The following is a 110,000-nucleotide window of genomic DNA, read 5'->3' on the forward strand; positions in this document are numbered from 1 at the left end:
ACCCAGGAGGGCGTGCGCGGGCCGACCCGCCAGGAGGCCAGGTGGCCAGGTCTGACGACGGTCATGAGTCCCTCATCACGCACACGTGCCTCCAGGTGACCATTCTGGAACAGACAGTCACTGATCGTAGCCGTACTGGAGCCCGGGAACGGGTGAACGGACCTATGCGGCGATCAGCGTGGAGGGCCCGAAATGTGGAGATCAGCCCGGTGGAAGTCGTTCTGGGTGACCTCCAGGCCGCGGGCCATCAGCGATTCCACGACGTCGGCCGCCCGGTCCACGAGGAAGGGCAGATCCTTGCGCTCCATGGTGGCGAAGTCCCTGAGCACGAAGGAGGCGGGGTCCATGCGCCCGGGGGGCCGCCCGATGCCGAAGCGGACGCGCAGGTAGTCGCGGGTGCCGAGGACCTTGGTGATCGACTTGAGGCCGTTGTGGCCGTTGTCGCCGCCGCCGAGCTTGGCCCGGAGGGCGCCGTACGGGACGTCGAGCTCGTCGTGGACGACGATCAGCCGGTCAGGGCCGATCTTGTAGAAGTCGGAGAGCGCCTTGACGGGCCCGCCGGAGAGGTTCATGTAGGTGAGGGGCTTGGCCAGGATGGCGGTGCTGGTCTCGCAGACCTCGGCCCTGCTCTTGTGCGCCTTGAACCGCCCACCGGCCCTGGCCGCGAGCTCGTCGAGCACCATGAAGCCCGCGTTGTGCCTGTTGCCCGCGTATTCGGGCCCGGGATTGCCCAGTCCGGCGATCAGCCAGCGATCCATTTGCACCCCTCACAGCGGAACGGGGCGGCTCGAGTCCGGCCACCCCGTTCACGAATCGGACCCGTTACTCGGCGGCGGGGGCCTCGGCGCTCTCGCCCTCGGCGGCGGCCTCGGCGGCCTCGCCCTCGGCAGCCTCCTCGCCCTCCTCCGGAGCCTCGACCGGCTTGGCGATGACCTGGAGGATGACGGTCTCGGGCTCGGCGGCCAGCGTGGCGCCCTGCGGGAGCTTGAGCTCGCCGGCGGTGATGGCGGTGCCGACCTCCAGGCCCTCGACGTCGACCTCGACGCCGGTCGGGATGTGGGTGGCCTCGGCCTCGACGGCCACGGCGACGAGCTGCTGGTCGAGCAGGCCGTCGGTGTGGACGTCGCCGACCGTGGTGACCGGGATCTCGACGGTGACCTTCTCGCCGCGCTTGACCAGGAGCAGGTCGACGTGCTCGACGAAGCCCTTGATCGGGTCGCGCTGCACGCCCTTGGGCAGGGCCAGCTCGTCGACGCCCTCACCCTTGAGGTGGATCAGCACGTTGGGCGTGCGGAGCGCGAGCAGCACCTCGTGGCCGGGCAGGGTCAGGTGCTTGGGGTCGATGCCGTGCCCGTAGAGAACGGCGGGCACCTTGTCGGCGCGGCGGATCTTGCGAGCGGCGCCCTTGCCGAACGTGGTGCGCGGCTCGGCGGCGATACGTACTTCAGACACGACATCTCCTAGGGATGCATGGGGATCGGTATGTGTCGGCGCTCTCCCTCACCCGCCCTAGCGGAAGGCGTTACGAGCGCAACCGTGCCAGTCTACTTGTTTACGTGTCCCCTTCGAACAGGCTCGTGACCGAGCCGTCCTGGAAGATCTCCGTGATCGCGCGGGCGATGAGGGGCGCGATCGACAGGACGGTCAGCTTGTCGAACCTGCTCGCCTCCGGCAGCGGCAGCGTGTTGGTGACGATGACCTCGGAGATCCGGGAGTTCTTCAGCCGGTCCACGGCGGGGTCGGAGAAGACCGCGTGGGTGGCGGCGGTGATCACGTTGGTGGCGCCCTGCTCGTAGAGGGCGTCGGCGGCCTTGCAGATGGTGCCCGCGGTGTCGATCATGTCGTCGATCAGCACGCAGGTGCGGCCGCGTACCTTTCCGACGACCTCGCTGACCTTCACCTGGTTGGCCACGTCGAGGTCGCGGCGCTTATGGATGAACGCCAGCGGCGTGCCGAGCGTGTCGGCCCAGCGCTCCGACAGGCGCACGCGCCCGGTGTCGGGCGAGACGACCGTGGTGTTCTCCAGGTCGAGCTTGTTCTTGAGGTAGCTCTCCAGCACCGGCATGGCGAACAGGTGGTCGACCGGACCGTCGAAGAAGCCCTGGATCTGCGAGGTGTGCAGGTCGATCGACATCAGCCGGTCGGCGCCCGCGGTCTTGAACAGGTCGGCCATCAGCCTGGCCGTGATCGGCTCGCGGCCGCGGCCCTTCTTGTCCTGACGGGCGTAGCCGAAGAACGGCATCACCACGGTGATGCGCTTGGCGGAGGCCCGCTTCAGCGCGTCGACCATGATGAGCTGTTCCATGATCCACTGGTTGATGGGGGCGGTGTGGCTCTGGATGACGAAGGCGTCGCAGCCTCGTACGGACTCCAGATAACGGGCGTAGATCTCGCCGTTGGCGAAGTCGATCAGCTTGGTGGGGGTCAGGGAGACGCCGACGTGCTGGGCGACCTCGTCGGCCAACTCAGGGTAGGCCCGGCCGGAGAAGAGCATGAGGTTCTTCTCTCCGGGTTGTTTGATGCTGCTCACGTCCCACTCTCCTGCTCTTGCTCGGCCAGCGCCCGCTCGGCGGCCGCGGCCGACTTCGTGCCCGCGCGCCTGCGCAAGACCCACTTCTCGATGTTGCGCTGCCTCGCTCGGGCGACGCCGATGGCGCCAGGGGGCACGTCGCTGTCGATGACGGAGCCGGCGGCCGTGTAGGCGCCGTCTCCGACGGTCACGGGAGCGACGAGCATCGAGTCGCACCCCACGAACGCGCCGTCGCGCACGGTGGAGCGATGCTTGTTGACCCCGTCGTAGTTGACGAACACCACGGCGGCGCCGATGTTGACGTCGTCACCGATCGTGGCGTCTCCCGCGTAGGACAGGTGCGGCACTTTGGAGCGCTCGCCGACCTTGGTGTTCTTCATCTCGACGAACGTGCCGGCCTTGGACTTTCGGCCGAGCACCGTGCCGGGGCGCAGGTACGCGTAGGGGCCGACGTTGGCCTCCGGGCCGATCTCGGCGCTGTCGCAGACGGCGTTGCGGACCGTCGCCCCCTCGCCGACGCGGGTGTCGGTCAGCGTGGTGGCGGGGCCGACCTCGGCACCGGTCTCGATGACGGTGTCGCCGTGGAGCTGGGTGCCAGGGTGGATGACCGTGTCCGGCGCGATCCGCACGCCGACGTCGATCCAGGTGCTGCCGGGGTCGATGATCGTCACCCCGGCGCGCATGTGCCCTTCGAGCAGGCGCTCGTTGAGCACCCTGCGGGCGGCGGCGAGCTGCACGCGGTCGTTGACGCCCTCGACCTCGACGCGGTCGCCCGCCACGCAGGCGCCGACCCGGTGGCCGTCGCCGCGCAGGATGGCCAGGACGTCGGTGAGGTACTCCTCGCCCTGGGCGTTGTCGGTGGACACGCGCTTGACGGCGTCGGCGAGGAGGGTGCCGTCGAAGGCGTAGATGCCGGAGTTCATCTCCTTGATGGCGCGCTGCTCCGGGGTGGCGTCCTTCTCCTCGACGATCTCCAGCACGGCGCCGCTCTCGTCGCGGATGATCCGCCCGTAGCCGGTCGGATCGGGCACGTGGGCGGTCAGCACGGTGACCGCGTTGCCCTCGGTCTCGTGCCGTTCGAGCAGCTCGGCGAGGGTCTGGGTGCGCAGGAGCGGCACGTCCCCGTACGTGACCAGCACCGTGCCGGAGATCTCGCCGACCTCCTCGATCACGGTGCGGACCGCGTGGCCGGTGCCGCGCTGCTCACGCTGGACGACGGCGCGCGCGTCGGGGCTGGTGGCGGCCAGGTGACCGCCGACCCGCTCCAAGGCGTGGCCGATGACGACGATCAGCTGCTCGGGACCGAGGTCGCGGGCGGCTGCGAGCATGTGGTCCACCAACGCGCGGCCACATAGCTCGTGCAGGACCTTCGGGGTCTGGCTCTTCATCCGGGTGCCCTCGCCGGCGGCGAGGACGATGACGGCTGCCGGGCGCGGCACACTCACGGACTGAGGCTCCCTGTGACTGGACGGATCAGGGCATTCGGTACGTCTACCGCACCGCTACCCTCCCGACACCGTGAGGATACCTGGCCGCGCCCCGAACATTCGCGGCGGGGAGCAGGTCACAGCTCCCGGAAGAGGACTCGAACCCCTACAAAGTGGACCAAAACCACTTGTCCTGCCGATTAGACGATCCGGGATAGATCGGACGCCTGGCGTCCGACACTCCCCTACGATACCGAGCCCGCGCCCCGGCGCGCGCCCGTAATCAGCTCCCGTACCGGAGCGAGGCGGAACTCTCCTGGTAGTAACGGCGCTCGGCGCGTCATCTGCATAACAGACCGCCCTAAAGGGCACAAGACACGAACCCCACCCACCTTGCCGCGCACAGAGTCAGCTTCCCCACATTCACGGCTTAGGACTTCCTTACTTACGCTGGCGTAGGTTACGGTGGCGTAGCCAGGACATTCATCCTCATACATGCCGATGGAGGTCGTCCATGACCGTTCTCGCCGAGCGCCCAGCGCCAGCCCCGAAGCCCGAATTCGAGCCCGAGCCGAAATCCAAGGCAGAACTGTTCATCTTCGGACTGGTCGTCGGACTGCCGCTGATCGCGGTCGCGGGCGCGGTGCCGTTCGCGTGGGGATGGGGACTCGGCTGGACGGACATCGCCATCTCCTTCGTCTTCTACGTGATCTCCGGGCTCGGCGTGACCGTCGGGCTGCACCGCTACTTCACCCACGGCTCGTTCAAGGCCAAGCGCCCGCTGAAGATCGCGTTGGGCATCGCCGGCAGCCTGTCGCTGGAGATGTCCGTGCTCGACTGGGTGGCCACGCACCGCAAGCACCACAAGTTCTCCGACAAGGAGGGCGACCCGCACTCGCCGTGGCGCTTCGGGCCCGGCTTCAAGTCCATGGCCAAGGGCCTGCTCTACGCCCACATGGGCTGGCTGTTCGAGAGCGAGCGCACCAACAGGGAGAAGTACGCTCCGGACCTGTGCAAGGACCAGGACGTGCTCAAGCTGCACAAGTGGTTCGGCGCGCTGGCCGTCTCCTCGATCGTGCTCCCCGGCGTGATCGGCGGGCTCGTCACCTGGTCCTGGCAGGGCGCGGTGACCGCGCTGTTCTGGGGCTCCATCGTCCGCATCGGGCTGCTGCACCACGTGACCTGGTCGATCAACTCGATCTGCCATGTCTTCGGCGAGGAGGACTTCCAGGTCCGCGACAAGTCGCGCAACGTCTGGTGGCTGGCCATCCCGTCCTTCGGCGAGTCGTGGCACAACCTGCACCACTCCGACCCGACCTGCGCCCGGCACGGCGTGCTCAAGGGGCAGATCGACCTCAGCGCCGGCCTCATCCGGATCTTCGAGCGGCTCGGCTGGGTGTACGACGTCCGCTGGCCGACGCCTGAGCGTCTGGCGGCGAAGCGCATTGCCTGACGCCGATCAGCCGACGAACGGCCACGTATCGGTGGCCGTCATTATGGAGACCGTGACCGAACCCCGATCTCGCAGGCGTATGTCCGGTAGCGAGCGCAGAGAGCAACTGATCCAGATCAGCCGCACTCTCTTCGCGGAGAAGGGGTTCGACGGGACCTCTATCGAGGAAATCGCAGCTACCGCACAGGTGTCGAAACCCGTGGTATACGAGCATTTCGGCGGCAAGGAAGGCGTCTACGCGGTCGTGGTGGACCGCGAGATGCAGAAGTTGCTCGGCATGATCACCGAGGGTCTGGCCGCGGCCCATTCACTGGTCAAGCTGGAGCGGGCCGCACTGGCGCTGCTCCAGTACATCGAGGAGAGCAGCGAGGGCTTCCGCATCCTCGTACGCGACTCCCACGCCGCCTCCGGCACAGGCACGTTCGCGAGCCTGATCAACGAGATCGCCAGCCAGGTCGAGGACGTCCTGGCCGACGAGTTCGCGGCGCGCGGCTACGACCCCAAGCTCGCGCCGATGTACGCCCAGATGCTGGTCGGCATGGTGGCGCTGACCGGGCAGTGGTGGCTCGACGTACGCAAGCCGGGACGCGAGGAGGTCGCCGCCCACCTGGTCAACCTGGCATGGAACGGCCTGACCGGGCTCAACCCCAGCCCGTCGATCACCGCCATGACCCGCGCGCAGTCCGCCGCCCCCGTCAGGCCGCGCACCACCAGCGAGAAGGAGCTGCGCGAGCTGGAGAAGGCTCGCGAGAAGGAGCTCAAGGAGGCCGAGAAGGCACGGCAGAAGGAGCTCAAGGAGGCGGAGAAGGCACGGGTGCGCGAGCTCAAGGAGCGGGAGCGGCTGCTGAAGGAGGCGGAGAAGGCGCGCGAGCGCGAGGAGAAGATCCGCCAGCGCGAGGCCCGCCTGGCCGAACGCGCCGCCCGCCTCGGACAGGCCGACCACCCCGAGTGACGGCCCAGAATGAGCCGTTGCGGTTGCGTTAACGTTCTGTTCAATCAAACGGGGCAATATAGGCCATATGTCCGCGGAACCGTTCCACGCCCCCAACGACCTGCCCCTGCCTCAGGAGCGGTTTCTCAATCGCGAGGAGAGCTGGCTCCAGTTCAATGAGCGCGTCCTCGAGCTCGCCGAGGATCCGTCGGTCCCGCTTCTGGAGCGGGTGCGCTTTCTGGCGATCTTCGCGAGCAATCTCGACGAGTTCTTCCGTGTACGGGTCGCGGGCCTGAAACGGCGCATGGCCACCGGCCTGCTGCTGCGCACCAAGAGCGGGTTGAAGCCGCGCGAGGAGCTGGCCAGGATCGGCACGATCGCCGACGAGCTGGCCAGACGGCACGCGGCCGTCTTCCACCAGCAGATCTGCCCGCAACTGGCGACCGAGGGCATCGAGATCGTCAGGTGGGAGAACCTGGGCCGCGAGGAGCGTACGGAGCTGCGCAAGCTGTTCAGGGAGCGGATCAGGCCGGTGCTGACGCCGCTGGCCGTGGACCCCGCGCACCCTTTTCCCTATATTTCGGGGCTAAGCCTTAATCTCGCGGTTCTGGTGCGTAATCCGGCGACCGATCATACGGTTTTCGCGCGGGTCAAGGTTCCGTCGCAGCTGCCCCGGTTCGTACCTGCCTCAAAAGACAGGTTCGTCCCGCTCGAAGACGTCATCGCGGCGCATCTGGGACAGCTCTTCAAGGGCATGGAGATCCTCCAGCACCACGTTTTCCGCGTCACCAGGAACGAGGATCTCGACGTGGACGAGGACGTCACCGAGAACCTCATGCAGGCCCTGGAGAAGGAGCTGCTCAAGCGGCGTTTCGGCCCGCCCGTGCGGCTGGAGGTCGAGGACACGATCACCCCGGAGGTGCTGGCGCCCCTGGTGGAGGAGCTGGAGCTGGCGCCGCACGAGATCTACCGCCTGCAGGGCCCGCTCGACCTGTCCGGCCTGCACGCGATCGCCGATCTCGAGCGGGGCGAGCTGAGCTACCGGCCGTTCGTGCCCGCCGAGGTGATCACCGCCGAGGACGACATCTTCTCGATCCTGCGCGAGCGCGACGTGCTGCTGCACCACCCGTACGACTCGTTCGCCACCAGCGTGCAGCGCTTCATCGAGGTGGCCGCGGCCGACCCCAGGGTGCTGGCGATCAAGCAGACCCTCTACCGCACCAGCGGCGAGTCCCCCATCGTGGACGCGCTGATCGACGCGGCCGAGGCGGGCAAGCAGGTCGTGGTCGTCGTGGAGATCAAGGCCCGCTTCGACGAGCACGCGAACATCTCCTGGGCCCGCAAGCTGGAGCGGGCCGGCTGCCACGTCGTCTACGGCGTGGTCGGGCTGAAGACCCACTGCAAGCTCGCGCTCGTGGTCCGCCAGGAGCCGTCGGGCGAACTGCGCCGCTACTGCCACATCGGCACCGGCAACTACAACCCCAAGACCGCCAGGCAGTACGAGGACTTCGGCCTGCTCACGGCGGACCCGCTGGTCGGGGAGGATGTGACGGACCTGTTCATCCACCTGACCGGCTACTCCCACCACTCCGCCTACCGCCGGCTGCTGGTCGCGCCCCACTCCATGCGCACCGGGCTGCTGGCCAGGATCGACCGGGAGATCGCCCACGCGCAGGCGGGGCGGCCCGCGAGGATCAGGATCAAGACGAACTCCCTGGTGGACGAGCCGATCATCGACGCGCTCTACCGGGCGTCCAGGGCCGGCGTGCCGGTGGACGTGTGGGTGCGGGGCATCTGCAGCCTCCGCCCAGGGATCCCCGATCTGTCCGAGAACATCCGCGTGAGGTCGGTCCTGGGGCGCTTCCTTGAGCACTCCCGGGTGTACGAGTTCGGCCTGGGCCGCCGGCCCGAGGTGTGGATCGGCAGCGCCGACCTCATGCGCAGGAACCTCGATCGCCGTGTCGAAGCACTGGTCAAGGTGACGTCGCCGCAGCACAAGGCCTACCTCATCGAGCTGATGGACCTGGCCATGGCCGACACCACGAACGCCTGGTGGCTGAACTCCGATGGCACGTGGGCCCGCCATCCGGGCGAGGACCCCCAGAGCCATCTCATCGGTACGCGCCGCTGGAGGACCGTTGATGACTGACCTGCTCCGCGCCGCCGGAGCCGTGGTCTGGAGGGGCGAGGAGAGCCGCCCCGAGGTCGCCGTCATCCACCGCCCGAACTACCACGACTGGACCTTCCCCAAGGGCAAGCTGAAGTCCGGTGAGCACGAGATCGCCGCCGCCCTGCGCGAGGTGCGCGAGGAGACCGGCCTGACCGTGCTGCTCGGCCGCGCGCTGCCGCCCGTCCACTACCTCAGCACCGGCCGGCTCAAGCGGGTGGACTACTGGGTGGCGCGGGTGGCCGGCGACGACGGGTTCTCCCCCGGCGACGAGGTGGACGAGCTGCGCTGGCTGCCGGTGGAGGAGGCCAGGCGGCTGCTCACGTACGAATGGGACGTGGGGCTGCTGCGCGCGCTGCGGGCCGCACCGCTCGAGACGGTGCCCCTCGTGCTCGTACGGCACGGCTCGGCCGGCTCCAGGAACGAGTGGCAGGACGACGACGCGCTGCGGCCGCTCGACGCCGACGGCCGGTCCCAGGCGGCGAAGCTGGTCACCGCGCTGCCCGCCTACCGGCCCGAGCTGCTGATCAGCTCCCCCACCGCCCGGTGCGTCCAGACCCTGGAGCCGTACGCGGCCGGGATCGAGGCGGAGATCAAAGCCGAGCCGCTGCTCGGCGAGGAGTGCTACGACCCGGACAAGACGACCGACCTGGTCGGCCGGATCTCGGTGCCCGCGGCCGTGTGCAGCCACCGCAAGGTGCTGCCCGAGCTGGTCAAGACGCTGAGCGGCCAGGGGGTGCATCTGCGCAAGGGCGCGTTCGCCGTGCTGCACAGGACGGGCGGGCGCGTCGTCAGCGTCGAGCGCTACACGACCTGATCGTTCACCAGGTCACCGGAAACTTGGCGAAGCCGTCCGCGATCCTCCCCTCGTTGCGGGGCAGCTCCTCCATGGGGACGGCCAGCCGCAGGCCGGGCAGGCGCTGGAACAGCCTGGCGAACACGACCTCCAGCTCGACCCTGGCCAGGCTCGCGCCGATGCAGAAGCGCGGCCCGTACCCGAAACTCAGATGCGGGTACGTCTGCGGACGGCGGATGTCGAACACATCCGGATCCGGATAGATCCGCTCGTCCCGGTTGGCCACCCCCGGAAGGATCACGACGGCCTCGCCCTTGCGGATCGTACGGCCGCCGATCTCGATGTCCTCGCGGGCGTACCTGGGCAGGCCGTGCAGGCTCGTCACCACCATGCGCAAGATCTCCTCGACCGCGCCGGGGGCCAGGCTCGGGTCGGCCATGAGCAGGTCGCGCTGGTCGGGGTGGGCCAGCAGGAGCAGCACGCCGTGGTCGATGCGGTTGACCGTGGTCTCGTGCCCGGCGAACAGCAGCCCGCCGGCCAGCTCGGCGATCGACCCGTCGTCGTCCAGCTCCTTCGCCAGATCCGACAGCACGTCCTCGGCCGGCTCGCGCCGCTTGCGCTCGATCAGCCCGGCCATGTACGCGCCCAGTTCGGCGCGAGCCACCGCGCTCCGCTCCATGTCCAGCATGTCCCCCATGCGGGACGACACTTCGCCGAAGTACTCCCTGTCCTCGTAGGGCACGCCGAGCAGCTGACAGATGACCAGCACGGGCAGCGGGAAGGAGAACTCGGCGTGCAGGTCCACGGCCGGCGTCAGCTTGGCCAGGTGGTCGAGCCGCTCATCGACGAGTGAGCCGACGTGCTCGCTGAGCGCCTTCATCCTGCGGGCCGAGAAGGACGGCATGAAGAGCCTGCGCATGCGGTCGTGGTCGGCCTTCTCCGTGGCCGCCTCGCCCTGCGGACCGCCGAGCAGGGCCGAGCCCGACAGCCGCGCGGCCTTGTCCGGCTCCGGATGCGAGCGGCCGACCCTGGGGTCGTTGAACAGGCTGCGAGCGTCCTCGTAGCCGGTGACCAGCCAGGCCTCGTCGCCCATCCGGGTGCGTACCCTCGCGATGCCCTCTTCGGCGCGCAGCTCCCGATACTCCTCGGGAACGTCGAGCAGGCTGCGGCGCTCGAAGGGGATGGTGGGAAGGTTCCTCATAGAACCTTCTTAACCGCCTTGAGGGTCTCTGCCCAGACTCTGGGGAACTCGGCGTGGGCCTGATCGGCGGTGTTCCGTTCGATCCCGATGAGCAGTCCGTACGTGAACGTGTCCTCGCCTGCCTTGCGGGCGATCTCGGCCTCCTTGGCCAGGGTCTCCTGGGCGACGACGCCGTCCTGGTGCGCACCCAGGATCTCCTGGACGTCCTCGGCCAGCTTGGCCAGTTTGGCCATGCTCTTGCCAAGCGTGGGTTGGAGCGCTTCGGCGGTGTAACGGGCGCGTTTGGCGGCCTTCCGCACGTCGTGCATGGCTGTTTCACGACGTTCCGGGTCGTCGATGGCCTGAGCGGTGTCGTACGCCTTCGTCACCCTGGCCCAGTTCGCCGCGGCGATGGCGGAGAGCTTGTCCTGGGCCGGTCTGGCCGCCGCCTTGCCCAGGTTCGGGGCGGACACGAGCTGGTCGAGCGCGTCGAGCAGGGCGTAGTAGCGGTCGCTGTTGAGCGTGTCGTCGATGCGGGCGTACGCCTCGTGCTCGCGTTCGCGCAGGTCGTCGCCGAGCCGGGTCTGGATGGGGCCGGTGACCAGCTCCGGCCGGAGGCCGGCCAGTTCCCTGGCGAACCTGGCCCTGATCACCTCGAGGTCCCGGGCCTCCCCGAGCACCGCGCCGAGCCGGCGCAGCTCGTCCTGGACCTGGCCGGTGTCGGTCACGATGCTCTTGAACGCCTTGAGCGCGCTGCGCAGCCTGCGGGCGGCCACGCGCATCTGGTGGACGGCGTCCTCCTCGGCCCTGCGCACCCGCGGATCCTGCGCGAGCAGGGCGGCCACCTGGCCGGCCAGGTAGGCGACGACGGTCTCGCCCGCCGTGCCCGGCTCGGTGGGGGCCTTGGGGAGCGGGGCGGGTTCGAGCAGTTTGGCGAGCTTGCTGCCGGCCGCCGACGGCGTCGCGCCCGCCTTCCTGAGGCGCTTGCCGACCTTGGCGAGGAACGCCCGGCGGTCCTCGGCGAGCAGCTCCGCCTCGACCTCGCGCCACCGTACGATCCTGGGCTCGTCCTGGAACACCGTGCCCTTGACGCGGTCGTCGGCGATCTCGACCAGCTCGGTGTCGCCGTCGACCAGGACGGTGACGCTCCTGCGGGTGTCCAGCTCGGCGACCGGCTGGAGCTCTGCGCCGCGGGTGTAGGCGCGGACGAGCTCGGCCAGCTCAGGCGGGACGATCTTCGTGCTGCGGGTGAGCGGGTGCGTGATCTCCTGGCGGGCCCCCTTCGCCTTGGGCAGCTTCAGGTGCCAGCCGGGATCGGAGCCGCCTCGTCGCCTCCTGAGCGTGATGCCCCGGGTGGCCAGCCGAAGGTCGGGGGTGTCGTAGTAGAGGGCCACCAGCTGGTAGCTCTTCGGGCCCACGACGTCGGCCAGACCGCTCAGGTCCGGGATCGCGTAGTCGGGAGTAACGTCGAACTTGTCCTCGATCTCGATGCCCATTACACCTCACAAGGGTCCGATTTCGGGACATCATGCCACTCCAAGGTGAACATCACACGGCTTGCAGCAGCTCGATCCTGTTGCCCACGGGGTCTGCGAGATAGATCCGCCGATAGCCGGGGAACAGCTCGTCGATCTCCGCGCCAGTGGCATACGCGTCGAGGTCGTCCACCAGGAACGCCGGATGGGCCTTGCGCGCGGGCCTGAAGTCGTCCTCGATGCCGAGGTGGACCTCTACCCCCTCGCCCCTGAACCACACGCCCCCGCGCTTGGCCAGCTCCGGCGGCTTGGGCACCTCTCTCAAGCCCAGCACGCCCTCGTAGAAGCGCCTCAGCTCGGGCTCGCTGCCCCTGGGCGCGGCGAGCTGCACATGATGAATCTGCTTGATCACTTCTGCACCACCACGAAGATCCGCCGGAACGGGAAGGGCGTGCCGTAACTCCTGGCCGGATAGACCTCGGCGAGCACCTTGGCCAGGTCGTTCTTGAACCGGAGCTGCTCGTCCGGGTCGAGCCGGTCGAGCATGGGGCGCAGGGCGGTGCCGGAGACCCAGTCGAGCACCGGGTTCTCACCCTGCAGGACGTGCAGGTAGGTCGTCTCCCACGCGTCCACCTGGGTGCCGCCGTGGTTGAGCAGGTCCAGGTAGTCGAGGGGGTCGTCGACCGGCTGCGCCCTGACGACGTCGCTGAGCCTGTCGGACCAGGTGCGCGAGGCGCAGAGCTCGCGGATGGCGACGTGGCTCGGCGCGTCGAAGTTGCCGGGCACCTGGAACGCCAGCCACCCGCCCGAGGCCAGCGCCTCGATCCAGTGCTCCAGCACGTCACGGTGCTCCGGCACCCACTGCAGGACGGCGTTCGACACGATCACGTCCACCGGACGGTCGGGGCGCCACGTGGCCACGTCCGCCACCGCGAACCTGACGTCCGACTGCAACTGGCGGGCCTTGGTGATCATCGCGGGCGAGGAGTCGAAGCCTTCGACAGTCGCGCGGGGCCAGCGTCGGGCCAGCTCAACGGTGAGTTCGCCGCTGCCGCAGCCGGCGTCCACGACATAATCGGGATCGACCGCACCGACCCTGGAGACCAGTTCGACGAACGGCCGCGACCGCTCGTCCGCGTAGACGGAGTAGGTTACCGGGTCCCAAATATCTCTCGACATGAAGATAATTGATATCGAGAGAGATATCTCGATGTCAAGACAGTACACTCTTGTGTCATGACGGAGGATGCTAGGGACGAGGTGGACCGGCTCGTCGCGGCTTGGCGCGCGGAGCGTCCCGACCTCGACGTCGAGCCGCTCCAGGTGCTCTCCAGGGTGTCACGACTGGCCAAGCATCTCGACCGGGCCAGGCGGGCGGCGTTCGCCGAGCACGATCTGGAGCCGTGGGAGTTCGACGTGCTGACGGCCCTGCGGCGGGCCGGCAAGCCGTACGAGCTCAGCCCCGGCGCACTGCTGCGGGCCACGCTCGTCACGTCCGGGACCATGACCAACCGCATCGACCGGCTCGCGCAGGCGGGCCTGGTGCGCCGCCGCCCGGACCCGGAGGACCGGCGCGGCGTGCTGGTGTCCCTCACGGACACCGGCCTGGCACGGGTCGACGCCGCCTTCGCGGACCTGCTGCGGCGCGAGCACGACCTGCTGTCCGGCCTGGGGGCCGACGATCAGCGCCTCCTCGCCTCTCTCCTCCGCACGCTCCTCGCCCCCTTCGACGCCTCCTGACGCCGCGACCCGGGCGGTACGGGTATCAAGGCCCGCCCGGTCCGCCTCGTGCGTGACAGGGTCGCGGATGAGGCGGTCAGTCGCCCAGGCGGTCGGCGAGCTCAAGCCACTCGGCCTCGATCGTCTCCTTCTGCGCGGTGATCTCGCGCAGCTGGGCGTCGAGGGAGCCGAGCCGGGCGTAGTCGCTGGCCGCGTCCGCCATGGCCGCGTGGAGGCGGGACTCCTGGTCGCTCAGCTTGTCGAGCTGGCGTTCCAGGCGGTTGAGCTCCTTGCGCAGCTCGCGTTCCTCCTTGGCCGACAGCCCGGCACCCGACTGGCCCGGCGCGGACGTGGCCCCGGAGTGGTCCGCACCACCGGAGGGCGCGCCGGCGGGATCCGGTGCGGTGGCCGCCCCGGCGGGGGTGCCCAGGCGGGCGGTCACGGCGGTGCCGGCGGCGCGGCGTTCGAGGTATTCGTCCACCCCGCCCGGCAGCAGCGAGAGCTTGCCGTCACCCAGCAGCGCCACGCACCGGTCGGTCACCCGCTCCAGGAAGTAGCGGTCGTGGCTCACCAGGACGAGCGTGCCGGGCCAGCCGTCCAGCAGGTCCTCGAGCTCGTTGAGCGTCTCGATGTCGAGGTCGTTGGTGGGCTCGTCGAGCAGCAGGACGTTGGGGTCGTCCATGAGCAGCCTGAGCAGCTGCAGCCGCCGCCTCTCGCCACCCGACAGGTCGCCGACGACCTTCCACTGCGCCTCGCCCTTGAACCCGAGGCGTTCGAGCAGCTGGGAGGCCGTCCACTCCCTCTTGCCGAGCTGGAGGTACTTGCGTACTTCCTCGACCGACTCCAGCACCCGCCGCGTCGGGTCGAGCTCGGTGAGCTCCTGGGACAGGTGCGCCAGGCGTACCGTCTTGCCCCTGATCACGCGCCCGGAGTCGGGTGACACCGTGCCGGCGAGCAGGCGCAGCACGGACGACTTGCCGGAGCCGTTCACCCCGATCAGCCCGACCCGCTCTCCCGGGCCGAACTGCCACGTGAGGTCCCCGAGCACCAGCGGCCCGTTGCCCGGCCCGCCCGCGTGCAGGGTGACGTCCTCGAGGTCGTAAACGGTCTTGCCGAGGCGTGCCGCGGCGAACCGCATCAGCTCGACGGTCTCACGCGGCGGGGGCTCGTTAGCGATCAGGGCCTGGGCAGCCTCGATGCGGAACTTCGGCTTGGACGTACGGGCGGGCGGGCCGCGCCGCAGCCAGGCGATCTCCTTGCGCATGAGGTTCTGGCGGCGCTCTTCGGCGGCCTGCGCGATCCGCGCCCGCTCGGCCTTGGCGAGCACGTAAGCGGCATATCCGCCTTCGTACCGCTCGACCCGCCCGTCCACGACCTCCCACGTACGGGTGGACACGGCGTCGAGGAACCACCGGTCGTGCGTCACGACCACCAGCGCGCTCTTCGCGCCCGCCAGATGGCCGGCGAGCCAGGCGATGGCCTCGATGTCGAGGTGGTTCGTGGGCTCGTCCAGCATGATCAGGTCGTGGTCGTCGATGAGCAGCTGCGCCAGCGCCGTACGCCTGCGCTCCCCACCGGACAGGTCGCCGGCCTTGGCGTCGAGGTCGAGGTCGCCGACGAGGTTGGCGAGGATCTCGCGTACCCGCTGGTCCCCCGCCCACTCGTGCTCGGCCAGCGAGCCGAGGACGATCTCGCGCACGGTGGCGCTCGGGTCGAGCGCGTCGTGCTGCGACAGGAAGCCGACCCGCAGACCCCGGTTGTGCGTGACCCGTCCCTTGTCCGGGCGCACCGCTCCCGCGATCACGGACAGCAGGGTGGTCTTCCCGCCTCCGTTACGCCCGACGACGCCGATGCGCTCGCCCGCTTCGACGCCGAGGGACACGTCGTTGAGGAGTGGCTTGGGCCCATAGGCATGGGAGACCGACTCAAGATTGACCAGATTCATGGCCTACCCAGGGTATCGGCTCTCCGTCCGTCCGCCGCCCGCCCAGCTCGCCTCACTGCCCGGGACCCGGGCGGCGCTCGAACGCGGCGATCGGAGTGCTGCCCCGACGTCAGGCCAGGGTGGCGCCCTGGACCGGGCCGTGCGCGGCGACGGCGGTGTGGGCGGCTCCCGTGCTGGTCAGGCTGAGGGCCAGGTCGCGAGCGTGGAGCGCGTCGATGGCCAGGAAGGCGCACGTCGGGCCCGACCCGGAGACGATCGCGCCCAGGGCCCCGTGCTGGCGGCCGGCCTCCAGGGTGGGGCCGAGCTCCGGTCGGAGGCTGAGGGCGGCGGGCTGGAGGTCGTTGCTCAGGTGGGCGCCGAGAGAGTACGCGTCACCCGTGCCCAGCGCCTCCATCAGGGAGTCGTCCAGCTGCGGCCAGGCGACTTCGGCGCCCGAGGCCGCTCTGAGGCGGTCGCACTCGGCGTACACGCTGGCCGTGGAGAGGCCGCCGTCCGCCAGCGCGAACACCCAGTGGAAGGTGCCCCCGGTGGGCAGCTCGCTCAGCCGCTCGCCCCGGCCGGTGCCGACCGCCGTGCCGCCGAGCAGCGAGAACGGCACGTCGCTGCCGAGATCGCCCGCGATCTCCATGAGGTCCTCGAACGGCAGCCCCAGCCCCCACAGCTCGTTGCAGGCCACCAGCGCCCCGGCCGCGTCCGCACTGCCGCCCGCCATGCCGCCCGCCACGGGAATGTCCTTCTGGATGATCAGATCGGCCCCGTAGGTGCGGCCCGCGTGCTTGGCGAGCGCCCGGGCGGCCCGGATCGCCAGGTTGCCGTCGTCGGTCGGGACCTGGTCGGACCACTTCCCCTTCACCACCACGGTGATCGACTCGGACTCCTTGGCCACCACTTCGTCGAAGATCGACACCGCGTGGAAGACGTTCACCAGGTCGTGGTAGCCGTCATCCCTGAGCGGGCCGACAGAGAGCTGTACGTTGACCTTCGCAGGCACGCGTACGGTCACCGAGCTCATCGGGCCCTCTCCGTCGGTGCTCCGGCGTCCAGTCTGGAGAGGCAACGGACTCCTGCGTGGCGGGGCGGGGAAAGACGGTTCGCCGCCAGGCGAACCGTCGTCGGGATGCGCACCGGTGTTCTTCCTTCTTGGTGGTATAGGCGTGGCCGACTGCTCGTCGGAGCAGGCGGAGATGCTTGTGCGGGGTCTTGATGGGGCCGCTGGCGGTCTGCAGGCGCGGACTCCAGGGTCCGCCGCTGAGGAGGCAGAGCGGAGTGGCTCTGCTGACGCGTGTCCAACGTAGCCACCAAGGTCACCTCCTTGTGCGCGGTGGCTGGGTCTGGTCACTCGGGCCCACCCCGGTCCAGTGGGACAGGCCCCCGGCCTGCAGTCCGGGGAGCGAGTGACTCGATGTTACCGGGGCAGGCGGCTCCGGCCCGATGTTATCGGCGCACGCGGCTCTGACATGCTGTTCTCAACAGATGACGCCGGAAACGATCAATTCCTCAACACGAAGCGTTAAGTAGGTGGCCATTTGTCCGAGGTGACGGTTGTGGAGGTCCCGCAGTGGCGAGGGTCGGGGGCGCGTACGGCGGAGCGGTTGCGCGAAGGGGCGCGGTTGCTGGCCGACATGGTGCACGCCGACCATCGCGTGCGGGTGGAGGTCGATGACGATCTGGTCCTCACCGCCTCCAGGGTGCGTGCGGCCGTCGCGCAGGCCGCCGACGGGCTCATGGTGACCGCCGGCGGGGATTGCGGGGTCGAGCTGGAGCCGGTGGCGGCGGCCAGGAAGAGGCACGGGGATCGGCTGGTCGTCGTGTGGTTCGATGCGCATGGGGACTTGAACACGCCGGACTCCTCGCCTTCCGGGGCCTTTCACGGGATGGTGCTGCGGGCGCTCACCGGAGAGGGGCCCGCGGGGCTGGTGCCGGGGGAACGGTTGGATCCGGGACGGATCGTGCTGGTGGGGGTGCGCGATCTTGATCCTGCCGAGCTGGCGTTCGTCGAGGACCGTGGGATCCGCCGGCTGACCGCGGCGGATTCCGGTGCGGCTCTTGCCGAGGCGATCGCGGAGATCCATGACGAGGCCGCCGTCTACGTGCACATCGACTTCGACGTGCTCGATCCGGAGATCTTCGCGAGTGTGGGGAGCCCCGCCCCCGGCGGGCTGCGTCCCGATGGGCTGCTCTCCCTGGTCTCCGCCGTGGCTGAGCGGTTCGAGGTCGCGGGGCTCGGGCTCATGGAGTACGAGCCCTCCAGGGAGCAGGACCAGGTGACGCTTTCCGGGCTGGTCAAGGGGCTGGTGGAGGTCTGCGCCCCGCGGTGAGCGGCTCAGCCGGGGCGTGTCGCGCCGCGGAAGACGGCACGGTAGTAGGGGGAGCCGAGGAAGTCCGTCGTCTTCACCACGTCACCTGTCTTGGGGGCGTGGATCATCAGCCCGCCCCCTAGATACAGGGCCACGTGGGTCGGGTCGCCTGTGCCGCCGCCGAAGAAGAGCAGGTCGCCCGTGCGACGCGCGCTGAGCGGGACGCGGCGGCCCTGGCGGAACTGCGTGCCCGTGTAGTGGCCGAGGGCCACGCCCGCCCGGGCCCAGGCGTAGAGGGTCAGGCCGCTGCAGTCGAAGCCTCGCGTTCCGGCTCCCCTGCCTATGCCGATGGTGGGGCCGCTCGCCGAGCCTCCGCCCCAGGAGAAGGGCACGCCCCGCTGAGCCAGAGCCGCGGCGGCGGCGATCTCGCCGCGGGTGCGGCTGCCTGCGGGGCTCGGGTGGGGGCGCCGATCGCAGCAGCGCCCCACCTGCTCCGGAGGCACCGGAGGCGCCGGCGGCCTCCAGGGTTGTCGGGTGCAGAGATCCACTCGTGAGCATGGAAGCGAGGGGAGGGAGGCTGCTCGAGCAGGGTCCGTGGAGAGCGAGGCTGCTCGAGCCGAGGCCGTGGAGGGGGAGCCTGCTCCAGCCGTGTCCGCGGAGAGGGAGCCTGCTCGTGCCGGGTCGGCGGAGAGGGCGAGGGCTGCGAAGAGCGCGCCGGCGATGGCCAGCCGTAGCCTGATCATGTTGGCCTCCTGTTGGGGACGGGAGGCCAGGATCACGCGGCAAGGTGGGGCGGTTTGAGGCCGAACGCGGTTCTGTGGAGGAGGCTGGGTTTTCCACAATCAGCGGGTTGACCTCGTGGGTTCTCTCCCCGCTCCTCTCGTCCGCTCGGTAGCCGCCATCATTTCCGCGTAGCGATGATCAAGTGCTGCGCTCCCTGATGCAGCAGGTCGGATGCGACGCGAGAGCCTAGAGTCGCTGGGTCGGACGCGTCGCCCCACAGCTGCGAGCGGACGAACTTGGAGCCGTCCCCGTTGAACACCATCCCGTGCAGCGACATCTGCCCGTCCGCCGTCGTGCACGCGTATCCGGCGATCGGACTGTTGCAGTGCCCGCCCAGCATGTTCAGCATCGTCCGCTCCGCCAAGATGTGGCCGGCCGTCGCCAAGTCGGTCAACTCATCCAGCAGCCGCGTGATCAGGCTGTCGGCGATGCGCGCTTGGATGCCGATCACACCTGCGCCCACAGCCGGCACCATGCTCACGACCCCGCTGTCTGCCGGATGGAACTCCACCGACAAGACCTCGTAAGGGCGATCCAGAGCATCGATGCGGCCGAGGCCGGCCCGCGCGACGATCAGGGCCGCGTATGTGGCATCTTGGTCCAGCTTGGCCAGGCGGCTGTTGACGTTGCCTCGGATGCGTTCGGTGCGCAGGTCGGGCCGGTACATGTGCAGCAGGGCCTGCCGCCGCACGCTACTCGTGCCGATCACTGACCCGGGAGCGATGTCCGCCAGGGGTGTGCCGTCCCGCGTGACCACGACATCATGCACGTCATCGCGTTCCAGGTAGGCGCCGAACGCGGTCCCTTCCGGCAGTGGCACGTCGCCGGGTACGTCCTTCATGCAGTGCACCGCGATGTCCACCTGCCCCGACATCAGGGCGCGGTCGATCTCCTTGGTGAAGAGCCCCTTGCCGCCCAGTTCGGCCAGCTCGCCGGGCCATAGATCCGCCTTCGTCGTCATCGGCACCAACTCGACGTCCAGATCCGGCACGCGCTTGCGGATCCGGTCACGTACGTCGTTGGCCTGATACAGGGCCATCGGCGAACTCCGCGTGCCGATCCGCAAGGGGCGGTCGGCGAAGGCTTCGTTCAGCAGATCTGGCAAGGCATCGCTCATGCTGCTCTCCCGGTATCGGTTGCCGGCGAGCATACGGTCATGTCGCGCCGGGCTCCCGACCGGACTGTGCCGGCCGGGGTGAGCGCCAGGCCGACGCCCCCAGCCTCGGTGGTTACGGCCTGGACTCGGCGATGCGGGCGAAGGCGTGGACGTCCAGTTGCTCGCCCCGGGCGGACGGGTCCACCCCGGCCGCGCGGAGCGCCTCCTCCGCCTGGGCCGCGCTGCCCGCCCACGAGGAAAGGGCCGCGCGCAGGGTCTTCCTTCGCTGTGCGAAGGCGGCGTCCACCACCGCGAACACCTCCTCGCGCGACGCCTTCGTGGCCGGCGGTTCCCGCCGTACCAATGAGACGAGGCCGGAATCGACGTTGGGGACGGGCCAGAAGACGGTACGGCCAACCGGACCCGCGCGGCGGACGTCCGCATACCAGGCGGCCTTGACCGACGGCACCCCGTACACCTTGGAACCGGGGCCGGCGGCGAGGCGGTCGGCCACCTCCGACTGGACCATGACCAGGCCCTTGCGCAGGGACGGCAGGGTCTGCAGGAGGTGGAGCACCACCGGGACGGCCACGTTGTAGGGGAGGTTGGCGACCAGGGCCGTGGGGGTGAGGCCGGACAGGTCGTCGGGGGTGATCCTCATGGCGTCCGCGTTCACGACCGTGAGCTTTTCGGACCCCCCGCGCTCGGCGACGGTGATGGGGAGCTGGCGGGCGAGCACCGGGTCGATCTCGACGGCCACCACGTGCGCGGCCGACGGCAGGAGCGCGAGCGTGAGCGAGCCGAGACCCGGCCCGACCTCGATGACCACGTCGTTCTCCGACAGATCGGCGACGCGGACGATGCGCCGGACGGTCCCTGCGTCGATCACGAAGTTCTGGCCTAGCTTCTTTGTCGGACGAAGATCTAGCTTGTCCGCCAAAATACGTATTTCCGCTGGGCCCAACAGCCTCATCATCCAATCAGTCTCTCGCATCGAAGAACCAGCAATGGCGCTTGGGGAGACCAAAGGAGAGGATGGCGTGGAACAGGAAGGGACGTCCCTCATGGAGCCAACGGGCGCCGCGCCGCTCCGCCCGACGGACTTGCGGGAAATCGGGCCGTACCGACTGCTGGGCCGGCTCGGCGAGGGCGGCATGGGGACCGTGTTCCTCGCACGGGCGCCGACGGGGCGATTTGTCGCACTGAAGGTGGTCAAGGCGGAGTTCGCCAACCAGGAGGGGTTCGCGGCCAGGTTCCACGCCGAGGTCGAGAACGCTCGCCGGGTGGCGTCGTTCTGCACGGCTCAGGTGCTGGACAACGGCAACACCGGGGACGGCCGTCCGTACATGGTGACCGAGTACATCGCGGGCACCCCGCTCTCCGATCAGATCGCGACATACGGGTCCCTGGAGCCGGGGCCGCTGCACGGCGTCGCACTGGGGGTGGCGGCGGCGCTGGCGGCGATCCACGTGGCGGGGCTGGTGCACAGGGACCTGAAACCGGCGAACGTGATTCTCTCGCTGTCGGGCCCTAGGGTGATCGACTTCGGCATCGCGAGGGCGCTCGACCGGGAGACCGGATTCACGCTCTCTGGTGAATTGTTAGGCAGCCCTGGATGGTGGGCCCCCGAGCAGGTGCGCGGCGAGGTGGTCACCCCGGCGGCCGACATCTTCGCCTGGGGCTGCCTGATCGCGTACGCGGGCAACGGGCGGCATCCCTTCGGCCGCGGCGACGCCATCACGCTGGCCACGCGCGTCCTGAACAACCCGCCCGAGCTGGGCGCGCTGCCCGCGCCACTCAACGAGCTGGTACGGCGGGCCACCTCGATGGACCCCACCCTGCGGCCGACGGCGCAGGATCTGCTGATCGCCCTGGTGGGAGGGAGCACGCCGGCGCGGGCCGCCGATCCGCCCACCCTGGTCGCGACCGAGATGCTCAGCGTGTGGCAGCCGCCGCAGAACGTCGTGGACGAGCCGGACATCACGGCCACGTTCACGACGCCCCCGCCGAGCGACGCCACCGGCCGCCGGGCTCCCGCCGTCCCGGGCCCTCCCAGCGCTGCGGGAAGTGCGGGCACTCCGGGCAGCACGGGCGCTGCAGGCGCTGCAGGCGGCGTCGGCGCTCCGGGCGCTGCGGGTGGTGCGGGGAGTCCGGGCAGAGCGGGCGCTCCGGGCGCTGCGGGTGCCGCAGGCGTGCCGGGAGCTTCAGGGGTTCCAGGTCCCGTTCCGGGTGTCCCCGGCGTGTCCGGTCCGCCGGGGGCGTTCGGCGGCCAGGCCGGTACGGCCGGCGCGCCGCCCCCTCAGCAGAGTCAGGCCTCGATCGAGGAGCTGGCCCGGAGGGAGGAGGAGGCGGCCAAGGAGGAGTTCGCGCGCTGGGAGGCCCAGGCCCGGCAGAAGGAGCAGGCCCAGGCCGAGGCGCTGGCGAGGAAGAAGAAGGAGGCCCAGTCGCACGGACAGGAGGCGCCGCTGCTGCAGGGAAAGCTCCCCCGCACCGACACCCCGCCCGGCGAGCGCCGTACGGAGGCCTTACCGGGCCAGGGCCGTACGGCAGCCCTGCCAGGCCAGGGCCGTACGGCAGCCCTGCCAGGCCAGGGCCGTACGGCAGCCCTGCCAGGCCACGGCGATACAGCGGTTGGGCCGGGCGAGAGCCCCACGGCCGCGCTGCCGGGACAGGGCAGTAACGCAGAGGGGCACACGGTGGCGCCGCTGGGGGACGAGCCTGACACCCTTGGCGGTTCGAGGACGAAGGGCGCACGGTGGCTCATCGCCGCGGCGGCGGCCGTGCTGGCCATCGTCGTGACGGTGGCCGTCCTGATCCTCACCTCCGGCCGCAACACCGCCGTCAACACGGCCGCCGGACCCCCCTCCTCCCAGGCGGCCGCCTCCGCCCGACCCAACGACGTGGGCCGCCGGTTCGCGCTGGGCGCCAACTTCGATGACCCCATAGCGATCGTCGCCTCGGCGCCGGAGTGCGGGCTGAAGGAGTACGAGGGCAGGACCGCGACCCAGGGGCAGCTCTGCGTGATCCGCTGGACGATGATCAACCCGGGCGGTGAGCGCAGGCAGCTGATCCAGCCCGTCGTCACCATGATCGACGACCGGGGCGGCGAGCACGACCCGGCCGCTGTCACGCTGCCCCCGGCCATCCTGCCGGGCGGTCGCGTGGACAGCGCGTTCGTGTTCGATCTGGCCATGTACCGCACACCCGTGAAGATGACGGCGACCATGCTCGAGAACGGCAAGCAGATCGAGGTCGCACTGTGATGATGATCCGATCTGCGTTGATCGCGCTCATGCTGACCGCCGGAGCGCCCCTGGTGTCCACGACGACGGCGGCGGCCTGCGCGGGAGCGGCCGACTTCGACGGTGACGGCGTGGACGACGTGGTCGTGGGCGACCCGTTCGCCGACGACCAGAAGGGCACGGTGAACGTGCTCTCCGGTGACAAGGTCGTTCCCGTCGCTGTCCCCGGCCTGGCCAGAGGTGACGCCTTCGGCTGGTCCGTACGGCTGGCCAAGGTCAACGCCGACGCCTGCGCCGACCTGGTGATCGGCGCGCCGTACGCGGACGTGGACGGCGCCGAGGACGCCGGGGCCGCGTATGTCGTCTACGGCGGCGGCGCCGCGTCGCCCCAGCGCCTGACCGCGCCCCAACCGCAGCGGTTCGCGCACTTCGGCTGGTCACTGGCCGCGCACGGCGACCTGGTGGCGATCAGCGCGCCGTACGAGGACGAGAACCAGCTGCCGGACACAGGCGCCGTCTACGCACGCAAGGGCGCGGGCCGGCTGATCAGGATCAGCCAGGAGTCCGACGACGTGCGGGGCAACAGCGAGGTCGGCGACCAGTTCGGCTGGTCCATGGCGTTCGGGCCGGGGAACGAGCTGGTCGTCGGGGTCCCGTACGAGAACGACGACGGCGCGGGCCGCCAGGTGGAGACCGGAAAGATCGACTCCGGCTCGGTCATCTTCATCGAGGACGTGCTGGCGCCCAAGCTCTCGACGTTGAAGCTGGACTCGCCGACCGACGTCTCCGGTGACCGGTACGGCTACGCGGTGGCGTACGGCGAGGGCTCCGGGTACGCGGTGAGCTCGCCGGGGGCCGGATACGTGCAACTGCTCGACCCCGGCAGGAACCCCACGAGGAGGGTGACGCAGGAGGGCAAGCAGGCCTTCGGCTTCTCGATGGCCGCCTCGGCGGACGGCAGGCTGGCCATCGGGGCGCCCTACGGGGGCGGCGTCCGGGTCGTCTCCTGGAAGAACGCCGCCGAGGACAGGCGGTTGCCCGGCGGTGACGGGCTGTTCGGCTGGTCGGTGGCCTTCAGCGGCAACAAGCTCTTCGTGGGGCAGCCGGATGCGCGGCCGTACGGGAAGGTGTCGGTGGCCGGGCGCAACGCCGACGCCCTCCAGCCGGTCCAGCCCGCCAAGGGCGCGGACTTCGGGGCGTCGCTGTCCGGCTAGACGGGCCCCTCACCTGGTGAGGGCGTCCCCCGCCGTAAGCGTCCTACGCCGCCGACGTGCGCCGGGGTCCTTGGGGAGGCAAGGAGGAGCTGGGCGGCCCAGGAGCGGGCCGCTGAAAGGGCGGACGGCCCAGGAGCGGGCCGCGTGAAAGTCCCAGGAGCGGGTCGCACGAAAGGGCAGGCCCCTGGCGCACAGTTCCGGTCTCCGCCCGTCAGGTGGTCAGGCGGTCGCCGCAGGTCGGCCACTGGGTCTGCCATCGGTCGCCCATCTGCTGGTAGAGCACCTGCGCCCGGTACGTCTGCTCCTCCACCGGCCAACTGCTCGGCAGCCCCATCCCGCCCACGGCCTCCCACACCGGCAGGCTGAACTGGTACATCCCGTAATAGGGCCCGTCCGGGTTGTACGCCTGGGGGTCCCCGTTGGCCAGGCAGGCGGCCAGCGCCTGCCAGTCGAGCGCCATGACGTCCGGCCGGATCGGGATGGTGTGCGGCGGCGCGACCGTGATGACCGTTCCGTCCTTGGGGAAGCTGTCGAGCGGCGGCGTCACCACGTAGCCGCGGCGCAGCGGGACACGGTTCTGCCTGAGCACCTCGCGTACCGTCCTGGCGGTGGTGCGCGAGGTGATCCGGGCGGTGCCCGCGACCACGTACACCTTGCGCCTGGTGTAGAAGGTGAGCCGCATCCCCGAGAGCGGCACCGCGTCGTTCGGCGGCGCGGAGGCCCGGCCGGCCGCCGGGGTGAGGTCGAGCTCGGCCAGGGCGTCGCCGACGTTCGTGGCGGTGACCAGGTGCCTGCTGGTGTGGCCGTCCAGGGTCAGGGTGATCGGGCGCGCGTGGCGTACCTCGATGGTGGCTCCGTCGGCGACGTCCTCCTGCGCGGCCGGGCGTACGGAGTCGCCGTACCCCACCGAGACGCCGGCCTCGGCGAGCACGTCGCGCACGGTCCCCGCGAACGCGCGGACCTCCGTGCGCTGTCCGTCGACGATCACGACGACCTGTTTGACCAGGGACGACACCGCCATGAGCGCCCCGAGTGCCGCGGCGCCCGCCAGGCACACGACCGGCGTCCACGGTGAACGCCAGGGGATCGGCGGACGCGGCGCACGCCTCTTTCCTCGCACGAACCACCTCCGGAACGGTCAGGACCGCCCGAACGTTAGCGAGGCGCCACCCGGCGCTCCGGCGAGTTCACCGAAAGATGGTCACCACTCGCCGAAGACTGTGACTCCGTTGGCGCTGATCGCCTCACACAGCCGATCCGGATGGACCCCTTTGACCTCCGCCAGGCAGCGCATGGTGAGAGGGATGAGGTAGGGCGCGTTCGGCTTGCCCCGGTGCGGGACCGGCGGCAGGTAGGGGGCGTCGGTCTCGACCAGCATGAGCTCCGGCGGCGCGACGTGGGCGGCCTCTCGGAGGTAGCCGGCGTTCTTGTACGTGACCGGCCCGGAGAAAGACATGAAATATCCAGCTTCGACACACTTTTTCGCCATTTCGGCGTCGCCCGAGAAGCTGTGAAAGACGACCTTGTCCGGCGCCCCCTCGTCACCCAGCACCTTCAACACGTCGTCATGCGCGTCGCGGTCATGGATGACCAGGGCCTTCCCGGTGCGCTTGGCGATCTCGATGTGCGCGCGGAAGCTCGCGTGCTGGTCCTCCTTGCTCGCCCAGTCGCGGTAGTAGTCGAGCCCGGTCTCCCCCACCGCGCGCACCTCGGGCTGCCGCGCCAGCCTCTCGATCTCGGCCAGCACCTCCGGGGTGGCCTCGTGGGCCTCGTTGGGGTGGATGGCCACCCCGGCGTACACGCCCTCCTGGCCGGCCGCGACCTCGGCGTTCCACCTGGACGACGTCAGGTCGTAGCCGATCGTGACCAGCCGCGTCACGCCGACCGCCCTGGCCTCCTCGAGGATGCCGCGCACGCTGGCCTGCGCCGCCTGCGCGGCCTGCGCCACCGGGTCGCCGGACGACGCCTGCCTGTTGCCGACCATGATGTCGAGGTGGCAGTGGCTGTCGAACACGGGGGCGGAGAGCGGCTCCGGCGGAGCGGGAAGCTTGGTCACGGAGTCCAAGGTAGCCGCCCCGCCCGGGTCACTCGCCCAGCCGGGCCAGCTCCTCGTCCACGACCTTGGGGTCGAGCTTCTTGAACAGCGGCACGGGCGGCGCGAGCGGCGTGCCCGGCTTGATCGGCCGGTGCTCCCAGCGGGCCGCCCCGTCGTAGTCGCCGGTGATGACCGGGTAGGAGGTGCCGCCGTCCTCGTCGACCTCGCGCATCTCCGGCATGCCGGACCACACGCCCTCGCCGCCGAGCATGGCGAAGACCTTGTTGGACGAGCCCGGCAGGAACGGCGTGAGCATCGTCTTGGCGTCGTCGACGACCTGGAGCGCGACGTGCAGGATCGACTTCTGCCGCTCCGGGTCCTCCTTGAGCTTCCACGGCTCCTGCTCGGCCAGGTATTTGTTGGCCTCGCGGACCACGTCGAACGCCTCGGTGATCGCGTTCTTGAAGCGCGACCGGTTGAGCTCCGCGCCCACCGGCGCGAACGCGTTGCGCGAGCGCTCCAGCAGCGCCCGGTCGGCGTCGGTCAGGTCGCCCGCCTCGGGCACGACCCCGAAGTTTTTCGCCGCCATGGAGATCGACCGATTGACCAGATTGCCCCAGGCTGCCACCAACTCGCCGTTGTTGCGGTTGACGAACTCCTGCCAGGTGAAGTCGGTGTCCTGATTTTCCGGGCCTGCCACCGCGATGTAGTAGCGCAGCGCGTCGGCGTCGTAACGCGCCAGGAAATCTCGCACGTAAATTACTACTTGCCGGGACGAGGAGAACTTCTTGCCCTCCATGGTCAGGAACTCGCTCGAGACCACCTCGGAGGGCACGTTGAGCGCGCCGAGCGAGCCCGCCGAGCCGTCGCGCGCGCCCTGCCCGCTGTAGCCGAAGAGCATCGCCGGCCAGATCTCGGCGTGGAAGACGATGTTGTCCTTGCCCATGAAGTAGTAGCCGCGGGCGTCGGGATTCTGCCACCACTGGCGCCACGCGTCGGGGTCGCCCGAGCGCCTGGCCCACTCGATGGAGGCCGACAGGTAGCCGATGACGGCGTCGAACCAGACGTACAGCCGCTTGTTGGGCTGGTCGCGCCAGCCGTCGAGCGGGATCGGCACGCCCCAGTCGAGGTCGCGGCTGATCGCGCGCGGCTGCAGGTCGCCGAGCAGGTTGAGCGCGAACTTCAGCACGTTGGGCCGCCACTCGCCCTGCTTGGACTGCAGGTAGGTGCCGAGCACGTCGGCGAAGGCGGGCAGGTCGAGCATGAAGTGCTCGGTCTCGACGAACACGGGGGTCTCGCCGTTGATGCGGCTCTTGGGATTGATCAGCTGGATCGGGTCGAGCTGGTTGCCGCAGTTGTCGCACTGGTCGCCACGCGCGCCGTCGTAGCCGCAGATCGGGCAGGTGCCCTCGATGTAGCGGTCGGGCAGCGTGCGGCCGGTCGAGGGCGAGATCGCCCCCATCGTGGTCCTGGGGAAGATATAGCCGTTGTCGTAGAGGCCCTTGAAGATCTCTTGGGTGACGGCGTAGTGGTTTTTCGTCGTCGTCCTGGTGAACAGGTCGTAGGAGAGCCCCAGCCCGGTGAGGTCCTCGGCGATGACGCGGTTGTAGCGGTCGGCCAGCTCCCTGGCGCTCACGCCCTCCTTGTCGGCCTGCACCTGGATGGGCGTGCCGTGCTCGTCGGTGCCTGACACCATCAGCACCTTGTTGCCCGCCATCCGCTGGTAGCGGCTGAAGACGTCGGATGGCACGCCGAACCCGGAGACGTGCCCGATGTGGCGGGGGCCGTTAGCGTACGGCCACGCGACGGCGGTCAAGATGTGCTGGGACATAGTCCTAAGCCTACGGGTCTCCCATCCCGCCTCGGACCCACTTCCCCCACACGGCACGTCGCTCTCCGGCGCCCCTGGGGCGCAATGGGAACGGCGCCCACACAGTGGGCGCCGCGAGGTCGGTAAGGGGGCAGGGGATCAGTGCTTGGACTCCTCCAGGGAGACCGCTTCCGCGGCCTCCTCGGCGGCCTTGGCGGCGATGTCGATCGAGCTCTCCCGGGTGCGCCGGATGCCCAGGATGCTGACGAAGAGCGAGGCGAAGATCGTCTGGAAGCTCATGATCAGCGCCGTGGCCGAGGGCACCACGATACGGAGCGACTCGCGCGGGTCCAGCTCACCGAAGCTGCGCACCTGCCAGTGGAACAGCGACATCACCAGGCCGACCAGACCGGCGAGCGCCAGCAGGCCGCCGACCACGAGCCCCTTCTCCAGGCTCACCACGTCGATCAGCTTGCGGATGCGCGGCGACTCCGGCAGGAAGCCCTCCTCGGCCGCGTACACCTTGGTGAACACCGCGAAGAGGGCCGCCTGGAAGCCGATCACCACCAGAGCGGATGACCCGACCAGGGTGTCGACGTCGAAGGCCAGCTCGCCGATCTCCACCGGCCCGAACGTCAGCGCCGTCCCGGCGGCGAGGCCGAGGAGCATCATGAGGACGCCGGGGTAGAAGAAGAGCCACTTGGGGCTGTAGAGGAGCAGGAAGCGCAGGTGGCGCCAGCCGTCGCGCCAGGAGCGCAGGTGCGGCGGGCGGGAGCGCCCGTCGGGCGAGAGCGTCGTGGGGACCTCGCGCACGTCCAGCCCGGAGAGCGTCGAGCGCACCACCATCTCGGAGGCGAACTCCATGCCGCCCGTCTGCAGCTGCAGCCGCAGGATCGAGTCGCGCCGGAAGCCGCGCAGCCCGCAGTGGAAGTCGCCGATCGCCGACGGGAAGAACAGCCGGCCGATGAACGACAGCACCGGGTTGCCGAGGTAGCGGTGGAGCGGCGGCATGGCGCCGGGTGCGATGCCGCCCTTGAAGCGGTTTCCCATCACCAGGTCGGCGCCGTCGCGCAGTTGCTCGACGAACGGCAGCAGCGAGGTGAAGTCATAGGAGTCGTCGGCGTCGCCCATGATGACGTACTTGCCGCGCGCCGCCCTGATCCCGCCCATGAGGGCGTTGCCGTAGCCCTTCTCGTCGACGTGGACCACGCGGGCGCCGGCGTCGCGGGCGAGCTGTTGCGAGCCGTCCGTGCTGCCGTTGTCGGCGATCAGCACTTCGCCCTCGATGCCGTGCTCCGCCATGCACGCCAGTGCCTTGCGCACACAGACTTCCACGGTCTCCGCCTCATTGAGGCAGGGCATGACCACCGTCAGTTCCACGTGTCTACCCTTCAGTTAAGGCTGTTCCAGTGAACCATCATGCCCTCTGCCCCATGGTGTTCGGGTCAAGACCCAAAAACGACTGGCATTCTTTACACCATGGTGAGCGTCGCGGAGATTACCCCTGTGGACCACTCCGCCCCTGGCCGGGCAGCTCGCGCACTCTCCATGGTGCGCCGGCATCGGGTGTTCGCCGCGGCTTTCGGCGTCGGCGCCGTGCTGCGGCTCATCACCATGCTCGGATACGGCCCGGCCATGTGGTTCAACGACTCGTACGAGTACGTCTCGGTGGCGCTGCACCCGAGACCGCACTCGATCAGGCCCGTCGGCTACAGCTTCTGGCTGCTGCTGCTCAAGCCGTTCCACAGCTTCACGCTGGCGATCTTCACCCAGCACCTGATGGGCCTGGCCACGGCCTGCCTGATCTACGCGCTGCTGCGGATCAAGTTCAGGCTGCCGAAGTGGGGCGCCACGCTGGCGGCGGCGCCGATGCTGTTCGACGCGTACCAGATCCAGCTCGAGCAGATGGTGATGTCCGACACCATGTTCACGCTGCTCGTGGTGGGCGTGGTCACGCTGGTGCTGTGGAAGCGGCGGCTGTCGTGGCAGGCGGGCGCGGTGGTCGGCCTGCTGCTGGCGCTCACGTGGCTGACGCGCTCGATCGGCCTGCCGGTCCTGGCGCTGGTGGTGCTCTACCTGCTGGTCAAGCGGACCGGCTGGCGCCCGATCACCGCCGTCGTCACGGCCTCCATGATCCCGGTGCTGGCCTACATGGGCTGGTTCGCCTCCGCGTACGGGAAGTTCGCGATGACCAACAGCGACGGCCTCATCCTCTACATGCGCACGGCCATCTTCGCCGACTGCAACAAGATGCACATCGACAAGTACAAGGAGGTCCAGCTCCTGCTGCTGTGCATCAACGACCCGATCAGCGAGCGCAAGGAGTACGCGCAGTGGTACCTGTGGGGTCAGGGCAACGGCGACGGCACGGGCACGGGCGAGGTGCTGCACCGGTGGGGCGCCAACAAGAAGTTCACCGAGATCACCAACGACGCCGCCAGCGCGTTCGCCACCCGGGCGATCCTGTCGCAGCCGGGCGACTACCTGAGGGTGGTCACCCGTGACTTCTTCCGCTCGTTCAACTGGTCGCGGCCGCGCTTCCCGGACGAGTCGACGTACAGCATGTACGAGTTCAAGACGTGGTACGAGCCCGACGAGAGCGGCCAGCCCAAGCGGCTGCCGAAGTGGCCGTCGTACCAGGGCGGCAGGACCGACACCGACGCGTTCAGCTACGAGCAGGGCCCGCCGGAGACGCGGATCGTGTCGCCGTGGGCCGAGATCATGAGCGGTTACCAGAAGGTGTTCTTCCTGCGCGGCATCATGCTCGGCGGGATCCTGCTGATCGGCCTGTACGGCGTCGTGGTCAGGTGGCGGAAGTTCGGCGGCCCGGTGGTGCTGCCGTGGCTGGGCTCGGTCGGGCTGCTGCTCGCGCCGGCGGCGACGGCGGAGTTCGACTACCGGTACGTGCTTCCGGCCGTCCCCCTGGCGTGCATCGCGGCGGCGATCACGCTGCGCAAGGGCGTCACTTGGGCGCGCTGGTCACCCAGGAGGACATCAGCATCCGAGACCACCACTCTGCGTGTGTGAGCGTCTCGGCGGTCAGCACCGGATAGAGCCACCAGAAGTTGACCAGCACGATGAGCGCGAACGCCCCGACCGTCGCGGCCCCGACCGCCCGCCGGGGAGCGGGGGCGTCCTGCCTGCCCAGCGCCAGCCCCGCCACCAGCACGAGCGCCAGCACCATGAACGGCACGACGGGGATCATGTAGAACAGGTACATCGTCCGGTTGTCGGCGATGGCGTAGTAGAACCAGGGCAGCCAGCCGGCCGCGTAGCCCAGCAGCGTCGCCCCGGCCCGCCAGTCGCGCGTGGCCACGTACCAGGCGACGAGGCCGACGAGCGCCAGCAGGGCGGCGTACCACAGGGCCGGGGTGCCGACGCCGTCCACGGCCTGTGAGCACGCGTCGGCCCCGCACGCCGACGGCGGCACGTCCGGCGGGTAGTAGAAGGAGACCGGCCGGATCAGCAGCGGCCACGTCCAGGGCTCCGACATGTACGGGTGGTATTCGTGCAGGTTGCTGTGGTAGCCGAGCACGTCGAGGTGGTACTGCGCCCATGACCGCAGCGAGTCGGCGACGAAGAACACCGGTCCGGACGAGGTGGCCTGGCCCCAGTTGCGTCCCCAGCCGCCCGCACTGACGAACCAGCCGGTCCACGACACGAGATACGTCAGCGCCGGCACGACCGCCATGGCTACGGCCGCGCCCGGCAGGTCGTACGAGAGCGCCCCCCGGTACGGCCCGCGCAGTCCCAGCGCCCGTCTGGCTCCCGCGTCCCACATCAGGCTCATGATCGCGAAAGCGATGAGGAAGAAGATCCCCGACCACTTCACCGCGCACGCGGCCCCCAGGCAGAACCCGGCGGCCAGCCGCCACGGCCTGAGCCCGAGACGCGGCCCCAGCTCGGTGACCGCCCCGCTCTCGTGCAGGTCGGCCAGCCGTTTCCGCGCCCAGTCGCGGTCGGCCACGAGGCAGGCGAACCCGGCCAGCACCCAGAACATCAGGAAGATGTCCAGCAGCGCCGTACGCGACAGCACCAGGTGGAGCCCGTCGAGCGAGAGCAGCAGCCCGCCCAGGCACCCCAGCAGCGTCGAGCGCGTCATCCTGCGCGCCACCCTGGCGATGATCAGGATGGAGAGCGTGCCGGCCAGGGCGGCGGCGAAGCGCCAGCCGAACGGGTTCATCCCGAACAGCCACTCCCCCACGGCGATCATCCACTTGCCCAGCGGCGGATGCGCCACGAACGAGGCGCAGTCGTCCGGCTGCGGGCAGTGCTTGAAGATGTCGAGGTTGCCCGCCATGAGGCGCCGGTCGGCGACCGGGTCCTTGGCGTCGCCGAGCATGGTCCGCTCGACGCCGTACCTGAGCAGCGAGTACGCGTCCTTGGCGTAGAACGTCTCGTCGAAGACGACCGCGTTGGGCTCGCCGAGCCTGATGAAGCGCAGGAGGCCGCCGAAGAGCGCGACCAGGAGCGGCCCGGCCCAGCCCACCAGAGTGCTCCCCTGCATCGGCGGGACGAGGCGCTGCGCGGAAACCCCCCAGTTCCTCACCATGCGCAGCCTATGGCGTAAAAGATCTCCTGTGAACCAGGTCGTACAGCTCGCGTTTGGGGATCCCCGCCTGCTTGGCCACCTCGGCGACGGCGACCTTGCGCTGCGTGCCCTCGGCGACCCTGCGGTCCACCTCGGCGACCAGCTCGTCGAGGTCCGGCTCACCCTCGTCCGCCACGTGCCCGGCGACCACGACGGTGATCTCGCCCTTGACGCCCCCGGCGGCCCACTCGGCCAGCTCGCCGAGCCCGCCCCGGCGCACCTCCTCGTACGTCTTGGTCAGCTCGCGGCACACGGCGGCCTGCCGGTCGGGGCCGAATGCCTCCGCCATGGCCGCCAGTGAGCTCGCCAGCCGGTGCGGCGCCTCGAAGAAGACCATCGTGCGCTCCTCGCCCGCCAGGGCGGACAGGCGGCGGGCGCGGTCGCCCGGCTTGCGCGGCGGGAAGCCCTCGAAGCAGAACCGGTCGCTGGCGAGCCCTGAGACGGCCAGCGCGGTGGTGACCGCGCTCGGCCCTGGCAGCGCGGTGACCGTGATGCCCTCGTCGACCGCGAGGCGCGTCAGCCGGTAGCCGGGGTCGGAGACGCCCGGCATGCCGGCGTCGGTGATGACCACGACCGTGCGGCCCTCCTTGAGGCTCTCGAGGAGCTCGCGGGCCCGGCCCGCCTCGTTCTGGTCGTAGTAGGACACCACCCGGCCGGCGATCTCCACGCCCAGGTCGGCCGCGAGCCTGCGCAGGCGCCTGGTGTCCTCGGCGGCCACCACGTCGGCGCTCTGGAGCGCCTCCCGCAGCCGGGGCGAGACGTCGCCCGCCTGGCCGATCGGGGCCCCAGCCAGCACCAACTTGCCGTCTACAGTCACCTGACCATTGTGACAGGGCATCCGAATTCAGCGTGTTTCTGCAATTGCTATCGCGTTGGGGCCCGTACGATGTCCGAATGGCGGTGACCGATTCCCCGTACCAGGCCTACGAGAGCTCGGAGGTCGGCGAAAGCCTTCCCCAGACGCGGTCCGTACGCGATCGGCTCGTGCCCCCCATGCGCGGCAGCGTCCTGTGGGGCTGGGTGGGCCCGCTGCTGGTCACCCTCTTCGGCGCCGCCCTGCGCTTCATGAACCTGAGTCATCCCGGGTCCGTGGTCTTCGACGAGACCTACTACATGAAAGACGCGTTCTCGCTGATCACCTGGGGTGTCGAGCGGACCACGATCAAGGACGCCGACAAGGCGATCATCGCCGGCAACACCGACATCTGGCAGTCGTGCACCCCCGAGACCCTCGACAAGTGCGCCTCCTACGTCGTGCACCCGCCGCTGGGCAAGTGGATGATCGGCCTGGGCGAGTGGCTGTTCGGGCTCACACCGTTCGGCTGGCGCTTCATGGCGGCGCTGATCGGGTCGCTGTCGATCCTCGTCCTGGCCCGGGTGGCCCGCAGGATGACGCGTTCGACGCTGCTCGGCTGCTTCGCCGGCCTGCTGCTGGCCCTCGACGGCCTGCACTACGTGCTGTCGCGCACGGCACTGCTGGACATCTTCCTGATGTTCTGGGTGCTGGCCGCGTTCGCCTGCCTGGTGGTCGATCGCGACCAGGCCAGGGAGCGGCTCGTGACCTGGTACGAGAGCTCGCCGATCTCGCAGCAGGGGCCGTCGCTGGGCATCCGGTGGTGGCGCATCGCGGCCGGGGTCTGCCTGGCCTTCTCGATGTCGGTCAAGTGGTCGGGGCTGGCGTTCGCGGTGGCGTTCGCGATCATGTCGCTGCTGTGGGACTTCGGCGCGCGCCGGGCCGTGGGGCTGCGGCACCCCTACGTGGGCGCGTTCAACAAGGACCTGCCGCAGGGTGTCCTGGCGTTCGCGGTGGTGCCGTTCGTCACGTACATGGCGACCTGGACGGGCTGGTTCGTCAACGCGACCGGCTACGGGCGCAACTGGGCCCAGGCGACCTCGTCGGGGCCGGGGTTCTTCATCTTCGACTCGATGCGGTCGTGGATCAAGTACCAGTGGCAGGTCTACACGTTCCACAGCGGGCTGGAGTCCTCCCACCCGTACATGTCCGAGCCCTGGCAGTGGCCGCTGCTGCTGCGTCCCGTGGCCTTCTTCTACGAGAGCAAGCAGAACACCTGCGGCGTCAAGGACTGCTCCGAGGCGGTGCTGGGCGTGGGCACGCCGGTGATCTGGTTCGGGGCGGTGGCCGCGCTGGTGACCCTGATCGGCTGGTACGTCTCCTCGCGCGACTGGCGGGCGGGGGCCGTGCTGCTGGCGTACGCGATGGGCCTGGTGCCGTGGATCTACTTCGCGATCGCCGACAACCGCACGATGTTCCTGTTCTACGCCATCCCGATGGTGCCGTTCATGGTGCTGGCCATCACGTTGTGCGCCGGGCTGCTGATCGGGACGTCGACGCCGACGGCCACGGGTGCGATGCCGATGCGGCGTACCATCGGAGCCGCCGCCGTCGGAGCCTTCGCGCTGCTCGCGCTGATCAACTTCTGGTGGCTGCACCCGATCCTGTCCGCCGAGATCATCCCGTACACCGAATGGAAGGCACGCATGTTGTTTGAAAAACGGTGGATATGACCGAGTTACCGTCCGTACATTAGTGGGTTCATAGGGTAGTAGCAGTGCAAGACCCAATACGCACCGGATTCGGTCATCGTCAGGCCAGGGGTCGATACGGCAAACTTCGGGGCATGAGTGCACCGGATGTCACCGCCCTGCTCGCCGAGTTGGAGCGCTCGCAGCCGGAGCTGGCCGAGGAGGCCAGGACCGCCGTCGAATGGCTTACGGGCGGGGAGCCGCTGGAAGCGGTGACCCAGCTCGATGTCTGCGAGTTCCTCTGGTACACGTTGCCGCTCAAGGTGGGCGGCGACCACGAGCGCCTGGCACGTTCGCTCGGGCGGCTGCTCCAGCTCGGTGGTTTGGAGCGTTACGCCGCTTTGTGCGTGTCACCTACGACCGTTCACATTCTGCGCACGTACGCCCGCGAGGGCGAGGACGCGGGCACCAGCGCCTACCAGCAGGCGCTCGACGCCACGGGCGTGCTCCCGCCCGACGTCCCCGAACTGCAGTGGAGCATGATCATGGGGCCCGAGGAGCTGGGCGCGCACATCGCCTGCTCCGCCGCCCTCGAGCTGGCGATCCTGGCCGGCGAGAGCGTCGACCGCACCGCGCTGACCCGGCGCTGGCTCACCGAGCCCCGCGCCGAGCTGGGCGGCGACAGCTGGCTCAACCGGGTGCACGGCGAGCGGCTCAACCGCTGGGTGCTGGGGCGGGGCCCGGCCAGGCGGGAGCTGGCCCAGCCGTTCGAGGTGCGCCTGCACGCGCCCGTGACCCCGCAACCCCTCCCGGCCCTGCACCGGCTGCTCTCGCTGGCCGCCTCGGAAGGGAGCCTGCCGCTGCGGCTCGCGCCCTCGCCCGAGGCGCTCAGGCTGCGCGATCTGGCCGAGCGCGAGCTGGGCGCGATCAGCCGCGACGGCGCGCGGCTGGCCATCACCGACTACGGCAGGCGGCTGCTCAAGTCCCGCTCGGCGATGTGGTCGGCGGTGACCAGGCTGCTGCTGGCGCGCGGCGAGCACGAGTTCGAGGTGTCGGCGCGCGAGGCCGCGCTGATGCTGCTCGCCGACGGCACGCTGATGTCACCCACCCAGCTCCGCGAGCGGGTGGCGGAGGTGATCGGCGGCGAGGGCTGGCATCCCACCACGAGTGTGGAGGACGTGGCCGCGCCGGTGGCCGACCTCATCTCGCAGCTCACCGCCCTGGGGCTGGCGTTCAGCGACGATCTGGCGGTACGGATGGACCGCCCCGGCCAGCTGGCGGCCCTGGCGGCTCTCCGCGCCCATGCCCTGAGACCGAGGAAGTACGTCAGCTCAGCCTGACACCCGGCGCACCGCCTGCTTGAACTCGGGACACTCGATGAGCGGGTCGTGGTCGCAGCTCACCGCGTGGCGCAGGCTGTCACGCAGCCGGGTGAGCTGCGCCACCCGCTCGGAGACCTCGCGCTCCTTGGCGGCCATGCGCTCGCGCAGCCTCGCGTCGGACGGCCTGGCCCGCAGGAACTCGGCGATCTCCGACAGCGTGAACCCGGCGTCACGGGCGCACGTGATCAGCGCCAGGCGCTCCAGCGCCTCCGGGCGGTAGGCGCGGCGCAGGCCGTTGCGCCCCTCCGCCTGGATGAGCCCTTTGCGCTCGTAGAAGCGCAGCGCCGACGGGGCCAGCCCGCTCTGCCTGGCCACCTCACCTATGTCGATCAACGTGTCGTCCACGACCTGGCTCCTTGACTTGAACCGCGCTTCAAGTAGCAGCCTAGCCGCATGCGAATTCACCACCTGAACCTCGGGTCCATGCGCGAGATCGACTCCCTCGACGGCCGGCCGGCGGCGCGCGCGGTCTGCCACGCGCTGCTGATCGAGACGCCCGCCTCCGGGCTCGTCCTGGTTGAGGCCGGGCTGGGCCTCGACGACGTGGCCGAGCCCGGCGAGATGCTGGAGCGCGAGTGGACGGAGCTCGTCCAGCCGCTGCTCTCCCCCGCCGAGACGGCCGTACGGCAGGTCGCCGCGCTCGGGCACGACCCGCGCGACGTGCGGCACATCGTGCTGACCCACCTGGACGTGGACCACAGCGGCGGCCTGCCCGACTTCCCGGATGCCCAGGTGCATGCCATGGAGGCCGAACTGGAGGACGCCATCGCCCAGGCCCCGAACCGCCGCTACCGTCCGGGCCACTGGGCGCACTCGCCGAAATGGGTGACCTATCCGGGCACGGGCACGCGGTGGCTGGGCGTGGACGGCGTGCGGCCCCTGGAGGGGCTGCCCGAGGACATCCTGCTCGTGCCGCTGGCGGGGCACACGCGCGGGCACGCGGGCGTGGCGGTCGACGACGGCGGCCGCTGGCTGCTGCACGCCGGGGACGCCTACTTCTACCACGGCGAGCTGGACCGGCAGCCCCAGCCGCACCCGTTGATGGACGTCGTGCAGGTCAGCGCCCAGGTCGATCCGGAGCGCCGGGTGTCGAGCCAGGAACGCCTGCGCTCGCTCGCGCACGACCACGGGGTCGCGGTCTTCTCCGCCCATGACCCCTGGGAACTGTCCGATTACAGCCGGTAGTTACCATTGGCGGCATGGAGCTTTTTCCGGCCATGCCGCTGGCCGAATGGGCCGAGACCAAGGAGACCTTCCACAGGTTCGCGCAGATCGTGGGGAAGGTCCGGCTGGTGTCGAGCAACCGGCGCAACCACTGGTGGCACGTGCCCTTCCACCCGACCGGGCGCGGGCTCACCACGCGGCCGATGGGCGGGCTGGGCGAGCAGCCGCTGTTCAGCATCGACTTCGACCTCGTCCGCCATCGGCTGGTGGTGGACGTGCTCGACGGGCGCAGCGCCGAGTTCAGCCTGATCGGGCGGTCGGTGGCGGCGTTCTACGAGCGGCTCTTCGAGACGCTCGCGGGGCTGGGGATCCGGCCGGACATCTGGGCGGTGCCGTACGACCTCGACGACGACACGCCGTTCGACCAGGACACCCGGCACGCCCACTACGACCCGGTGCTGATCAACCGCTACTGGCGGATCCTGTCGCAGGTGGTGCAGCTCCTCGACCGGTTCGCCGCGGGCTTCGCCGGGAAGATCTCGCCGGTGAACCACTACTGGCACACGTTCGACGTCGCGGTCACGCGGTTCACCGGGCGGGTGGGGCGGGTCTCGCCGGACACCGACCCCGTGACCCGGGAGGCGTACAGCCGGGAGGTCATCAGTTCGGGCTTCTGGTTCGGCGACAAGGAGCGGCCGTGGCCCGCGTTCTACTCCTACACCGCGCCGGAGCCCGCGGGCCTGGAGCGCGAGCCGCTGCGGCCCGGCGAGGCCGAGTGGCTGTCGGCACACGGCGGCCACCTGGCGATCCTGCGGTACGACGACGTCCGCGCGATGGGCAATCCGGTCGCGGGCGTGCTGGAGTTCCTGGAGAGCGCCTACCAGGCGGGCGCCAGGCTGACCGGGCTGGACATGGAGGCGGTGGCCGCTCCTGGAGGCGTCACGGACCCTTACTACGCGAAACACTGAGCGCCCGCCCTCCGAGGAGGACGGGCGCTCAACGCGTGAGCAACCGGTGTGCAGGTCGCCTCTCGGCGAAAGGCACAACGCGGCTCCAGCCGAACGGTAGTCCGCGAAGGCAATAGGTGAGGCCCGGGGACACTGGACACACCGGCCACGATCTATGTAACCACACCTGCCCTCGGAACATTCCCCGACGCGACGCGAATTCATCCGGATCGTGTGGGGACCCTGGCCGAGCCTGGGACGTCGACGTCCCGGGCGAGGAAGACGGCGGCGAACGCCAGCAACCCCGCGACACCGCCGATCCAGCCGACGATGGAGCCCACCCCTGCGGCGGTGATCCTGGGACCGGCCAGCAGGGACTGCACGCAGGCCAGGCTGACCAGGCTCCCGAGCTGCTTGGTGAGCGCCGATCCGGCGGTGGCGGTGCCCATGTCGGCGCGGGGGACGCTGTTCTGGGTGGCGATCGAGAGGCCGCCCATGGCGGGGCCGGTGCCGAGGCCGGCGAGCAGCAGCCAGGCGCCGGTCAGCACAGGGGAGGTCTCGGGCCCGAGGGCGAAGAACGCGGCCGTGCCGGCGGTGAGCAGCCCGGCCCCGGCCAGCAGCGCCGGTCGGGTGTGTCCGGAACGCAGGACGAGCACGGCCGTCATCCGGTTGCCCACGGTCATCCCGATCAGGAGCGGGAGCAGGAGGAGCCCTGACACGGTGGCCGAGTGGCCGCGTACGTGCTGGAGGTAGAGCGGCAGCAGCAGGCCCACGGGCAGGGCCGCGAGCTGGAAGAAGAACCCGCCGGCGAGCAGGGCCGCGTACGTGCGGCGGCGCAGCAGGTGGAGCGGGAGCACCGGCGTGGCGGCCCGGCGCTCGACGGGCACGAGCGCTGCGAGCAGGGCGAGACCGGCCAGCAGGGCGCCGAGCACGGCGGGGTCGGCCCAGCCGCGCGCCGTGTTGCCCTTGATGCTGAGCCCGACCAGGACCAGGGAGAGGCCGGTGACGAGGAGAGCAATCCCGGCCGCGTCGAGCCTGCCGGGTGCGGCGCCGGGCGGGCGGCGCTCCGGGAGCAGCACGGCGATCACGGCGGCGGCGACCGCGCCGACGGGCAGATTGACCAGGAACGCCCAGCGCCAGCTCGCGTGATCGGCCAGCAGGCCGCCAACCAGCGGGCCGCCCACCATGCCGGCGATCATCATGGCGGCCATCAGGGTCTGCATCCGGATCATGCCCTCCATGCGGGAGGGCGGGTACAGGTCGCGGATCACGGCCATGCCCAGCGTGAGCAGCGCGCCGGCGCCGAGGCCCTGGAACGCCCGGCTGACGATCAGGAACGCCATCGAACTCGCCAGGCCGCAGGCCAGCGAGCCGGCTAAGAAGATCGTCACGCCGGTGAGGAGGAGACGGCGGCGGCCGTACAGGTCCGAGAAACGGCCGTAGATCGGGACGCTGACCGTCGAGGTGAGCAGGTAGGCGGTGACCAGCCATACGTACCAGGAGCCGGTCCCGCCCACCTGCTCGACGATGCGCGGCAGGGCGGTGCCGACCACGGTGCCGTCCAGCATGCCCAGGAAGGCGCAGCCGAGCAGGGCGTACGTCACCGCCGTGCGGTGGCCGGGCGCGAGGTCCTCGTAGGGGTCCATCACCCGGCCTCGCCGCCCTTGACGGCGCCGTGCAGGAAGAGGTCCACCAGCTCGGCCGAGGTCAGCGGGGAGGCGCCCCGGCCGGCCGCCATGACCAGGAACTGGAACGCCTCGGCCAGGCGCTCCGGGTCGGCCCTGAGGCTGTCGCGCTCGGGCTCGAACAGCCCGGCCAGCACCTCCCGGGTCGCCGCCATGGACTCCTCCCGCCCGGTGAGCCTCCGCCTCGCTCCCTCGCCGGACTCCGCGGTGCCGGTGCGCGCGCCCTCGGATCCGGCGGCCGCGCCGCGTGTGTCCTCCGTGGCGGTGCGCTCCTCGTCGGAGGGCCTGCCGCCCAGCAGGCGGGGGTCGCGGCGGAGGCCGCCCGACGCGGCCAGCGCTCCCGCGACGGCGCCCATCCTGGCCAGGTAGCCGCGCAGCGCCTCCGACGCCTCCACCAGCCGCTCCTCCAGCGGCAGCTCCAGTGAGATCGACGCCACATGCGCGAGCGTGTCGTCGGGCCGCTGCGCCTCCGCCATGCACGCGGCCAGCAGCGCGTCCTTGTCTCCGAAGGCACGGAAGATCGTGCCTTCGCCGATGCCCGCCGCGCGGGCGACCTGGGCGGTGGTCACCGAGGTGCCGTACTCCACCACCAGCGGAAGGGCCGCTCTGACGATCATCTCGCGGCGCTGTTCGGGGCTCATCGCCGGCGCGCGGCGCCGGCCTGTCGGGTTGGTCATCATGCTTTCGACAGTACGGAGTGAGGACTCACTCCGTCAATCCTCTTGAAGTCGGCTAAGGTGATCACCCATGGCGACAGTCCTGGCGTTCCACGCGCACCCCGATGACGAGGTGTTCCTGACCGGCGGCACGCTGGCCCGCGCCGCGGCCGAGGGCCACCGCGCGCTCATCGTGGTCGCGACGGACGGCGTCATGAAGTCCGTGGCGGAAGGCGGCACGACCCGCATGGAGGAGCTGCGAGCCGCCGCCGCCGAGCTGGGCGTGTCACGCGTCGTGCACCTGGGCTACGCCGACAGCGGCCACGGCGAGGAGCTCTACCCGGACCCGCCGGACCGGATGCGGTTCGTGCGCGCCGACACGGAGGAGGCCGCGGGCAGGCTCGCCGAGATCCTGCGCGAAGAGGGCGTGGACCTGCTGCTCAGCTACGACCCCAACGGCGGCTACGGCCACCGCGACCACGTCAAGGTGCACGAGGTGGGCAGGCGGGCCGCCGAGCTGGCCGGAGTCCCCAGGGTGCTGGAGGCGACGATCCCGCGCGACGTCGTCGTCCGCCTGGTGCGCCTGGTCCGCCTGCTCCGGATCCCGTTCCGCTTCGACGACCGGGCGCTGGCGAACGCGTACAGCCCGAGCGCGGCCATCACCCACCGGATCGACGTGCGCCGCTACGCCGGGCAGAAGCAGCGGGCCCTGGCCGCCCACCACTCCCAGGTGGCGGGGAACGGCCGGATGGCCCCCGTCATGAGGGCCCTCGTACGGCTCCCCACGCCCGTGTTCGGCCGGCTGCTCGGGCGCGAGTGGTATGTCGAGTCCCGCCGGCGGCCCGCCACGCCGTAGTGCGGGCCGCCGTCTCAGAGCCTGGCGGCCCTGCCGTGCAGGTAGCGCTGCTGGGGGAAGCTCGTCGTACGCCTGGCGGCCTCCTCGTAGGAGTCGCGGGCGGCCGCGTGGTCGCCGGCCAGCTCCAGCAGGTGCCCGCGCACCGCGTGCAGCCGGTGGTCGCCCTTGAGGGGCTCCTGGAGCCGTTCCAGCAGGTGGAGGCCCGCGAGGGGGCCATGGGCCATGGCCACGGCGACGGCGTGGTTGAGCGCCACCATCGGGTTGTCGGACATGCGCATCAGCAGCTCGTACAGCGCCACGATCTGCGGCCAGTCGGTCTCCTCCGCGCTCGGCGCCTCGTCGTGCACCGCCGCGATGGCCGCCTGAAGCTGGTACGGGCCGGGCGAGCCGCGCTTGAGCGCGCCGGTGACGAGCTCGACGCCCTCCTTGACGGCGTCGGCGTCCCACAGGCCGCGGTCCTGCTCGGCCATCGGGATCAGCGCGCCGTCGGGGCCCGTGCGGGCCGGTCGCCGCGCGTCGGTGAGGAGCATGAGCGCGAGCAGCCCCGCCACCTCGGGATCGTCGGGGAGCAGCCGGTGCACCATGCGGGCCAGCCTGATCGCCTCCGCCGCCAGCTCCGCGCGCTGCAGGTGCGGCCCGGACGTGCTGGCGTACCCCTCGTTGAAGATCAGGTACAGCACGTGCAGCACCGCGCCGAGCCGTTGCGCGCGCTCCTCGGCCCTGGGCAGGCGGAAGGGCAGGCCGCTCTCCTTGACCCGCTGCTTGGCCCGGGTGATGCGGCGCGTCATGGTGCCCTCGGGCACCAGGAACGCGCGGGCGATCTCAGCGGTGGTCAGGCCGCCCACCGCGCGCAGGGTGAGCGCGATCTGCGAGGACGGCGAGAGCGACGGGTGGCAGCACATGAACAGCAGGACGAGCGTGTCGTCCGCGCCGGAGACCGGCTGGTCGGCGGCCGGGGCCAGCCATTCGTCAGGCAGCGCCCAGGCCGCCACGGCGTCCTCGCGGCGCCGGCGCGCCTGCTCGCTCTGGAGCAGGTCGGTCAGGCGGCGGGCGGCCACCGTGATCAGCCAGGCCCGCGGATTGTCCGGTACGCCCTCCGCCGGCCACTGCACGGCGGCCGCCAGCAGCGCTTCCTGCGTGGCGTCCTCGGCGGTGGCGAAATGCCCGAACCGCCGTACGACCGCGCCGAGGACCTGCGGCGCCAGCTCGCGCAGCAGGCCCTCCACCTCGACGCCGATCAGAACCCCAAGTCCGCGCTGGAGTCCACGATGGGCCGGACGTCGGCATAGGCGGTGTCGCCGGGATCGCCGGGGTACGGGCACTGCCCCAGGCGGGCGGCGATCGCGGTGGCCCGGTCGAAGCTCTCGCACTCCACGATCCAGTAGCCGGCCAGCACCTCCTGGGTCTCGGCGTACGGCCCGTCCGTCACGAACGCCTCGCCGCCGCGCGTGCCGAGCCTGCGGGTGTGCACCGGAGCGGCGAGCCCGCGCGTCTCCACCAGCTCGCCCGACTCCTCCAGCTCCTTGTTGAACGCCTCCATGAACCGGTGCATGGCCGCCACGGCCTCCGCCGACCAGCCGGACCGGCCGGTGTCCTTGCCGGCCATGGCGTCGTAGTCCTGCTGGGAGCCGTACGACAGGATCATGTACTTCATGGTGATGAGTCCTCTCTCGTGTGCCTCTCACCAGGTACGTCGGAGCCAAGCCCGGTCACCGGACACCTCTACGATGCCAGGCATGCCTTTTGCGACAGCCGTGGACGGCGTCAAGCTGTCCTACCAGATCCGCGGCGGCGGGCAACCCCTGCTGCTCCTGCAGGGGCAGGCCAACAACCACCGGTGGTGGGACCCCGTACGCGCCGACTTCGAGGAGTCCTTCCGCACCATCACCTTCGACTACCGCGGCACGGGCGACAGCGACAAGCCCGACGAGCCGTACACCACTCGGGGGTTCGCCACCGACGTGCTGGCCGTGCTCGACGAGCTGGGGGTGGAGCGGGCGCACGTGTACGGGACGTCCATGGGCGGACGGGTGGCGCAGTGGCTGGCGGCCGACCACCCGGAGCGCGTCGGCTCGCTGGTGCTCGGCTGCAGCTCGCCGGGCGGAGCCCACGGGATCGAGCGGGACAACGACGTACGCAGGTCGCTGGCCCAGCCGGACCGGGCGGCCGCCGAGCGCGCGCTGCTGGAGCTCATGTACACGCCCGCCTGGCTGGCCACCCGTCCGGGACCGCACCACACGACCGGCGATCCGGCCATGCCCGCGTACGCCCGCCGCCGCCACCTGGCGGCCAGCGCCGGACACGACAGCTGGGACGCGCTGCCCTCCATCGCCGCGCCCACCTTGGTCGTGCACGGCACCGACGACGTGTTCAACCCGGCGGCCAACGCCCCGCTGCTGGCCGGGCGCATCCCGGGGGCGGAGCTGCGGATGATCGAGGGTGCGCGGCACGCGTACTTCGAGGAGTTCAGGGAGATCGCGAGCCCGCTGGTGCTGGAGTTCCTGCGGCGCGGGTGAGACGGGCGGCCAGCGCGTGCAGGTGCGCGGCGAGCTCGGGCGGCTCGTGCACCTCGAACTCGCAGCCCAGCGCCAGCAGGTGGAAGGCGAGCCAGTCCAGGGTGTCGCCGCGCATCCGCAATCGGCAGCGCTCCCCTTCGGCCGGGGTGACCTCCCCCAAGGCCCTGATCGGCTCCGAGGGGCGGGCGTGCAGCGTGACGACGGCCTCGTACGTGGGGGCGAGCGAGTAGAGCTTCTCGGCGACGTAAGCGGCGACGTCGGCGGCGGGCGGCTCGCGCGGCGTGACCCTGGCGCCGGTCGCCCGCGGATCGGCGATGCGGTCGATGCGGAAGATCCGCCAGTCGTCGCGGTCGCGGTCGTGCCCGAGCAGGTACCAGCGCCGCCCGGTCGCGACCAGGCGGTGCGGGTCGACCAGCCGCTCGCTGCTCGTGCCGTCGTTGGCCCGGTACCCGAACCGCACCCGTTCCCGGTTCGCCACGGCCGCCGCCAGCGTGGTGAGCCGCCCGGGATCGACCTGCGGCCCGCCCGCCGCGGGCAGCGGGACGGTGGCGCCGCCCAGTGACCTGACCCGGTAGCGCAGGCGGGACGGCAGCACCTGCTCCAGCTTGGCCAGGGCGCGGACCGACGCCTCCTCGATGCCCTGGACCGGGTTCCTGGCGGCGGTGGACAGGCCGACCGCGATGGCCACCGCCTCCTCGTCGTCCAGCAGCAGCGGCGGCATGGCCGCGCCCGCGACCAGCCGGTATCCCCCGGCCGCGCCCATGGTGGCCTCGACCGGGTAGCCGAGGTCGCGCAGGCGCTCGACGTCGCGCCGCACCGTACGGCGGCTGACCCCCAGCCGCTCGGCCAGCTCGCTGCCCGGCCACTCGCGCGAGGTCTGGAGCAGGGACAGCAGGGCCAGGAGGCGGGACTCGGTCATGGATCTCAGCGTAAATGGAGATGTGGGACAGGATCTGACCTACTTCGGAAATAGCCTCCAGGCATGAACATTCCTGAGGGCTACACCACTGTCACGCCGTGGATCATCGGCCAGGACACCGCCGGACTCCTCGACTACCTGAAGAAGGCGTTCGACGCCGTCGAGCTGGCCAGGGTGACCGACGACGAGGGGCGCATCGGGCACGCGGAGGTGCGGATCGGGGACGCGGTGGTGATGATGTTCGACGGGGCCGCCCACTGGCCGCCCACCCCGGCCTTCCTGCGCCTGTACGTCCCCGACGCCGACGCCGCCCACCGCCGCGCCGTCGAGGCAGGCGGGACGTCGGTGACCGACGTCACGCACCTCTTCTGGGGCGACCGGGTCGGGCGGGTACGCGACCCGTTCGGCAACCTGTGGTGGATCCAGGCCCGCGTCGAAGAGGTCGCACCGGAGGAGATGGAGCGCCGCATGGGCGACCCGGAGTTCACGAAGGCGATGGAGTACGTCCAGAGCGCGGACTTCTTCCCTGGCAGGTGAGACGGATGATCGCCGGGACGGGGAAGAGCATCAGGTAGAGGTTCGGGACCCACCAGACCAGCGAGAAGTCGCCGCGCAGGGTCCAGAAGGCGATCGCCATCAGCCCTGACGCCATGGTGAGCACCAGCGACACCAGCATGAGCTGGTCGCTCCTGAAGACCCAGAGGCTGGCCAGGCCGGTGGCGCTGGCCAGCAGGTCGATCCAGAGGAACGACCAGTTCCAGTCGGCCATCAGCGGATTGGCGTAGTCCGCGAACGCCCACTCGGGCGGGATCAGCCCGAGCCCCGTGATCGTGAAGTAGGCCACGAACCCCAGGTCGGTGACCAGCATCAACCGCTTAGTCACGGGCAGCACGGTCGATCATCTCCATGAGGTGGCGGCGGGTCCGCTCGTGCAGGCCGGCGCCGGGCTCGCCGAGACCGAACAGCCGGGCGGCCCACCAGCCGTCCACGGCCAGGCGCACGGCTGTCGCGACGGCCGGGTCGATGCCGTCGTCGGCCAGCCGGGCCTGCCAGGCCGCGAACCTCTCGCGCAGCGGCTCCAGCCCGGCGGGATCGACCAGCACCCCGGCCAGCAGCCCGACGGTGACACGGTCGGCCGGGGACGAGGCGGTGTGGCGCTCGGGGATCGTGGCCGCGACATAGGCCCGCAGGAAGTCGCCGGGGCGGCTGCCGGCCTCGGCCAGGGCGGCGTCGAACGCGTCGGTCAGCCTCTCGACCATCGCCCCGACCAGCGCCTGCTTGGTCGGGAAGTGATAGAACAGCCCGCCTTTGGAAACCCCGGCCCTCTTGGCGACGGCCTCCAGGGTGAGCGACTCGGCCCCCTCGGAGAGCAGCACCTCGGCCGCGGCATCGAGCAGACGTTCCTTGGAACTGGCTCTTGGCACGGCTGTTACTGTACCGGCTGGCCGGTATATTTCAAGCCGGGCCCGTCCCCACGGAGGGGGACGGGCCGGCGGGTTCTAAGGGGCTGTCCTGTCGGGGCGCTCGCTGATCCGGATGAAGCTCAGGATCGGGTCGCCGGTCCGTTCGTGGAACGTCACGTCAAGGCGCCCGTCACTGACCTGCACCGTGAACTGGCGGATGATCGCGGTGTCCTGCCCGGCCTCGCGGGCCGGGTCGAGCGCCCGGATGACCGGCTCGCCCTCTATGGCGACGTCGAAGACCCGCTTTCCCGGCAGCTTGTGCCGGGTCTCCGCGAACCCGAGCTCGACGGTGTAGACCCCGTCGGGCACGTTGTCGAACCGGTACCCGCGCATGCCCTCGCGCACGCTCCTGAACAGGGTCTGCTCGCTCGTGCCGGCGATCGTCCTGCTGGTCGTGTTCGTCCTGGTGGACTCGCCCAGGTAGCCGTGCCCGCCGGGGGTGTACCGGCGGTCGGCCGTCCAGGTGTCACCGGCCGCGTCGGTCACGCTCGCGCCGCCGCCCGCGTCCACGGCCACCTGATGCCTGGGCACGACCACGGACACCGCGACGGGGAACGACGGGTTGCGCCCGCTGGCCGAGCGCACCGTCAGCACGCCGGTCCGTACACTCCCGGGCTCCATGCCCGCGCTGGACGCGGTGACCTTCAGGGTCGCGGACTTGCCCGCCGCGATCCCGCCACCGGCCGGCTCGGCGCTCAGCCAGCCGCTCTGGCCGGGCTCGACCTCGATCGCGTACGTCGTGTCCGCGCCCGTGTTGGTCAGCTCGAACGTGCCCTTCCTGCTGGCCGAGGCCGGCATGACCAGGGTGAGCCGATCGGTGGAGGCCGTCACCCGGCCGGTGGTCAGCGCCGTGTCCAGCTGGTTGCGCGCGCCCGCCTTGACCGTGACCGCCTTGGCGAGGGCGCCGTAGTTGTCCGCCGTGACCTCCAGCTGGTGGTCGCCGGCGGGCGCCTGGCCCAGGAACGTGCCGTCGGCCCCGGTGGTGAAGGAGGTGACCTGGCCCACCTTGACCGTCGCGCCCGCCAGCGGCTTGCCGTCGTTGGCGTCGGTGACCGTGCCGGTCACCAGGCCGTGCTGCCGTGCGGCGAAGGCGAGGCTCTGACCGTCGGCGATGGCGGCCAGGTTGGCGGAGTACTGCAGGGCGTCCGTGCCGTCGCCGTTCTCGATGCCGATCGTGGTGCCCGTGCCCGCCTCGCGCGCGCTGGAGATCCCGCGATAGCGGAACCCGATCGAGCCGTCCTCGCCGAGCAGCGTCTCGAACGAGAACCACTCGTCACCGTCGTAGAAGTGCGCCTCGCGCCACTCGATGACGAACGTGCGGTTCGGCGCCGTGCCGAGCGTGGCGGTGTAGAGACCGCTCTGCTCGTGCCCGTCCAGGGACAGGTCGTCCCAGTAGGGGTAGACGGCGGCGTTGGGGTCGTTCGCGGCGGGCAGCGGGACGTTGCTCGGGAAGGAGTACCAGTGGGGGGTGAAGGCCAGGTATCCGTTGGTGCTGACCGTGCCGCTGGTGTAGGTCCTGCCGTAGAACGGGAAGGCGAAGGGCAGGTCGACCTTCTGGACGTCGTCGTCGCCGGTGAGCGGCTGCTTCTCCGTGGCCTCGACGTACGCCTCCGTGCCGCTCCTGCACGTGTGGCCGAAGGCGTCGGCGTTGGCGGGCAGCTCGATGTCCTTCGTCAGGTCGCCCGTCACCGTGACCGGTGCGCTCGTCCGGCTCGCGCACCGCGAGGCCGGGACGACGTCGATGCCGTACTCCTTGTGGGGCAGCTTGACCGCGTAGCGGCCCGCAGCGTCGGTGACGGCCGTCACCGGGGTGCCCGCCACGCTCACGGTGGCGCCCGCCTCGGGCGCGCCGGTGCTGCTGACCGTGCCCGACACCGTGCTCATGGGCTGCGGCGCCATCGTCAGGTCCTGGGTGGCCGTCCGGCCGTCACCGACGGTGGCCGTGGCCGTGGCGTCGTCGTAGCCGAACTTCGTGACGGTGATCCGGTAGTCGCCGCTCAGCAGGCGCGGCAGCGTGTACGACCCGTCCTGGCCGGTGGGCACCGTACGGCTCAGCGGCCCGGAGACGCTGACGGCCGCCCCCACCACCGGGGAGCCCTCCGAGGTGACCTTGCCGGTCAGCGTGCCCAGCTCGCCGGCCGGGGTCGCCTTGACCGCGGCGTAGGCGTCGAGCCTGCCCTCGCCCCAGGTGAGGTTGTCGGCGGCGGTGCCGCCGCAGCGCGTGTCGTCGACGTCGGAGGCCGTGCCGTCGAGCAGCGCCCGCGTCGCCTCGACGTCGCCCCGCAGGGCGGGCGAGGCCGACCACATCAGCGCCACCGTCGCGGCGACGTGCGGACTGGCCATCGAGGTGCCGCTCTTGAACCCGTAGCCGTTGCCGGGCACGGCCGAGCGGACGTTCACGCCGGGAGCGGCGAGGTTCGGCTTGATCTCGCCGTTCTCGCCGGGACCGCGGGAGGACTCGGGCATGATCGCGCCGTTGACGTCGAACGCCCCCGCGCTGTAGGAGGCCACGTAGCCGCCGGGCGTGCCCGTGGTGTCGCACTCGGGGCCGCTGTTGCCGTTGGAGAAGGCGGGGAAGATGCCCGCCGCCACCCACGCCTCGACGATCTCCTTGAACCACAGGTCGATGCCGGGGCCGCCCCAGGAGTTGTTGACGATGTTGGGCGCGAGGTCGGGGCGCGGGTTCTGGAGGTTGATGTCCGTGGGGGCGAGGATCCACTCGCCGGCCGCCAGCAGCGCGTAGCCGGGGCAGCCGCCGACGCCGCACGCCTTCGCCGTGATCCACTTGGCGCCGGGGGCCACGCCGATGCCGTCGGCGCCGACCATGGTGCCCATGACGTGGGTGCCGTGGGTGCGGTCGTCGCAGGGCGTGCGGTCCGGGCACGCGCCGGCCGGGTCGTACCAGTTGTAGCTGTGGTCCACCGTGCCGTCGGGCCGCGTGCCGCGGTAGCTGGCCTTCAGCGCCGGGTGGTCCCACTGCACGCCGCTGTCGAGGCTGGCGACGACGATGCCCTCGCCGCGGTCGCCCAGCTCGTCCCAGACCTTGGGGGCGTTGACGCGGTCGACGTTCCACTCGACGGAGCCGGCCTTCGCCTGGGCGACGCCCGCCTTCGGCTCCGGTAACGCGACGATCCGGTCCGGGGTGATCTCGGTTACCTCGGGAAGCTCGGCGATCTTTGCCGCCAGGTCGGCGTCGCCGGTCACCCTGATCGTGTTGACGATCCAGAACGGGGTGAACTCGGCGTGCGCGGATTTGAGCAGCTTGCGCACATCGGCCTGGGAGGCGGCAGCGGTCTCCGTCTTCATCCGGTAGACCTGCCGGCCCTTTCCTGCCTTGGTCTTCGCCGTACGCGCCGATCGCAGGTCTGCCTTGTCCTTCAGCCGTACCCAGAAGGTGGCCTTGTCGTCGGCGGACAGATCAGCCTGGACCGCCTGATCGATCTTGTCGGATCCAGGTGGGCTCTGGGCTGCTGCCGGGCTCTGGACGGCCAGCAGGGCGAGGGCTGTCCACAGCAGGACCGCTCGCCAGGGGCGGTATACGGACACACGATCTCCTTGACGGTGGGTTCTTGGGATCTTGTGAGCCCACCGGGGAGCAATCGTGGGTAGATCATGTGTTCGGTCGCAAGAGCGCGTAACAAGATTTAACATTCGCCACCGACCGAAAACCCTCGCCACCGACCGAAAACCCTCCCTCACGAGCCCTTGAACGCGCAGCTAGCTGCGGCTTCACCGGGCCGAGGCAGGGGTGGCGACTTTCTGCCAGCTGACCGGAAGCCGACACCCTGGGCGGGGCATGTCGGTTGCGTACGTCCCCGGGACCTTGCTACGTTCGCGGACATGTCCAGCCCCGAGGCGTCAAGACGCTAGCCACCGGTCATCCGGTGGCTGTTTCGCGTTGACGCCGGGCTCTCCGCGAGCCGTGCGGATCATCGTGATGCGGCCGGTTCCTCTACGGGGCAGGACCGATTCCCGGCCTGCCCGCTTCCAATCGATCTTCGATGCGGTCGCGGAGTTCTCTCATGCCATTCGCTGTTTACCTGCTCGGACTGGCGGTCTTCGCCCAAGGGACGTCCGAGTTCATGCTGTCCGGGCTCGTGCCGGGCATCGCGCGGGACCTGCACGTGTCCATCCCCGACGCGGGGCTGCTGACCTCGGCGTTCGCCGTCGGGATGGTGGTGGGCGCGCCGCTCATGGCGGTGCTCAGCCTGCGCTGGTCCCGGCGGGCCGCCCTGCTGGGCTTCCTGGTCACGTTCCTGGTCGCGCACGTGGTGGGCGCGCTCACCACCAGCTACGGCGTGCTGCTCGGCACGCGGTTCGTCGCGGCGCTGGCCAACGCCGGGTTCCTGGCGGTGGCCATGGCGACCGCCATCGCGCTCGCGCCCCCGAACGCCAAGGCGCGCGCCACCTCCGTCCTGCTCGGCGGTGTCACGATCGCCTGCGTCGCGGGCGTGCCGGGCGGCGCGCTGCTGGGCGAGGTGTGGGGGTGGCGCTCGGCGTTCTGGGCGGTGGCCGCCGCGCTGGTCCCGGCCCTCGTCGCCGTGCTCCGCTCGGTTCCCGCCGGCGCCCCTGAGTCCACGGGTGCGGGCGCGCGTGGCGAGTCGCGGGCGCTGCGGCGGCCGCGGCTGCTGGTGCTCCTCGCGCTGGGCGGCCTGGTGAACGGCGCCACGTTCTGCACGTTCACGTACCTCGCGCCGCTGCTCACCGGCGAGACGGGGATCGGGTCCACCTGGATGCCGTTGATGCTGGCCCTGTTCGGGCTGGGGTCGTTCGCGGGGGTGACCATCAGCGGGCGGGTCGCCGACACGCGGCCGCTCCGGCTCCTGGTGGGCGGCGGGACGGCGCTGGCCGCCGGCTGGGTCCTCCTCGCGATGACGGCCGGGGCGCCGGTGCCGGCGATCGCGCTCGTGTTCGTCCAGGGGACGCTGTCGTTCGCCGTGGGGTCCACGCTGGTCTCCCAGGTCATGTACGCGGCCACCGGCGCGCCCACGCTGGCCGGCGGGCTCGCCACGGCCGCGCTCAACGTGGGCGCGACGCTCGGCCCGTGGCTGGGCGGCGTGACCATCGGGGCCGGGCTCGGGCTGCGCTCGCCCCTGTGGGTGAGCGCCCTGCTGGTGATCGCCGCCCTGGCCACCGCCGCCGTCGCCCACGCCGTCGGGCGGCCGTCATCCGGGAAGTCGGTGGAGCAGGACCATCCGGCTGAGGCACAGTGAGTGTCATGGAACCCGCGTCACGCTTCCGCCGGGAGGTCCGGGCCTTCCAGGAGGCCGTCCCGCAGGCGGCCGGGACCGGAGCCGCGCCGGCCGTGCCGTCCTGTCCCAGCTGGTCGGTCGCCGATCTGGTGATCCACCTGGGCGCCGTGCACCGGGGCGTGTCCAGCATCATCGAGGAGCGGCGCGACGGGCCGCCCGACGCCTCCGACCTCTCCTTCGCCGGGCTGCCGCCGGACCTCACGGGGTGGCCCGATCCGGAGCACGCGCCCAACCTCGGGCCGATCCCGGACGAGGTGCTCGACTGGTTCGAGGAGGGGGCGGCCCGGCTGGGGGCGCTCTTCGACGAGCGCGAGGCCGGCGAGCCCGCGTGGACGTGGTCGAAGGAGCAGACCGTCGGGTTCTGGGTGCGGATGCAGACCATCGAGGCCGCCGTACACCGCTGGGACGCCGAGAACGCCGTCGGCGTCCCGCGCCCGATCCCCGAGGACGTGGCGGCCGACGCGGTCACGCAGACGTTCGAGGTCATGGCGCCCGCGCGGCGGGAGTGGACGCGGGCGCCCGGCGGCGCGTTCGACGTCGAGCTGGCCGGGAGCGCGTCGGACCTGATGCTGTTCCTCTGGCATCGCATCCCGGCCGACGGTGCGCGAGATCGCGGAGCGGCTCGGGCTCACCAAGACCGCGGTCCTCTACCACTTCCCCAGCAAGAGCCGGATCGTGGCGGCCCTGGCCGAGCCGCTGCTGGCAGACATGGAGGCCGCGATCGACGCGGTTAACCGCGCCCCGGGCGGCGACGAGCGCCGCAAGCGGTGGGCGGTGATCGAGGGCCTGCTCGACGTCTGACTGGCGCACCGCCATCTGCTGAGGCTGCAGATGCGCGACCTCGCGCTGGCCTCGGAGGAGTCCGTCTTCGAGCGTTTTCGAGACGCCGCGCACCTGGCCCAGCACATCATCGCCGGCCCGCTCGCCGACCATGCCGACCGCATCCGTGCGACGCAGGCGTTCGCCATGCTCAGCGATCCCGTCGTGATGTTCGCGGACCTGCCGACGGAGATGCTGCGGCCCGCCGTGCTGGCCGGGGTGGAGCGCCTGCTGGAGGAGCGCCCCGAGCCCCAGCAGGCCCGCCGCCGCGGCAGGCCGGGGGCGATGACGCCGGAGGCGGTGGAGCGGGCCAGGCGCATGCACGCCTCGGGCGAGCACACCGCCGCCGAGATCGCCCGCGCCCTCGGCGTCTCCCGCGCTACCCTCTACCGTCACCTCAATATTGAGACGCAGTGAGACATTTTTGAGACACAACGCCCGATGGGGCGCCGGCTGACACGAGGGATAAATCGGTGGTGTGCGGACATCCTCCGCGGCTACGGTTGTCGCAGGTCAGCGGGCGGAAACGCGCGCTGTCCCCACGGGCCCGCGGCTCAACCGTACGGAATCTACCGACGGCGAGGCGATGGTCACCACTGGCGCCGTCCTAACGCCCCCAGACGATCGCGAGCCGCGGGCCCCGCCTCTCACCACACGACGCTCGCCGCCTCTCACCGGCCGGCGAACGGGGATTGTCGCGGTGGCCCGGCGGACCACCGCGGACGCCGTGCTACGCCACCTTGGACGACGGGACCGTCCAGGTGTTGCACGATCCGGGGTCGCCGGTGGCAAAGCCGCGATTGGACCAGGCGCGCCTGGTGGCCGTCTTGCCTTCGTCTGGATCCTCGCCGCGGGCGTCGCCTGAGAGCAGGCTCACGTAGTAATCCCAGTCCTTCTTGGTCCGCCCTTTCATCGGCCAGACGCTCTTCAGGAAAGCACCGGCGAGGCAATCCTTCTGGAGGTGGTAACGGCGTGCCTGCTCGAAATACTCGGCCTTGCCGCGGTACGGCACGGCGTCATAGGCGACCTGGATGCCGGTCAAATTCTGAACCTGATAGCCGTACATATAGGCGACCGTCCCGAACAGCCAGAGGTCGTCGGGATCGGTGACCCAGCCCTTGCCGATCTGGAAGAACAGCGTGCGATTCTTCACGCAGTACCACGCCTGCGAGTCGTCTTTCCCCGGCTTGAAGTCGCAGGTCTTGGGGATTTTGGCGACGTGCCGCACCCTGACCTTGGAGAAAGGGAGTCCGGCGCCGGTGAGGTGCTGTTCCCAGGTGGTTTCCAGGCAGGCGATGACCGCGTCGACGTAGGCGCGGGCCAGCTTGCGGTCACCCTGCTTGACCTTCGGCTCCGTACACGTCGTCGTGGGCAGCGGGCCCGCTTCGTAAAGCGGATTGGCGATGAGTTTGGGATGCTTGACGGGATAGGCGGTGACCTCGGCGGTGGCCGTACCGGCTAAAGGCACCATGAGGGCGGCTGTCAGCGCCGCGGTCATGAGAAGTTTCACGAGGCGTGAGAATAGAACCTCACGCCAAAGAGGGCCAGCTCGGCTGAGAAAGTGATTGAACCGCCACTCAGGCGGCGGCGGGCGACCGGTAGTCTCGTCGTGGAAAACGCCGGAAGGGGCTTCGACATGCACGGCAGACATCTCGCGCTCGCCCGGCTCGACGTCCTGGTCGGCCGGTGGACGGTGCAGCCGAAGGTGGACGGCCTCGGCCGCGCGTGGACCGAGTTCACCTGGCAGGACGACGGCCAGTTCCTCCGCCAGGTCACCGACGCCGAGCCGATGCCGGCCACCGCCCCGCAGGCGTGGCGGGACAACGCGCCGTTCCCGACCGTCGCCCTGATCGGGCTCGACGACACCACGGAAGAGTTCACCATGATGTACGCCGACGCGCGCGGCGTGCACCGGGTCTACCGGATGACGCTGGCGGACGGCGAGTGGCGGATCTGGCGGCACGCGCCGGGCTTCAACCAGCGCTTCCACGGCACGTTCAGCGCCGACGGCGACACGGTGAACGCCCGGTGGGAGATGTCGAAGGACGGCCAGACCTGGGACCTCGACTTCGAGCTCACGTACGCGAGGGCGGTCCAGGACCGGTAGCCGGAGTCGTCATCCACCGGTCCCGGCAGGCCCCAGCACCACGGGCAGCGCGACCGGCCCCTCGGTGATGAGCGACGAGTTGTAGACGATCTCGTCCTCCCCTGCCGCCAGCCGCAGCTCCGGGAACCGGCCGAACAGCGAGCCGAGCGCGATGCGGGCCTCCAGCCTGGCCAGGGGCGCCCCCAGGCAGAAGTGCGGCCCGCGGCCGAACCCCAGGTGTGTCTCCTGGCCGCGCGAGATGTCGAACCGCCCCGCGTCCCCGCCGAACCTGGCCGGATCCATCCCTGTCGCGGGCATCCCGACGACGATCGGGGCCCCGGCCGGGATCGTCACCCTACCGAGCCGCACGTCCGCCAGCGGGTAGCGGAACATGACGCTGATCACCGAGTTCCGGGCGCGCAACGACTCCTCGACCACCTGATCCCAGGCGTCGTCCCTGCGGGCTAGAGCGAGCTGTTCGGGATGGGTGCACAGGGCGATGACCGCGTTGGCGATCAGGTGCACGCTGGACTCGTGGCCGGCGATCAGCACCAGCCATAGGATCCGCAGCATCTCGCTGTCCGACAGCCGGTCGCCGTCGTCCTCCTGTGCCCGGATGAGGCCGGTGGTGAGGTCGTCACCCGGTTCGTCACGCTTGCGCTGGATGAACGCGCCGAGCTGGTCGAGGATGCCGGCCCCGGCCGCCGCGGCCTCCTCCGGGGTGGCGGTGTGCGACAGGATCACGCTGCTCCGTTCGCGAAGCGGCCGCCGTTCCGCCTCGGGCACACCGAACAGCTCGCAGATCACGTTGACCGGCAGTGGCTCGGTGAAGTGGCGGACCAGGTCCACCACGCCGCCCTCGGCCGGGAGCCGGTCGAGCAGTTCGTCCGTCATCTCCTTGATCCGCGGGGCGAGGGCGCGGACACGACCCGAGGTGAAGGCGCGGTTGATGAGGCCGCGCAGCCGCCGGTGGTCCGCGCCGTCCTTGGTCAGCGGGTGATCGCCCTCGATGAGCTGGCGCATGGGCCAGTCAGCGGGGATGGTGCCGTCGTTGAGCGCGGTGAAGTTCCGCGGGTTCGTGCTGTAGAGCGTGCCGTCGTCGGTGAGCACCTCGCTGACCATGTCGTACGAGGTCACCATCCAGGCGTTGACCTTGCCGGGGAGCTCGATGGGGAACACCGGCCCGTTCTCGGCGTGGTAGCGGCGGATCGTCCGGGATGTCCGCTCGCCGGGGACCGGGAGCTGCAGGGGAGGGGTGGTGGCCATGGGAGACCTCCGATGCGCGAGTGTCCTCCCCAATGTCCGCTATGCCCCGCTACCAGCCAAGACGAGCCGCTATCACCGTGAGGCCGTCAATCCCTGCCGACCGCGCCACACCCTGGCCCCTGCCTCATCCGAAGTCGTCTCATCGCGAGTCGCCTCATCGGAAGTCGCCTCATCGGAAGTCGCCTTATCGGAAGTCCTCGGCGTGGTCGGCGGCCCACTGGCGGAAGGTGCGTGCCGGCGTCCCGGTGACCTCCTCCACCGCAGAGGTGATCAATCCGGAGTGGGGCCGCGTCTCCGCGCTCGCCAGCAGGGCCTCCACCAGGGCCGGCGGCCTCCCGTCCGCGAGCATCTGCGCGCGTGCCGTCTCCACGGGCACCTCCTCGAAGCGCAGCGGGCGTCCCACGGCCTCTCCGATCGCGCGTACCTGCTCGGCCCTGCTCACCACCTCCGGCCCGGTCAGCACGTACGTCGCGCCCGCGTGCCCGTCGTCGACCAGCACGCGTACCGCCACCTCCGCGACGTCCCGCGGATCCACCACCGCTGTGGCCGCGATGCCAGGGCCCCGTACGGCCCCGGTCTCGCGGATCTGCGCGGCCCACCCGCGGGTGTTGGAGGCGATGGTGTTCGCCCGCAGGAAGGTCCACTGCAGGCCGGACTTCTCGATCAGGCCCTCCATGTCGGCATGGAGCTGGTTGATCGGGTCGCTCTGCCGCTCGGCTCCGTCGTTCACCCCCGAGGACGAGAGGTAGACGACCCGGCGGGCATGGCGGCGGATCACGTCCAGGACGGCCGAGGCGCCTTCGGCGGTGAGAAAGGGCCAGACCAGGAAGACGGTCTCGACCTCCGCCAGGGCCGGCTCGAGCGTGTCCGGCCTGGACAGGTCGCCCTCCGCCACCTCGACCCCCGCCGCAAGACGACCGGCCTGCCTCGTAAGCGCGCGTACGGGGACGCCGGCGGGCACCAGCCGGGCCAGCACTTCCCGGCCGACATTGCCGGTCCCGCCAGTCACAAGAATCCTGCTCATGCCCGTCATCAGCCCGCGATGCGGCCGGCGATATTCCGGTTGCAGGGCGGTGGCTGAAAGTTTCAGCGACGGTTGACGCGGGGAAAGCGCTTTCCTACTGTGACGGGGGTTTCATCGATGTTCCATGCTTTGCCCGGGCAAGGACACAGAAGGCGATCTCGTACGCGGCGTCCCGGCGCGCTCCACCATGCGCCCGCGCCGCCGTACCCACACCATTGGAGAAGGATGATGCGCCTGAAAGCCGTCCTCGCGTGCGCCGGCCTGTTGGCCGGGGCATTCGTCACACTGTCGCAGACCGCCGCGCAGGCGGCGCCGACGCGGTACGAGGCGGAGAGCTCGCCCGCTGTCTGCAGCGGCACCATCGACAGCAACTGGTCCGGGTACTCGGGCAGCGGGTTCTGCAACGGCACCAACGCCACCGGCGCCTACGCCCAGTTCACGGTCAACGCCGGCACGGCCGGGACGGCGACGGTGAGCGTGCGGTTCGCCAACGGGACCACCGGCGCCCGGACCGGCGACCTGATCGTCAACGGCACGACCGCGCAGAGCGTCTCGTACGAGGGCACCGGCGCGTGGAACACCTGGGTCACCAAGACGCTCACCGTCTCGCTGAACTCGGGCAGCAACACCATCCGGTTCAACCCGACCACCTCGAACGGCCTGCCCAACATCGACTACATCGACGTCGAAACGGGCGGCACGACGCCCCCGCCGACGACCGGCACGCTGTACGTGGCGCCGAACGGCAAGGACAGCGCGGCCGGAACGCAGTCGGACCCGACGACGCTCACCTCGGCGATCACCCGCGTCACTTCCGGCGGCACCATCTACCTGCGCGGCGGGACGTACAACTACTCGCAGACGGTCACCATCGCGCCGGGCAACAACGGCACCTCGAGTGCCCGCAAGAAGCTGTCCGCCTATCCGGGCGAGACTCCGATCCTGAACTTCTCGGCCCAGAGCGAGAACTCGGCCAACCGCGGGCTCGCCGTGAACGGGTCGTACTGGCACGTCTACGGCATCGTCGTCGAGCGCGCCGGCGACAACGGGATCTTCGTCGGTGGCAGCAACAACATCATCGAGCGCACGGAGACGCGCTTCAACCGCGACACGGGGCTGCAACTGTCGAGGATCGCCTCCGACACGCCCCGCGACCAGTGGCCGTCGAACAACCTCATCCTGAGCGCGTTGTCGCACGACAACGCCGACTCCGACGGCGAGGACGCGGACGGCTTCGCCGCGAAGCTCACCGTCGGCCCCGGCAACGTCTTCCGCTACTGCGTGTCCCGCAACAACATCGACGACGGCTGGGACCTCTACACCAAGACGGACACGGGAGCCATCGGCCCGGTGACCATCGAGGACTCCCTGTCGTACAACAACGGCACCCTCAGCGACGGCAGCCAGGCCGGCAACGGCGACCGCAACGGCTACAAGCTCGGTGGCGAGGACATCGCGGTCAACCACATCATCCGGCGCAACATCGCGTACCACAACGGCAAGCACGGGTTCACCTACAACCGCAACCCCGGCACGATGTCGATCTCGAACAACGTCAGCATCGACAACACCGAGCGGAACTTCTCCTTCGACGCCGGCACCTCGGTGTTCCGCAACAACACCTCCTGCCGCAGCGGCAGCGGGACCAACGACCGGATCGTCGGTGACGCCGACAGCTCCAATCAGTTCTGGTCCGGCTCGAACGGGTCCCGGTGCTCCTCCTACGCCGGCGCCCTGCACTGGTCCTTCGCCTCTGACGGCCGCCTGGTGGTGACCTTCGGCGGCAGTCCGGTGACGCCGTAACGGACCGCTCCCCCGGCCATGCCGCCGAGCCTGCCCGGCGGCATGGCCCTCGCCATGTCAGGGGGTTCTGCGGAGCGAGCCCAGGGCCGCCGCCATGAGCAGCGCGGCCACCCCGCCGCAGATCATCACGGTCGAGACCGAGAAGGCGTCGACGACGCGGCCTCCGACGAACGCGCCGAGCGCGAAAGTCGCCTGGAACGAGGAGGTGAAGACGACCGTGGCGGCTTCCGGCGCGTGGGGGGCCGCGGCGATGAACGACGCCTGCGAGCAGACGGGCACGCCTCCGTAGGCCAGCCCCCAGAGCACGAGCAGCGCCACGGCGCCGACCGCCGTGCCGCCGACCGGGGGCAGCAGCAGGGTGGCGGCCGCGATCAGGCAGCCGCAGATCACGAAGGCGCCCCGCGGGTGTGTGGCGGTGGCCTTGCCGGCCAGGAAGTTGCCGGCGATCCCGGCCACGCCGTACGCCAGCAGGACGGCGCTGACGACCGCGGGATGCAGGCCGGTGACGTCCTGGAGGAACGGCGTGACGTAGGTGTAGGTGCCGAAGTGGGCCAGGACGATGAGGAAGGTGGCGAGCAGGGCGATGGCGCCGCCCCGGCTGCGCACCAGATCGAGTAGGGCGCGCGGGCTGGTGACCTGGTGGGCGGGCAGCCGCGGCAGCAGCATCAGCAGGGCCGCCAGGACCAGGAGGGCCAGCGCGGCCAGGACCAGGAAGGCGGTTCGCCAGCCGGCGAGCTCGCCGATGAGTGTCCCGGCCGGCACGCCGAGCACGGAGCCGAGCGGCACGGCGGAGAAGATCACAGCGGTGGCCGTGCGGACGGCCCGCGGCGGCACGAGGCGGCCGGCCAGCCCCGCCCCGATCGACCAGAACCCGCCGATCGTGAGGCCGACGAGCACCCTGGAGATCAGCATCACCCAGTACGCGGTCGCCACGGCCGCCAGCACGTCGGCCACGGCGAGCACCGCCATGAGGACGCAGAGCATCAGGCGGCGGTCCAGGCGCGCGGTGCTCAGCGTGACGGCGGGCGCGGCGATCGCGGCGACGACGCCGGGCAGCGCCATGGTCAGCCCCGTGGTGCCGTCGGAGATGCCGAAGTCGGCCCCGATGGCGGTCAGCAGGCCGATGGGCAGGATCTCGCTGGTGACGATGGCGAAGATGCCCAGCATGAGCGAGAGCACCGCGAGCCGGCTGATCAGCGGCGAACGTGGTGGAGTGAGCGTGGTGGTTGACATGGTTCCCGTTCAGCAAGAGCGCGTGATCGATGGGAAACCAGCCAAGCAAGGAAAGAGTGACGGGCACCGGCAGATTTCGGACCCCTACAGGTGGTGATGCCGAGATCGTCGACAAGCCGGGCGCGCCCGTAACGCATCACGAGATAGGCGCGCGCCCGTAACGCATCACGAGATCGGCGGGCGGCCGGGCACGGGGCGCGCGCGGGGCCGGCGCATCAGCAGAACCGCGCCCAGCAGGAACAGGAGCCCCACCCCGGCTGCCGTGCCGCCCACGGCCACGTAGCCCATGTCGATCGGCGGGTGGGTGGTCGGCGAGGCGACCGGCCCGCCCCCCAGGTACTCCGTCCCCTTGTACGGAGCGGCCGTGATCTTGGCATTCTCGGCGGCGCCCGCCGCCTGCACCGCCGCCGCCGCGTCGATCAGCCCGAAGCCGAGGAACACGGTGTAGCCGGCCGGCGGCTTCTTGGCCGTCCGCACCAGGATGTCGCGTACCTGCCGGGGCGTCAGATCGGGCTTGCGGGACAGCATCAGTGCAGCGGTGCCCGCCGCGAGCGCGCAGGCAGGAGAGGTGCCGTCCCCCGACCGGTAGCCGCCGCGGTTGTCGGCGGCGTAGATGTCCACGCCGGGCGCGGCGATCGTGTTGTACGTGTGCACCTGGGAGAAGTCCGCCCGCACCCCGGTGGGCGCCATCGCCGCCACCGCGATCACTCCCGGGTACGCGGCCGGGTACGACACGACGTTGTTGGCGTCGACCTCGAGCGGGTCGGTGGAACCGCCGTTGCCCGCGCTCGCCAGCAGGATGGCCCCCTTGCCGACGGCGTAGTCGACGGCCGCGGCCGTGTCCTCACCGTAGCCGCTGCCGAAGCCCCACTCGTCGGTGCCGAGGGACATGGAGATCACCTGCGCGCCCTTGTCGACGGCGTACCGGATGCCCTTGGCCAGCGCGGTGGCTGCCTTGAGGCTCTCCTTGTCGGCGGCGACGCGGCCGGACTTGGCGGCGGCCTCCGCGCGCTTGCGTGCCGGGTCCTCCCGGTCCCAGAGCACCCGTACCGAGAGCACCCGGGCCTGGGGGGCGACCCGCAGCACGCTGGAGGCCATGGCGGTGCCGTGCGCGCCCCAGTACGACTGCCCGGCACGGGCACCCCCGCCGATGAAGTCGGGGCCGCTCGTCACCCGGCCCCGGAACTCCGGATGGTTCTTCACGACCCCGGTGTCCAGGACCGCGACGGTGACTCCCTTGCCCTGTCCGAGCCGCTGCGCGGCGGGGACCTTCATGGCCCGCAGCTCCCAGCCCCGCGGCGCCTCGGCCACGGCGGGTGCGGCGGTGGCCGTGACCAGGCCGGCGACCAGCGCGAACGCTGCCAGCGTGCGGATCATGCCCCCACCTTCCTGGACTCGGCGCGCAGCCGGGTGGCGAGGCTCTCCGCGAGCCCTTGAGCGGTGTACGCCCACGCCTCACGGTCCTCCTGCTGCGGATAGGCCCGCTTGCCCCACGGTTCGGGCAGCCGTCCGGGCCTGCGGCCGTCCGCCGGCCCCGTGGTGACCGCCACGAACATGGGCGCCTCCCCGACGAGCCGGCCGCCGTTCCCGGTGCGCGCGGAGTCCTTCCACTGGGTGCCGGGCGCGGCGAGGGCGCGCACCGCGTGGTCCGGCTTCTCCTGCGCATCACGGACGACGTCCTCCAGGTCCAGGACGGCCTTGGTGTCGCGGAAGGCGACCAGAGCCACGGTGGCGGCCGTCCCTCCGGTGTCGTCCACGTACGTGGCGCGCATGGCCGCGACGCAGCCCCGCTCGGCGGCGGTCCGGGCCAGTTCGCCGGAGAGCGCCGTCCGGCAGGAGGTGTCGGTGGAGATCGCGGCTCTGGTCCAGCCGCGCTCGTTGTTCGGGGAGGCGTATCCCTTGTCGGGGTGCTCCCGGCCGAGGTACGGCGGGAACAGCTTCTCGACGGGCACGTTGCGCCACAGTTCCCTGGAGTACGCCGAGTTGTGGATGACCTGCTGACTGTTGGAGTAGGCGTGTGCGATGAGCGCGCCGCCGCCGAGCATGGCCAGCAGGCCGAAGCCCGCGACGACGAGGCCCAGGGCGACCCGCCAGCCCTTACGTGGGGGCCGCGCCGGCCCGGCCGGCGGCTGTGGGTGCTGGTACTGGGGCTGGTGCTGGTGCTGGTAAGGCTCTGCCTGCGGGGGTGGCGGGGGCAGCTGTCCGGATGCGTACGGGTGGGGATGCCCGGAGGGCGGCTGTGGGGGATGGAGCCCCGGCCCGGAGTTGGGCGGGGGATACATCATCGTCTCTCCTGTCGTGCGAGCCGGCCGATCAGGGGGCGGAGCACGGTTCCGTTTGAACCCATCTGATCTTTTTGCGCGTTCTGACCCTATCGGTCTGCCGTACGAACCGGACCCGCACCCTGAATGCCGGCCTACGTTTGCAGGCCGGTGGTGCCGTCGATGAGCTCGCGCAGGATGTCAGCGTGTCCCTCGTGCTGGGCGGTCTCTTCGATCATGTGGGCGTAGATCCATCTCAGTGACATCTCGCCGAGTCGCTTCGACGGCACCGTGTCGTCGAGTGTGAATCCCGCTGCGACGAGCCTGCTCTCCTCGCACACCCTGTCGTACTCCGCGATGAGGCTGTCGAGGGTGTCGTCGGGGCTCAACTCCCAGCTCTGGTCGTCTCCGCGGGAGTTGCCGGGGATGTCGGCGGGATCGCGCCGCGCCAGCTGACGCTGGAACCAGTTCCTCTCCACCGCGGTCAGATGCTTGATCAGCCCTGCCAGGGTCGTCCTGGACGGCACGATCCGTCGGCGCGCGTCCGCTTCGGAGACCCCGGCGACCTTGGCCTTGATCTGCCGGCGATGGCAGTCGAGGAACGCCTCCAGCACCTCACGTTCGGTGCCGGTGCTGACGAGTTCTTCGGGCCATAGCGGCGTGGACACGATGAGCACCTCCGTGTTTGCGGGTGAACAGGGCATGCTACGGCCGGCGCCGCCTGGCCTGCTGCCCGAAGCGCTCGCCCTGGGCCCGGCGACCGCCCTCGGCCTCCTGCTCGGCACCGCCGCCACGGCCCGCCGGCGCGCCTTGCGGTACGCCGCCGCCGGCACGGTGCTCGGGCTGTGGTCCGGACCAGGGCTCTGCTACGCCGCCGTGCCCTGGCTCGTACGCGCCCGGCAGGGCGGGAGCGCCACGCCGGACGTCGCACTGGAGCTGAGGCTGCCGTACCGCTTCGGCCTGCCGATCCACGGCTGGGCGCACGTTCAGGAGGGGCTGAAGCATCCGGGACGGTTCACCACCACCAGGACGCTGGAGGTGCCCATCTACACCGTCGATCGCGTGTGCGAGCTGCGCGAGATCCCCCGGGTGGACTTCATGAAGGTGGACGTGGAGGGGTTCGAGCCGGAGGTGCTCAAGGGCGCCGAGTGGACGATCGCGCAGCACCGGCCCACCTTGCTGATCGAGATCGAGGATCGCCACCTCGACAAGTACGGTCAGACCGCCGCCGATGTCGCGAGCTCGCTGATCGAGCGCGGCTATCGCATGCACGTCTGGCAGCACGCGCGCTGGAGCCGGACGGAGAAGGTGAGCACGCGGCGGCGCAACTACCTGTTCACGGGCCGGTAGCCGTGGCCTGTCACGACAGCGCCGGCTCCTCGTCGCGTTCCTCGTCACGTTCCTCGTCGCGTTCCTCGTCGCGTTCCTCGTCGCGGGGGAAGAAGGGCAGCTCGAGGTAGACGCGGTCGGCGGCGGCGAGGATCTGCGAGGCGTCGTCCACCGGCGGGTGGATGTACTGGTTGATCCGCTTCTTGACGTCCGCGCCGGCGGCGCCCGAGGCCATCACCCTGCGGTCCCAGCCCCGGGTGAAGATCGCACCGGCGCCGCCCAGGTCCAGGCAGGTGACGTACGGGCCGGGGGTGAAGTCGCGCAGCGGCAGGTCGAGCAGGTCGGCCGCCGCGTTGTACCCGGCGACCTTGCCGAGCGGGGTGGCGTGCTGGCAGGCCTGCATGACCGTGTGCTCGGCGTCGTACGCCGCCGCGGCCGTGTCCCCGGCGGCGAACACCTCGGGAAGGGCGCGCAGCCGCCGATCCACCGGCACCCGGCCGAGGTGGTCGAGCTCGTCGGAGATCTGCCGGGTGAGCTCGCTGGCCCTGATCCCCACGGACCAGACCACGGCGTCCGCCTCCACCCTGGTGCCGTCGGAGAGGACGGCGTATCCGTCGCCGACCTCCGTCACCGTGGTCCCGAGGCGGCATTCGACGCCCAGTTCGTCCAGTGCCGCCTCGATCTCCGCACGGGGGCCGGGCCCGAGCGGTTCCGCGACCACCTCCGACCGGTCCACCAGCAGCACCCGGCCCCGTGCGGCCAGTGCGGTCGCGGCCTCCAGGCCGACGAACCCGGCGCCGACGACCACGGCAGAGCAGTCCTGCCTGCCGCGCAGGTGCTCGGTGAGCCGCCGGGCCCCGTCCAGGGTGTCGATGTCGAAGAGCCGTTCGGCGCCGGGCAGGCCCTCGGGCTGAACGAGCCTGCTCCCCGCCGCCAGCACCAGGCGGTCGTAGCCGATCTCCTCGCCGTCGGCCACCACCGCGCGGCGGGCGGTGTCGATCGTGCTCACCGAGGCCCGCAGGTGCTCGACGCCGATCGGTGCGAGGATCCTGCCGAGCTCCACCTTGGCGAGGTCCGGCTCCGGCTCGTACAGGCGCGGCCGCAGCACCAGGTGCTCGTTCGGCGTGATGAGCGTGATGCGCAGATCCGCGTCCCCGCGTGCCAGTGCCGCTCCCGCCGCGCTCCACACGCCCGCGAAGCCGCCTCCGATGATCACAACATGTGCCACTGTCTCGTCCTTCTCTCATCCGGGGGATGGTTCGGCAGGGAGACAAGATGGCGGGTTCAGATGTGACCGAGGCGGGCGAGTTTCTCCGGATTGACCAGTCTCCTGAACGTCGTGATCCGCCCGTCGGCGATCTCCACGGTGTCGAGCCAGACCAGCTCGCCGCCGCTGTAGGTCGCCAGGGCCGGGTGCCCGTTCACCTCGACGATCCGGAACGCGTCGGGGCGCCTGATCTCGATCTGCCTGACCGCCAGCAGGGCGATCGTCCCGGCGCCGCGGACCGGCCTGCGCGCGGCGGTCGCCTTGCCGCCGCCGTCGGCGACATAGACGGCCTCGGGGTGCAGCAGCCCGACCAGCGCGGCCATGTCCCCCGCGTCGGCGGCCGCCTTGAACGCCTTGAGCACGCGTTCGGTCTCGGCCCTGGACGCTCGGGGCCGCTCCGTCACCTCGGCGACCCGCGCCCGCGCGCGGGAGGCGAGCTTGCGGCCGGCGGCGGGCGTGCCGCCGAGCACCTCGGCGATCCGGCCGAACGGGAAGTCGAAGACGTCGTGCAGCACCAGCGCGACGCGTTCGGCGGGAGTGAGCCTCTCCATGACCACCAGCATCGCGGTGCTCAGCGACTCGTCCATGAGCACCTGGGCCGATGCGTCGGGGCCGGTCAGCAGTGGTTCGGGCAGCCAGGGTCCGACATAGGACTCGCGGCGGACGCGCGCCGACTTCAGCACGTTGTAGGAGGTCCGGGCGGCCAGGGTCACCAGCCAGGCCCGCAGATCCCGCACCTCGGACAGGTCGGCGGCGGCGGCGCGCACCCAGACCTCCTGCGTCACGTCCTCGGCGTCGGCCACGCTGCCGAGGATGCGGTAGGCCGCCCCGAAGACCGCGGGGCGATGCGATTCCCAGTCGACTTCCGTCAACGTACCGCCCGGCTCCACCCTCGACCTCCGGCTCCAGGGGGCAGACGATCCTCTGCCCCCGAACGGCTTCCGGCGCGGCGCGTTTGCCGGCTGCGCCGCCCATCGACCCCAGGGTGACGGGCGGCACGTCGGTCACCAACCGACGGGGCCAAGGCGATCAATGAAGATCCCGGTCGGCCCGTCGGCGTCGAGCATCGCGAGTTCGACGATCGGGTCGGAGCCCTCGGTGACCGTCAGCTGGCCGGTGTGATGGTTCATGTCGGTGGCGGTGAACTTGCGGTTGGCGACCTCCCCGGGAGTGACCAGATTGAACTTGATCTTCGGGAGCGCCTGGGCGTACCGGACGGTGATCATGTTCAGCGCCGCCTTCGACGAGCTGTAGGCGAGCTCGTGCATTTTCGAGACGCGCTGGTCGGGATCGGTCACGACCGCGAAAGAGCCGCCGCCGCTGGACACCATCACCACCCGCGGGTTGTCGGACGCCTGCAGCAGGGGAAGGAACGCGTGCGTGACCCTGACCGGTCCGTACACGTTCGTGTCGTAGACGGAGTGAATCTCGTCAGCCGTCGCGTCCGCGGGTGGGATGACCCTTCCCGGCGCGCCGGCGTTGTTGATCAGAACATCCAGCCGGTCGGTGTGCTTGCGGACGAGCCGGACGGCGTCCGCCACCGACTCCTCCGAGGTGACGTCCAGCGGGACCATGACCACGTTCGCGCCACCGTCGGCCAGCTTGGCGGCGGCCGCCCGGCCTCGCTCCTCATCGCGCGAGCCGAGGAAGATCGTCCAACCCTGCTCGCCGAGCCGCCGGGCCGTCTCGAAACCGAGCCCCTTGTTGCCTCCGGTGATCAGCACCGAGGTCTGCTCTGAGTTCGTCATGCCCTCTAAGACGAGGGACCGCGCTCAGCTGTGACACGGTGTGAGCCACCTCATAGGCGGCGCCGACGGGGCGCGGCTGCTCCAACCCAAGGGGCCAAGAGGAGGCTCGGCCGGCACCTGCGCTACGGTTCCTGCCGGCAGCGTTTCGAGGAGGAGCCGGCATGGGCGGGGCCGAGAAGTTTCAGGAGCTGCGGCCGCTGCTGTTCTCGATCGCCTACCGGATTCTGGGCAGCGTGAGCGAGGCCGAGGACGCGGTCCAGGAGACCTGGCTGCGCTTCGAGTCCGCCCCGACCGAGCCAAAGTCGGCCAAGGCGTACCTGTCGGCCGCGGTGACCCGGATCTCGATCGACGTGCTGCGCTCGGCCCGCGTCCGGCGCGAGGAGTACGTCGGACCGTGGCTCCCCGAGCCGCTGCTCACGGACCCTTACCAGGACCCGGAGCGGTCGGCGGAGCTGGCCGACTCGTTGTCGATGGCGGCCCTGCTGCTGCTGGAGCGGCTCAGCCCGCTCGAGCGGGCGGTCTTCGTGCTGCGGGAGGTGTTCGACTTCGGCTTTCCCGAGGTCGCGGCGGCCGTGGGGCGCTCGGAGGCGGCCTGCCGCCAGCTGGTGGTACGGGCGCGGCGCCACATGGCCGCAGGCAGGCCCCGCTTCGAGGCGGACCGCAAGGAGCGAGAGGAACTGGCGTCGCGGTTCTTCGACGCCCTCCGCGAAGGCGACGTCACCGGCCTGCAGAATCTCCTGGCTGCCGACGTATCGATGGTCGGCGACGGCGGCGGCAAGGCCCCGCAGCTGGCCAAGGCCGTCACCGGCGCCCGGAACGTGGCGCGGCTGCTCGCCTCCGTCTTCCCCCGGATAGCCCTGATCGGCGTGACGGGCGAGCCGCACGAGGTCAACGGCCAGCCGGGCGCGATCTTCCGCGACCGGGACGGCAAGGTGCTCAACACGCTGGTGCTCGATGTACTGGACGGGCAGATCCAGGCGATCCGCCTGGTGATCAACCCCGACAAGCTCCGGCACGTGGGCCCCGTGGCGGACGCCTGGGCAATCGACCGTGAAGTAAGACAGGCACGCCGGCCCACGCGATAGCCGCAACAGCCGACCCACGACTCGAAAAGCCAGGAAGAAGAGATGAACGACTTCGCCGAGTTCGGGAACGTACCCTCCACCATGCTCGCCGAGATCCTCGGACGCGAGCAGGTCATGGACATCGGTGTTCGCCCGCTGTGGTCCGACATTCCGCGCGTGGCCGGGCCGGCGTTCACCGTCCGGTGCCCGGCCGGAGACAACCTCATGCTGCACGCCGCCATCCATCGTGCGGAGCCTGGTTCGATCATCGTCGTCCAGTCGGGCGACGTCGACTACGCGCTCGCCGGCGGGAACGTGTGCGCTGTCGCGCAACGTCGCGGAATCGCCGCCATCGTCACCGACGGGGTGATCCGCGACCTGGGTGAAGTGCGCACCATGCGCTTCCCGGTCTTCGCCAGAGGGATCATTCCCATCCCCGGCACCAAGTCGGCCGTCGAGCCGCTCAACATTCAGGTGCGCTGTGGCGGCGTGCGGGTGAATCCCGGCGACATCGTGGTGGCCGATGAGGAGGGCATCGTGGTCACGCCGGCGGCGCGCCGGGACGAGGTGCTCGCCGCCGCCAGGGCGAAGCTGGCCAAGGAGGCCGGCGAGTCCCTCGACGCATGGGAGGAGGCACACCGCGCTCGCATCAACAAGATCCTCGCCGAGCAGGGCTTCGCCGACTCGACTGGCTCGGACCCGGACGCTTGACGATGGCGGAGCGGTGACCGAGGTCCGCTTCGTTGTGCGTCACTTCGAGATGAGGCCGGTCGCGGTGGCGATCCGGCCCAGAGCCTGACGTAGGGCCGCCGCCTCGGTGGCACTGATCGTGCTCAGCAGTTCGTCGTCATTCTGCCGCGCCAGCGCGAGCGTCTGGCGTCGCAGCTCTCTGCCGACCGGGGTCAGCTCGATCACCTGACGACGTCGGTCCGCGGTATCCCTTGTCCGTCGTACGGCATCGAGCTCCTCGAGTTCGTCGAGCATGTCGACGACCACGCTCGGGGTCACACCCACGACCCTGGCCAGCTCCAGCTGCGCCAGCGGCCCTCCGGACAGCAGCTCCAGCACGGCGCAGTGCCGGGGACGCAGCCCGAGCGGAGCCAGCCGATCCGCGAACCGGCCGTTCGCCTCCTGGCCCAGCTTGCTCAGCAGGAAACTCACCGAGTGGGTCAAGGACTCTTCCGCCGTCACCGGAGCAACGTTACCCTAGCCATATGATTCGGCTTGCGAATGATACGGTCCCCTCATTAACTGCTCGCCGATTCGGCGCTCTCGTCGCGCTTCTCACCGTGGTGACGTCCGGCTATTTCGCCGTGTCCGGCCTGGTGGACCCAGGAGGATTGGTGCCTGGGGGCGATCAGGCCGCCTCCAGGACCTACGCCGCGTACATGGCGGCTCGCAGCGTCGTGCTGCTGGGCGCCCTGCTCTGGCTGCTGGCAGCACGCGCCTGGCGTCCCCTCGGCCTTGTCCTCGCGCTGAACGGCGCGGTCCAACTCGCCGACGCGGCGATCGGAGTGGCCCACCATCAGATCCCGCAGACGATCGGCCCCCTGGCGTTCGCCGCCGCCCTGCTGCTGTCGGCCCGGTCGCTAGGAATGCGTGCCCGGCCGATGGGACGGAACGAGCCAGTTGCACGGTGACGACCTGTGCGGAGATCGCTCCCGCGCCTGTCAGGCGTTCAGCGATCTTCGCACGGCGGCGTCCACCAACTCGTGGACCTCCTGCTCGGTGAAGATGTCGGGCAGGGTCAGCCGCTCCACGATGAGCCAGTTCAGAGCGAGGTAGAGGAGCACCACCGAGGTCGAGTCGCCGGGCAGACCCGAGGCGGCGTGGTGGCCGACGTTGGCGTCGATGTCCTCGCGGATGCGCTTGGTCAGCACGGCGCGCAGCTCAGGGCGCCGAGTGGACTCCAGCCTGAGCTCGAGCAGGGCGAGATAGCCGGAGTTGAAAGCGGAGACCCGATCCACCAGTTCGTGCATGAGCTCGGCATAGCGAGTCTCGTCCTGTACGCCCTCCCGGCTGCGGGCGATCGTGGCCTCGTCGGGCAGCAACCGTTCATAGATGCGCCCGCCGACCTGGGTGAACAGGTCGTCGCGGTTGGCGAAGTAGTTGGAGGCCGTGCCCGGGGGCACGGCCGCCTCCGCGTCGACGGCCCGGAAGGTCAGCCCCCTCGCTCCCTCCTTGGCCAGCACCTCGATGGCCGCGTCGATCAGCGCCTGCCGCCGCTCGGGATTTCTCCGCACTTGACACCACTCCAAATGTAGTACTACGTTCAAAGCACTACAAACAGAGTACTACATCGGGAGTGACTGGTATGCGAAAGCTCGTCTACTACATCGGCGTCTCACTCGACGGCTACATCGCGGGCCCCAACGCCGAGTTCGACTTCTACCCCGTGTCGGACCAGATGGCCACCTGGATGAACGACCGTTACCCCGAGACGCTCCCCACCCACATCCGCAAGCTCGTCGGCCTCGAGGGTGTGCCCAACAAGGTCTTCGACACCCTGGTGATGGGCCGCGGCACGTACGAGCCGGCCCTGGACGTCCCCACCACCAGCCCGTACGCCCACCTGCGCCAGTACGTCTTCTCGAGCACGCTGACGATCGACGACCCCACGGTGCAGGTGGAGACGGGCGACCCTGTCGAGCTCATCCGGCGGCTGAAGGCCGAGGACACCGACATGGACATCTACCTCTGCGGCGGCGGCAAGCTCGCCGCGTCCTTGCTCCCGGAGATCGACGAGATCATCCTCAAGAGCTATCCCGTGGTGGCGGGCACGGGCATCCCCATGTTCTCCGGACAGTTCCGCCCCACCCTGTTCACCCCCACCCGGCGTGAGTCCTTCGACAACGGCGCCCAGGTCACCTGGCTCACCAGGGCTTAGAACCAGGGGGAAGGATGAAGGTACCCGCAGTCAGCCGGCGGCGGGGAGTCGGAACGCATGGGCGTTGCGAGCGCACCAGTCGGCGAACGTCCGCGGCTTGCGCCCGAGCAGCCGATGCACGGTGTCCGTGCGGAACCCGACGGTGTCCGTACGCATGAGAGTGAATCCCTCGACGATGGCGTCAGCGAGCGCGGGAGGCGCTCCGTTGGGGAAGCGGGAGCGGACGGCCTCTGCCGGCGTGGCCACCGTACGCACCTCGATGTCCCGGCCGGCCGCGGCGGCGAGGACCCGGACCTGCTCGGCGACGGTGAACATCTCTTCTCCGGTGATGACGTACGCCTCGCCCTGGTGACCGTCCTCGGTGAGGGCGAGGGCGGCGACGGCGGCGATGTCCGCGGGATCGATCGGCGCGTACTGGCCGGGCCCGACCAGGTCGAGGACGAAGCCTCCCTCGCGGACGGTGGGCAGCCAGTCGAAGGCATTGGTCATGAAGCCGCCGGGCCGGAGGAACGTGTCGGGAATGCCCGTGGCGCGAATGATCTCTTCCCGCTCATGGTGCCAGCGCCCCATGGCGGGCATCGGGTCGCCGAGGGGGCCAGCACGGCCTTGGCGGCCTCGATGATCTGCTGCCGCTTCTCGGCCTGGTTCGGCGAGACCCGCTCTCCCGTCGCCGCTAAGCTCCGCATGCGGGACAGCGTAGCCGCCCCTGGTCTCGGACTCGGCCACCCCGGCGGCGTGGGGCTGGGGCGGCCTCGATCCCGGCGGACAAGGAGCCCGTGCTATTTCAGGCCTTCGGCACGGTCGGCGAGGCGTTCGTGGCGTTGCCTGGCGGCTTGTGCGGTGCCGAGCCCGAGCCCGAACGCGATCTCCTGCCAGGTCATGCCGCGGCCGCGCGCCATCTCCAGCAAGCCGACCTCCAGCGCGTCCAGCTCCCCGCGCACCAGCGGGAGGAGGCTCAACGCCGCGGTGATGTCGGCGTGATCGACCTCCGGCTCGCCGTCGTCGAGCCGTGCGGCTCCGCTGAGCAGGAACGCCACGAGCCTGACGGCTTCGTGCGGGCCGATGGCCGACGCATGGGCCTGCCGGCGGCGCTGCTCGTCGGTGGCCGCGTGCCGCTCGGCGATCCGGAACAGGGACGCGTGCACGCGTTGTGCGCGCGCCTGCTCCGGATGCGGAGGGGTGAAGGGGTCGGAGTGCTGATCGGCGTTCGTAGGCATGGGCCTACGCTGCCGCAACACACGAAGCGATGTCAACTTTATGTTTTGAACATATCGTTTACATGCGAGGGTATGGCTAGGCGGAGGCGGCGAGCGCGGCGGGGATCTCGGCGAAGGTCTCCTCGACCAGTTTCGCCAACGCCTCGCGGCCGCCGTGGCCGCCCTGCGCCGTCCAGCACAGAGAGGCCGTACGCCAGGCCGCCACGAAGATCTCCACGGTCAGACGGAGGCGCACCTCGTCGATGTCGCTTTCAGAACGGCCACTCACCACCTCGACCAGGGCCCGGGTGGTGTCGTGGCAGTAGCCCAGGCTGTGTGCCTGCAGCGCGGGGACGGCTTCGGACAACTCGCGGGCGGCCAGGAAACGGCGATCCCAGTCAGGGTCCATGGTGCTCAACGTCGTGTCCAACGCCACGCGGAGCGCCTCGATCAGTGGGCCGTTCATCTTCCGGGTGCCCACGTGGTCCAGGTAGGCGGACCACAGGTCACTGTCGGCGGCGAGGGCGACGTCCTCCTTGGACCGGTAGTTGCGGAAGAAGGTTCGTTTGGACACCTCCACGGCATCGCACAGGTCGTCCAGCGTGGTGGCGTCGTATCCACGCTCGGTGAACAGGCGGAGTGCGGTCTCGGCCAGGGCCAGGCGAGTGCGCAACTTCTTGCGTTCGCGTAGCGGCAGGTCGCGCAGGTCATCACTCACACCTTGAGGTTACCACCGAGAGGCTGTTGCGCTTTGACAGATAATGCCACTTAGTGGCAATGTCGCTCAAGTGGCCACCCCTGCCGGTCGTACATCCTCTGAAGGAGCCTGAACCCGTGACAACCGATCCCCCTGGACGATCCCGTCCGGCGATCACGCTGGTGGTGGTGCTGCTGGCCTTCCTCACCGTGCCGATGTCCATCTCCGGAGCCGCCGTGGCGTTGCCCGGCATCGGGACGGACCTGCACACCGCGGGCGCGCCGCTGCAGTGGGTCATGAACGCCTACAACCTGACGTTCGCCTCGTTCATGCTGGTCACCGGATCCACGGCCGACCTGGTGGGACGCCGCCGGACTTTCGCGGCCGGCGCGGGGCTGTTCGCCATCGGCTCGCTGGCCGCGGCAGCCGCTCCGAGCATTGCCCTGCTGGACCTCGCTCGCGCACTGTCGGGTATCGGCGCGGCCGGGGTGTTCGCCTGCGGCGGTGCGATCCTGGCCACCACCTTCGACGGCGCGGCGCGCACCCGCGCGTTCGCGGCGCTCGGCAGTGCCGCCGGCCTCGGCCTGGCAGCCGGGCCGACCTTGTCGGGCTGGCTGGCCAGTGGGCTGGGCTGGCGCGCCACCTTCGGGCTGCACGCGCTCCTGCTGATCGTGGTGCTGACGGGTGTCGGATTTGTCGCCGAGTCACGTGCCCAGCAGCGCCCCCGGCTGGACGTGATGGGTGCGGTGGTGTTCGTCGCCGGGCTGGGCGCGCTGGTGCTGGGCGCGGTCCAGGGCCCGGAGTGGGGCTGGTCGAGTCCCGGCGTGCTGGCGCTGCTGGCCGCCGGGCTGGGGCTGCTGGCGGTCTTCGTGGCCCTGCAGGCGCGTTCGGCCGCACCGCTGCTGGATCTCTCGCTGGTGCGCAACCGCCGGTTCCTGGCGCTGTGCATGGTGCCGGTGGTGACGACCTTCGGCTTCGTGACGCTGCTGACGTACCTGCCCACCTATCTGGTCGGCGCGGGCGGCCTGTCCGCCCAGCGCGCCGGGACGGTGCTGCTGCTGATGACCGGACCGGTACTGCTGGCCCCGCCGCTGGCCGGAGGGCTGGTCAACCGGGGTGTGTCGGCCCGTGCGCTGATCACGGCGTCGCTGGCGATGTTCGCCGCAGGGAACGCGTGGCTCACCGTGATCGGACCCTCCACCCCCATCACCGTCATCGCCGGGCCGCTGCTGCTGATCGGCCTGGGCGCCGGGGTGTCGTTCGGCGTGGGCGACGGAATGGCGATGAGCCTGGTGGAGCCCGAGCGCGCCGGAATGGCCACCGGCTTCCTCAACACCATGCGCATCGGCAGCGAGGCCATCGTCATCGCCGTGTTCGGCGCGGTCCTGGTCAGCCTGATCGGCACCCGCGTCGGCTCTCCCGCCCTGGCCGCCCAGGTGGCCGCAGGGAACCTGTCCGGCGGCGACCCGGCCACGCTGGCCGCCGGATTCACCCACGCCCTGCACCTCGCGCTGTACGGAACAGCCGCCGTGTGCGCGGTCGGCGCGGTGGCCATCGCCGCCGCCCTGGCCCAGCCGCGCCGGGACATCACCGCGACCCCCGCCCACAACGATGCCCCACTGCCCACCAAGACAGGGATCAACTGATCAGGTCTCTGATCGCCGCGGTGACGGCGTCGGGTTGGGTCTCCGGCAGAAAGTGCCCGCCCGGCAGCATCAGGGTGCGGACATCCGGCGCCCAGCCGTGCCAGATCGCCGAGGGGTCGAACGGCAGCACCATGTCGCCGGGGTCCTGCCAGATCGCCAGGGTGGGGGCCTTGACGCGCCGGCCGGCCTGCCGATCCTCGCTGTCGTGGGCCGCATCGACGAAGGCGCTGGCCCGGTAGTCCTGGCAAATGGCGTGGATCGTCTCCGGATCGCGCATCGCGGCCAGGTACGCCTCACGGACCTCGGCGTCGAACGTACCGGCCTCGGCCCAGGCGTCGAGGAAGTAGCCGAAGAACATGTCGGGGTCGGCGCCGATCATCCGCTCGGGCAGGTCGTTGAGCTGCGCGAGGAAATACAGGTGGAAGCCGAAGACGCCGCCCACGCCCGCCAGCGACTCCCACATGTCGGCAGTGGGGATGACGTCGATCACGCCCAGGTGACTGACGGCGTCGGGGTGATCCAACGCGGCGCGGAAGGCGACCAGCGCTCCACGGTCATGGCCGACCAGGCTGAAACGTTCGTGGCCGAGCTGCCGCATCAGCGTCACCATGGTCGCCGCGGTCACCCGCTTGGCGTACTGCTCGTGGCCACCCGCCGGCTTAGCACTGGCCCCGTAGCCGGGAAGGTCGGGACATATGACGCGGAAGTGGTCTGCCAGCGCGGGAGCGACATGCCGCCAGGTCAGATGGGTCTGCGGGAAGCCGTGGAGCAGCAGCAGCGGCGGCCCCTCGCCGCCTGAAGCCACATGGAGGTCAAGCCCGTCCACCCGGACCGTGTGTTCATCGAAGCCTGAGATCATTGAGGGCATCGGCCCAGGCTGCCATGAGCAACCGACAATCCCGCGCGTCCATGGGGCCGGTCATGAGATCTGCTCCGTCCCGCCACTCGCCGCAGCACGTTCGATCGCCGCGAGTACCCGCTAATGGCGCGCGGCGGCGTGGAAGTCGGGGTAGGCGGGGCGCCCCTCCGCGAGCGCCCGGGCGACCTGCTGATAGAGCGCCGCCACGTTGGCCACCGGTCCGGCCGCCGGGTCGAAGGGCACGGTCCGGTACGCATCGGGCACGGCCACGTGCTCGCCGCTGCCGGACCGGATGTCCCAGTCGGTCCAGTGCATGTACGTGCCCGGCCTGGGCGGCGTGACGGTCAGCGTGCCCTCGGAGCCCACGAGCTTGATGAAGAAACCGTCGGGGCTCCCGGTGCCCCCGTGCACCGCCACCGAGGCGGTGGCGCCGCTGTCGAGGAGCCCATGGAGCAGTACCTGGCTGGGCACCCGGTTGACGACGGTCCGGCCGGTCCCCGAGAGGGCGACCTGGTCGTGGAGGCGGGGAAGTCGTGCCGTCACCTCCACCAGCCGGCCCGCCAGCTCCTCCAGAACCGGCAGGAAATGCCCCGCCATGATCGTCAGCACCGTGGTTCCGCCCGCCGGGTCGGTGCTCCAGGCGAGTTCCGGGGAGATGCTCGCGCCGCCAGCGAGGCGCCGGAGGCCACCATGATCGCCGACTCCAGACGGCCGATCCGGCCGCCGGCGACCAGGTCCGCGACTTGCCTCCTGCGATGGTCACATGGGTCAAAGGCTCTTCTCCAGCCCATGCTCGGCGGCGATGCGGGCGATGTCGGCCGGGGTGCCGGCCATGATGGTGCGGGCGTGCTCGGTCACCAGGTCGGCGGGCCAGTCCCACCAGGCGGCTCGCAGCAGTCGTTCGACGTCGGCGTCCGCGAAGCGGCGGCGGATGGTCCTGGCCGGGTTGCCACCGACGATCGTGTACGGCGGGACGTCGGCGGTGACCACGGCGCCGGCCGCGATGACGGCGCCGTCGCCGATGGTCAGCCCGGGCATGACGGTGGCCTGGTAGCCGAACCACACGTCATTGCCGACCACGGTGTCGCCCCGGCTGGGCATACCGGTGACGATGTCGAGGGTGCGTTCAGCCCACTCGCCGCCGAACATGGTGAACGGGAAGGTGGACACGCCCATTGTCGGGTGGTCGGCGCCGGCCATCAGGAAACGGGTGCCGGCGGCGATCGCGCAGTACCTGCCGATGATCAGCCGCTCCGGCCCGTAGGCGTACAGCACGTTGCGCTGCTCGAAGCCGGTCGCGCCGTCGGGATCGTCGTAGTAGGTGTACTCACCCACCGTGATCGTCGGCGAGCTGACCAGCGGTTTGAGGAAGACCACGCGCTCGTGGGCGGGCAGTGGGTGCACGGTCATCGGGTCGGGCGTCAAGAGAGGTTCCTTCCTGAGGGAGGTCGGGCGGGCCGGTCATGGTGGAGGGCGAGGTTACCGCTGCCCCGCAGGGGCCGAGATCAGAGACAAGGCGCATTGATCATTTCGATGGGGTGCCCGCCGCGGCCCATTCGACGAACTGGACGATCACCCCGTTGGGGTCGGTGACCTGGAACAAGGCTTCGCCCCAGGGCTCCCGGCGCAGCGGCATGGTGATCCGCGCCCCGGCGTCGCGCAGCCGCTTTTCCTGCTCGGCCAGGCCGCCGGCGAGGGTGAAGGCGAGGATCAGACCGCTGGCACGCTGGTCGCGCTGCTCGGGCGGCAGCACCTCGATGCCGCGGGCGAGCAGGACGATGTCGATCGCGTCGTCGCGCGACAGGGAGGCGAAGCCGTCGGCGGCCTGCTGGACGGTGTAGCCCAGGTAGGTGGTGAAGAACGCCTGGGAGGCGGCGACGTCGTCGACGGTCAGCGAGGCAGTGGAAGCGATGAACTGCACAGAGTCTCCTCTGGTACGGCGGGGTGGGGGTGGGGGCGGGGTGAGGTCAGTAGCTGCGGCGCCGGGGTACGACGCGCATGCCCCGGGATTGCTGCGACGCACGGATGCTGTGGTCGGACGGCGGACGACGCAGTTCGGCGCCGTGCAGCGGGGCGCGCTCGGGCTGCTGCGACCGGGGCACACGAGCGAACTCGACCACGCACGAGACCCCGGCAGCTCATCTCCGACCACGCGACCCGGCTCTTCATCGCCCAGGGCTTCGAGCAGACGACCATCGCCGAGATCGCCGCCGCCGCCCGCGTCGCCAAGAAGACCGTCACCAATTACTTCCCGCGCAAGGAAGACCTGGCTCTGGACCATCAGGAGGCGTTCGCCGCCTCCCTGGCCCGTGCCGTCACCGCGCGACGCCCAGGGGAGTCAGCGCTGGCAGCGCTGCGCCGCGCGTTCGCCGACGCCGTGGCCGCCCAGGACCCGGTCGCCGGATTCTCCGGCCAGGAGTTCGCCCGCATGATCGCCGACAGTCCCACCCTGACCGTCTGCCTGCGCGGCCTGCACGACCAGCGTGAACAGCATCTCGCCCAGGCGCTGGCCGACGTCACTGCCGCTCAGCCCGACGACATCACCGTGCAGACCGCCGCCGCCCTGCTGGGCACCGTGCACCGCGTGCTGTTCCACCGCATCCAGACCCTCTCCCTCGCCGGACACCCCAACGACCAGATCGCCCACACCGTCGCCGCCGAAGCCACCCAGGCCTTCGACCTGCTGGAGCCCGCCCTGGCCGACTACGCCTCCGCCTGATGTGAGTCATCGCGGCCTGCTGTTCGGGCAGGCTCGGCGCCGGGCGGTCGCCGGCGAGCCGGGTGTTCCAAGGCGACGGATGGGTGCGGCGCCGAGCCGCGCAGTGTGCTGCTGCGCGACCGCGCCGCAGGCTTCAGGAGCCGCCAAGGTTCTCTCCCCAGATCGGTTCCAACCTGTCCGCCACTCGCGGGCGTGAGTACCGGTGAGAGGAGATCGCCATCTTGGATCGATATGACGGCTTCCGCGAGTTCGTGCTCGCGCGCCAGCAAGCGCTGATGCGGAGCGCGTACCTGCTCACGGGAGACGCCCACCTCGCCGAGGACCTGATGCAGAGTGTCCTGCTCAAGGTCGCCGGACACTGGCCCAGGCTGATCCGGCACGGCACCCCCGAGGCGTACACGCGCAAGGCCCTGATCAACCAGTACATCTCCTGGCAGCGGCGCAAACAGCGGGAGTCGCCCAGCGCCGACCCGCCGGAACGCGGCCACGCCCACGACGACGCCACCATCGACCGCATCGTCCTGCACAAGGCCCTGACCAGGCTCACGCCCCGCCAACGCGCTGTGATCGTCCTGCGCTTCTATGAAGATCTCAGCGAGCGGGAGACCGCGGAGATCCTCGGCTGTTCGGTTGGCACCGTCAAGAGCCAGACCCACCATGCGCTCGGCCGCCTGCGCACGCTCGCGCCCGAGCTGTCCGAGTTGTTCACTGAGACCGAGGAGGCGCGCCGATGAACAGGCTGCGCGAGGCGCTGGACGATGTGGCAGCCGATGCCCCGGCCATCAACCTGGCCGACTGGGCGATCACCCGCAGTAGGCGCAGACGGCGGGCCCGCATGGCCGCCGCCGGCGCGGCCGGCGCGGCGGGGCTGGCGGTGCTCACCGGCGTCGTACTGGGTGTCTTTCCCGGCATCGGACCGTCGCAGCCCGACCGGACCATCGTCGCAGCGGCGACCGGCAAGATCGCCGACCTGCCCGGCCGAGGCGTCGGGCCGCTCAGCTACGCCTACCGGACCTTCTGCCACAGCAGTGCCCCCGTCCTCACCGACTGCAGGAACGGCGGGTGGCGCGTGGTGACCCGTGCCGGCGAGACGTACCACGTACCCCAAGCCCTGGGCTACAAGAGCGGACAGAGCTTCTACCCGCTGGCGATCAGCCGTGACGGGCGCATCATCGCCTACTACAGCCGGCCGGCCAGGACGTTCAAAGTACGAGACCTGGCGAGCGGCGCCGAGCAGGCCGCGCCCGTCGCCATCACGGAAGCAGAACTGGGCGGCAACGCGCGCCTGGAACTCTCCGACGACGGGCGCTACCTCGCCTTCACCGGCTATCCGTCCAGAAAGGCCGACGGCCTGATCATCGACATGCGAGCGAGGACCACGCTGCCCCTGCCGATGGGGTGGGATCCCAGGAGCATCGACGGCGCCACCGTGACCTTGACCCGGGACGCGAAGTACGGCCAGCAGCCAGGCATCTGGGTGATGCCTCTGACGGGCGGCGGCGGTTCCCCCATCGCGGTGGGTGAGGCGTACACACGCTTCAGCGGGCTTGCCCCTGACGGCTCCGGCCTGGCCGCATTGCGGCGGGACCAGAGCCCGTACCCGTACAGCTATGACGGCACGATCACCGTGCTCGATGCCAAGACAGGTAAAGCCAAGAAGACGGTGACGATGCGCGGCCTGCGGAAGGACAGTCGTGGGCTCACCCTCGGCGCCTGGCTGAATGCGTCCGAGGTCACGCTCGCCACCACCCCGTCGGACCGTTGGAACGAGAACCGCCACATCACCTACGCGGTGAACGTGGAGACCGGGCAAGTGCGACAGCTCGCCGTCTACCGTCCCCAAAGCGGCGCGTTCCACGACGTCATCCCTGGCGCCCCAGCCGCCGCCTGGTGACGAGCCGCGTCCACGCCCTAAGACCCGGAAGCTCCGCCCCGTGAGGTTGCCCGCGAACGTGGACCTCGACCGGCGGCCTGCCCCCACCCGGGCCCGCCCGGCCACCTGGGCTGCGGCCCCAAACCTGGACGAACCCCATTTCGGACCCCTGAACGACAAGATCCCGCCTGATCTCGATGATCAGACGGGATCCCGGCAACTTCGGTCCACGGTCCAGCACATGGCAACGTCGAGCCATGGTGGCTGGAGCGGAGTTGCCAATAGTGCTCGCGCAGGTAGGCCGTAGCGGGCTGTCCGGGGTGCAGCGTCGCCTGGGACGACTGTCCATCGCGCGCGAGGAACTGACCCGCCCCGTACGGGACGGGGCGGTGTGTTGCAGGACAGGCTTGTCCAGCACGCTGCGGCCGGTCAGGCTCTACGCGAGATGACCATGATGTATTCGCAGGGAGCGTTCGTACGGTTGGCGAAGCCGTGGTCCGCGTCGGCCTGGAAGAACAGCGAGTCGCCTGTGTTCAGGGTCTCGCTGATCCCGCCGATCGCGACGGTGAGGGTGCCTTCGAGCACCACGAGCTGTTTCTCCGTACCCGGCGGATACGCGGGCAGCAGCCCGGTGGAGACCTGCGCGGGAAGGTAGTGGACGACCATCTCGCCTTTTCCGGCGCCCGGGGCCGCTGACACCATGTGCCGCTCGAAGCCGGTTTCCGGGTCACGGAAAACGGGGCGATCGTTCTTGCGCATGACAATGGCCACACCAGAGGCGGCAGCAGCCGGCGCACCGATCAGGTCCGAGAGCGACGCGTCGAGCGCGTGGGCGATCCTGGACGCGACGCCGATCGTCGGGCTCTTCTCACCGCGTTCGACCTTGGACAGCATCGCCCGGCTGACCGACGACTGTGTGGACAGCTGCTCCAGCGTCAGCCCCGCCTCCTCGCGGCGTCGCCGCACGTTACCGCCGAACGCGCCGGCCAGGTCGTCACCGTGCTGCGGTTGGGCCGCGTTTGCGTCTTGCTCGACCACCGTGCTCCTCGATCGATGGATACCTCGCTGGCCATAGTGTAGGGTCTCTTCTAAAGAAGATTACATCTTCTATAGGAGACACACGATGGAGGGTTCCATGCGTTTGATCTCAAGTGGCCGGCACCATGCCACCTTCGAATTCGGCGATCTGCAGGTGATCTCGTTGCGAGACGGGTACATCGACATGCCGCCGACACGGCTCCGCGACGAGGACGGGCGCCCGCTCGATGAGCTGCCGGCCACCGTCCCGCTGGCCGGCGAGAACTTGCGGCTGTCGGTCAACGCCTTCTTCGTCACCGACGGCACGCGGTCGGTCCTCATCGACACCGGCGCGTCCAACGCCTGGCACGACCCCACCATGGGATTGATCTACGACGCGCTCGACGAAGCGGGAATCGACCGCGCGCATGTCACCGATGTGGCCATCACCCACAAGCACGAAGACCACGTGAGCGGCCTGATCGCGCCGGACGGTTCAGAGGCGTTCACCAAACTCGAGCGCGTGTGGATCGGCGCGGGCGACATCTCGGTGTTCACGGGGCGGCTCGAGCCGATCCGCGACCGGGTCGTACCCGTGTCGGAGAAGGTCGCGATCAACGACTGGATCACCGCGATCCCGACACCGGGCCACACACCCGGTCACACCGTCTACGACGTCAGGAGCGGCACCGGTCACCTTCTCGTCTGGGGCGACACCGTTCACGTTCCCACGCTCCAATTCGATCAGCCGAACGTGTCCTGGGAGCTCGACGGCAACCAGTCCCAGGCCCGCGCCGCGCGAGCGACCCTCCTCGAACAACTGACCCGACCACACCACTTCGTAGCCGGCGCCCACCTCGACTCACCCGGCATCGCCCGCGTAACCCCCTCCGGCGACGGTTATGCGCTGGAATACCTCGCACCACCGATCGGCTGATCGAGCCTGTCGGCTCCGGGCCGCGCTCGCGATGGCGGCCAAGGAGGGCAAGCTCCTCTGGCCCGGCTGGGCGCCCACGAACTCGACCACCTGGACCGCCGCCGCGAGGGCGGTCGTGGCTCGTCGGAGTCGAACGAGTCGGCCTCAGGGCCCGCATGACCGCCGGCCAACACCTCCTTGGCTCAGCTGATGAGATTCACGGCACGATGAAAGGTCGCAGCGGCGGCTTCCAGGTCCGCGAGGACCTTGCGCCATTCCGCGGTCTCGCGCCTGTCCATGTCGACCCGGTTCGCCGGCTCGGCGGCGATGTCCCCGTTCATGCTCGCGTGGGGCCAGGCCTGCGGATCCTGGGCCAATTCCTTCGGGGCCCGGGCGCGTACTCGTCCTCCGCTTCGCCGCCAGGCGTCCCCGTGTTGAAAGTTTCACTAACACCGTCGCGCGGACGACTGTGAGGACGCGGGCCCGACCGCCACATCGCACGGCGTCACATGTCCTGCGACCAGCCTGTTGACTCCGCGGGGCGAGGTCGCCGCCCCTTTACGGACTGTGCGGAAACCGCGATTCACCGCTTGTTTCGGAGGGCGGTGCTCCATGTGGGTCTGTCAGGTCCATGGCCATTGTGTGATCCTCCCCTCGGGAAGACATGTCCTGCCTCGTCTCGGGCGCGTGGCCCGCGCGCTCCGGATTGCCATCGGGCGGTAGGGAGAGATGGCTCCTTGAAATCCCTTCATGGAATGCGCATCCTCGCATTAGGCACGGCGGCGGCCCTGGTGCTCGGGGCGTCCCCCGCTCAGGCGGCGACCGCGTCCAGCATGAGCGCCACGGCCCTCAATTGCGCTATCACCATCAGCAACCCGATCCAGTTGTACACGACCTCCGTTTACGCCTATGTCGAGGTCAGCTGCAACCAGAAAGTTTCGTTCATCGGCGGATACCTCTCCTTGTACCGGGACGGCACCTATCTGGGCTACGCCGAGACCTACCAGAGCAACGTGGCTTACGCCTACAAGATCAACATGGTGTCGTGCGTGCCCGGCAACTACCACGTCATGGGCTACGGATTCGCCAACCTCGATGGCGGAGCGCCCGACTTCTCCCAGCGTGTCGCCACCACGCCCATCACCATCACCTGCACCTGAGCTTCATATGAGCCCGACACTCGACCAGCTCCACCGACGTATACCGGTCCTCGGACCTGGCCTGCGCGTCGGCCTCACCCCGATGAGGGCGGCGCGGCTCGCGGATGGCGGGCCGGCACTCCGGTGAAATCTCCACAGTCAACGGCGCGAAGAAAGGGACCCCATGATTGCTGGCAACCTGACCCGCCGGGCACTGGCGGTCGGCGCGATGCTGGCCACCACCGCCGCGATGGTCGTGACCATGCAGCAGCCCGCCGCCGCCTCAGCCCTGACGCTCAACGGCACAGTGGACTGCCTCAACGTCGACTACTCCGGCGACACCCGGGACTGGTACGCCTCGTACGTCTCGGTCGGCTCCGCACCTCCTTCATACGGCGTGGCTGTGCCCTACAGCTCGATGGTCGCGAACCCGGCGAACCACTCCTGGTCGTTCACGATCAGCCTGCCCGGCGGGAGTACCGCGGTGAGCGTGTCGGCCATCTGCAGCGGCGGTCACCAGTGGGACCAGGTCGGCTGGACCAACGGACCGGCGATCAGCATCCCCTCCTGGGCCACGACCCTGAACGCCACCTGGGGCTGCACCACCCAACAGGTTTACCCCGGGCCCTACATCACCGGCTGCAGCGCGCAGTCTTACTCGTACAGCTGAGCTCCCGCGCCTGGGCGAAGCCAAGAACCGGCCCGCCGCACGGCCGTGTCGCCCAAACGCGGCTCATCGCGCTGTTCGTCAACGTCGCCAACGACCGCTTCCTCGATGTCTGGAGGCACGCCCACCAGCCCGATCTCGCACCGGACGAGACCACGACTGGACTCGACGCTTAAAACGCCACCGACCCGCCGACCCCGGCAGGCGCGATTCTCGTGCTCCTCCAGCGGCCTGACACCACCCGAGCCTCCCCCGGCGCCCACCACACCGGCCCCAGAGACGCCCGAACGCGACTCGAAACCCCTGAAACGACGCGATCCCGCCTGATCTCGATGATCAGACGGGATCCCGTGAACTGCAGTCCGGCCGTTTCAAGAACGGCCCTGGGTGGGGAGTTCACGAGTGGGTGTGAGGTGTAGTGAGTGGGAGCCGTAGAAGATCGCTTCCCGAGATGGAGATGATTGATCGTTTCCCGGGCTGGCTCCTCGAGATCCCGGGCTTCGAGTACGTCGCCTCCGTCGTCGGGCACCCGGCCGAGCGGTGACGCTGACCATCACCCCCACTCGTGAAGCTGAGCATCGCGTCGATCTTGTGAGTGGAGATCAGGGTCGCAGAGGCCCCTTGATCTTTCACATGCTGTGAAGATCCCGGCTTCTGCGGTTGAGTCTCCCCTGAGGGGAGACGGCAGAGTGTGCGCATGGACGGCGACGTGCTGCTGACGATCGGAGACCTGGCCCGGCACACCGGGCTCACGGTGAAAGCGATCAGGTTCTATTCCGACCGCGGGCTCGTACCGCCCACCACCCGCAGTCCCGCTGGTTACCGGTTGTACGACGTCGGCGCGCTGGCCCGGCTGGAGTTCGTGCGCGCGCTGCGCGAGCTGGGGATCGATCTCTCCACTGTGCAGCGCCTGCTGGAGCGCGATCTTCCGGTGGCGCAGGTCGCCGAGGAGTACGCCGAGGCCCTGGACGTGCAGATCCGCATCCTGCGGCTGCGCCGGGCCGTGCTACGCGCGGTGGCCAGAAGGGGATCGACGTTAGAGGAGACGGAACTCATGCACAGGCTCGCCAAACTCTCCAACGAGGAACGCCACCGCCTCGTCACCGACTTCATCGACGAGGTCTTGGGCGATCTCGACGCCAATCCCGAGTGGGTCGCGATGATGCGCTCGGCCATGCCGGACCTGCCCGACGACCCTGATCCCGCGCAGGTGGACGCCTGGGTGGAGCTGGCCGAACTGGTTCAGGACCCGCAGTTCCGCGCGGCGGTCCGCCGGCTGGCCGAATACCAGGCGGCCGAACGCGCCCAGGGCGACACCACGGGGCTGCACCACGAGCTCACCGAGGAGGTCCGCGACCGCGTCGGCGCGGCGCTGGCCGCGGGCGTGGACCCCGCCTCGCCGCAGGCGGCCGCGATCGTCAGCGCCCTCGCCACCCGATACGCGCAGACCTTCGGCCGCGCCGACGACGCCCACCTGCGGGACTGGATGCTGAACCGCCTGCAGGCGGCCGACGAACCCTTCGCCGAGCGTTACCTGCAGCTGCTCGCGGTGATCAATGGCTGGCCGGTGCCGCCGAGCATGGCACCGCTGTTCAGCTGGTTCATTCAGGCCCTGCGTGCGGGTCGGTGAGGTCGCTCTCCGCCTTGGATGCCGCCAGCATCTGCTCACGACGACGGCAGCGCAGGCGATATCCGGACGGCAGGCGCGTCGAGCCATCGGCTCAGCGCGGCTGCAGCCTCGGCGAGTCGTCGGCGCCCGTTCGCCAGGGCAGTGCGGTTCCTGTCCGCTGTCGGAAGGCGGCGCAGTCGGTCGCCGAGTCATCGATGAGCAGCGCATCGTGGGAGGCCATGCCGTGCCGGCTCAGCCCCGAAGGCCCGAAGATGTGACGGGACCTTCGCTCTCGAGTACTGCGATGTCGCTGGAACAGATGATGTTGCGTACCCGCCTAAAGTGTCGGCGGAGCAGTCCATGCCGTCGGCGGCCATGACTATCGAGGCAATGTCCTGACCTCGCCGAGCATCTCCAGCAACGCGACGTTGACCCCCATCCGGACGCAGTCGGTCAGGAGCCGGCGCTGGAGGAGGCCGTCACGGAACCGGCGGTCCAGCTTGATGCCGGGCCTGCGATGACCTGAGCGGAGGACCGCGGGCCCTTCATCCAGGCGTGGGCCTTCTCCCCGCGAAGATCGGCGCAAGGCTCTCCACAAGTTGTGAGTGAAGTAGTCACTTAACCTTCGGCGAGACACCGTAGTCCTGATCGACCTTCGATGACAATGCTCAGTCTTCGCTGCGACAGGACATGAAACGGCGAGATCCCGCCTGGTCGCGGTGATCAGACGGGATCCCGTCAACCTCAGTCCAGCCGTCCCAAGAACGGCCCTGGGTGCGGTGTTCACGAGTGGGTCCATCCTGGGAGGAAGGAGGTGCTTAGAAGATCGCTTCCCGAGTTCACTCTGATCGTTTCCCGGATGGGGCGACGGTCAGCCGCTTGGCGCGCATGGCCGCGACCCCGAGGGCGGCCATTGCCGCGAGACAGAGCCAGGCGAACACGTCGCCGACCCGCGCATATACCGTCGGACTACCGGCGACAGGCACATGCGCGATCATCGTCTGCTGCGTGGTCGTGAAGTAGTCCGCCGAGGTGAGCGTTCGGCCGTGGGGATCGAAGACAGCGGCCAGGCCGTTGCTCGCCTGACGAACCAGCGAGTACCCGTTCTCCACCGCCCGGATGCCTGCCTTCTCTGTATGCGCGGCGCCGAAGCCGTACCAGTCGTTCGACGGCACCAACATCACATCCACATCCCCGGCCTGCCGCATCAGCACGGGGAAGTCGGCGTCGAAACAGATGACATTGGCCAGGCGGCCGAACGGCGTGTCCGCGGTCGGCACCCTGCCGTCGCCGGGGTTGAACGGATCCAGGCCCGGCACCGGGCGGGCCTTCTCATACGTCCATCGGGCCTTCCCTCTCGGATCGACGAGGACAGTCTCGTTGCGCATGTACGGCGGCGCGCCCGTGATCACGATCAATCCCGCGTTCACATAGCTGCCTGTCCTGGCGGCGATCGCGGCGATCTCGTCGATCAGCCGCTGCCTGTCGGCCTCGCGTGCCGCACCACCCGCCTCCGGCCAGACCACGATCTTGGCTCCGGCTTTGGCCTCCCGTTCGGTGGCGGCCAGCAGGGAGTCATTAACGGGAGCGAATACCCGCCGAACCATGTCGGGGTCGGCGCCGGCAAGCTGTTCTGGCGAGGGGTAACCGTTCAAGGCCCTGTTGGACGTCTCCAGGACCGAACGCGCAGGGCTGACCCCAGCCACCCGTACGGTTTCACCAGCGGGCGCCGCGAATGCCAACCGCAGGCTTCCTCCGGCAAGCACCAGCGCGAGCACGGCTCCGAAGGGTGCCACCCGCCGCCAAGCGAAGCCGTCCTGCCAGAGGTGATTGCAGACGGCGGCGAACCATGCGATGAGGAAGCTGACCCCGTAGCCACCGGTCACCGAGACGACCTGCAGCAACGGGAGGTTGTCGTGCTGGGTGGCGGCCAGCGAGCTCAGGATGTTGCCGACCGGGCTGAGGCTCGCGAGCGCGTACTCCACGCTGACCACCCCCGCGGGGAAGACCAGCGTGGCCCACGCGCCGGGCAAGCGCGCCGCGATCAGACGGTCCAGAACGTACGGCACCACGCCCGCCAGCGCCATGACCAGGGAGAGCGCCAAGACTGGGCTGAATACTGGCAGCCCGCTCTCGTAGAGCCAGAATGTGGTGGCCACCGTGGTAGCGAGTGCGATGCCTCCCATTGCCGGTAGAGGCCGGCTTGTGCGGGAGTACCGTAATAACAGGATCAGATAGCCCCATGCCGCGCCGGCCACTTCCCATCGACCGTGCGCGGCCACGGCCGAGAGCGCGGTTCCGGCAGCGAGCATTGCCCATCGAGTCTGACGATTCATGCGGAAAATTTAGGCAGCGCGGACCTCACCATCCCATCTCGCACGCCCCCGAACCGGGGTAAGGAACACCCCCCGCCTGAGCGGAAGGCATACCCCTCGATTTGCCACTCAGAAGATCACAAAGATGGTGGTACCGGCCCCACACAGAACGAATCCAATTCGGAAACCCCTGAAACGACAAGATCCCGCCTGATCAGATGATCAGACGGGATCCCATCAACTTCGGTCCAGCCGTCTCAAAAACGACCCCTGGTGGGGTGTTCACGAGCAGGGCTGACCAGGAGGGCAATGGGGGTCGAGAAGATCGCTTCCCGATGGGACAATGTTCGTTTCCCGGACTGGCCGCGCCGCCCTGCCGCCGCCCGATGCTCGTCGACACGACGGGGAAGACGACTGGATGGGTGTTCATACGGGCTGACCTGGCGCGGCAGAGGCGGTGGCACATCACGTCTCAACTTCGCCAGTTCGACCTGAGGCGAACCGGCCACGCTTGCTGCAGTACTTCGCCTGCTATGGCGCGCCCGGCAGGTCCCCGCGGTGAATCCGCTGGTCGAGTTCCCAAAGCGCTGTCTTGTCGTCGTCGTAACGCAGCGACTCGTATGCGGCCTGATACTGCAGCCACTGTGTGTCTCGATGCTCCGAGGAGAGCACTATCTGGGCCTTTTCTCGGGTGACGTCACAGGCGAAGAAGTGCTTGGGCACGATATAGACGTTCTCGGGCCAGAGCTTGCTCACCGCAAAGCAACTCTTCTCTACTCCGCTTACCATGTCGAGCTTGAACAGCGGTCCTACCGTAGGCAGACCGGTCTCCTCGGCGAACTCGCGACGGGCCGCGCTCTCCAGATCCTCGCCTTCCTCGACGCCGCCGGCCACGCTCTGCCAATGAGAATCATCCGCTCTCTGGAAGAGAGCGTATTCCGGCATACCCGCAGTTGTCCGAAAAGGAAAAACGAGGACGGTGTAGGGCTGGCGCATATGACGGGTCCGATCTGAGAGGCGATGCAGTTGAATGTGCCGAACAGCGGGAGCGTGACAGCTCAGCGATTACTCCCTGGCGTTGGATGGTCTCTTCTTTCCCCGTCCACAGGCCGCCGGAGCCTCCACCTTGCGTCGCTGGCGGCGGCTCATCCTCAACGAGCAGTTTGCGATCTTACTGGGCCCGCCCGATGCAGCACCGCTGTCGAGCCTTCCGGCGGTCTGCAGTCGTGAAGGTGGAGCTGTGCTCGACTGTGAGGGGCCTGTTGCAGATGTGTCTCTTCACGCGAGCTGCAAAGCCAGCTCAAGTTACGTTTTGCAGGCACTGTGTGACTCTGTGCAGTCATGAATTCTTGCAGGTTGCGCACAGCGCCAGTACGTGGAGGTCGAGCATGACGTTGGGCGAAGCATCGCTGCTGGAGCAACTGGCTGCGGATGAGGAGTCTGTCCGCGGGCAACCTGAGTCGTTGCGTGAGCAGGTGGCGGCCCTGGAAGAGCTACTGAGCGACCTGGCCACCACCCGAAGGATAGTCACGCCGATGCTGGCCGGGCATCCCCGGCCCGAGCAAGCGCCCCCCAAACGACGATCGCGACTCGTGGCCGTGGCTACCGGGCACCGTCCCGACTCAATGCGGTGCCGAGCACGACTGACCTCAACCACCAGGCCACCACCACTCGGCGGTGGCCTTCCTTTGCCTCTGAGTCAGCAGTGCACATTCACTCTTTGTAACCGGTGTCAAGAAGCGTCAAGACCACGATAAGGTCTTCCGAGAAGGCCCCGGCCTGCGCGCACCCGGACCGGTCACTGGCCTCACGCACAGGGAGATGCCGTGAACGCCCCCAGCACGCCATTCCATGACCAGCCGAGCGAACTGCCCCCATCTCTCGCATCGCAAGGCTTACGTTTGGTTGCTTTTCTGATCGACTGCGTCGTTTTTGCTGCCCTACTGCTGGCTGTGAGTCAACTTCTACTTTACGTCTTCGACGGTATAGACGAAAGAGATGCCAGGTCCATCCTCCTGATACTTCTGACCCTGACCTACTCGCCGATCATGACGGCGACGTGGGGTGGTACAGCAGGCAAGCTCATCTGTCGCATCAGGGTCGTTCGTATTGGCATCGCAGATAAATACCATGATGGCAATCTCGGCTACTGGCGCGCGTTGACCCGTCATCTGTCGCACGTAGTGATGACAATATCCTGCATCTTTTTGGTGTTGGATCACCTGTGGTGCTTGTGGGACAAGCCGAATTGCCAATGCCTGCACGACAAAATCGTCAAGAGCGCGGTCATCATGCGCTGAATATCGGCACCAGGCCTAAAGCAATCATTGGCCCGTCCGGCGACACCACCAAGCCCGTGCACTCCACTGCGCCGACTGCCCTAGTGTGGGAACTACGCGATCATCACCTTTCGGCTCAAGGGAACTGGGTTGTGAAGGGTTACATGCAGGCCCTGACCACCGTGCCGAGCCTCGACGAGGGGGCCGCTCTGGCGCGAAGCATCACCTCGCAACGCCTAGCCGCTGGCGTACAGCAAGGCTTTCTGCGCGACGAGCAGGAATGGCAGTTGGTCATCAAGACCACGCTGCTCTACTTGCCGCGCTTGAGATCCGCATAAAGCTAACCACAGTTACGAGACGCCAGAAATCATCGCGACCGTAATCGCTGCTGGCAGCGACGAACAAGTCGAGCGGTGTGAACGTCCTGTTGGGCGACCTCACCGCCTGCCCCGACGCGATCATCTAAGGCATCGACCTCAAGCGCGGCATGGAACTGATGCCCTGGCCATCTTGCCTGGAATGGCCACCACGCCACAGGCGGCCGACGCGCTGTTGGCCGATGCCGTCGCCATCCTCGACGGTCGGGCCGATCACCTCACCCAACAGGGCCTGCGCGTCTGGGAACCCTGCCCCGACGCTCCCGCCCTGATCGTCCTGATCAATGAGTACGCCGAACTGATCGAGGAAGCTCCCGGCGCGGAGCGCTACACCGGCTCCATCGCACGGCGGGGCCGCCCCCTGCCGTCACGCTGGTAGCGGCCACCCAACGCCCGTCACAGCGCGCCATGGGCAAGGGTGCCGTGCGCTCTCAGATGGGCATCCGGCTGTCCTTCCGCGTGCGCGAGCAGCGCGACGTGGATCTCATCCTCGGTCAAGGCATGCTCAAGGCCGGATGGCACGCCCACCGCCTCGACGCCCCCGGCAAGTTCCCGATCAGCGCACCGGAACACGACGTGCCCTGACGCGGGCGAACCTCCCTGCTCGACGATGAGGGCGTGCAGCGCACCGCCGAACGGCACGCGCCAACCACCCCCCGCTGGACGCGATCTCCGCCGCTGCCCTGGAGGCGCACGAGGCGCTGCAAGCCTCTCAGAGCGCCGCACCGCCATCGCCCCGGCATGCCCGCGACACCGCCGTACGGGGAGTCCGAAGAGGCCCTGATGGTTGCGCTGAGGCAGGCCCCTGACGACGGGGTCAGCATCGGCGATCTCATATCCGCGCTCCTGCGCGCGTATAGGGCGCGGCAGACGCGGACGGACGAACGGACGGACAATCACAATCCGTAACCAGCGACTGTGCGCGGAGGCCCCGCAAAGGAAGAGAGCCGCACCACCACGAACGAGAGGGGGATGCGTATACAGGCATACACCGACAAACAAGTCGCAGAGATGCTGAGCATCGGACGTGACAGGTCTACTTCCTTCTCCGTACCAGCCAGCTCAAGAGCATCAAGATCGGCAAACTCCGCCGAATCACCGACCAGCACCTTGGCGACTTCATCTCTTCGTTGGAAGCTATGGATGAGGCGTAGAACGCTGTGCTGCAACGTTCTACGCGGCCGGTTGTGCGGCACCGCCGCACAACCGGCAAGCGCCTCTCGATAACTCCATGACACAGGAAGGAAGCCGTCCATGACGCGTGACCGAACGACCTTGCCACCCGTCCGGGTGGACGCGGAGCTGAAAGACCGTCTCCGCAGGTAGGGCCTATCCGCGCCACGGCGGTCGACCTGACCGACGCCCGGCAGAGAGCTGCCCACGTCGCGGCCAAACCCCGCGTGCTGCCCCCGGCACCCGACCGCAAAACCGGCGATCTGCCGAAGATCTGCCACCAGCAGACCATCACCCTGCACCCCGGCGACCTCGGGCACCTCGACAAACTCCGCCAGGATCTGCCTTACCTCAGCCCTTCGTGGCGAGGGACGTACTCCACTGCGAGGGCGATGACGGAAGGACTGAACGGCCCGCCTCAAAGGCCACGACCTCGATCTGGGTGATCCGAAGAACCGGCTCGCCCACGGCCGCGTCGCCCAGACCATCCTGGTCGCGTTGCTCGTCACCGTCGCCAACGACCACTTTCTCGACCAGTGGCGTCACATCCGCCAGCCCCCAGACGAGCCCGACGCATCCGCCGACATCTTCGAGATCCCAGCGGAACATCTCGACCGCTCGCCACTCACGGGCCGGAGCCGGCCACCACCCATCCCATAACCCGCAAGCCAGATCACCGTGTCGCACCACCCCGCCCGGAGCCGGCATCGCCATGCCCAGCGACGCAAACCCAGTCCTCCACCAGCGACCAGACACCACCCGGGCCTCCCCGGACAGCTGCTCCGCAACTCCCAAACCAGGACGAACCCGATTCGGAATCCCTCGAAACGACAAGATCCCGCCTGATCTCGACGATCAGACGGGATCCCGTCAACTAACTGCCAGCCGTTTCAAGAACGGCCCCTGGTGGGGTGTTCACGAATAGGGCTGGCCTGGGGCGCAAGAGGGGTTGAGAAGATCGCTTCCCGAGAAGAGAATGATCGCTTCCCGCGTAGGCAGCCCGGGCGCTGACCGTTCAGGGGGATTGCCCCGTGGCAGGGCCAGCCGAGGGAGGGCTTGTCTGCGGTGAGTGAAATCATGTTCTGCAAGATCTTCGTGCAGGGGTGAGCAGGAGTCCGGAAAGCTTTTCAGCTGGCCCGGCCCAAGGTCACGGTGCGGGTTCCGGGTGTGAAGTCGCCGAAGGACTGTTGCCAGGACTCACCGGGCCAGTAGTACGTCACAAGGCCCTCGGCGGGCCGGTAGTGGGCGGTGTAGAGCGTTACCGTCCCCTGCTCGTCGACGGATCGATACAGCGGCGGCTTGAGCATCGCCGCCACGTCCGCGCCCGCGGCGCGGATGGCTCGCAGCCGCTCCTGCGTCCGCATGGCCCGCTCCTGCTCGTCGGTCACCGGCAGGTGCTGGTGATTGGAGGCGCAGGCGTCCGGTGCCACCGTCGGTGGCATATCCGGTCCCACGAACACCGTCATCGCCTTCTTGGGATCGACAAGGGTGAGGTTCTGGGGGACGGCGACCGGCAGGGACCGCAGCCTGTCGACCGCCTCATCGACGGTGTCGCACGTCTCCAGCAGGTAGCGCACGAGGATGAGAATGGCGAAGCCACGTCCGTAGACAGAACGTCCGCCCCAGGTGAGCGAGACCGCGAGACCGGCGTCGTTCATCCCGTCCAGCAAGCCCCACAGCATGTCCTGCATCCCGATCACGGGGCGCAGGAAGCAGGAGGAGACGATGGTCCCCTCGCACTGATCGGGCCGTAGGTCATAGTTGCGCAGCAGAGTGCCGTTCTGGCCGATCTGGGTGCAGGCCTGGGAGAACGGCCGCAGTGCCGCGTGGGTGAGGAAGACTTCCGCCTCGGGCCGGTCGAGTTGGCCGGCCAGGCGGTCCAGAACCGGCACCAGTTCCGGCATGTGCGCACGGAACAGCGCCCGAACACGATCCGCGCCCTCCGTAGTCCGGCCCTCCGCGGTCAGCAGGCCCTCCATGTCCTGCCACAGGGCCCGGGCGTAGGCGGCCCACCGCCCGTCGCCGCCGTCGCCGACCTCGATCGCCTGGAAGGTCTTGTGCTGTTGCCGCATGGCTGCCACTTTCCCTGTGAGAATCGGACGAGGTGAGGGCAACCTAGCTAATTGCGCGGGTAATTCACCAGGTGGCCGCCATCGGCGACGGCCAGACGCTGGATCTGATGAAGCCGCTGAACGCGAGCGTGGCCGATTCCAAGTAGGCGAACATGTCCCGCGTTGGAGAAGCCGGGAGTCAGGAAGGCTGGCGTTTAGGGCATCCATCGTGCGCGGAGCACGCCCTCTATCGGATGATCCGTACTCCGTGCCCTTTGACAAGTTGGCGCTGGATCGCCGTGCCCGGGTCGCGCGCCGTGGCCGCGTCGGCAGGGGACGTGCTGTCGGCGTACAGGTAAACGTACCGAGGCATGTATACGTAGACGTGCCGAGCTCCATGTGCCAGGTGACGGCCGATTGCGACGGGCCGAGGCCACCCGCTCAGTGATGGGGTGTTCACGAGTAGGGCCGACCAGGAGGACAACAGGGGTCGAGAAGATCGCTTCCCGAAGGGTGGTGATCGTTTCCCGTACTGCCGCGTCGTCGACGGGGGGCAGACGAGTGGACGCTTGCTGCAGTACGTCGCCTGCTATGGGGCGCCTGGCAGGTCTCGGCGGTGAATCCGCTGGTCGAGTTCCCAAAGCGCTGTCTTGTCGTCGTCGTAACGCAGCGACTCGTATGCGGCCTGATACGGCAGCCACTGTGTGTCTCGATGCTCCGAGGAGAGCACTATCTGGGCCTTCTCGGGTGACGTCGCAGGCGAAGAAGTGCTTGGGCACGAATCCAGGCGGTGCCCTCCGCTTCCAGTGCCCGGCAGCAGGCACCTCCCCGTCGGTCACCTGCCCCCGCTTCGACCGTCTCCACGAGCGCGGGCCCAGCCACGCCGCCGCTGTCGATCTCACCGACGCCCGGCAGAGAGCCGCCCACATCGCAGCCAAACCCCGCGTGCTGACCGCGGCACCCGACCACAAAACCCGCGATCTGCCGAAGATCTGTCACCAGCAGACCGTCACCCTGCACCCCGGCGTCCTCGGCCACCTCGACAAGTTCCGCCAGGACCTGGCCTACCTCAGCCCTTCGTGGCGGGGGACGTACTCCACCGTCAGGGCGATGACGGGGGGACTGAACGGCTGCCTCAAGGGCCACGACCTCGACCTGAGTGACCCGAAGATCCGGCTCGCCCACGGCCGCGTCGCCCAGACCATCCTGGTTGCCTTGCTCGTCACCGTCGCCAACGACCACTTCCTCGGCGCCTGGCGCCACACCCACCAGCCCCCAGACGAGCCCGACGCATCCGCCGAGACCTTCGAGATCCCAGCAGAGCACCTCGACCGCTCGCCACTCACGGGCCGGAGCCGGCCACCACCCATCCCATAACGCGCAACTCAGATCACCTTGTCGCAGCGCCCAGCCCTGAGCCGGCATCGCCATGCCCAGCGACGCGAACCCAGTCCTCCACCAGCGACCAGACACCACCCGGGCCTCCCCGGACACCCGCTCCGCCACTCCCAAACCAGGACGAACCCGATGCGGAAACCCCTGAAACGACAAGATCCCGCCTGATCTCAACGATCAGACGGGATCCCGTCAACTTCAGTCCGGCCGTTTCAAGAACGGCCCTGGGTGGAGATGAGGGGATTCGAACCCCTGACCCCTTCGATGCGAAGCCACTTGACCATGATGGCCACCAGCACCAATATTGCCTCTGACCTGCGTCGCACGTCTCCCCGAGTCCGCGAACGTCCGAGCTCGTACGTCTAGATCGTCACTCAGTTTGTCACCCAGCAGAGATCGAGGCGACAAGGAGCGCGCCGCTCAAGCCCTCGCTGAACTCCAGAACGACCTACAGTTCTGCTGCCAACTTGCTGCCGTCGATTTGTCGCGTTCGACGCTGAACTACGTCGCCGGAGTGATCCGCCGGCATCATGAGGCGATCAAGTCGGCCTGGCGGCTGCTCAACCCGGGACAGCAGGCCCTGCTGGTGCTGGTTCACCTGCGCAAGGGCGAGACGTTCACCGAGCTGGGGGCCGGGTTCGGTGTCTCCACCGCGACCGCTTGGCGGCATGTGGAGGAGACCGTGATGCTGCTGTCGGCGCGTTCGCTCAAGCTTGGGCAGGCGCTGCGCAAGGCCCGCCGGGATGGAGTGCATTACTTGGTGCTGGAGGGCACGCTGATCCGCACCGACCGGGTCGCCGCCGACCGGCCGTACTTCTCCGGCAAGCACCGCGTGCATGGGATGAACATCCAGGTGATCGCGTCACCACCTCTGCAAGGCCATCGCTCTTCTGCAGAACTACGAGGTCGCCCGAGGATGAAAAGAGGTCACTGATCTTGGCGGTGTACCACCCGCCTTTCGAAATCCATGCCAACGCAGTATCACGCAGCTTGGAGGAGTCCTTCGTCGGCTCACGGCTGTTTAGCCGTGGCCGTCCGGGCGGTCAGCGGCGTCGAACATGTCGCAGTTGTGCTGGATCAGGGGCATGTACTGCTCAGCCCAGGCTCGCAGACTTCGCAGCGGCGCGACGAGCGTGGCGCCCAGGCCGGTCAGACGGTAGTACACCCGTGGAGGCTTGCTCGCCTCGACACGACGATCGACAAGTCCGTCTCGTTCCAGCGCCCTGAGGGTCTGCGCCAGCATCTTCTGCGACACACCGGTCATCTCGCGCTTCAACTCGGTGAACCGCAGCTCGCCCTCGGCGGCGGCAAGCGACAGCACCGCCATGGTCGTCCATCGCGACCCCACCCGGTCGAGCAGGAGCCGTGTCGGGCACAGAGGATCGAACAAGTTCCCCTGCCGCGAGGCAGTTACCACGAGGTCACCTTGTGTCGGAAAAGTGCCTTCTTCCCCGTTCATTGAACGGTCTCCTACGGTTACCACGTTCCCAAGCGTAATCAAGGAGGGCACCTGTGCGCCAGGAGACTCTTTCCCCCCACCTTCCCGGCGCGACCGTGCACCGGATACCGATCGACGGGGTCGAACTCGCCGTGGAGACTCTCGGGCAGGGGCCGGCCGTACTGCTGCTGCACGGCTTCCCGCACACCCGCGCGATCTGGCGCGATGTCGCACCCCGGCTGGCCGCGGCAGGTTTCCGGGCCCTCGCGCCGGACCTGCACGGGCTGGGCGACAGCACACCCGCCGTCCGCGGCTATCAGGCATCCGCGATCGCCACGGACCTGCTCCGAATGTTGGACGTCCTAGGTGACCGCGAGGCACACGTCGTCGGCACCGATCTAGGTGTCACTCCGGCATTCGCCCTGGCAGCATCGTCGCCCGAGCGCGTGACCAGCCTGACCCTGTCCGAAGGGTTGATCGGACTTCTGCCCGGCGCCGAGGCCTTCCTACGGCAGGGGCTGCCGTGGTGGTTCGGCTTCCACCAGGCGCCCGGTGGTCTGGCCGAGGACGTCCTGGAGAACTCGGCGGAGCGCTACGTCCGTTTCTTCCTCTCCGCCGGCAGTCGCCGAGGTCTGCCGGCAGACCTTACACGGGTGATCGTCGAGGCATATCGGGGCAAAACGAGTCTCGGCAATGCCTTCGACCACTACCGCGCGGTGCCGGCCACCGCGGAATGGATCGGGAACTGGGCGCAGGACCAGCGACTGACAACGCCGACCCTCGCCATCGGCGGTGGCGCGATCGGCGCGGCCACCGCCCGCCAACTCGAACCGATCACCGGCTGCCTCACCCAGCACCTGCTTGAGGACTGCGGTCACATCACCCCGATCGACCAGCCGGACGCCTTCGCCGACCTTCTCATTGAGCACGCCCGGGCCGTCTGAGCTCACACCTTCAAGACCCGTCCGGAACAGAGCCGACCGAACCCACAGCAAGGAGCAGATATGAGCCGTGAGCAGCGAGAGGCCATCCGGCAGTTTCGCGCGTCGTCCCCCCTCGACCTCGGCGGTGCGGTCCACGAACAGCGTGCCCTGTTCGAGCAGCTGTTGTCCCACCATCCTGTCCCTGAGGACGTCATCGTCACCGAAGCCCACTACGACACGATCCCTGGCCTCTTGGTCGAACTCGCGGAAGAGCCCCGCGTCGGCACCGTCCTGTACTTCCACGGCGGGGCGTATGTCTTCGGGTCGGCGCGCAGCTCGCTGGGGATCGTCGCAGACCTGGCCCGCAGGTCACAGACACGGGTGATCACCATCGACTACCGCTTGGCACCCGAGCATCCCGCCCCTGCCGCCACCGACGACGCGGTACGCGCTTATCGCGCCCTGATCGCCTCCGGCGTCGATCCGCAACGGGTGGCGGTCGCCGGCGAGTCGGCCGGCGGCGGGGTGGCGCTCGGCCTGCTGGCGGCTCTTTCCGCTGCCGACGAGCCGATGCCCGCCGCGGCGTTGCTGTTCTCGCCGTGGGTTGACCTCACACTCAGTGGCGATTCGATGACGGCCAGGGCCGAGGCGGACTTCATCGTGAACCGCACCGCCCTCGAACGCCGCGTGCGTGACTACCTCGGCGACGCATCCGCGGCAGAACAGCACAGCCCGCTGTTCGCGGACCTGCACGGTCTGCCGCCCACATTGATCCAGGTCGGCTCTGACGAGGTGCTGCTGGACGACTCCACCCGGCTCGCGGCAAGGCTCGTGGCGGCCGACGTGTCGGTGACGCTAGACGTCACCGCGCAGGCGACACACGTCTTCCAGTCATTCGCCGCCTCGTGGGACGAGGCCGACGCGGCGATGACTCGCGCGGCCACATTCGTCCGCACGATGGTGAAGCCGTGAGCAGCAAGCCACCCGCCCGGCGTCGGCATCCGCGCCGGGTGAGCGGTCAGTGGTTGACGGTGCTCATTCCGACCGGGTTGTAGCGGTCGCCGGCGACCTGGTCGGCGAGGCTGTGGAGCGCGTCGAGGTGGCCGATTCGTCGGGAGGTGCAACAGGCTGACCACCCGAATCACCAAGACGATCAAGCAGAGAAGAAGCATGACGGTCGCGTCCTGAGCCGTTCGCTGCGGAGCTGGACGACAGGCTCCGCCTCATCGTCCAGCTCCCCCGGCAGCCCGTATCAGATCACGACCTTTTCTTTGGTGACCATGACCACCACCGAATCCAAATCGATGAACTTGCTTTCGTCCGGGTTCAGCAGCTCCTTGTAATTCTTCGATCCGAAGAAGGCGTCATGGTCCGCCCAGGTTTCGAACCAGATCTCAGTGAGGCCGTCATAGCCGGGGCTCGGGTAGCCGTCGGCGGGAACCGGGTGAGAGACGGTGTACTTCTTCACGTACCGTCGCGCCTCCGCGAACAATGGGGCGTGGCGGTTTCGGTGATAATGGCCAGCGGTGCTACAACGACGATCACGTCCAGCGGGTGGCGTTGATTCAGACATTCCTAGCCGCCAGCATGTCCACCATGAGCATCGCTCAGATGGTCCCCTGCATGTCGGAGCCCACCACGGCCAAGGCCCTGCAGGCCTTGGCCGTCATGAATCATGAGCGAACCCGCCTTACATCGACGATCGACAGCCTCACGGCCGCCAGGGAAGCGCTTGATCACCTGATCGAGGTCAACCGGTCTTTCCTGGCGAATGCGGCGGATGCTGCTTGAGTGACGGTGGGCGGTAGCGGTGACGTGGCCTTCAGGAAGCCGGTCGATCTGTCCCGTCGAGGCGGGTGGGCAGCAAGTCGGCCAGTGCCCAGCGGTGGCGGGGGTAGGGGACGCGGCCCTTGAGCCAGCGGTCGACCGGTACGTCGAGCGCCGTTGTTGACTGCGGGGCCGTCGCCGGCCTGTGGCGGTACTGCCTCGACCTGCTCGACGCCGCCGCGGTTGCGGAAACCTCCGCTCGTGCAGCCGCTCAGGTTCAGGGTTCGCGAGCGGCGGCCGGAGTGACGGGGTGACCGGCGCACCATACGGCGCGGATGTCGCGGGTGGCCGTGATGTCCCGGGTCGGGTCGCCGTTGACCAGCAACAGGTCGGCCCGCATACCCGGCCGGACGGCGCCCCGGTCGGCCAGGCCGAAGGCGCGGGCGGGCAGCACGGTCGCCGAGCGCAGGATCTCCACCGGCGTCATTCCGGCCCGCGCCATCAGCTCGAATTCGTGATGCAGGCTCTCGCCGTGGGGCACGGGCAGCGGCGCGGACGGCTGGGCGTTCGCGTCCGTCCCGGCGAGGATCTCAATACCGGCCCGGTGCAGACGGCCGACGTCGCCCAGCACCTCCCCCAGGTGGTGGTCCCGCCCAGGCGGCGGGCCGGAGGTCATGAAGGCGGTGAGCAACGCCTCCATCATGGTGATCGTCGGGATGGACCTCTGGCCGGCGCTCCTCATCGCGGCCACGTCGTGCGCCCGGACCCCGCCGGCGATCGGCGTGTGCGTGACGAACTCCGCCCCCGACTCCACGGCCATCGTGTAGGCGCCCGGGGTGGCGGCGTGCACGATCGTCTTGAGCCCGTACTCGCGTGCCGCCTCCACCAGCGCGCGCAGCGCGTCCGCGGGGGGCCCGCCCTCGCCGGGAGCCTCGGCGACGCCCTTGATGTAGTCGACACCCTCCGCCGCCCGCGCCTCGACGTGCCGCCGGGCATCGGCTGCCGTCAGGATGACGGCTTCCGGCGGCATTCCCGGCATGCGGGCGTGGTGGCCGCCCGGCCCGATCGCGGGCAGTCCAGCAGTACGGAAGTCGGCCACTCCCCCGGCCTCGCGCAACGAGGCCACCCGCTCCGCCGGCCAGCAGGCCATGTCGAGCCCGGTCGTCACTCCCCAGGCGGCCAGGGCGGCCAGGTTCCCAGGGCCGTGCAGGTGGACATGCGCGTCGATCAGCCCGGGCAGCAGCGCCGCCCCAGCCGCGTCGATCTCCTCCGTCCCTGCGGGATCGTCACCGATCAGCGCACCGTCGATGACGACGGTACGGGGCTCGCCGAGCCGTTTGCCATCGAAGACCCGCACATTGCGCAAGGCTGTCCTGCCGTCAGTGGACATGGGCCACCCGCCTCAAATAGGGAACAACTTTGTTCACTAACGGAGGCTAGCACGGCGAAGTGCGTGATAATCCGTCCTCATGAGTCCTACCCGGCGCCGCGGAGACGCCCTCACCACCGCGATCTTCCAGGCCGTCCTGAGCGAACTGGCCGAGAGTAGCTTCGAGGAGCTGACGTTTGACAAGATCGCCTCCGCGGCCGGGACCGGGAAAGCGGCCTTGTACCGGCGCTGGTCCACCCCGGCCGAACTCGTCCTCGCCGCGCTGAGCGACCCCGCGACCGGCTTCGGCGAACCGCCGGCGCCGCCCGGCACGGGCACACTGCGCGATGACCTGATCGCCCTGCTCGAGCACTTCGTACGGGCGCTCGACGAGCCGCGCGGCCGCGCGCTGCTCCCGCTCATCGCCCACCGCCACCGCCATCCCGAGCTGTTCGAGCAGGTCCACCGGCTGGTGATCCGCCCGCACCAGGAAGTACTGCTGTCCGTCCTGCGCCAGGCGGTCGAACGCGGCGAAGCCGCACCCGGCAGCCTCACCCCGCGCATTGTCTCAGTCGGGCCACGCCTGATCCTCCTCCAGGTATGGGAGGGCGGTCTCGTGGACTCCTGCGAGATCGCCTCCATCGTCGATGAGGTGCTCATTCCGCTGACCAGGCCATGACCCCCTAGCCGGCATCCCGCAGGGCAGCAGTGCGAGACGAAAGGTGCACGTTGTGAGTCGCCGCCCGTACCGTTGGAAGCCGTCGGCATCTCGCCTCGACGAGGCGACGGCCGCTCACTGGACGTGGGGGCTCACTCCGCCCTGGCTGCCTCCAGGCCGGGTACGGACGCGGCCCGGCGCGCGGGCAGCGCCGAGGTCGCCAGCGTCGCCACGGCCGCACCCGCCGCGACCAGCGAGAAGAGCCACCACTGTGGGGCAGGGCGCAGGTACGAGCTGCCGCTCGTCAGATGCAGCAGCACCGGCGTGCCCATCGCGATCACCAGACCGAGGATCGTGCCGAGGGTGACCACGGCCGCCGCCTCCCAGCGGACCATCGAGCGGATCTGCGCCGCCCGTCGTCATGCTCTGGCGCTCGGTACGCGAAGGCGGCGACACCAAGAACCGCAAATCCCGCCGCACACTGGCCATGCCCAAACGCTGCGCGGAAGCCCTCAACTCCACCGCGAGCGACAGGACGTGGCCAAGAAGGCGGCAGGCGACCGATGGCAGGACAACGACCTCGTCTTCGCATCCAAGGTCGGCACGGAACTCGACTCCCACAACGTCCGCCGCTCGTTCCGAGCCGTCCTCAAGAAGGCCGGCCTCAACGCCCAAGAGTGGACACCGAGCGAGATGCGGCACAGCTTCGTCTCGATGCTCTCCGACGCCGGCATGCCCATCGAGGCATCTCTCGCCTGGTCGGGCACCGCAACACCAGCGCCACCGGAACGGTCTCCCGCCAACAAGCTCCGCCCCCTCCTCTTGGAGCGCGCCGAAGCGGTGGACCAGATCTTCCGGGACCTGTAGTCACTCAGCAACGCAAAAGGCCGCTTCCAATGCTCTGGAAGCGGCCTTTGACCTGGGTGGAGATGAGGGGATTCGAACCCCTGACCCCTTCGATGCGAACGAAGTGCGCTACCGGACTGCGCTACATCCCCAAGGACTCGACTAGGTTAGCAAACTCTTGAGGGTCCTCGCGCCACCCTTTCAGTCCCCCACTGCCCGCTTGGGCGGCTCGGCGTATTGATCGAACAGAACGTCCGGATGCAGCGACGTGAGATCGATGACCTCCGCCTGGGCTGCCTCCTCCGCGGTCCGCCGCTGTTCCCGAGCTCGCCGCAGCCGTTCCGCGCGCATCCGGCGGGCGCGTTCGCGCCGCTCCCGGTCCACTTGTACGGCGATGCGGAGAAAGGCGGTGTACGCGAACATGATGACGACAGAGGGCGCCACGCCCCACCACGGGATCATCTGCACCGCAGCCGTCACGACCGAGGCCAGGACCAGCAGGGCCGTGAAGAACAGGAGCCGACGCCGGCGGGCCACGATGATGGCGCGGCGCCGAAGCCGGAACTGGCGCACGTCGACCTTCTCCACCTCGGCCCCGTCGTCCTCGTCCGCGTCCGAAGGGCTCAGGTTGTCGAGGTCGGGCAGCTGATGCTCGCCGGTGTAGTGCTCTTCGAGCTCGGCCAGCTCGGCGAGGTTGGTCTTGTCTCTGCGCAGCCACATCGGAATCAGGACACAGAGCCACATCACGACGATGGCCAGATAGAGGAGGACGCTGCTCACGACCACCTCCGGGCAGCACAAAGACGCGAGTGTGCTCGTCGCGCCTTCAATGTGCTCACGTCACGCACCGTAAGACCGCGTGTCACTAATTGACGAGCATTCGGTGCGGTGTGTCGCGAGATCGTCAAACCTCTTCGACGGGAGATCCTCCGTGAGCGGCTGACTCACGGGCGCGACGCCATTGCACGAGAAGCCCGCCAGGAACGTCCTCGACGGTCAGCGCGTAGCAGATGTGGTCGCGCCAGGCCCCGTCGATGTGGAGTTGGCGCCGCCGAATGCCTTCTTCCCGAAATCCCAGCTTTTCAACCACCCGACGGCTGGCCTGGTTCTCGGGACGGATGTTCGCCTCGAGCCGATGCAGCCCCGTGGTGAAGAAGCAGTGGTCGACGGCCATGGCGAGGGCGGTGGGGGTGATGCCCTTGCCGGCCAGCGCGCCGTCGATCCAGTAGCCGACCTGGGCGGAGCGGGCCGACCCCCACACGATCGCGCCGACGGTCAGCTGCCCCGCGAAGCGCCCCCCGTACGTGATCACCCACGGCATCGCCAGGCCCTGCCTGGCCTCGCGGCGCAGGGTGCCGACCATGGAGACGTACGGCCCCAGACCGGTCCTGAACAGCGGAGTCTCGGGGTTGCTCGGCTCCCAGGGACGTAGCCAGTCGGCATTGCGCAGCCGCGTCTCCCGCCACACGCGCACATCGCTCAGCCGCAGCGGCCGGAGGCCTACCGGACCGTCGTTCAGTGTCGCCGGCCAGCCACGAAGTCGATCCACACCTCTCATCATCCCCCCATCGGGGGCGATGTCGCCACGGATCACGGAATCGAGGTCAGCGCGGGTGATCGCCGCCCCTGACCTGATCGACCGCATGCTGGAGGATCGGCGCGAGTACGGCGACCCCATCGCGTACGCCACCGGACGATCCGGGCAAATTCACGATCAACGTGTTACCCGCCTGGCCTGCGAGACCTCTGGAGAGCACGGAGGCAGGGACCTTTTCCCGGTTCGCCAGCCGGATGGCCTCGGCTATGCCGGGAATTTCCCGAGAAATTACCCGGGCGGTCATCTCCGGCGTCAGGTCCATGGGGGTCAGCCCGGTCCCTCCGGTGGTCACGATGACGTCGTACCCCTCCGCCACCCCGTCACGAAGGGCACCCTCGACCGCCTCCCCGTCGGGCACCACCAGGGGTCCGTCCACGACGTCACAGCCCGCCTCACCACGGAGCAGGTCGGCGAGGAGCGGACCGGATTTGTCGGCATAAATCCCGGCCGACGCCCGGTTCGACACGGTGATCACGAGCGCCCGCATCACGTCTCGTCCCTGGCCCAGCGGCCGGTCTTGCCGCCCAGCTTCTCCTCCACCCGCACGTCGGTGATCATCGCGCCCGGATCGACCGCCTTCACCATGTCGAACAGCGCCAGCGCCGCCACCGAGACCGCCGTCAACGCCTCCATCTCCACTCCGGTGCGGTCGGCCGTCTTCACCCGGCAGGTGATCGCCACGCCCCAGTCCTCGACGTCCAGCGTGACCTTCACCCCGTGCAGCGCGATCGGATGGCAGAGCGGAATCAGGTCTGGCGTCCGTTTCGCACCCATGATCCCCGCGATCCGCGCCACCCCCAGCGCGTCCCCCTTGGGCACCTCGCCGGAGCGCAGCAGCGACACGACCTCGCCGGACAGCAGCACCCGTCCGGTGGCCGTGGCGGTCCGGGCCGACACGTCCTTGGCGGACACGTCCACCATGCGAGCGGCCCCCGTCTCATCGACGTGGGTCAGCCCACCCTGCTCATTCACAGCATGATCACCTCCACCGAGGAACCCTCCGGCACCTCGGTCACGTCCTCGGCCACCACAATCAGCGCGTTCGCCGCGGCCAGGGCGGCGAGCTGGTGCGAACCCTGCCCGTGCACCGGCGTCACCGTGCCGTCGGAGGCCAGCACGCCGCGCAGGAACGACCGGCGCCCCACAGGCGACCGCAGCGGCCCGGTGACGCGAGCGGTGACCGCCTCCGGCACCGCCGCGGGAAGCCCGCGCATCTTGTCGAGCGCCGGACGTACGAACAGCATGAAAGACACGAAGGACGACACCGGGTTGCCGGGCAGCGCGAAGATCGGCACCTGGTCCTCCCCCAGCACGCCGAATCCCTGCGGCATCCCCGGCTGCATCGCCACCTTCTCGAACCGGACCGTCCCGAGCGGCGACAGGGCCTCCTTGACCGGCTCGTACGCCCCCATGGAGACTCCACCGCTGGTGATGATCGCATCGGCCCGCACGAGATGCGTGTCAAGCCGGTCGAGCAGCACCGCCGGATCGTCCCCGACAGACCCCGCCCGGAACCCCTCGGCCCCCGCCTCGCGCACGGCGGCGGTCAGCGTGAAGCTGTTGGAGTCCCAGATCTGCCCGGGAGCCAGCGGGCCGCCCGGTTCGACCAGCTCCGCGCCCGTCGAGATGACGACGACCCGGGGCCGGGGCCGGGCCCAGACCCGCCGCCGCCCCACTCCGGCGATGATCCCGAGCTGGGCCGGCCCGATCACCGTGCCCGGTTTGAGCACGACCTCGCCGGCCCCCACGTCCTCCCCTGCCCGCCGGATCGCGTTGCCGACGCTCGCCGGACGGGTGATCCGTACGGAGACCGTCCCCCCGTCCGTCCACTCCACCGGCACCACGGCATCGGCCCCGGCAGGCATGGGGGCGCCGGTCATGATCCGTACGGCATGCCCCGGACCCACGGCCCGCAGCTCCACGGAACCGGCCGCCACATCGTCGATCACCGGCAGCGTGACGGGGACGTCCGAGACGTCAGCGGCGCGTACGGCATATCCGTCCATGGCCGAGTTGTCGAACGGCGGCAGCGGCACCGGCGACGAGACCTCCTCGGCCAGCGTCGCCCCCAGCGCCTGCTCCAGCTCAAGCTCGATCGGCGCCAGCGGGCGGACGGTGGTCAGGATGTCAGCCAGATGTTGGTCAACCGACTTCATCGAGGAACTCCCGCAGCCACGGCAGGAACTCCGGCGCCAGATCCTCCCGATCCGCCGCGAACTTCACCACCGTCCGCAGATAGTCGAGCTTGTCACCGGTGTCGTACCTGCGCCCCCGGAAGAGCACCCCATGCACGGGGCCGCCCTCCGAGGAGCCGCGCCCGGCGAGCGTGCGCAGCGCGTCGGTGAGCTGGATCTCGCCTCCGCGCCCCGGCGGCGTGTTCTCCAGCACCTCGAACACCGCCGGATCGATCACATAACGCCCGATGATCGCCCAGTTGGACGGCGCCTCGTCGGCCGGGGGCTTCTCCACCAGGTCGGTCACGCGTACGACGTCGTCCTCGGCGGTCGCCTCGATGGTCGCGACGCCGTACAGGGAGACCTGCTCCTTGGGCACCTCCATCAGCGCGATCACGCTCCCACCGAACGTGTCGCGCACCTCGATCATGCGCTTGAGCAGCGGGTCGCGGCGGTCGATCAGGTCGTCGCCGAGCAGACAGGCGAAGGGATGGTCGCCGACGTGCTGCTTGGCGCAGAGCACCGCGTGGCCGAGCCCCTTGGGCTCGCCCTGCCGTACGTAGTGGAGGGTCGCCAGGGAGGCGGGCTCGCGGACCTGGGACAGCCGGTGCTCGTCGCCCTTGGCCTCGAGGGCCTCCTCCAGCTCGAATGCGCGGTCGAAATGATCTTCTATGGACCGTTTATTCTTGCCGGTGACCATGAGCACATCGAGGAGCCCCGCCGAGGCGGCCTCCTCGACGACATACTGGATCGCGGGCTTGTCGACGATGGGCAACATCTCCTTCGGTGTCGCCTTGGTCGCCGGAAGGAACCGGGTGCCCAGACCCGCGGCGGGCACGACGGCTTTCGTCACAGGGTCGAAGTCAGCCATGAGTAGACCCTAGTGGAGGTACCTGTGGACAAGCTGAACCTGCGTCGGGAGCTGAGCTCCGCGCGTGCCTCCCTCTCCCCCGAACAACTGCGCGCAAACGCCATCAGGGTCCGCGAAACGCTGCTCGATCAGCCGTGGGTTCAGATGGCCGGTCTCGTGGCCTGCTACTGGTCAACGGGGTCCGAGCCGGAGACCCACGGGCTCGTGTTCGCTCTGTGGAAACATGGAGCCACCGTTATCCTCCCCGTCCTCCGCGAGGACTATGACCTGGATTGGGCGGTGTACGACGGGCCCGACTCGCTGGCCCCCGGCCGCTTCGGGATCATGGAGCCGGTCGACACCCGCCGCGGCGTCGACGCCATCCGCACCGCCGCGCTCGTGATCGTGCCCGCGCTGGCGGTGGACAGGAAGACAGGTGTACGGCTCGGGCGCGGCGGCGGCTCGTACGACCGCGCCCTGGCCAGAGTCGGCCCCAACGTCCCCACGGTCGCGCTGCTCCACGACGGGGAGCTGGTCGACGACCTCCCCGCGGAGCCGCATGACCGGCAGGTCCGTTTTGCCGTGACACCAGAAGGACTCACTAGTCTTATGTGAACGCAGGTACGAGAGGGGGCCAGATGACGCTGGATGTCTGGCTCCTCCTTGGCGCCGCCATCGTCATCGCGGCCATCGCGTCCGTACGCATCGCGCACCGCACCGGCCTGCCCAGTCTGCTGGTGTTCCTCGGATTCGGCCTGGTCCTGGGCGAGGCCGGGTTCGGGATCCCCTTCGACAATCCCCAGCTCGCCCAGCAGATCGGGCTCACGGCGCTGGCGGTGATCCTGGCCGAGGGCGGCCTCACCACGAGCTGGTCCCATGTGCGGCGTTCCGTCCCCTTGGCCATGGTGCTGGCAACGGTGGGCGTGACTGTCAGCATCGTGGTGGTGGCGCTGGTCGTACAGGGACTTCTCGGCATAGACCGAACGTCGGCGCTGATCCTCGGCGCGGTCCTGGCCTCCACGGACGCCGCCGCCGTCTTCTCCGTGCTGCGCAGGCTGCCGCTGCCTCCGCGGCTGGCGGGCGTGCTGGAGGCGGAGTCCGGTTTCAACGACGCCCCCACGGTGATCGCGGTCGTGCTGCTGAGCGGGGCCTCGCACCCGGCGCCGAGCCTGGGAACGTTCTTCCTGGAGACCTCGCTCGAGCTGATCATCGGCGCCGCGGTCGGCCTGGCCGTCGGCCCGGCGGGCGCATACGCGCTGCGCCGCGTCGCCCTGCCCGCCTCCGGCCTCTATCCCCTCGCCGTGCTGTCGCTCACCTTCGTCTCGTACGGCGGCGCCGTGCTGCTGCACGGCTCGGGATTCCTGGCCGTCTACCTCACGGCGTTGATCCTGGGCAATTCGCGGCTGCCGCACCGGGCGGCGACCAGGGGGTTCGCGGAGGGCGCGGCGTGGCTGGCGCAGATCGGGCTGTTCGTCATGCTCGGCCTGCTGGCCAGTCCCAGCGAGATGCCGTCGGCCATCGTGCCCGGTCTGATCGCCGGCACCGTACTCGTGCTGGTGGCGCGGCCGCTGTCCGTCGTGGCGAGCTCGCTGTTGTCGTGGGTGCTGCGGGTCGGCCGCGTGAGCTGGCGTGACCAGGCGTTCCTGTCGTGGGCGGGGCTGCGCGGCGCGATCCCGATCGTGCTGGCGACCATCCCATGGGCGTCCGGCGTCGACGGGTCCAAGGAGATCTTCAACGAGGTCTTCGTGATCGTCATCGTGTTCACCCTGCTCCAGGGGCCGACACTGCCGTTCGTGGCCCGGCTGCTCGGCGTGGCCGCGCCTGGGGAGGCGCACGATCTCGAGGTGGAGTCGGCGCCGCTGGAGGAGCTCAAGGCGGACCTGCTGCAGGTCAAGGTGCCCATCGGCTCCAAGCTGCACGGCGTGGAGATCTTCGAGCTCCGCCTGCCCGCGGGCGCGCAGGTGACCCTGGTCGTCCGCGACGGCAAATCCTTCGTACCCGAGGGCAACACCAGGATCAGGGTGGAAGACCAGCTCCTGCTGGTCACCACGGCCTCCTGCCGCGACCAGGTGGAGCGCCGCCTGCGCGCCGTGAGCCGCAGCGGCAAGCTGGCCGGCTGGTACGGCGAGCGGGGACTGGAATAGGCGTTTGACCTAATCGGTTAGCATTAGCAGTCGCATCCCTCGAGTGCCAGACCTGAAGGAGGAGCGCGTGCCGACCTACCAGTACGCCTGCAACGACTGCGGTGAGCAGCTCGAGGTCGTTCAGAAGTTCACCGACGATGCGCTGACGGTTTGCCCCGCTTGCCAGGGAAACCTGCGGAAGGTCTTCTCCGCTGTCGGCATCGTGTTCAAGGGCTCGGGCTTCTACCGGACTGACAACCGCTCGTCCTCGACCTCGACCTCCACCTCTTCTTCTGCTTCCTCGTCCTCGTCTTCTTCGAAGACCTCGGAGAGCAAGTCCTCCGACACGAGCTCGTCGAAGCCTGCCGCCGCTCCGGCCGCCGCCTCCAGCTGACCCGTGTGTGGCCGCCCAGCGCGGCCACCTATGGCGAGTTATCCACAGAACGGGATTCGGGCCGCCCGGGCTCGCGGCCGATCCGGCTACTCTCTCGGCCATGGTCACTCGCGCAGACATCGGCGTCATCGGCGGATCGGGCTTCTACTCCCTGCTCGACGACGCGGAGGAGATCGAGCTCGCCACGCCTTACGGCCCCCCGAGCGATGTCGTCACGGTCGGACGCATCGGCTCGCGGTCCGTCGCGTTCATCCCCAGACACGGGCGAGATCATCGTTTTCCGCCGCACCGCATCCCCTATCGCGCCAACCTCTGGGCACTGCGCTCCCTCGGCGTCCGCCAGGTGCTCGCGCCCAGCGCCGTAGGCTCGCTCAGACCGGAGTACGGCCCCGGCGCCTTGGTCATCCCTGACCAGCTCGTAGATCGCACCTCAGGGCGCGTACAGACCTATTACGACATCGACGGCGCGGTCCACGTCTCCTTCGCCGACCCCTACTGCCCCTCAGGCCGCGCCACCGCGGTGGAGACCGCCCGCGGCACCGGCTGGGAGACCGTCGACGGCGGCACCCTGGTGGTCATCGAAGGGCCGCGCTTCTCGACCCGGGCCGAGTCGCAGTGGTTCGCCGGCAACGGCTGGTCGATCGTCGGCATGACCGGGTTCCCCGAGGCGATCCTGGCCCGCGAGCTGGCCCTCTGCTACACGTCGCTCTCCCTGGTGACCGACCACGACGCCGGGGTGGAGGCCGGGCAGGGCGTGACGCACGACGAGGTCCTCGAGTTCTTCGCACAGAACGTCACGCGCATGCGCACCCTGGTGGCCGAGACCGTGCAGGCCCTGCCGGAGGAGCGCACGTGCCCCTGCGGCACGGCCCTCGACGGCATCAAGCTCCCCTTCGAGCTGCCGTGATCCCGTCCTGGCTGACCCGCTACGGCCGCCGTCGCCGCCTCATCGCGGCGGCGCTGGCCGCCCTCGCCGTCATGTCCGCGTTCGTCGCCACCCGTCCCGCCCCCGGGCCCACCGTCCTGGTGGCGACCCGCGACCTGTCACCCGGCCCCCTCGGCCCGGGCGACCTCGTCCCCGCCGCGCTCAACCACCCACCGGTGGGCGCCGTACGCGCGGGCGCGGCGGGC

Annotated in this window: 113 protein-coding genes, 2 tRNA genes and 4 pseudogenes (2 of these 119 running past the window's edge); 52 read left to right on the forward strand and 67 right to left on the reverse strand. The window is 69.5% G+C overall.

Features of this window, described 5'->3' with window-relative positions:
* From AB0H84_RS11310 to AB0H84_RS11335, 6 genes are all read right to left on the reverse strand, one after another.
* Positions 1 to 65 carry the 5' end (the start) of a sugar transferase gene (locus AB0H84_RS11310; protein WP_357601699.1) on the reverse strand. The gene continues 1,375 nt to the left of window position 1, outside the view, so only the first 65 of its 1,440 coding nucleotides appear in the window; the start codon lies at positions 63 to 65; the stop codon falls past the left edge of the window.
* A 108-nt stretch (positions 66 to 173) separates the two neighbouring features.
* Positions 174 to 758 carry an aminoacyl-tRNA hydrolase gene (gene pth, locus AB0H84_RS11315; RefSeq protein ID WP_357601702.1) on the reverse strand — a complete coding sequence of 195 codons (585 nt, stop codon included), beginning with the start codon at positions 756 to 758 and terminating at the stop codon, positions 174 to 176.
* A 64-nt stretch (positions 759 to 822) separates the two neighbouring features.
* The gene (locus AB0H84_RS11320; protein ID WP_357601704.1) at positions 823 to 1,452 is read right to left on the reverse strand and encodes a 50S ribosomal protein L25/general stress protein Ctc; all 630 of its coding nucleotides are present in this window, start codon (positions 1,450 to 1,452) and stop codon (positions 823 to 825) included.
* Positions 1,453 to 1,552: 100 nt separating this feature from the next.
* Positions 1,553 to 2,530: a ribose-phosphate diphosphokinase gene (locus AB0H84_RS11325; RefSeq protein ID WP_357601707.1), complete on the reverse strand. Its 978-nt coding sequence runs from the start codon at positions 2,528 to 2,530 to the stop codon at positions 1,553 to 1,555.
* A complete protein-coding gene (gene glmU, locus AB0H84_RS11330; protein WP_357601710.1) occupies positions 2,527 to 3,975 on the reverse strand; it encodes a bifunctional UDP-N-acetylglucosamine diphosphorylase/glucosamine-1-phosphate N-acetyltransferase GlmU in 1,449 nt (482 codons plus the stop codon). Before glmU ends, AB0H84_RS11325 begins: the two co-directional genes overlap by 4 nt.
* Positions 3,976 to 4,100: 125 nt before the next feature.
* Positions 4,101 to 4,172: transfer RNA gene (locus AB0H84_RS11335), tRNA-Gln, on the reverse strand.
* A 299-nt stretch (positions 4,173 to 4,471) separates the two neighbouring features.
* Here AB0H84_RS11335 and AB0H84_RS11340 point away from each other — a divergent pair.
* From AB0H84_RS11340 to AB0H84_RS11355, 4 genes are all read left to right on the forward strand, one after another.
* A complete protein-coding gene (locus AB0H84_RS11340) occupies positions 4,472 to 5,410 on the forward strand; it encodes an acyl-CoA desaturase (protein WP_357601713.1) in 939 nt (312 codons plus the stop codon).
* Positions 5,411 to 5,489: 79 nt separating this feature from the next.
* Positions 5,490 to 6,362, forward strand: a complete 873-nt coding sequence (locus tag AB0H84_RS11345) for a TetR/AcrR family transcriptional regulator (RefSeq protein WP_357602034.1) — start codon at positions 5,490 to 5,492, stop codon at positions 6,360 to 6,362.
* Positions 6,363 to 6,429: 67 nt separating this feature from the next.
* Entirely contained in the window at positions 6,430 to 8,490 is a 2,061-nt protein-coding gene (locus AB0H84_RS11350) for an RNA degradosome polyphosphate kinase (protein ID WP_357601717.1), read from the forward strand.
* Entirely contained in the window at positions 8,483 to 9,325 is an 843-nt protein-coding gene (locus tag AB0H84_RS11355; protein WP_357601720.1) for an NUDIX hydrolase, read from the forward strand. The genes AB0H84_RS11350 and AB0H84_RS11355 overlap by 8 nt, the downstream gene beginning before the upstream one ends.
* 4 nt (positions 9,326 to 9,329) lie before the next feature.
* On the opposite strand, the gene AB0H84_RS11360 is transcribed toward AB0H84_RS11355, so the two are convergent.
* From AB0H84_RS11360 to AB0H84_RS11375, 4 genes are read right to left on the reverse strand one after another with little or no spacing between them, the layout of a single operon-like run.
* Positions 9,330 to 10,505, reverse strand: a complete 1,176-nt coding sequence (locus tag AB0H84_RS11360; protein ID WP_357601723.1) for a cytochrome P450 — start codon at positions 10,503 to 10,505, stop codon at positions 9,330 to 9,332.
* On the reverse strand, positions 10,502 to 11,980 hold the full coding sequence (locus AB0H84_RS11365; protein ID WP_357601725.1) for a CYTH and CHAD domain-containing protein: 1,479 nt from the start codon (positions 11,978 to 11,980) through the stop codon (positions 10,502 to 10,504). Before AB0H84_RS11365 ends, AB0H84_RS11360 begins: the two co-directional genes overlap by 4 nt.
* Positions 11,981 to 12,032: 52 nt before the next feature.
* Positions 12,033 to 12,371, reverse strand: a complete 339-nt coding sequence (locus AB0H84_RS11370; protein WP_357601727.1) for a glyoxalase — start codon at positions 12,369 to 12,371, stop codon at positions 12,033 to 12,035.
* Entirely contained in the window at positions 12,368 to 13,138 is a 771-nt protein-coding gene (locus AB0H84_RS11375; protein ID WP_357601730.1) for a trans-aconitate 2-methyltransferase, read from the reverse strand. Before AB0H84_RS11375 ends, AB0H84_RS11370 begins: the two co-directional genes overlap by 4 nt.
* 57 nt (positions 13,139 to 13,195) lie before the next feature.
* Here AB0H84_RS11375 and AB0H84_RS11380 point away from each other — a divergent pair, with 57 nt between their 5' ends.
* Positions 13,196 to 13,699 carry a MarR family transcriptional regulator gene (locus AB0H84_RS11380; RefSeq protein ID WP_357601733.1) on the forward strand — a complete coding sequence of 168 codons (504 nt, stop codon included), beginning with the start codon at positions 13,196 to 13,198 and terminating at the stop codon, positions 13,697 to 13,699.
* Positions 13,700 to 13,775: 76 nt separating this feature from the next.
* On the opposite strand, the gene AB0H84_RS11385 is transcribed toward AB0H84_RS11380, so the two are convergent.
* Both AB0H84_RS11385 and AB0H84_RS11390 read right to left on the reverse strand, forming a co-directional pair.
* Positions 13,776 to 15,623, reverse strand: a complete 1,848-nt coding sequence (locus AB0H84_RS11385) for an ABC-F family ATP-binding cassette domain-containing protein (RefSeq protein WP_357601737.1) — start codon at positions 15,621 to 15,623, stop codon at positions 13,776 to 13,778.
* A gap of 109 nt (positions 15,624 to 15,732) precedes the next feature.
* The gene (locus AB0H84_RS11390) at positions 15,733 to 16,635 is read right to left on the reverse strand and encodes a 4-(cytidine 5'-diphospho)-2-C-methyl-D-erythritol kinase (RefSeq protein WP_357601739.1); all 903 of its coding nucleotides are present in this window, start codon (positions 16,633 to 16,635) and stop codon (positions 15,733 to 15,735) included.
* Between the two features lie 523 nt (positions 16,636 to 17,158).
* Here AB0H84_RS11390 and AB0H84_RS11395 point away from each other — a divergent pair.
* Entirely contained in the window at positions 17,159 to 17,941 is a 783-nt protein-coding gene (locus AB0H84_RS11395) for an arginase family protein (protein ID WP_357601742.1), read from the forward strand.
* Between the two features lie 5 nt (positions 17,942 to 17,946).
* Here the strand turns inward: AB0H84_RS11395 and AB0H84_RS11400 are convergent, their stop codons facing one another.
* The 3 genes from AB0H84_RS11400 to rsmA all read right to left on the reverse strand — a co-directional run bounded on the left by AB0H84_RS11400 (position 17,947) and on the right by rsmA (position 20,772).
* Positions 17,947 to 18,423, reverse strand: a complete 477-nt coding sequence (locus AB0H84_RS11400) for an NlpC/P60 family protein (RefSeq protein WP_357601745.1) — start codon at positions 18,421 to 18,423, stop codon at positions 17,947 to 17,949.
* Between the two features lie 398 nt (positions 18,424 to 18,821).
* Positions 18,822 to 19,820 carry a hydroxymethylbilane synthase gene (gene hemC / locus AB0H84_RS11405; protein WP_357601747.1) on the reverse strand — a complete coding sequence of 333 codons (999 nt, stop codon included), beginning with the start codon at positions 19,818 to 19,820 and terminating at the stop codon, positions 18,822 to 18,824.
* A 112-nt stretch (positions 19,821 to 19,932) separates the two neighbouring features.
* Positions 19,933 to 20,772, reverse strand: a complete 840-nt coding sequence (gene rsmA, locus AB0H84_RS11410; RefSeq protein WP_357602036.1) for a 16S rRNA (adenine(1518)-N(6)/adenine(1519)-N(6))-dimethyltransferase RsmA — start codon at positions 20,770 to 20,772, stop codon at positions 19,933 to 19,935.
* A gap of 67 nt (positions 20,773 to 20,839) precedes the next feature.
* On the opposite strand from rsmA, the gene AB0H84_RS11415 reads away from it, so the two are divergent.
* Together AB0H84_RS11415 and AB0H84_RS11420 are read left to right on the forward strand one after the other, a co-directional pair.
* Complete coding sequence (locus tag AB0H84_RS11415) at positions 20,840 to 23,062, forward strand: serine/threonine-protein kinase (protein ID WP_357601750.1); 2,223 nt, start codon at positions 20,840 to 20,842, stop codon at positions 23,060 to 23,062.
* Entirely contained in the window at positions 23,062 to 24,255 is a 1,194-nt protein-coding gene (locus tag AB0H84_RS11420; RefSeq protein WP_357601753.1) for a hypothetical protein, read from the forward strand. The genes AB0H84_RS11415 and AB0H84_RS11420 overlap by 1 nt, the downstream gene beginning before the upstream one ends.
* A gap of 211 nt (positions 24,256 to 24,466) precedes the next feature.
* On the opposite strand, the gene AB0H84_RS11425 is transcribed toward AB0H84_RS11420, so the two are convergent.
* The 4 genes from AB0H84_RS11425 to AB0H84_RS11440 all read right to left on the reverse strand — a co-directional run bounded on the left by AB0H84_RS11425 (position 24,467) and on the right by AB0H84_RS11440 (position 29,480).
* Positions 24,467 to 25,375 (reverse strand): ubiquitin-like domain-containing protein, encoded by a 909-nt coding sequence (locus AB0H84_RS11425; protein ID WP_357601756.1) that lies wholly within the window; start codon positions 25,373 to 25,375, stop codon positions 24,467 to 24,469.
* Between the two features lie 81 nt (positions 25,376 to 25,456).
* Positions 25,457 to 26,311, reverse strand: a complete 855-nt coding sequence (locus AB0H84_RS11430) for a TatD family hydrolase (protein ID WP_357601759.1) — start codon at positions 26,309 to 26,311, stop codon at positions 25,457 to 25,459.
* 28 nt (positions 26,312 to 26,339) lie between these two features.
* Complete coding sequence (metG, locus tag AB0H84_RS11435) at positions 26,340 to 28,121, reverse strand: methionine--tRNA ligase (RefSeq protein WP_357601761.1); 1,782 nt, start codon at positions 28,119 to 28,121, stop codon at positions 26,340 to 26,342.
* Between the two features lie 138 nt (positions 28,122 to 28,259).
* Complete coding sequence (locus tag AB0H84_RS11440; RefSeq protein WP_357601764.1) at positions 28,260 to 29,480, reverse strand: glycosyltransferase family 2 protein; 1,221 nt, start codon at positions 29,478 to 29,480, stop codon at positions 28,260 to 28,262.
* 99 nt (positions 29,481 to 29,579) lie between these two features.
* On the opposite strand from AB0H84_RS11440, the gene AB0H84_RS11445 reads away from it, so the two are divergent.
* The gene (locus tag AB0H84_RS11445) at positions 29,580 to 31,127 is read left to right on the forward strand and encodes a hypothetical protein (protein ID WP_357601767.1); all 1,548 of its coding nucleotides are present in this window, start codon (positions 29,580 to 29,582) and stop codon (positions 31,125 to 31,127) included.
* Here AB0H84_RS11445 and AB0H84_RS11450 read toward each other — a convergent pair.
* Both AB0H84_RS11450 and rsmI read right to left on the reverse strand, forming a co-directional pair.
* On the reverse strand, positions 31,063 to 32,652 hold the full coding sequence (locus AB0H84_RS11450) for a phospholipid carrier-dependent glycosyltransferase (RefSeq protein ID WP_357601770.1): 1,590 nt from the start codon (positions 32,650 to 32,652) through the stop codon (positions 31,063 to 31,065). The two genes, AB0H84_RS11445 and AB0H84_RS11450, sit on opposite strands and share 65 nt — an antisense overlap.
* Positions 32,653 to 32,659: 7 nt before the next feature.
* Entirely contained in the window at positions 32,660 to 33,508 is an 849-nt protein-coding gene (rsmI, locus tag AB0H84_RS11455; protein ID WP_357601773.1) for a 16S rRNA (cytidine(1402)-2'-O)-methyltransferase, read from the reverse strand.
* A gap of 77 nt (positions 33,509 to 33,585) precedes the next feature.
* On the opposite strand from rsmI, the gene AB0H84_RS11460 reads away from it, so the two are divergent.
* Entirely contained in the window at positions 33,586 to 35,217 is a 1,632-nt protein-coding gene (locus AB0H84_RS11460; protein WP_357601776.1) for a phospholipid carrier-dependent glycosyltransferase, read from the forward strand.
* A gap of 113 nt (positions 35,218 to 35,330) precedes the next feature.
* Entirely contained in the window at positions 35,331 to 36,515 is a 1,185-nt protein-coding gene (locus AB0H84_RS11465; protein WP_357601779.1) for a hypothetical protein, read from the forward strand.
* On the opposite strand, the gene AB0H84_RS11470 is transcribed toward AB0H84_RS11465, so the two are convergent.
* Positions 36,507 to 36,902, reverse strand: coding sequence for a MerR family transcriptional regulator (locus tag AB0H84_RS11470; protein WP_357601782.1), 396 nt, complete (start codon positions 36,900 to 36,902; stop codon positions 36,507 to 36,509). The two genes, AB0H84_RS11465 and AB0H84_RS11470, sit on opposite strands and share 9 nt — an antisense overlap.
* 48 nt (positions 36,903 to 36,950) lie before the next feature.
* On the opposite strand from AB0H84_RS11470, the gene AB0H84_RS11475 reads away from it, so the two are divergent.
* Both AB0H84_RS11475 and AB0H84_RS11480 read left to right on the forward strand, forming a co-directional pair.
* Positions 36,951 to 37,742 (forward strand): MBL fold metallo-hydrolase, encoded by a 792-nt coding sequence (locus AB0H84_RS11475; protein ID WP_357601785.1) that lies wholly within the window; start codon positions 36,951 to 36,953, stop codon positions 37,740 to 37,742.
* 14 nt (positions 37,743 to 37,756) lie between these two features.
* Positions 37,757 to 38,689: a DUF5996 family protein gene (locus tag AB0H84_RS11480; RefSeq protein ID WP_357601787.1), complete on the forward strand. Its 933-nt coding sequence runs from the start codon at positions 37,757 to 37,759 to the stop codon at positions 38,687 to 38,689.
* Between the two features lie 200 nt (positions 38,690 to 38,889).
* On the opposite strand, the gene AB0H84_RS11485 is transcribed toward AB0H84_RS11480, so the two are convergent.
* Together AB0H84_RS11485 and AB0H84_RS11490 are read right to left on the reverse strand one after the other, a co-directional pair.
* Positions 38,890 to 40,314 carry an MFS transporter gene (locus AB0H84_RS11485; protein WP_357601789.1) on the reverse strand — a complete coding sequence of 475 codons (1,425 nt, stop codon included), beginning with the start codon at positions 40,312 to 40,314 and terminating at the stop codon, positions 38,890 to 38,892.
* A complete protein-coding gene (locus AB0H84_RS11490) occupies positions 40,314 to 41,033 on the reverse strand; it encodes a helix-turn-helix domain-containing protein (protein WP_357601792.1) in 720 nt (239 codons plus the stop codon). Before AB0H84_RS11490 ends, AB0H84_RS11485 begins: the two co-directional genes overlap by 1 nt.
* Before the next feature lie 67 nt (positions 41,034 to 41,100).
* On the opposite strand from AB0H84_RS11490, the gene AB0H84_RS11495 reads away from it, so the two are divergent.
* Entirely contained in the window at positions 41,101 to 41,865 is a 765-nt protein-coding gene (locus tag AB0H84_RS11495; protein WP_357601794.1) for a PIG-L deacetylase family protein, read from the forward strand.
* Between the two features lie 14 nt (positions 41,866 to 41,879).
* On the opposite strand, the gene AB0H84_RS11500 is transcribed toward AB0H84_RS11495, so the two are convergent.
* Positions 41,880 to 43,091, reverse strand: a complete 1,212-nt coding sequence (locus AB0H84_RS11500; RefSeq protein ID WP_357601797.1) for a DUF6596 domain-containing protein — start codon at positions 43,089 to 43,091, stop codon at positions 41,880 to 41,882.
* Between the two features lie 11 nt (positions 43,092 to 43,102).
* Positions 43,103 to 43,519 carry a YciI family protein gene (locus AB0H84_RS11505; RefSeq protein WP_357601799.1) on the reverse strand — a complete coding sequence of 139 codons (417 nt, stop codon included), beginning with the start codon at positions 43,517 to 43,519 and terminating at the stop codon, positions 43,103 to 43,105.
* Positions 43,520 to 43,601: 82 nt separating this feature from the next.
* Between AB0H84_RS11505 and AB0H84_RS11510 the strand changes: the two genes are divergently transcribed.
* A complete protein-coding gene (locus AB0H84_RS11510; protein WP_357601802.1) occupies positions 43,602 to 44,381 on the forward strand; it encodes an alpha/beta fold hydrolase in 780 nt (259 codons plus the stop codon).
* On the opposite strand, the gene AB0H84_RS11515 is transcribed toward AB0H84_RS11510, so the two are convergent.
* Positions 44,332 to 45,300 carry a YafY family protein gene (locus AB0H84_RS11515; RefSeq protein ID WP_357601804.1) on the reverse strand — a complete coding sequence of 323 codons (969 nt, stop codon included), beginning with the start codon at positions 45,298 to 45,300 and terminating at the stop codon, positions 44,332 to 44,334. The two genes, AB0H84_RS11510 and AB0H84_RS11515, sit on opposite strands and share 50 nt — an antisense overlap.
* Positions 45,301 to 45,363: 63 nt before the next feature.
* On the opposite strand from AB0H84_RS11515, the gene AB0H84_RS11520 reads away from it, so the two are divergent.
* Entirely contained in the window at positions 45,364 to 45,837 is a 474-nt protein-coding gene (locus AB0H84_RS11520) for a VOC family protein (protein WP_357601807.1), read from the forward strand.
* On the opposite strand, the gene AB0H84_RS11525 is transcribed toward AB0H84_RS11520, so the two are convergent.
* The 3 genes from AB0H84_RS11525 to AB0H84_RS11535 form a co-directional block, all read right to left on the reverse strand.
* On the reverse strand, positions 45,785 to 46,183 hold the full coding sequence (locus tag AB0H84_RS11525) for a DUF5360 family protein (protein ID WP_357601810.1): 399 nt from the start codon (positions 46,181 to 46,183) through the stop codon (positions 45,785 to 45,787). The genes AB0H84_RS11520 and AB0H84_RS11525 overlap by 53 nt on opposite strands.
* Complete coding sequence (locus AB0H84_RS11530; protein WP_357601813.1) at positions 46,176 to 46,724, reverse strand: TetR/AcrR family transcriptional regulator; 549 nt, start codon at positions 46,722 to 46,724, stop codon at positions 46,176 to 46,178. The genes AB0H84_RS11525 and AB0H84_RS11530 overlap by 8 nt, the downstream gene beginning before the upstream one ends.
* A gap of 75 nt (positions 46,725 to 46,799) precedes the next feature.
* Complete coding sequence (locus tag AB0H84_RS11535; protein WP_357601816.1) at positions 46,800 to 50,309, reverse strand: S8 family serine peptidase; 3,510 nt, start codon at positions 50,307 to 50,309, stop codon at positions 46,800 to 46,802.
* Positions 50,310 to 50,785: 476 nt separating this feature from the next.
* On the opposite strand from AB0H84_RS11535, the gene AB0H84_RS11540 reads away from it, so the two are divergent.
* The 4 genes and pseudogenes from AB0H84_RS11540 (at position 50,786) to AB0H84_RS11555 (ending at position 53,251) form a co-directional block, all read left to right on the forward strand.
* Positions 50,786 to 51,976 (forward strand): Cmx/CmrA family chloramphenicol efflux MFS transporter, encoded by a 1,191-nt coding sequence (locus tag AB0H84_RS11540; RefSeq protein WP_357601819.1) that lies wholly within the window; start codon positions 50,786 to 50,788, stop codon positions 51,974 to 51,976.
* Between the two features lie 5 nt (positions 51,977 to 51,981).
* Positions 51,982 to 52,590: pseudogene (locus AB0H84_RS11545) on the forward strand (maleylpyruvate isomerase family mycothiol-dependent enzyme); the annotation flags it as partial.
* A 25-nt stretch (positions 52,591 to 52,615) separates the two neighbouring features.
* Positions 52,616 to 52,660, forward strand: a pseudogene (locus tag AB0H84_RS11550) (hypothetical protein); the annotation flags it as partial.
* 186 nt (positions 52,661 to 52,846) lie between these two features.
* Positions 52,847 to 53,251 (forward strand): helix-turn-helix domain-containing protein, encoded by a 405-nt coding sequence (locus AB0H84_RS11555; RefSeq protein WP_357601821.1) that lies wholly within the window; start codon positions 52,847 to 52,849, stop codon positions 53,249 to 53,251.
* Between the two features lie 313 nt (positions 53,252 to 53,564).
* Here the strand turns inward: AB0H84_RS11555 and AB0H84_RS11560 are convergent, their stop codons facing one another.
* Positions 53,565 to 54,344 carry a neutral zinc metallopeptidase gene (locus AB0H84_RS11560; protein WP_357601824.1) on the reverse strand — a complete coding sequence of 260 codons (780 nt, stop codon included), beginning with the start codon at positions 54,342 to 54,344 and terminating at the stop codon, positions 53,565 to 53,567.
* Between the two features lie 126 nt (positions 54,345 to 54,470).
* Between AB0H84_RS11560 and AB0H84_RS11565 the strand changes: the two genes are divergently transcribed.
* Entirely contained in the window at positions 54,471 to 54,941 is a 471-nt protein-coding gene (locus AB0H84_RS11565) for a hypothetical protein (RefSeq protein ID WP_357601826.1), read from the forward strand.
* A gap of 9 nt (positions 54,942 to 54,950) precedes the next feature.
* Here the strand turns inward: AB0H84_RS11565 and AB0H84_RS11570 are convergent, their stop codons facing one another.
* Both AB0H84_RS11570 and AB0H84_RS11575 read right to left on the reverse strand, forming a co-directional pair.
* Positions 54,951 to 56,186 (reverse strand): cytochrome P450, encoded by a 1,236-nt coding sequence (locus AB0H84_RS11570; protein ID WP_357601829.1) that lies wholly within the window; start codon positions 56,184 to 56,186, stop codon positions 54,951 to 54,953.
* A gap of 184 nt (positions 56,187 to 56,370) precedes the next feature.
* Positions 56,371 to 57,210: an NAD(P)H-binding protein gene (locus tag AB0H84_RS11575; protein WP_357601831.1), complete on the reverse strand. Its 840-nt coding sequence runs from the start codon at positions 57,208 to 57,210 to the stop codon at positions 56,371 to 56,373.
* 228 nt (positions 57,211 to 57,438) lie between these two features.
* Between AB0H84_RS11575 and AB0H84_RS11580 the strand changes: the two genes are divergently transcribed.
* A complete protein-coding gene (locus AB0H84_RS11580; protein WP_357602038.1) occupies positions 57,439 to 59,013 on the forward strand; it encodes a carbohydrate-binding protein in 1,575 nt (524 codons plus the stop codon).
* A 57-nt stretch (positions 59,014 to 59,070) separates the two neighbouring features.
* Here the strand turns inward: AB0H84_RS11580 and AB0H84_RS11585 are convergent, their stop codons facing one another.
* The 4 genes from AB0H84_RS11585 to AB0H84_RS11600 all read right to left on the reverse strand — a co-directional run bounded on the left by AB0H84_RS11585 (position 59,071) and on the right by AB0H84_RS11600 (position 63,175).
* Positions 59,071 to 60,246 carry an MFS transporter gene (locus tag AB0H84_RS11585; RefSeq protein WP_357601834.1) on the reverse strand — a complete coding sequence of 392 codons (1,176 nt, stop codon included), beginning with the start codon at positions 60,244 to 60,246 and terminating at the stop codon, positions 59,071 to 59,073.
* A 165-nt stretch (positions 60,247 to 60,411) separates the two neighbouring features.
* Positions 60,412 to 61,623 (reverse strand): S8 family serine peptidase, encoded by a 1,212-nt coding sequence (locus tag AB0H84_RS11590; protein ID WP_357601837.1) that lies wholly within the window; start codon positions 61,621 to 61,623, stop codon positions 60,412 to 60,414.
* Entirely contained in the window at positions 61,620 to 62,531 is a 912-nt protein-coding gene (locus AB0H84_RS11595) for a hypothetical protein (protein ID WP_357601839.1), read from the reverse strand. Before AB0H84_RS11595 ends, AB0H84_RS11590 begins: the two co-directional genes overlap by 4 nt.
* Before the next feature lie 131 nt (positions 62,532 to 62,662).
* Positions 62,663 to 63,175, reverse strand: a complete 513-nt coding sequence (locus tag AB0H84_RS11600) for a DinB family protein (RefSeq protein WP_357601841.1) — start codon at positions 63,173 to 63,175, stop codon at positions 62,663 to 62,665.
* A gap of 1 nt (position 63,176) precedes the next feature.
* On the opposite strand from AB0H84_RS11600, the gene AB0H84_RS11605 reads away from it, so the two are divergent.
* Positions 63,177 to 63,857, forward strand: a complete 681-nt coding sequence (locus tag AB0H84_RS11605) for an FkbM family methyltransferase (protein ID WP_357601844.1) — start codon at positions 63,177 to 63,179, stop codon at positions 63,855 to 63,857.
* A gap of 10 nt (positions 63,858 to 63,867) precedes the next feature.
* Here AB0H84_RS11605 and AB0H84_RS11610 read toward each other — a convergent pair whose 3' ends face one another.
* The 3 genes from AB0H84_RS11610 to AB0H84_RS11620 all read right to left on the reverse strand — a co-directional run bounded on the left by AB0H84_RS11610 (position 63,868) and on the right by AB0H84_RS11620 (position 66,851).
* Positions 63,868 to 65,064 (reverse strand): FAD-dependent oxidoreductase, encoded by a 1,197-nt coding sequence (locus tag AB0H84_RS11610; RefSeq protein WP_357601847.1) that lies wholly within the window; start codon positions 65,062 to 65,064, stop codon positions 63,868 to 63,870.
* 56 nt (positions 65,065 to 65,120) lie between these two features.
* Positions 65,121 to 65,975 carry an RNA polymerase sigma factor SigJ gene (gene sigJ / locus AB0H84_RS11615; RefSeq protein ID WP_357601850.1) on the reverse strand — a complete coding sequence of 285 codons (855 nt, stop codon included), beginning with the start codon at positions 65,973 to 65,975 and terminating at the stop codon, positions 65,121 to 65,123.
* 132 nt (positions 65,976 to 66,107) lie between these two features.
* Entirely contained in the window at positions 66,108 to 66,851 is a 744-nt protein-coding gene (locus tag AB0H84_RS11620; RefSeq protein ID WP_357601852.1) for an SDR family oxidoreductase, read from the reverse strand.
* Positions 66,852 to 67,012: 161 nt separating this feature from the next.
* Here AB0H84_RS11620 and AB0H84_RS11625 point away from each other — a divergent pair, with 161 nt between their 5' ends.
* Positions 67,013 to 67,936: an RNA polymerase sigma-70 factor gene (locus AB0H84_RS11625; RefSeq protein WP_357601854.1), complete on the forward strand. Its 924-nt coding sequence runs from the start codon at positions 67,013 to 67,015 to the stop codon at positions 67,934 to 67,936.
* A 42-nt stretch (positions 67,937 to 67,978) separates the two neighbouring features.
* Complete coding sequence (locus AB0H84_RS11630; RefSeq protein ID WP_357601857.1) at positions 67,979 to 68,626, forward strand: RraA family protein; 648 nt, start codon at positions 67,979 to 67,981, stop codon at positions 68,624 to 68,626.
* 39 nt (positions 68,627 to 68,665) lie between these two features.
* On the opposite strand, the gene AB0H84_RS11635 is transcribed toward AB0H84_RS11630, so the two are convergent.
* Positions 68,666 to 69,106, reverse strand: a complete 441-nt coding sequence (locus tag AB0H84_RS11635; RefSeq protein ID WP_357601858.1) for a MarR family transcriptional regulator — start codon at positions 69,104 to 69,106, stop codon at positions 68,666 to 68,668.
* A gap of 152 nt (positions 69,107 to 69,258) precedes the next feature.
* Here AB0H84_RS11635 and AB0H84_RS11640 point away from each other — a divergent pair, with 152 nt between their 5' ends.
* Positions 69,259 to 69,555 carry a hypothetical protein gene (locus tag AB0H84_RS11640; RefSeq protein ID WP_357601861.1) on the forward strand — a complete coding sequence of 99 codons (297 nt, stop codon included), beginning with the start codon at positions 69,259 to 69,261 and terminating at the stop codon, positions 69,553 to 69,555.
* 30 nt (positions 69,556 to 69,585) lie between these two features.
* On the opposite strand, the gene AB0H84_RS11645 is transcribed toward AB0H84_RS11640, so the two are convergent.
* Positions 69,586 to 70,158, reverse strand: a complete 573-nt coding sequence (locus AB0H84_RS11645; protein ID WP_357601862.1) for a TetR family transcriptional regulator — start codon at positions 70,156 to 70,158, stop codon at positions 69,586 to 69,588.
* 71 nt (positions 70,159 to 70,229) lie between these two features.
* Here AB0H84_RS11645 and AB0H84_RS11650 point away from each other — a divergent pair, with 71 nt between their 5' ends.
* Complete coding sequence (locus tag AB0H84_RS11650; protein WP_357601865.1) at positions 70,230 to 70,802, forward strand: dihydrofolate reductase family protein; 573 nt, start codon at positions 70,230 to 70,232, stop codon at positions 70,800 to 70,802.
* Positions 70,803 to 70,832: 30 nt separating this feature from the next.
* Here the strand turns inward: AB0H84_RS11650 and AB0H84_RS11655 are convergent, their stop codons facing one another.
* The 3 genes from AB0H84_RS11655 to AB0H84_RS11665 all read right to left on the reverse strand — a co-directional run bounded on the left by AB0H84_RS11655 (position 70,833) and on the right by AB0H84_RS11665 (position 72,716).
* Positions 70,833 to 71,372 carry a hypothetical protein gene (locus tag AB0H84_RS11655; RefSeq protein ID WP_357601868.1) on the reverse strand — a complete coding sequence of 180 codons (540 nt, stop codon included), beginning with the start codon at positions 71,370 to 71,372 and terminating at the stop codon, positions 70,833 to 70,835.
* A gap of 209 nt (positions 71,373 to 71,581) precedes the next feature.
* The gene (locus AB0H84_RS11660) at positions 71,582 to 72,019 is read right to left on the reverse strand and encodes a DNA-binding protein (RefSeq protein ID WP_357601871.1); all 438 of its coding nucleotides are present in this window, start codon (positions 72,017 to 72,019) and stop codon (positions 71,582 to 71,584) included.
* A 76-nt stretch (positions 72,020 to 72,095) separates the two neighbouring features.
* Positions 72,096 to 72,716 (reverse strand): TetR/AcrR family transcriptional regulator, encoded by a 621-nt coding sequence (locus tag AB0H84_RS11665; RefSeq protein WP_357601874.1) that lies wholly within the window; start codon positions 72,714 to 72,716, stop codon positions 72,096 to 72,098.
* A 116-nt stretch (positions 72,717 to 72,832) separates the two neighbouring features.
* On the opposite strand from AB0H84_RS11665, the gene AB0H84_RS11670 reads away from it, so the two are divergent.
* Entirely contained in the window at positions 72,833 to 74,341 is a 1,509-nt protein-coding gene (locus tag AB0H84_RS11670; RefSeq protein ID WP_357601876.1) for an MFS transporter, read from the forward strand.
* On the opposite strand, the gene AB0H84_RS11675 is transcribed toward AB0H84_RS11670, so the two are convergent.
* The 4 genes from AB0H84_RS11675 to AB0H84_RS11690 all read right to left on the reverse strand — a co-directional run bounded on the left by AB0H84_RS11675 (position 74,334) and on the right by AB0H84_RS11690 (position 77,121).
* Entirely contained in the window at positions 74,334 to 75,209 is an 876-nt protein-coding gene (locus tag AB0H84_RS11675) for an alpha/beta hydrolase (protein ID WP_357601879.1), read from the reverse strand. The two genes, AB0H84_RS11670 and AB0H84_RS11675, sit on opposite strands and share 8 nt — an antisense overlap.
* Before the next feature lie 111 nt (positions 75,210 to 75,320).
* Positions 75,321 to 75,809, reverse strand: coding sequence for a hypothetical protein (locus tag AB0H84_RS11680; protein ID WP_357601882.1), 489 nt, complete (start codon positions 75,807 to 75,809; stop codon positions 75,321 to 75,323).
* A 159-nt stretch (positions 75,810 to 75,968) separates the two neighbouring features.
* Complete coding sequence (locus AB0H84_RS11685) at positions 75,969 to 76,625, reverse strand: CatB-related O-acetyltransferase (RefSeq protein WP_357601885.1); 657 nt, start codon at positions 76,623 to 76,625, stop codon at positions 75,969 to 75,971.
* Positions 76,626 to 76,725: 100 nt separating this feature from the next.
* A complete protein-coding gene (locus tag AB0H84_RS11690) occupies positions 76,726 to 77,121 on the reverse strand; it encodes a VOC family protein (protein WP_357601888.1) in 396 nt (131 codons plus the stop codon).
* A 219-nt stretch (positions 77,122 to 77,340) separates the two neighbouring features.
* Between AB0H84_RS11690 and AB0H84_RS11695 the strand changes: the two are divergent.
* The 4 genes and pseudogenes from AB0H84_RS11695 to AB0H84_RS11710 form a co-directional block, all read left to right on the forward strand.
* A pseudogene (locus tag AB0H84_RS11695) lies at positions 77,341 to 77,463 on the forward strand (TetR family transcriptional regulator); the annotation flags it as partial.
* Positions 77,464 to 77,577: 114 nt separating this feature from the next.
* A complete protein-coding gene (locus AB0H84_RS11700; RefSeq protein WP_357601891.1) occupies positions 77,578 to 77,919 on the forward strand; it encodes a hypothetical protein in 342 nt (113 codons plus the stop codon).
* Between the two features lie 221 nt (positions 77,920 to 78,140).
* Positions 78,141 to 78,653, forward strand: coding sequence for a SigE family RNA polymerase sigma factor (locus AB0H84_RS11705; protein WP_357601893.1), 513 nt, complete (start codon positions 78,141 to 78,143; stop codon positions 78,651 to 78,653).
* On the forward strand, positions 78,650 to 79,813 hold the full coding sequence (locus AB0H84_RS11710) for a hypothetical protein (protein WP_357601896.1): 1,164 nt from the start codon (positions 78,650 to 78,652) through the stop codon (positions 79,811 to 79,813). The genes AB0H84_RS11705 and AB0H84_RS11710 overlap by 4 nt, the downstream gene beginning before the upstream one ends.
* A gap of 408 nt (positions 79,814 to 80,221) precedes the next feature.
* On the opposite strand, the gene AB0H84_RS11715 is transcribed toward AB0H84_RS11710, so the two are convergent.
* A complete protein-coding gene (locus tag AB0H84_RS11715; protein ID WP_357601899.1) occupies positions 80,222 to 80,830 on the reverse strand; it encodes an XRE family transcriptional regulator in 609 nt (202 codons plus the stop codon).
* Between the two features lie 85 nt (positions 80,831 to 80,915).
* Here AB0H84_RS11715 and AB0H84_RS11720 point away from each other — a divergent pair, with 85 nt between their 5' ends.
* A complete protein-coding gene (locus AB0H84_RS11720) occupies positions 80,916 to 81,746 on the forward strand; it encodes an MBL fold metallo-hydrolase (protein WP_357601902.1) in 831 nt (276 codons plus the stop codon).
* A 182-nt stretch (positions 81,747 to 81,928) separates the two neighbouring features.
* Here AB0H84_RS11720 and AB0H84_RS11725 read toward each other — a convergent pair whose 3' ends face one another.
* A complete protein-coding gene (locus tag AB0H84_RS11725; RefSeq protein ID WP_357601905.1) occupies positions 81,929 to 82,066 on the reverse strand; it encodes a hypothetical protein in 138 nt (45 codons plus the stop codon).
* Between the two features lie 396 nt (positions 82,067 to 82,462).
* On the opposite strand from AB0H84_RS11725, the gene AB0H84_RS11730 reads away from it, so the two are divergent.
* The 3 genes from AB0H84_RS11730 to AB0H84_RS11740 all read left to right on the forward strand — a co-directional run bounded on the left by AB0H84_RS11730 (position 82,463) and on the right by AB0H84_RS11740 (position 85,161).
* On the forward strand, positions 82,463 to 82,885 hold the full coding sequence (locus AB0H84_RS11730) for a hypothetical protein (protein WP_357601908.1): 423 nt from the start codon (positions 82,463 to 82,465) through the stop codon (positions 82,883 to 82,885).
* Positions 82,886 to 83,048: 163 nt separating this feature from the next.
* Positions 83,049 to 83,534 (forward strand): hypothetical protein, encoded by a 486-nt coding sequence (locus AB0H84_RS11735; protein ID WP_357601911.1) that lies wholly within the window; start codon positions 83,049 to 83,051, stop codon positions 83,532 to 83,534.
* A gap of 694 nt (positions 83,535 to 84,228) precedes the next feature.
* Complete coding sequence (locus AB0H84_RS11740) at positions 84,229 to 85,161, forward strand: MerR family transcriptional regulator (protein ID WP_357601914.1); 933 nt, start codon at positions 84,229 to 84,231, stop codon at positions 85,159 to 85,161.
* Between the two features lie 818 nt (positions 85,162 to 85,979).
* On the opposite strand, the gene AB0H84_RS11745 is transcribed toward AB0H84_RS11740, so the two are convergent.
* Positions 85,980 to 87,476 (reverse strand): nitrilase-related carbon-nitrogen hydrolase, encoded by a 1,497-nt coding sequence (locus tag AB0H84_RS11745; protein ID WP_357601916.1) that lies wholly within the window; start codon positions 87,474 to 87,476, stop codon positions 85,980 to 85,982.
* Between the two features lie 510 nt (positions 87,477 to 87,986).
* Positions 87,987 to 88,451 carry an NUDIX domain-containing protein gene (locus tag AB0H84_RS11750; RefSeq protein ID WP_357601919.1) on the reverse strand — a complete coding sequence of 155 codons (465 nt, stop codon included), beginning with the start codon at positions 88,449 to 88,451 and terminating at the stop codon, positions 87,987 to 87,989.
* 830 nt (positions 88,452 to 89,281) lie between these two features.
* On the opposite strand from AB0H84_RS11750, the gene AB0H84_RS11755 reads away from it, so the two are divergent.
* The 4 genes from AB0H84_RS11755 to AB0H84_RS11770 all read left to right on the forward strand — a co-directional run bounded on the left by AB0H84_RS11755 (position 89,282) and on the right by AB0H84_RS11770 (position 90,696).
* Positions 89,282 to 89,755 carry an RDD family protein gene (locus AB0H84_RS11755; RefSeq protein ID WP_357601921.1) on the forward strand — a complete coding sequence of 158 codons (474 nt, stop codon included), beginning with the start codon at positions 89,282 to 89,284 and terminating at the stop codon, positions 89,753 to 89,755.
* A 131-nt stretch (positions 89,756 to 89,886) separates the two neighbouring features.
* Positions 89,887 to 90,072 (forward strand): hypothetical protein, encoded by a 186-nt coding sequence (locus AB0H84_RS11760; protein WP_357601923.1) that lies wholly within the window; start codon positions 89,887 to 89,889, stop codon positions 90,070 to 90,072.
* A 181-nt stretch (positions 90,073 to 90,253) separates the two neighbouring features.
* A complete protein-coding gene (locus AB0H84_RS11765) occupies positions 90,254 to 90,490 on the forward strand; it encodes a hypothetical protein (RefSeq protein WP_357601925.1) in 237 nt (78 codons plus the stop codon).
* Between the two features lie 44 nt (positions 90,491 to 90,534).
* Positions 90,535 to 90,696: a hypothetical protein gene (locus AB0H84_RS11770; protein ID WP_357601928.1), complete on the forward strand. Its 162-nt coding sequence runs from the start codon at positions 90,535 to 90,537 to the stop codon at positions 90,694 to 90,696.
* A 311-nt stretch (positions 90,697 to 91,007) separates the two neighbouring features.
* Here AB0H84_RS11770 and AB0H84_RS11775 read toward each other — a convergent pair whose 3' ends face one another.
* From AB0H84_RS11775 to AB0H84_RS11785, 3 genes are all read right to left on the reverse strand, one after another.
* Positions 91,008 to 91,604 (reverse strand): hypothetical protein, encoded by a 597-nt coding sequence (locus AB0H84_RS11775; protein WP_357601929.1) that lies wholly within the window; start codon positions 91,602 to 91,604, stop codon positions 91,008 to 91,010.
* A gap of 31 nt (positions 91,605 to 91,635) precedes the next feature.
* Complete coding sequence (locus tag AB0H84_RS11780; protein ID WP_357601931.1) at positions 91,636 to 91,893, reverse strand: hypothetical protein; 258 nt, start codon at positions 91,891 to 91,893, stop codon at positions 91,636 to 91,638.
* Between the two features lie 518 nt (positions 91,894 to 92,411).
* The gene (locus AB0H84_RS11785) at positions 92,412 to 93,356 is read right to left on the reverse strand and encodes a C45 family peptidase (RefSeq protein WP_357601932.1); all 945 of its coding nucleotides are present in this window, start codon (positions 93,354 to 93,356) and stop codon (positions 92,412 to 92,414) included.
* 750 nt (positions 93,357 to 94,106) lie between these two features.
* Between AB0H84_RS11785 and AB0H84_RS11790 the strand changes: the two genes are divergently transcribed.
* Both AB0H84_RS11790 and AB0H84_RS11795 read left to right on the forward strand, forming a co-directional pair.
* Positions 94,107 to 94,712 (forward strand): hypothetical protein, encoded by a 606-nt coding sequence (locus AB0H84_RS11790; RefSeq protein WP_357601935.1) that lies wholly within the window; start codon positions 94,107 to 94,109, stop codon positions 94,710 to 94,712.
* Between the two features lie 532 nt (positions 94,713 to 95,244).
* Positions 95,245 to 95,598, forward strand: a pseudogene (locus AB0H84_RS11795) (transposase family protein); the annotation flags it as partial.
* A 153-nt stretch (positions 95,599 to 95,751) separates the two neighbouring features.
* Here the strand turns inward: AB0H84_RS11795 and AB0H84_RS11800 are convergent.
* Positions 95,752 to 96,189: a helix-turn-helix domain-containing protein gene (locus tag AB0H84_RS11800; RefSeq protein ID WP_357601937.1), complete on the reverse strand. Its 438-nt coding sequence runs from the start codon at positions 96,187 to 96,189 to the stop codon at positions 95,752 to 95,754.
* A 53-nt stretch (positions 96,190 to 96,242) separates the two neighbouring features.
* On the opposite strand from AB0H84_RS11800, the gene AB0H84_RS11805 reads away from it, so the two are divergent.
* Both AB0H84_RS11805 and AB0H84_RS11810 read left to right on the forward strand, forming a co-directional pair.
* Entirely contained in the window at positions 96,243 to 97,112 is an 870-nt protein-coding gene (locus tag AB0H84_RS11805; protein ID WP_357601940.1) for an alpha/beta hydrolase, read from the forward strand.
* A gap of 60 nt (positions 97,113 to 97,172) precedes the next feature.
* On the forward strand, positions 97,173 to 98,063 hold the full coding sequence (locus tag AB0H84_RS11810) for an alpha/beta hydrolase (protein WP_214416627.1): 891 nt from the start codon (positions 97,173 to 97,175) through the stop codon (positions 98,061 to 98,063).
* Between the two features lie 280 nt (positions 98,064 to 98,343).
* Here AB0H84_RS11810 and AB0H84_RS11815 read toward each other — a convergent pair whose 3' ends face one another.
* Complete coding sequence (locus tag AB0H84_RS11815; RefSeq protein WP_357601942.1) at positions 98,344 to 98,664, reverse strand: EthD domain-containing protein; 321 nt, start codon at positions 98,662 to 98,664, stop codon at positions 98,344 to 98,346.
* Positions 98,665 to 98,687: 23 nt separating this feature from the next.
* Between AB0H84_RS11815 and AB0H84_RS11820 the strand changes: the two genes are divergently transcribed.
* Positions 98,688 to 98,882, forward strand: a complete 195-nt coding sequence (locus AB0H84_RS11820) for a hypothetical protein (protein WP_357601944.1) — start codon at positions 98,688 to 98,690, stop codon at positions 98,880 to 98,882.
* A 253-nt stretch (positions 98,883 to 99,135) separates the two neighbouring features.
* Here the strand turns inward: AB0H84_RS11820 and AB0H84_RS11825 are convergent, their stop codons facing one another.
* Positions 99,136 to 100,215, reverse strand: coding sequence for an amidohydrolase family protein (locus AB0H84_RS11825; RefSeq protein WP_357601947.1), 1,080 nt, complete (start codon positions 100,213 to 100,215; stop codon positions 99,136 to 99,138).
* 112 nt (positions 100,216 to 100,327) lie between these two features.
* Between AB0H84_RS11825 and AB0H84_RS11830 the strand changes: the two genes are divergently transcribed.
* Entirely contained in the window at positions 100,328 to 100,906 is a 579-nt protein-coding gene (locus AB0H84_RS11830) for a TetR/AcrR family transcriptional regulator (RefSeq protein WP_357601950.1), read from the forward strand.
* A 131-nt stretch (positions 100,907 to 101,037) separates the two neighbouring features.
* On the opposite strand, the gene AB0H84_RS11835 is transcribed toward AB0H84_RS11830, so the two are convergent.
* Complete coding sequence (locus tag AB0H84_RS11835; protein ID WP_357602041.1) at positions 101,038 to 101,289, reverse strand: FtsX-like permease family protein; 252 nt, start codon at positions 101,287 to 101,289, stop codon at positions 101,038 to 101,040.
* A 133-nt stretch (positions 101,290 to 101,422) separates the two neighbouring features.
* On the opposite strand from AB0H84_RS11835, the gene AB0H84_RS11840 reads away from it, so the two are divergent.
* Positions 101,423 to 101,752, forward strand: a complete 330-nt coding sequence (locus AB0H84_RS11840) for a tyrosine-type recombinase/integrase (protein ID WP_357601952.1) — start codon at positions 101,423 to 101,425, stop codon at positions 101,750 to 101,752.
* A gap of 57 nt (positions 101,753 to 101,809) precedes the next feature.
* Here the strand turns inward: AB0H84_RS11840 and AB0H84_RS11845 are convergent.
* The 7 genes from AB0H84_RS11845 to galU form a co-directional block, all read right to left on the reverse strand.
* Positions 101,810 to 101,883, reverse strand: a tRNA-Ala gene (locus AB0H84_RS11845).
* A gap of 49 nt (positions 101,884 to 101,932) precedes the next feature.
* The gene (locus tag AB0H84_RS11850) at positions 101,933 to 102,511 is read right to left on the reverse strand and encodes a hypothetical protein (protein WP_357601955.1); all 579 of its coding nucleotides are present in this window, start codon (positions 102,509 to 102,511) and stop codon (positions 101,933 to 101,935) included.
* Positions 102,512 to 102,635: 124 nt separating this feature from the next.
* Entirely contained in the window at positions 102,636 to 103,289 is a 654-nt protein-coding gene (locus tag AB0H84_RS11855) for a GNAT family protein (RefSeq protein ID WP_357601957.1), read from the reverse strand.
* Positions 103,290 to 103,335: 46 nt separating this feature from the next.
* On the reverse strand, positions 103,336 to 103,815 hold the full coding sequence (locus AB0H84_RS11860; protein WP_357602044.1) for a MogA/MoaB family molybdenum cofactor biosynthesis protein: 480 nt from the start codon (positions 103,813 to 103,815) through the stop codon (positions 103,336 to 103,338).
* A complete protein-coding gene (gene moaC, locus AB0H84_RS11865) occupies positions 103,815 to 104,300 on the reverse strand; it encodes a cyclic pyranopterin monophosphate synthase MoaC (protein WP_357601960.1) in 486 nt (161 codons plus the stop codon). The genes AB0H84_RS11860 and moaC overlap by 1 nt, the downstream gene beginning before the upstream one ends.
* Positions 104,297 to 105,484 carry a gephyrin-like molybdotransferase Glp gene (glp, locus tag AB0H84_RS11870; RefSeq protein ID WP_357601962.1) on the reverse strand — a complete coding sequence of 396 codons (1,188 nt, stop codon included), beginning with the start codon at positions 105,482 to 105,484 and terminating at the stop codon, positions 104,297 to 104,299. The genes moaC and glp overlap by 4 nt, the downstream gene beginning before the upstream one ends.
* Positions 105,471 to 106,373, reverse strand: a complete 903-nt coding sequence (gene galU / locus AB0H84_RS11875) for a UTP--glucose-1-phosphate uridylyltransferase GalU (protein ID WP_345001991.1) — start codon at positions 106,371 to 106,373, stop codon at positions 105,471 to 105,473. Before galU ends, glp begins: the two co-directional genes overlap by 14 nt.
* A 24-nt stretch (positions 106,374 to 106,397) precedes the next feature.
* Between galU and AB0H84_RS11880 the strand changes: the two genes are divergently transcribed.
* The 5 genes from AB0H84_RS11880 to AB0H84_RS11900 all read left to right on the forward strand — a co-directional run.
* Positions 106,398 to 106,967: a 5-formyltetrahydrofolate cyclo-ligase gene (locus AB0H84_RS11880; RefSeq protein ID WP_357601964.1), complete on the forward strand. Its 570-nt coding sequence runs from the start codon at positions 106,398 to 106,400 to the stop codon at positions 106,965 to 106,967.
* A gap of 23 nt (positions 106,968 to 106,990) precedes the next feature.
* Positions 106,991 to 108,496: a potassium/proton antiporter gene (locus AB0H84_RS11885; protein ID WP_357601967.1), complete on the forward strand. Its 1,506-nt coding sequence runs from the start codon at positions 106,991 to 106,993 to the stop codon at positions 108,494 to 108,496.
* Positions 108,497 to 108,563: 67 nt separating this feature from the next.
* Positions 108,564 to 108,869: an FmdB family zinc ribbon protein gene (locus AB0H84_RS11890; RefSeq protein ID WP_357601969.1), complete on the forward strand. Its 306-nt coding sequence runs from the start codon at positions 108,564 to 108,566 to the stop codon at positions 108,867 to 108,869.
* A 100-nt stretch (positions 108,870 to 108,969) separates the two neighbouring features.
* On the forward strand, positions 108,970 to 109,776 hold the full coding sequence (locus AB0H84_RS11895) for an S-methyl-5'-thioadenosine phosphorylase (protein WP_357601971.1): 807 nt from the start codon (positions 108,970 to 108,972) through the stop codon (positions 109,774 to 109,776).
* Positions 109,773 to 110,000, forward strand: the start of a protein-coding gene (locus AB0H84_RS11900) for an SAF domain-containing protein (protein WP_357601975.1). Its footprint extends 360 nt past the window's final position; 228 of the gene's 588 nt are visible here — the first part of the coding sequence; it begins with the start codon at positions 109,773 to 109,775; its stop codon lies beyond the right edge, outside the window. The genes AB0H84_RS11895 and AB0H84_RS11900 overlap by 4 nt, the downstream gene beginning before the upstream one ends.

Source organism: Nonomuraea sp. NPDC050786, from assembly GCF_040654115.1.
Taxonomy (GTDB): domain Bacteria; phylum Actinomycetota; class Actinomycetes; order Streptosporangiales; family Streptosporangiaceae; genus Nonomuraea.

What these genes read in the sequence shown, in the direction of transcription:
- pth (WP_357601702.1), bottom strand. Translation starts at nt 758, where the DNA reads ATGGATCGCTGGCTGATCGCCGGACTGGGCAATCCCGGGCCCGAATAC.
- AB0H84_RS11340 (WP_357601713.1), top strand. Translation starts at nt 4,472, where the DNA reads ATGACCGTTCTCGCCGAGCGCCCAGCGCCAGCCCCGAAGCCCGAATTC.
- AB0H84_RS11345 (WP_357602034.1), top strand. Translation starts at nt 5,490, where the DNA reads ATGTCCGGTAGCGAGCGCAGAGAGCAACTGATCCAGATCAGCCGCACT.
- AB0H84_RS11350 (WP_357601717.1), top strand. Translation starts at nt 6,430, where the DNA reads ATGTCCGCGGAACCGTTCCACGCCCCCAACGACCTGCCCCTGCCTCAG.
- AB0H84_RS11355 (WP_357601720.1), top strand. Translation starts at nt 8,483, where the DNA reads ATGACTGACCTGCTCCGCGCCGCCGGAGCCGTGGTCTGGAGGGGCGAG.
- AB0H84_RS11360 (WP_357601723.1), bottom strand. Translation starts at nt 10,505, where the DNA reads ATGAGGAACCTTCCCACCATCCCCTTCGAGCGCCGCAGCCTGCTCGAC.
- AB0H84_RS11365 (WP_357601725.1), bottom strand. Translation starts at nt 11,980, where the DNA reads ATGGGCATCGAGATCGAGGACAAGTTCGACGTTACTCCCGACTACGCG.
- AB0H84_RS11375 (WP_357601730.1), bottom strand. Translation starts at nt 13,138, where the DNA reads ATGTCGAGAGATATTTGGGACCCGGTAACCTACTCCGTCTACGCGGAC.
- AB0H84_RS11380 (WP_357601733.1), top strand. Translation starts at nt 13,196, where the DNA reads ATGACGGAGGATGCTAGGGACGAGGTGGACCGGCTCGTCGCGGCTTGG.
- AB0H84_RS11385 (WP_357601737.1), bottom strand. Translation starts at nt 15,623, where the DNA reads ATGAATCTGGTCAATCTTGAGTCGGTCTCCCATGCCTATGGGCCCAAG.
- AB0H84_RS11390 (WP_357601739.1), bottom strand. Translation starts at nt 16,635, where the DNA reads ATGAGCTCGGTGACCGTACGCGTGCCTGCGAAGGTCAACGTACAGCTC.
- hemC (WP_357601747.1), bottom strand. Translation starts at nt 19,820, where the DNA reads ATGAGCGATGCCTTGCCAGATCTGCTGAACGAAGCCTTCGCCGACCGC.
- rsmA (WP_357602036.1), bottom strand. Translation starts at nt 20,772, where the DNA reads ATGAGGCTGTTGGGCCCAGCGGAAATACGTATTTTGGCGGACAAGCTA.
- AB0H84_RS11420 (WP_357601753.1), top strand. Translation starts at nt 23,062, where the DNA reads ATGATGATCCGATCTGCGTTGATCGCGCTCATGCTGACCGCCGGAGCG.
- metG (WP_357601761.1), bottom strand. Translation starts at nt 28,121, where the DNA reads ATGTCCCAGCACATCTTGACCGCCGTCGCGTGGCCGTACGCTAACGGC.
- AB0H84_RS11445 (WP_357601767.1), top strand. Translation starts at nt 29,580, where the DNA reads ATGGTGAGCGTCGCGGAGATTACCCCTGTGGACCACTCCGCCCCTGGC.
- AB0H84_RS11450 (WP_357601770.1), bottom strand. Translation starts at nt 32,652, where the DNA reads ATGGTGAGGAACTGGGGGGTTTCCGCGCAGCGCCTCGTCCCGCCGATG.
- AB0H84_RS11460 (WP_357601776.1), top strand. Translation starts at nt 33,586, where the DNA reads ATGGCGGTGACCGATTCCCCGTACCAGGCCTACGAGAGCTCGGAGGTC.
- AB0H84_RS11465 (WP_357601779.1), top strand. Translation starts at nt 35,331, where the DNA reads ATGAGTGCACCGGATGTCACCGCCCTGCTCGCCGAGTTGGAGCGCTCG.
- AB0H84_RS11475 (WP_357601785.1), top strand. Translation starts at nt 36,951, where the DNA reads ATGCGAATTCACCACCTGAACCTCGGGTCCATGCGCGAGATCGACTCC.
- AB0H84_RS11480 (WP_357601787.1), top strand. Translation starts at nt 37,757, where the DNA reads ATGGAGCTTTTTCCGGCCATGCCGCTGGCCGAATGGGCCGAGACCAAG.
- AB0H84_RS11485 (WP_357601789.1), bottom strand. Translation starts at nt 40,314, where the DNA reads ATGGACCCCTACGAGGACCTCGCGCCCGGCCACCGCACGGCGGTGACG.
- AB0H84_RS11490 (WP_357601792.1), bottom strand. Translation starts at nt 41,033, where the DNA reads ATGATGACCAACCCGACAGGCCGGCGCCGCGCGCCGGCGATGAGCCCC.
- AB0H84_RS11495 (WP_357601794.1), top strand. Translation starts at nt 41,101, where the DNA reads ATGGCGACAGTCCTGGCGTTCCACGCGCACCCCGATGACGAGGTGTTC.
- AB0H84_RS11505 (WP_357601799.1), bottom strand. Translation starts at nt 43,519, where the DNA reads ATGAAGTACATGATCCTGTCGTACGGCTCCCAGCAGGACTACGACGCC.
- AB0H84_RS11510 (WP_357601802.1), top strand. Translation starts at nt 43,602, where the DNA reads ATGCCTTTTGCGACAGCCGTGGACGGCGTCAAGCTGTCCTACCAGATC.
- AB0H84_RS11515 (WP_357601804.1), bottom strand. Translation starts at nt 45,300, where the DNA reads ATGACCGAGTCCCGCCTCCTGGCCCTGCTGTCCCTGCTCCAGACCTCG.
- AB0H84_RS11520 (WP_357601807.1), top strand. Translation starts at nt 45,364, where the DNA reads ATGAACATTCCTGAGGGCTACACCACTGTCACGCCGTGGATCATCGGC.
- AB0H84_RS11540 (WP_357601819.1), top strand. Translation starts at nt 50,786, where the DNA reads ATGCCATTCGCTGTTTACCTGCTCGGACTGGCGGTCTTCGCCCAAGGG.
- AB0H84_RS11555 (WP_357601821.1), top strand. Translation starts at nt 52,847, where the DNA reads ATGCGCGACCTCGCGCTGGCCTCGGAGGAGTCCGTCTTCGAGCGTTTT.
- AB0H84_RS11565 (WP_357601826.1), top strand. Translation starts at nt 54,471, where the DNA reads ATGCACGGCAGACATCTCGCGCTCGCCCGGCTCGACGTCCTGGTCGGC.
- AB0H84_RS11570 (WP_357601829.1), bottom strand. Translation starts at nt 56,186, where the DNA reads ATGGCCACCACCCCTCCCCTGCAGCTCCCGGTCCCCGGCGAGCGGACA.
- AB0H84_RS11575 (WP_357601831.1), bottom strand. Translation starts at nt 57,210, where the DNA reads ATGAGCAGGATTCTTGTGACTGGCGGGACCGGCAATGTCGGCCGGGAA.
- AB0H84_RS11580 (WP_357602038.1), top strand. Translation starts at nt 57,439, where the DNA reads ATGCGCCTGAAAGCCGTCCTCGCGTGCGCCGGCCTGTTGGCCGGGGCA.
- AB0H84_RS11585 (WP_357601834.1), bottom strand. Translation starts at nt 60,246, where the DNA reads ATGTCAACCACCACGCTCACTCCACCACGTTCGCCGCTGATCAGCCGG.
- AB0H84_RS11590 (WP_357601837.1), bottom strand. Translation starts at nt 61,623, where the DNA reads ATGATCCGCACGCTGGCAGCGTTCGCGCTGGTCGCCGGCCTGGTCACG.
- AB0H84_RS11595 (WP_357601839.1), bottom strand. Translation starts at nt 62,531, where the DNA reads ATGATGTATCCCCCGCCCAACTCCGGGCCGGGGCTCCATCCCCCACAG.
- AB0H84_RS11605 (WP_357601844.1), top strand. Translation starts at nt 63,177, where the DNA reads ATGAGCACCTCCGTGTTTGCGGGTGAACAGGGCATGCTACGGCCGGCG.
- AB0H84_RS11620 (WP_357601852.1), bottom strand. Translation starts at nt 66,851, where the DNA reads ATGACGAACTCAGAGCAGACCTCGGTGCTGATCACCGGAGGCAACAAG.
- AB0H84_RS11625 (WP_357601854.1), top strand. Translation starts at nt 67,013, where the DNA reads ATGGGCGGGGCCGAGAAGTTTCAGGAGCTGCGGCCGCTGCTGTTCTCG.
- AB0H84_RS11630 (WP_357601857.1), top strand. Translation starts at nt 67,979, where the DNA reads ATGAACGACTTCGCCGAGTTCGGGAACGTACCCTCCACCATGCTCGCC.
- AB0H84_RS11650 (WP_357601865.1), top strand. Translation starts at nt 70,230, where the DNA reads ATGCGAAAGCTCGTCTACTACATCGGCGTCTCACTCGACGGCTACATC.
- AB0H84_RS11655 (WP_357601868.1), bottom strand. Translation starts at nt 71,372, where the DNA reads ATGGGGCGCTGGCACCATGAGCGGGAAGAGATCATTCGCGCCACGGGC.
- AB0H84_RS11660 (WP_357601871.1), bottom strand. Translation starts at nt 72,019, where the DNA reads ATGCCTACGAACGCCGATCAGCACTCCGACCCCTTCACCCCTCCGCAT.
- AB0H84_RS11675 (WP_357601879.1), bottom strand. Translation starts at nt 75,209, where the DNA reads ATGCCCTCAATGATCTCAGGCTTCGATGAACACACGGTCCGGGTGGAC.
- AB0H84_RS11710 (WP_357601896.1), top strand. Translation starts at nt 78,650, where the DNA reads ATGAACAGGCTGCGCGAGGCGCTGGACGATGTGGCAGCCGATGCCCCG.
- AB0H84_RS11720 (WP_357601902.1), top strand. Translation starts at nt 80,916, where the DNA reads ATGGAGGGTTCCATGCGTTTGATCTCAAGTGGCCGGCACCATGCCACC.
- AB0H84_RS11725 (WP_357601905.1), bottom strand. Translation starts at nt 82,066, where the DNA reads ATGAACGGGGACATCGCCGCCGAGCCGGCGAACCGGGTCGACATGGAC.
- AB0H84_RS11735 (WP_357601911.1), top strand. Translation starts at nt 83,049, where the DNA reads ATGATTGCTGGCAACCTGACCCGCCGGGCACTGGCGGTCGGCGCGATG.
- AB0H84_RS11740 (WP_357601914.1), top strand. Translation starts at nt 84,229, where the DNA reads ATGGACGGCGACGTGCTGCTGACGATCGGAGACCTGGCCCGGCACACC.
- AB0H84_RS11745 (WP_357601916.1), bottom strand. Translation starts at nt 87,476, where the DNA reads ATGAATCGTCAGACTCGATGGGCAATGCTCGCTGCCGGAACCGCGCTC.
- AB0H84_RS11750 (WP_357601919.1), bottom strand. Translation starts at nt 88,451, where the DNA reads ATGCGCCAGCCCTACACCGTCCTCGTTTTTCCTTTTCGGACAACTGCG.
- AB0H84_RS11765 (WP_357601925.1), top strand. Translation starts at nt 90,254, where the DNA reads ATGGCCACCACGCCACAGGCGGCCGACGCGCTGTTGGCCGATGCCGTC.
- AB0H84_RS11780 (WP_357601931.1), bottom strand. Translation starts at nt 91,893, where the DNA reads ATGTTCCGCTGGGATCTCGAAGATGTCGGCGGATGCGTCGGGCTCGTC.
- AB0H84_RS11785 (WP_357601932.1), bottom strand. Translation starts at nt 93,356, where the DNA reads ATGCGGCAACAGCACAAGACCTTCCAGGCGATCGAGGTCGGCGACGGC.
- AB0H84_RS11800 (WP_357601937.1), bottom strand. Translation starts at nt 96,189, where the DNA reads ATGAACGGGGAAGAAGGCACTTTTCCGACACAAGGTGACCTCGTGGTA.
- AB0H84_RS11810 (WP_214416627.1), top strand. Translation starts at nt 97,173, where the DNA reads ATGAGCCGTGAGCAGCGAGAGGCCATCCGGCAGTTTCGCGCGTCGTCC.
- AB0H84_RS11815 (WP_357601942.1), bottom strand. Translation starts at nt 98,664, where the DNA reads ATGTCTGAATCAACGCCACCCGCTGGACGTGATCGTCGTTGTAGCACC.
- AB0H84_RS11820 (WP_357601944.1), top strand. Translation starts at nt 98,688, where the DNA reads ATGAGCATCGCTCAGATGGTCCCCTGCATGTCGGAGCCCACCACGGCC.
- AB0H84_RS11830 (WP_357601950.1), top strand. Translation starts at nt 100,328, where the DNA reads ATGAGTCCTACCCGGCGCCGCGGAGACGCCCTCACCACCGCGATCTTC.
- AB0H84_RS11855 (WP_357601957.1), bottom strand. Translation starts at nt 103,289, where the DNA reads ATGAGAGGTGTGGATCGACTTCGTGGCTGGCCGGCGACACTGAACGAC.
- AB0H84_RS11860 (WP_357602044.1), bottom strand. Translation starts at nt 103,815, where the DNA reads ATGCGGGCGCTCGTGATCACCGTGTCGAACCGGGCGTCGGCCGGGATT.
- glp (WP_357601962.1), bottom strand. Translation starts at nt 105,484, where the DNA reads ATGAAGTCGGTTGACCAACATCTGGCTGACATCCTGACCACCGTCCGC.
- galU (WP_345001991.1), bottom strand. Translation starts at nt 106,373, where the DNA reads ATGGCTGACTTCGACCCTGTGACGAAAGCCGTCGTGCCCGCCGCGGGT.
- AB0H84_RS11885 (WP_357601967.1), top strand. Translation starts at nt 106,991, where the DNA reads ATGACGCTGGATGTCTGGCTCCTCCTTGGCGCCGCCATCGTCATCGCG.
- AB0H84_RS11895 (WP_357601971.1), top strand. Translation starts at nt 108,970, where the DNA reads ATGGTCACTCGCGCAGACATCGGCGTCATCGGCGGATCGGGCTTCTAC.